This window comes from Pseudomonas sp. zfem005 (assembly GCF_032621735.1).
GTDB lineage: Bacteria > Pseudomonadota > Gammaproteobacteria > Pseudomonadales > Pseudomonadaceae > Metapseudomonas > Metapseudomonas solani.
In genome coordinates this window covers 112,365-223,328 of the sequence record NZ_JAVYJE010000009.1, presented here as the reverse complement: position 1 = coordinate 223,328, position 110,964 = coordinate 112,365, and the positions used below count along the sequence as shown (strand labels likewise).

Here is a 110,964-nt window from a genome sequence, read left to right as displayed (position 1 = left end):
TGCGCGAGTCGGGGGAACACTGGCACGCGCGAGTCGACCAGGCCTACTCGACCTATGCGCTGGAAAGCCGCGCCGGCTACGGTGCCTTCCTCCAGGCCCACGCCCGCGCACTGCTGGCGCTGGAGCCGGCCCTGGAAACCGCCGGCATCGAACGGCTGCTGGACGACTGGCCGCAACGCCGCCGCCGCGAAGCCCTGTGCCGCGACCTGCAAACCCTGCAACTGCCCATCCCCGATGCGCTCGCTACGGCACTCTCCATCGACACCGGTTCCCTCTGGGGCCTCGCCTATGTGCTGGAAGGCTCGCGCCTCGGCTCCCGCCTGCTCGCCGGCCGCGTACGCCAGGCCAACTGGCCCGGCGCCGACAGCGCCCTCGGCTACCTCGGCCACGGCGAAGGCCAGCCGCTCTGGCCCGGCTTCCTGAAGCGCCTGGAAGAGCAAGACGGGCGGCTCGACCCCGCCGCCCTGCGTGCAGGCGTCGAGCTCGGCTTCCGTACCTTTATTGCCGCCACCGAGCACGCCGGCACAGTGGCTCACGCGTAGCCGCCCATTGCGACACCGCCGGTGGAGGTAAACAGCGACCTCCACCCTACACACGGATCAATCCGTAGCCTGGGCTTCAGCCCGGGAGCCTCCACACCGCAGTAGCAGGCTTATGTAGGGTGGACCCCGCTCCATCGGTCCACCATTCGCGGCCCGCTGTGGCAACGCTGGTGGAGGTAAAAAGCGACCTCCACCCTACACACGGATCAATCCGTAGCCCGGGCTTCAGCCCGGGAGCCTCCACACCGCAGTAGCAGGCTTATGCAGGGCGGACCCCGCTCCATCGGTCCACCATTCGCGGCCCGCTGCGACACCGCCGGTGGAGGTAAAAAGCGACCTCCACCCTACACACGAGCCAACCCCGTAGCCCGGGCTTCAACCCGGGAGCCTCCACACCGCAGTAGCAGGCTTATGCAGGGCGGACCCGCCCCATCGGTCCACCATTCGCGGCTCGCTGTGGCACCGCCGGTGGAGGTAAAAAGCGACCTCCACACACACGAGCCAACCCCGTAGCCCGGGCTTCAACCCGGGAAGCAGGCTGGTCGCAATCAGCCCCGGCTGCTCATCTGCTTCTTGTACTGCCGTGTGCGGCCCAGGGTCTTCCACTGCTCGTTCAGCAGCGCTTTCAGCGGCGAGGCGCTGGGGTCCGGCTGGTTGCCGGTGGCCAGGCGGCGCATCTGGAATTTCACCAGGGCCATGTAGGCCAGCGCGGCCAGGGCCTTGCGCTTCCAGCGGATCGGCGGCAGCTCGGCGCTGGCCTTCGCTTCGCCGTTGCGCCAGCGGCGGGGCAGGGCGGGGTCCACGGCCAGGGCGGTGGCGATGCCGGCCATGGCCACGCCGCCGGCGAGTACCTGCTCCACCACGGGCAGGCGGCGGATGCCACCGGTGACCATCACCGGCATGCGTGCGATGGCGGCGATCTCCTGGGCGAATTCCAGGAAGTAGGCTTCGCGGGCCAGGGTGCGGCCGTCACGGGCGTCGCCCTGCATGGCCGGTGCTTCGTAGCTGCCGCCGGAAAGCTCCACCAGGTCCACGTCCAGTTCGTTGAGCCAGAGCACCACCTGGCGCGCGTCGCTGGTTTCGAAGCCGCCGCGCTGGAAGTCCGCCGAGTTGAGTTTCACCGCCACGCAGAAGCCGGGCGAGACCTGGGCGCGCACCGCCTTTACCGCTTCCAGCAGGAAGCGTGCACGGTTCTCCAGCGAGCCGCCCCAGCGGTCGTCGCGACGGTTGCTCAGGGGCGAGAGGAACTGGCTCAGCAGGTAGCCGTGGGCAGCGTGCACCTGCACCCCGGTGAAGCCGGCCTGCTCGGCCAGGGCGGCGGTGCGGGCGAAGCGCTGGATCAGCGCGGTGATCTCGGCCTCGTCCAGGGGCTTGGGCACCGGGAACATCTTCGACAGGCCGCCCAGGTCCAGCGCCACGGCGGACGGCGCCACGGTGGGCTGGCCGAGGTTGGCCTGCATCTGCCGGCCGGGGTGGTTGATCTGCATCCAGAACTGCGCGCCCTGGGCACGGCCGATGCGCGCCCATTCGCGGAAGCGCTCCAGCTTCTGGCCTTCCTCCAGCACCACGCCGCCGGGGCCGGTCATGGCGCGGGCGTCCACCATCACGTTGCCGGTCAGCAGCAGGCCGGCGCCGCCCTCTGCCCAGGCGCGGTAGAGGCGCAACAGCTCGTCGGAGGGGGTCTGGTCCGGGTTGGCGAGGTTCTCCTCCATCGCCGCCTTGGCGATGCGGTTGGGGATGACGGCGCCGTTGGGCAGTAACAGGGGCTGGAAAGGCGACATGGAGCTCTCCGGGGTAGTTGCCGGTCGTCGGCTCGAGGGTGAGCGCAACGCGGCGGGGCTGTGACGTCGCAAAGGCTAAGGTTAAAGTCAACTTCAAGGTCAATAGGGGAGCAGCAAATAAATGAAGATCGGCGAACTCGCCAAGCGCAGCGGCCTGGCCGCCTCGCGCATCCGTTTCTACGAAGCCAGCGGCCTGATCCGCGCCCAGCGCCTGGGCAACGGCTACCGCGACTACCCCGAGGAAACCCTGCATGTGCTGGAAATCATCGGCTGCGGGCAACAGGCCGGCTTCAGCCTGGAGGAAATGCGCAGCCTGATGCCCGGTGCCGACCTGCGCATCGGCGACCACGATCGCCTGCTGGCTGGCCTGCACGCCAAGGTCGCCGAGATCGAGATCGTCCAGCAGCGCCTGGCGCAAAGCCGCGAGCGCCTGCTGCAGAGCATCGCCAGCATCGAAGGCAAGCCCGACGGTATGGACTGCGCCGAGAACGCCCAGCGCGTGCTGTCCGAATGGCGGGAGCGCAATGCGAAGGGCACCAAGGATGTGGCGTCGTGATGGATGACCGACGCGGGCACTGAAGGGCGTTGACCATGATTCTGACTATCGACTTTCCTCAGGACCTGCGAACCGAAGCGATGCTCCAGCACGTGCGGATTCCGTGCCTGTGCAAAGTGGCAGCGGACTTTGCCATTGCGTTTGCGGTAACCGTCCCTCCCTCGGAAGGGCTCGTTTCCGGGTGGGATCGCCGTGAGCTGGAGTTGAGAGCGGTTGCAGGGGCGGGAGGGGAGTACACCCACTACAGCCAGGGGCTGATCACGCTGGAGATGATCGGGGAGAGAACATACCGGATCGTCGACCTGGAGATGTTCTACACCCGCTTTGGCTGGTGCGCCGTAATCAGGATGGGAAGTATGCGGAGCCAGGGGCGTTCTGGGATGAGGACGATTCTGGCCTCTGAAGAATGACTGCCAGCCAGCAGAGAAGGCGATGCCCTCAAGCCCTCTGCTTACTCGATCCCCAACCCCGCCAGCAGCACGTTCAGGCCCCGTTCGTGCTCCGGCTGGAAGTATTCGCCAGCCCGGGCAGCGTGCTGAAGCCGTTGACGTCAGGTGAAGTAACTTGCTGTCATTTGCTTCATTTGCCCCATCGATATGGGATTGACATGGACGCCATCTTTCCAGAACTGAGCACGTACAACCGAGGCATGGGTGGGTATAGCCTCAAGGCAGTTCTTAACGTTGGCTGGGTAGACATCCACGCTGTTTATCCCAAGGGCACTGTTCCTTCCTCGTTCCTGAGCAAACTCTCCGAAATCATGCAGTTACCAGCTGGGGCTCCGTTCGACCCCTTTATGGAGACTATTCGTGAGCTTCCACATTGCGAGGCGTGCGGAGACATTCGATACCTGAGGACCGATGAGTTCGTAAGGTCCAACTCCGAACTTTGGATACCCACAGCCGAGCTTATCTACGCCTCGCCACTGGTCATGGTCCACCACATCACTGACCACGGTTACTGCCCTCCTGCTGAATACATAGAGGCAGTATTGGCGGTGGAGTTGGACCAGCGGTTCGATTCATACACGGTCTATAAAGAGAGACTCTTTGAGTGCGGTTGGTATGACTCCGTGCCGACCTGAGGGCACGTGGTCAATCGTAGGGTGGGCTTCAGCCCACCACCGCTCAACCCCTAAACAACCCTATGCCTCGCCGAGCATGCGGATGAACAGGGCATACAGCTCTGCCTCGCTGCCGATTTCCAGCTTGTCGTAGATATTGCGTCGATGGACCTTGATAGTGCCGCAGCGGATGCCCAGTTGCTCGGCGATGGTACGGCTGGAGTGGCCTTCGAGTATCAGGCGTATCACCTGGTGTTCACGGCGGGTCAGGAGGCCGTGGCCGAAGCGCTCGGTAACCTTGCGCACTCGCAGGGCCAGATCCCAGGGCTGCCTGGGTTCGACCTGCCTGTGTACCCGCCACGCCGTTTGCGTGACCTCGTCTACCACCGGTGCGGCATTGCCGAACAGGAGGATTTCATCCTCGCTGAACAATGGGCTGCCGGTCCCGCGCATCAGCGAGAGCACCGCCTTGCTGCCGTCTTCCAGGCTGGTGATATAACCCAGCTCGTCGCTCACCTGCAGGTGCTGGTAGTAGGTCAGGAAGTAGGGGTTGCCGCTGAAACTGTCCGGTGCCAAGTCACGCAGACCATAAAGCCCATCCTCCTTGTCGAAGAGGGCGGCGAGGTAGAGCGGGTCCATCAGATAGGCCTCGAGTTGGTAGGGCTCGAGGAAGGAAGCCCGCAACCCAGGCGGCAGCGTATGGAACAGGGAAACCGGCTTGGCATTCTCCGGGTAGGCGAACTGCAGGATGTGATCAGCGTGGCCCAGGCGCCTTAGCCACCCGGCCAGCGCCTTCATCTGCGGGATGCCTGAAGGCTGGGTCAGGACGGTAGCGACATCCCGTGTCCATTCCCTGAGTTGTCCATTCATGGTGGGTTCATCGTCCTTTGGCCCGCTAATGCTCTTCTTCCGGCGCACGCTTGATTCCGAGCAGCACGGCCGCTCGGTGCGCTTCACCTCGCAGGCACTTCTTCTGGCGATTGAGTACCGCGTACACAGTGCTGGGGTTGAGCCCATGCTTCTGCGCAAACGCCTTGGCGCTCATGCCCTGTTCAGCAAGGCGCAGGCGTGCGGCGTCGCAAGCTTGCTCGCTTGGGTATCCGTTCGGCATAGTTCACGTTCGTGTGATTTCGTGTGATGACGAAACTCAATATATCCCACGAATGATTGATTTTACAATACCAAAAGGTGCGCTTTTGTGGGATTAGGAATTCGCCTAAGGGAAGAAAGGCTTCGGCTGAAGCTCAATCAAACCGATTTCGCAGCGTTGGCGCAGGTGGCGAAGAACTCGCAGCTCAACTACGAGAAGGGTGAGCGCAGCCCTGACGCTGACTACCTAGCGGCAATCGCCAGCGCGGGTGTCGATGTTCTCTACGTGGTCACCGGTGAAAAAGCTCAGTCCACAGGTGGTGGACTCAGTGCTCAGGAGTTTCAGCTTCTGAGTGGTTTCCGTTCGCTTTCTCCTGAGGACCAAGCTGTTCTGGCGCGGGTTGCTGAGGTGTTAGGGGAAGCGAGTGTCTCCGAACATCGCTCCTGAGAACTATTACCGAGAATTGGAAGAGAAATGAGCCTTCGGTTGATCACACTCAGTCTAGAAATTCTTGGCGCAGAAGTTTTTTACTTCTGGAATTACAAGCCCGAGGTGAAAGGTGCTGGCGGTAGCTTGGGTTGGATGTACCCGGAAGGATCGTTGCATAACCTGAGTTATGGGCAGCTTCTAGAGCTCGGCTCCGGGTCACATGAAGTAATGATCGATGAGAAAGTAAGAAGCCTGCAAAGTAGTAGTCCTGAGCTTTCAGAATCGGAGAATGATTTAAGGCTGGTCAGGTTTGCTTTGTTCTTTGAGCGAAATGACTGTTATGTGGTGGGGGGACCATTTAGCGACATCGTTCTGGCCTTTTATACGGAAACAGCGGAAACAATCCTGCCGATGCTGAAAGATCACCACATTTCAGCTCTCGCCGAATATGCAAAGGAGATACCTGCGCAGATCACACTGGAAGAGGCAGAAAATTTCCAGTTTTTCTGCAGTGCAGGGACCTACAGAAAAGTTCCTTTGAAGAATCTGATATCGATAAAAAAGTACTTTGGTTGAGTGGGGCTGATGCAGACTCTGCGATTCCTGGCCGAGTTGCAGACGAATTCTATAGCGCTTATCCAGGGGGGATTGTTGTAAACCATGGCCACTCCACCTGCAGCATCTGTTGGTCGTAGCCGGCACGCCTTGAGTCCATATGCTTAGCTGCATACTTCCGTCGCCACTTTCCCCCACTGTTGAAATCACGATGAAGCTCTACAGACACTTAAAAGTTCTGCTGACAGCCATCATCGGCACCACCCTCTGCGCCTGCGTCCCCGTCTACAAGACTCTCCAGCCCTATGCCGAGGCAGAGGTGCGCAACGAGCAGGGCCAGCCGCTGGAGGCGGCGGAGGTGGTGTTGATCAGCAGTGCTTATCCCTATGGCTGGGAGCAGTTCAGGGCGACGGCGATGACCGACCCGGCGGGTGTTGCGACCTTCTACAAGGTGAAGGATTTCCGCCTCGAGTTCTTCGTGATCCACGGGGCGCAGCAGTTCTTCTGGAACTGGTGCGTGAAGAGCCGGGGCTACGAGACCCAGACCACCGCCTTCAGCAATGGCGATGATTTCGAGGCCTATCCGCAGTTCGTGCTCAAGCCGGGGGCGTCCACGGCGTGCCCTGAGCCGAGGAAATAGGACCGCTTCACGCCGTTGTGCCCGAGGAGATGCATGTGAACGAGCCGCTTTACACACCGGAACAGGTGGCGAAAAGAAAGGCTCTGTCTGCGTTAAGTGTTGCTAGAAGAATTGAGCCCAGCTGATTGCCGAGTTTTGTTGGCGCTTCTGGTTTCGCCCCCCCGGGCGAGTCCCTTTTCCAATCGTTGAAAAGGAACCAAAAAACTTGCCCCATCATCCGGCCCCGGGGCCATCCATGGCCTGGCGCGCCTCTCGCGGCATCCATGCCGCTCGTCCCCCGGCGCAACGACTGCGTTCGGCCTCCTGGAGGGGCGTTGGCGGCTGCTCCAACTTTCTTCGTCCAGCACATCGCCACGAGGTGCGCACGAGCTTTCGTAGGATGGTGTAGAGCGAAGCGAAACCCATGCGGTGGAGGTGGCACGAACCCTTGGGCGCCCGGAAATGGCCGTGCTTGAGCGCTTGCATCAAAACCACAACAGCTAACGCAGACAGAGCCAAAAGAAATGCCGCGACGGATAAGCATGTCCGGCGCTGGTTGGCGGAGCTGCCCAGTACGGAAAAACTCGAATTCCTCAAACAGCTTTGGCCGCTGAATTTCCGCTTTACGCTCCTGCTCGTTCAGGGGGCGAGGCTGTCCAGGCAGGAAAGCGAAAGCCTGCTCGTGCACTGGTTACGCCACGGTAACCATAACGGTGCGCAGGAGCTCATCAAGCGGCTCGAGCCGGTGCTGGGGGAGAAGCGCTTCTGGCGTGTCGTTGCGCAGGAAGAACTCAGCCCGGCCATGTACGACTTCATCAACTACCACAGCCATGGCCGGCTGGATGCTGAGCGCTCCTAAGCGCGGCTGATCGCCGCCTGATACAACCCTTCCGCGATCTTCTCGATCTCATCCCCCTGGTGCAGCTTGCCGAGCCATTTGGCCGGGATGCCGGGCTTGCCGTAATAGGCGCCGGCGACCTGGCCGACGATGGCGGCGGTGGTGTCGGCGTCGTCGCCCAGGTTGGCGGCTTCGAGCACGGCGGCTTCGAAGGAGTCGGTAGCCCAGAAGCACCAGAGCGCGGCTTCGAGGGAGGCGACGCAGTAGCCCGTGCCGCGTATCTGCGCGCGAGGCTTGCCGATGAAGCTGCCGCTGGCCAGTTCGCGGATGGCGGGTTGCAGGTAGAGGGCGGGGGAGGCGTCGAGCAACTGGTCGCGGGATTTGCCGGCCAGGGCGTTGGCGATGACCTGGGCCAGCAGCTTGCAGGCCTCGACCGCTTCGGCGGCGCCGTGGGTGGTGCGCGAACTCTGTTGGGCGAAGCGGGTGACGTCTTCCGGGTGGGGGAAGTAGTACATGACCACCGGGGCGAGGCGCATCAGCGAGCCGTTGCCGGCGGTATCCGGTTCGCTGGAGCCGGCGAAGGGCTCGCCGGTTTCCTGGTAGCGGGTCAGCGCCTCACGGACGGTGGTGCCGATGTCGAAGCACTGCCCGGTGGAGCTCCAGTAGCCCCATTGCCACCAGTTGAGGTAGCGCGTCATCTGGTCGGCGGCGTCGAAGCCGCTCTTCTCCAGCAGGCTTTCGGCGAGGCACAGGGCCATGGAGGTGTCGTCGGTCCATTGGCCCGGCGCGAGGGCGAAGGGGCCGCCGCCGTTCATGTCGTCGATGGGCTTGAAGGTGCCGGGCGGGAAGAATTCGAGGGTGGTGCCGACGGCGTCACCGCTGGCCAGGCCGAGCAGGCATCCCTTGTAGCGATCCAGTAGTTCCATGTGCGTATCCCCAGGGTGGACCTGATGGGTACTCCAGGGCCGGGCCTGGGGCAAGTGTCTGCGCGATGAGCGGGCAGGATCGGTGCGTGCAGCCCCGATCCCGCCGTTCCATCAACTGCGCGCCAACGGCGGGGTGCGCGGCGGCACCTGGCGTTTGCTGCCGGTGGCCTCGTAGGCCGCGGCGAGGCGCAGCAGCGTGGAGTCGTCGTAGGCGCGGCCGGCGAAGGTGAGGCCGACGGGCATGCCGATATCGGCCATCACGCCCATGGGCACGGTGACCGTGGGCACGCCCAGGTGGCGGATGGCGAGGTTGCCGTTGGCGACCCAGATGCCATTGCTCCAGGCGATGTCGGCGGACTCGGGGTTCACGTCGGCGTCGGCCGGGCCCACGTCGGCGACGGTGGGGAAGAGCACGGCGTCGAGGCCCAGGCGGTCCATCCATTCTTCGAGGTCGATGCGGCGGGTCTGCTCCAGGCCGCGCAGGCCGTCGGGCAGGGTGGGGATCTGGTCCCAGGGCGTGATGCCGCGCTCGGCCATCCGCACGTACTCGTCCATGCCCGCCGCCAGGTCGCCCTCGCGGTTGGGCAGGGTGCCCGGGTCGTGGGGGAAGATCTTCGGCCCGTCGACGTCCACCAGGCGGTTGAGCCTGGGGTCGCCGTTGGCGCGGAGGAAGTCGTCGAAGGCCCAGGCGGAGAGGTCCCAGAGCTCGTGGTGGAGGAATTCCTTGGACACCAGCCCGCGGTTGAACACGGTGGGGGCGCCGGGGCGGTCGCCCTCGCAGTTGGACACCAGCGGGAAATCGACCTCGACCACTTCGGCGCCGGCGGCTTCGAGGGCCTTGCGGGCCTCCTGCCACAGGTCGATCACCGAGGCGCGGGTGTTGATGCGCTGGCCGGTGGGGCCGCCGATGCCGGGGGCTTCGCTGGTGCCGGCTTGCGGGTCGGCGTTGATGAACATGCGCGGCACGCCGAGGCGCTTGCCGGCCAGGGCCTCGGCCTTCACCGCCAGCTCCAGGTAGGAGGCGGGGCGCACGCTGGACGCGGCCGGAATCGGTACCCAGGGCTGCAGGCGCCACAGGTCGCCACGGGTGTCCGGGTCATCGGCGACCACCACGTCGAGCACTTCGAGCAGGTCCGCCATGGTGCGGGCGTAGGGCACCACGACGTCCATGGTCGGCGTGAGCGGCCAGTTGCCGCGCACCGAGATCACCCCGCGCGAGGGCGTGTAGGCGCACAGGCCGTTGTTGGAAGCGGGGCCACGGCCGCTGGACCAGGTTTCCTCGGCCAGGCCGAAGGCCGAGAAGCTGGCCGCGGTGGCGGTGCCGGCACCGTTGGAGGAGCCGGAGGCGAAGGGCGCGGTGAGGTACGCGGCGTTGTAGGGGCTTTCCGCACGGCCGTAGACGCCACGCTGCATGCCGCCGTTGGCCATGGGCGGCATGTTGGTCTTGCCCAGGCAAATGGCGCCGGCGGCGCGCAGCCGCTCGATGGTGAAGGCGTCGCGCTGTGCCACCAGTTCGGCGAAGGCCGGGCTGCCGGAGGCGGCGGTGAGGCCCTTGACCAGGTAGCTGTCCTTGGCGGTGTAGGGGATGCCGTCGAGCGGGCCGAGGGTTTCGCCCCGGGCGCGGCGGGCATCGGCGGCGCGGGCTTCTTCGAGGGCCTCGGGGTTGCGCACGACCACGGCGTTGAGGGCGGTGGCGGTGTCCTTGCCGTCATAGGCGTCGATGCGGGCTAGGTAGGCCTCGACCAGTTCGACGGCGGTGGTGCGGCCGGATTCGAGCGCGGCGCGCAGCTCGGCGATGGAGGCTTCGGTGACTTCGATCATGGGTTCACCGCCTGGCGTTGCTGGGGCTGGCCGGCGACATGGCGCGGCACCCGGACGTGGGGGGAGGTGATGCTGGCAAAACCGGTGTTCATGACGGTCCTCGTTTCTTGTGCGTGTGCGTGTGCGTGTGCGGTGGGGCAGAGGCGCGGACGCGCGGCCAGGCCGCTGGCGTTCCCAGGGGGCCTATTTAGCCACCAAGTGCCGGGCAGAGGAATCGCCCGTGCGCCCGCTCGTCCGCGGCGGTACGGGCGTCCCACTCTTGCCCGATTCTCGTGCCCATTCCGCTGTGCGCCCGGGTGAAGGGCCGCCGGCGAGGGGGCGATGGGCTGCCGTGGCGCTCCGTTTGTCCGATCCTCCACGCGGATGGCGGCTTTTGGCCATATCGACGAGCAAAACGGGTTGCGTCATCGCTATGCTGTGGGGAATCCGTCGCGACCGCTCCATTCCGGCCAGGGCAAGCAGGCTGGTCGCCCGGTTATTTCAGGTTCGAGGTGCATTCCCGGTCAGTGCTTGGAGGCCTGGGCGGGGGCGGTTGGTTCATGCTTCGGAATCGTTCAATCAGCCTAATTCCGTCCAGGGCGGGGATATGCGCAGACTGTGTTCGATCTGGGCCTTGGTTGCCTTGTGCATGGCCGTGCCGGCCCTGGCGGCTGACGGCGATGTGCTGCATGTACTGGCCTGGCCCGGCTACGCCGACGCCGATGTGGTGAAGGCGTTCGAGCAGCAGCACCAGGTCAAGGTGGTGGTGACCCTGGTGGATTCCGACGAGTCCCTCTGGGACAAGCTGCACGCCCAGGACGGCGAGCTGTTCGACGTGCTCGCCGCCAACACCGCCGAGATCCAGCGCTACTACCACAACGGCATGCTGCAGCCGCTGGATGTCTCGCGCCTGCCCAACACCCGCTTCCAGTTGCCGCGCTTCCAGGATCGCGAGTCGATCGAGGGGCTGACGCGGGACGGCCAGGTGTATGCCATTCCCTTCACCTACGCGGCCATGGGGCTCATCTACGACCGCCAGCAGGTGCCGGTGCCGCCGCGCTCCATGGCCGAGATGTGGAACCCGGCCTATCAAGGCAAGGTGCTGGCCTTCAACAGCGCGCAACACAACTTCTCCTTCACCGCGCTGACCCTGGGACTGCCCGATCCCTTCCACCTGCGCGACGCCGAGATGCGCCAGGTGACCCGGCAGCTGGTGGCCCTGCGGCGCAACCTGCTGGCCTACTACAGCCTGCCGGAGGAGGCGACCGACCTGTTCCTGCGGCACAAGGCGGCGCTGCTGTTCGCCAATTACGGCATGCAGCAGGTGACGCAACTACGCCAGGCCGGCGCCGATGTGGGTTATGTCATTCCCGATGAAGGGGCCATCGCCTGGCTGGACTGCTGGGCCATGACGCGCACCGCGTCCAACCCCGAGCTGGCGCTGGCGTGGATCGACTACATGCTCGAACCCCGCATTGGCAAGCTGCTGAGCGAGCGCCAGGGCCTGGCCAATACCCTGGAGGCCCCGCTGGAGCCGGCGGGGGATGCGCGGCTCATCTGGCTGCAACCGGTGGAGGACGTCGGCCGGCGCGAGACGCTGTGGAGCCGCATCGTCTCCGGTGACCGGGAGGAGAGGTTCTAGCCATGCGCATGGGCCTGACCGTCAAGCTGTCGATCCTGCTCGCCTGCATCGGCATTCTCTCGTCGGGGATCACCGGCTACTTCTCCTATTCGGCCAACCAGGCGCTGTTGGTGAAGGAGGCCGAAGGCAACCTGCTCACCTCCACCGAGCTGCTGAGCCAGCGCCTGTCGTCGTTGCTGAGCGACATCGACGCCGACGCCCTGACCCTGGCCGAGATGCCTTCCAGCGCGCAGGTCGCCAGCCTCGGTTCGCTGCCGGGCGCCAAGCCGCACCTGGCCGGTGTCTTCGCCACGGTGATGCGCCTGCACCCGCAGTACTCCCAGGTGCGCCTGATCAGCCGCCAGCACCACGGCATCGAGGTGATCCGCTTCGATCGCGACGGCCAGCGCATGGTCGAGGTGGACGGCCTGCTGCTGCAGGAGAAAGGCCATTTCCCCTACGTGTTCGAAACGCTGCAGCTCAAGCCGGGGCAGGTGTACCTCGCGCCCATCACGGTCAACCACGAGCGCGGCGCCCACTCGGCCGACGGCACCCCGACCCTGCGCGTGGCTACGCCCGTGGCGGGAAAGGACGGGGTGGTGCAGGGGGTAGTGGTCATCAACGTCGACCTCAAGCGCTTCCTCGAACAGCTGGAGACGGACCTGCCGCAGGGGCACCAGTTGTATCTGGCCAACCAGTGGGGCGACTTCCTGGTGCACCCGGAGCCGGCGATGGCCTTCGGCTTCGACAAGGGGCGGCGCATCCTCATCCAGGACAGCTTCGCCGACACCCAGCGCCTGCTCAGCCGCCAGGAGCCGAGCATCCTGATCAACGGCCTGGACGCACCGACCCGGGCCGAGGGCAAGATCATGGCCTTCGTGCGCAAGCCCTTCGGCCTCAAGGGGGATGACCAGTTCGTCGTGCTCGGCCTCTCGCGACCGTTGGAAGACGTGCTCGGCAGTGGCCGCTCCCTGGGGCGTAGCATCATCCAGATGGTGCTGGTGTTCAGCGTGCTGGCGGTGGTGCTGGCGGTGCTCTTCTCCCGCGCCCTGACCCGGCCGCTGCAGATGCTCAGCCTCGCCGCGCGCAGCTTCCAGACCGAGCACATGCACGACGTCGCGCTGCCCATCGCCCGCAAGGACGAGATCGGCGTGCTGGCCCGTGGCTTCGACCTGATGCGCCGCGAACTCAAGTCGCACATGGAAATGATGAGCCGCAACCAGCAGGAATTGCGCCACCTGGCCGACCACGACTCGCTGACCGACCTGCCCAACCGGCGGCAGTTCTTCCGCCAGATGCAGCGCTCCATCAGCGGCGTGGCCGACAGCGACGAGCAACTGGCGGTGCTGTTCCTCGACCTCGACGACTTCAAGAAGATCAACGACGACATGGGCCACTCGGTGGGCGACGAGGTGCTCATCGTCGTCGCCCGGCGCCTGCGCGGTGCAGTGCGCAGCGGCGACCTGGTGGCCCGGCTCGGCGGTGACGAATTCGTGGTGCTGATCCAGGGCGAGGACATTGCCGCCGCTGCCAAGGCCGTCGTGAACAAGATCCTCACGGCCCTGGCCGACCCCATCACAGTGAAGGGCCACCCCCTCGACATCGGCGCCAGCATCGGCCTGAGCATCTACCCCCAGGACGGCACCACCGCCGAGGCGCTGATGCTGCATGCGGACAACGCGATGTACCGGACCAAGCTGGAAGGGCGGAAGGTCCGGGCGGGGGCGGGGGCGGGGGCGGGGGCGGGGGCGGGGGCGGGGCCGGAGTGAAATGCGGGCTGCGCACGGTGATCACCGTAGGTTGGTGCTGAGCGTGCGAAGCCCAACGTGGGGATATCACCCAGCCTACTCGACAGGCAGGTGACGCGAGAGCTCCATCGCATCGTGTAGAACCCGGTCGATCATGATTCTGTCCGCCTCTTGCCGGTAGATAAGGAAGTGCCGGGGATTGCGCACGATGCCCGACGCTGTGCGGCCTCGTTCGCGACTCAGTCGTAGATGCCAGGAGCGAACGCCGTCGCCGAGCTCCGGTCGTTCCGCGCTGCCGGCCTGGTTCGGGGCTGATGCGACATCACGCAGGCCGGCAACGATCAGGGCCTGATAGCGCTGGCGTGCAATCTCGCCGAACTGCTCGTCCGTCCAGGCCAGAATGTCGAGGATGTCGGCTTGCGCGGCTTTGGATAAACGGTACCGGGCCATCAGTCTTGCTTGCGTCGAGCGGCCTGCTGGCCAAGCTGGCCGATGAAGTCTTCGAGCTGGGCATCCTCCACATCCAGGTAACGACCCGCCGCGATATCTTCCCGACCTTTACGGGCCGCCTGCTGGAGCACATCGAGCTTGGCTGCTTCCAGGCGCTCACGCTCCTCGATAAGGCGCAGCCCTTCGCGCAGCACCTCGCTCGCGTTCTGATAGCGACCGGATTGCACCAGGCGTTCGACAAATTCGTGTTGGTGGTCGCTGAGCACCACGTTTCGGGTAGGCATGGCATCGACTCCAAGAGGGGGAGTGGGCCACTGTATGGGGGATTGGCAGATTATGCCAATGAGCCGTTGGGCCTCGCTGCGCTCGGCGCCAACCTACGGGAGCTGGAAAGCAAAAGGCCCGCATCTCGATGAGACTGCGGGCCTTTCTATGTCTGGAGCGGGCGAAGGGAATCGAACCCTCGTCATGAGCTTGGGAAGCTCAGGTAATGCCATTATACGACGCCCGCTTTCAAGGCCGCCTTTTTACCAGAAGCCTTGGCCAAAATGAAGCCCGATCATGCACTTAATGCACGCCTGCTACCTGGCAGCGGGGTGTGGAAGCCCCCGTCGCGGGGGCCTGCGTCGGGTGGTCAGACGGCCATCGCCTGGGTGGGCAGTGGCTGCAGGTGGCGCGGTTGCTGGGTGCTGGCGGGGGTGTCGAGGAAGCCGAGCATCACTTGCTGGGTCTGCAGCCAGCCGGCCTTGTGTTCGATGTCGATGAAGTGGCCGGCATTACGGATGGTGGCGAACTGGCAGTCGCGCACATGCTCGGCGAACAGCTGGGCATCCTTGGGGGATGTGTAGACGTCGTGCTCGCCGTTGACGAACAGCAGCGGGATGTCCACGGCCTTGAGGCAGTCCACGTAGCAGTTGGCGTCCAGGGACAGCACCTGGCGGATGTGGAAGTGCATCTGCCGGTATTCGTGCTCGTCGAGGTTGGCGACGTGCTTGTGGTTGAAGCGCTTGAACAACGCCGGCAGGTAGCGGCCGATGGTGTCGTTGACCAGCGTGCCGACGTTCTCGCGGTCCACCGCCTGCAGGTAGTTCATGCCGTTCTTCATGTAGTCGAGCATCGGCTCGTTGAGGATCGGCGAGAAGGAGTTGATCACCGCCTTCCTGATGCGAGCCGGGCTCTGGCCGAGGGCGAGCAGGGCAGCGACGCCCCCCCAGGAGAAGGACGAGAGGTAGTCCGCCTGGTAGTGCTCGATGAGCTCGAGGAGGATTTCCGCCTCGGTTTCCTTGGTGATCGGCCGGCTGTGGTCGTTGTGGGGCTTGGACCGGCCGGCGTAGGGCTGGTCGTAGAGCACCACGTTGAACTGCGGTTGCAGGTATTTCACCGTCTGCGCGAACGAGGCTGTAGTGGCCAGCGAGCCGTTGACCAGAATGATGGTGCGGCTGGCTTGAGGGTTGCCGTAGAACTCCGTGTGTACCTTGTACTTCCTGTCGATCGTGACGACCTGGGTCTGTGGCCTCATGTCGTTTCCTCCTGGCGCAAGTGGGTCGTGCGGACGAGGCAGGCCTCGTTCGCGGAGCATTCGGGCAGTCAGATAAACGCCTGGAGATGACAAGAGAATGTCAGGCGGTTTTTATTGGAATTTATTTATTTTTCAGTAACTTAGGTCGAAAAAGAGCAGGGCATCCAGCGCCCTTTCGAGGGGCCGGATGTGCGCTTTGACCAGGCAGGAAACCTATGTCGGCGGGTGAGCGCCGGGGTGTTGCGGATCGCTTGGAAGGTTGTGGTGACTCATGGGTCACACTCTGACCTTCGGTTTGGATTCAAGCAGAGGTCGGTTACCCCCGCAAGCGCGAATCAGCACTTTTTCCGTGCAGCCCGTCGGGTGATGAAGAAAAGGCTGCCGCTCTGTTTCGCGCCTTGCCACCGGATGGTCATCTCCGATGTTCCTCAGAGGAGAGGGAAGGGGAGAAGTTGCAGTCGATTAGGCGCCGGCCGTCGGTCCCTTAGAAGAGCTCGATCTCGTCCGCGCTCAGGGCGCGGTACTGGCCGGGCTGCAGGGCCGGGTCGAGGTGCAGCTCGCCCATGCTTTCGCGGTGCAGGCGCAGCACCTTGTTCTGAAAGTGGCCGAACATGCGCTTGACCTGGTGGTAGCGGCCTTCGTGCAGGGTCAGCCGGGCGGTGCGAGGGGCGAGGATCTCCAACTGCGCGGGGAGGGTGGTGAGGTCCTCGTAGGCGAAGTAGAGACCACGGGCGAAGGTCTCGATGCAGGCCGGGTTGATCACCTGTTCGGTTTCCACGGTGTAGACCTTGGGCTGCTTGGTCTGTGGCAGGGTGAGGCGGCGTGACCAGAGGCCGTCGTTGGTGATCAGCAACAGGCCGGTGGTGGTGAGGTCGAGGCGCCCGGCCAGGTGCAGCTCATGCTTGTCGGGCTCGTCCAGCAGGTCGAGCACCGTGGGGTGTTCGGGGTGCTCGGTGGCGCTGACCCAGCCGGCCGGCTTGTGCAGCATGAAGTAGCGCGCCGGCTTGCCGGGCTGTACTTCGCGCTCGTCGAGGGTAACGCGGTCGAACACCCGCACGTCGAGGCTGCCGTTGGTGACCACGGCGCCGTTGACCCGCACGCGCCCCGTGGCCAGTTGCAGGCGCGCGGCCTGGCGGTTGAGGTCGGGGAGGTTGCCGAGCAGGCGGTCGAGGCGCATCAGGTGGGTTCTTCGGGGGGCAGCAGGCGGGCGCAGCGGGGGCAGAGGCAGGCCTTGCCCTGGGCGTCCAGCGGGATGCGACGCAGGGCTTCGGGGGCGATCGGCGTGCTGAAGCACCAGCAGGGCTGGCCGCTGGCGGCTTCCTCGGCACAGTCGTTGGCCTGGCCGCAGAGCGGGCAGCGCGAAGGATCGGGGGGCTGGTTCATGCCGGTAGCGGGAGCCGTGGAAAAGGTCGCTAGGGTGCAGCGTGCTGGCAGCCGATGCAAGCCGCGCAGGATGGCCGTTGACCGATAAGCGGCGGCGCCCGGTGCAGCGCCCGTCGCAGAGCCTCCCGAGTGGGCGGAGCAGGGCGCCGGTCGGAAGAATTTGTGGGTCCCTGTGAATGACCTAGCAGCGAATTAGTAGCGCAGAGAGTAAGATTTTCGGCATTGTGCGCATCTTCGTCGGCATCGCCCGATGAACGCGTAAGAAATTCCAGTTGTCTACGGACTATCGCCACCTACTCAGCGGAACAGAGACCCACGTGTCCACACAAATCAATACGGTCAACAAAGCCAAGGCCTGGTCTGCACATGGCGTCACCGCTACCGGAGTGGTGCTGGCGCTGATGGCCATCCTCGCCCTCTTCGACAACCAGCCCCGCGACTGCCTGCTTTGGCTCGGCGCGGCCCTGCTGGTAGACGGCCTGGACGGCAGCTTCGCGCGCAAGGTCCAGACCAGCACCATGCTGCCGAACTTCGATGGCTCGACCCTCGACCTGGTCATCGATTACCTGACCTACGTGTTCATCCCCGCGCTCTTCATCTACCGCTACGTGCCGCTGCCGGACTACACCGTGCTGCCCACCGTGAGCCTGATCCTGGTTTCGTCGCTGTTCTGCTTCTGCAACCTGAACATGAAGAGCAGCGACAACTACTTCGTCGGCTTCCCCGCCGCCTGGAACGTGGTCGCGCTGTACCTCTACCTCATCGACCTGCCGCCGGTGGCGAGCTTCGCCATCATCTGCGTGCTGGCCGCGCTGACCCTGACCAAGCTGAAGTTCCTGCACCCCTTCCGCGTGCGCAAGCTGATGCCGCTGAACATCACCGTGACCTTCGTGTGGATGCTCAGCAGCATGTTCCTGATCATCCAGTACCCCGACCTGAAATCCATGATGGTCGCGCTCTGGGGCCTGTCCTCGGCCTACTTCGTCGGCGTGTGCCTGTGGCGCAGCCTGATGGACTGGAGCGGCAAGCTGCGCGCCTGATCCGTGCCTGTTGCACAAGAGCCCGTCCCCGCGACGGGCTTTTTTGTGGGCGCGACGAGCCGGGGGCGCATGGCCGGCCGGGCGACTTGCCTATATCCTTCACGCCTTTCCCACCCGCAGGACCCTTTCCAGATGAAAACGCAGCTGATCGAACTCATCACCAAAATCAGCTCGGGCTGCATGTCGGATGAGGAAATCGACACGATCGCCGACGAAGCCGCCCAGGCCTATGCCGATCCCGAGGCCTTCCTCGCCGCCAACCCGGACATCAACTACGACGACAGCTTCACCATTCCCCTGGGCGAGTGGGTGGTGGTCGGTAGCCTGCCGGAAACCGTGCTCTTCCACGCCGACGACTACCCGGACCTGCTGCAGCAGATCATCGATTCCTTCGGCCCGGAGGTGAGCTTCAACATCCAGCCCAAGCAGCTGAAGAAGGTCGACCCCCTGCGCGCCATGCACCGCATCCAGGTGCAGCTCAGCGCCCTTTACCCGGAGAAGGGCGGCTATGTGCTGGTGGGCTTCAGTGACCCGATGGAAGACGACATCCTCCAGGCCGTGCTGGTCTACAAGCAGGACGTGGCCCGTGTGCTGGAACTGGCCGATGAGCTGCAGATCGACGCCGTGGAAGTCTATGAATCCATGAAGGGCGCGCAGGACGACGACTGACGCTGGATGCTTGTCTGTAGGAGCGAATTCATTCGCGATCGGGCCTGTGCCTAGTGCCGTCGCGGTTGAAACCGCCCCCACAAGAGCAGGGCGAGCCCAGGCTGTGGAGAGGGCCGCTCCGCGGCCCCGGGCGAATGAATTCGCCCCTACAGGTCGTGCGCACCCTCTTCGTTCTTTGTTTAGCGCCTGCTGAACAATAGATAGGAAAAACTGGATTTTAAGCACCCTTGGCGGCGTGCGAGGCTCGTGCCATTCCATATCCAGGCGCCCCACAATGGGTTTTCCCCCGTCACTGATTGCACCACCCGAGCCCCTCGCCGCACCGGCGGGGCGCGGGCTGCGGTGTGAGCGCCGGTGGCCGGGGCAACCCAGTGTCTCCCTTCCCCTCGAACTGGCCTTCTGGGCCCTCTGGCACTGCCGCCACGCGCGCCCGCCGGACGCTGCTCCCTTCTGATCGCCGGCCGGTTCCCGCTGCGGAAACTGGCCTACCTTGATGACGATCCGTTCCCGAACGCACGGCTGCACAGTGTTTGCATGGCCTTGCCCGGGATCATCACCTGCGCCCGTCGCGGCGCTGAAGAGAGCCAGATGAAATTCGCCACAGAGCAGGAAGCCCGAGACTTTCTCGACCAGAACCCCGATATCGACGCCTTCGAGCTGTTCATCCTCGACGCCAACGGTGTACCACGGGGCAAGCTGCTGCACCGCGATGAGCTGCTCGCCGTGTACCAGAGCGGCCGGCCGCTGCCGAGCACCATCCTCGGCCTCACCCTCAATGGCGACGACGTGGAGAACTCCGGCCTGGTCTGGGACGTGGGCGACATCGACTGCCGCGCCTACCCGCTGGCCGGCAGCCTGGTGCGCATGCCCTGGCGCCGCATGCCCACCGCCGCCGTGCAGGTCAGCATGCACCCGAGCGAAGGCATGCCCGCCGCCATCGCCGACCCGCGCCATGTGCTGATCGAAGTGATCGAGCGCCTCAAGGCTGATGGCTTCCACCCGGTGATGGCCTGCGAGCTGGAGTTCTACCTGCTGGACCAGAAGCCCGATGCCCAGGGCCGCCCGCAACCGGCGCTGGATGGCGACGGCCGCCGCCCGCGCACCACCCAGGTCTACGGCCTGCGTGAGCTGGAGCAGATCGAGCCCTTCCTCGCCGACCTTTATGCGGCCTGCAAGGCCCAGGGCATTCCCGCCCGTACCGCCATTTCCGAATACGCGCCGGGCCAGGTGGAAATCACCCTGGAACATGGCGACGCACTGGAGGCCATGGACCAGGCCGTGCGCTACAAGCGCCTGGTCAAGGGCGTGGCCAACGCCCACGGCATGCAGGCCTGCTTCATGGCCAAACCCTTCGATCACCTGGCCGGCACCGGCATGCACATGCATGTCAGCCTGGCCGATGCGCAAGGCCGCAACCTGTTCGCCAGCGAAGACCCGGCCGGCACCCCGCAACTGCGCCTGGCCGTGGGCGGCATGCTCGCCTCCCTGCTGGATTCGCTGTTGCTGTTCTGCCCCAACGCCAACTCCTACCGCCGCTTCCAGGCCAACAGCTACGCGCCCCTGGCCCCAACCTGGGGTGTGGATAACCGCACCGTCAGCCTGCGCGTGCCCGGCGGCCCGGCCTACACCCGCCACATCGAGCACCGCATCTGCGGCGCCGACGCCAACCCCTACCTGGCGGCGGCCGCCATCCTCGCCGCCATCCACCGCGGCATCCGCGACGAGATCGACCCGGGCGAGCCGGTGGAGGGCAACGGTTATGCACAGGCCAAGGAATTGCTGCCCACCGACTGGCTCACCGCGTTGCAGGCCCTGGAGAACTCCAGCTGGGCGCGCGAGGCCCTGGGGCCGGAGTTCCTCGGCGTCTACCTCGCGGTGAAGCGCGCCGAGTACCGCCAGTTCATGGCCGAAGTGGGCGAGCAGGACTGGCGCTGGTACCTCAACCAGGCCTGATGCCCGGCCAGGCCGCCCCGCGTGTGCGGGGCGACGGCTGTTGTGCTGCCTCGAGCAGGAAAACCGAATTCGTACAGAGAAGGCCTCCGAGGGCCTCGCAGGAACCGAAGATGAATGTTGCATTGAAGACCACGCCCAGCGCCGAGCGCTGCGCCTCCTACTACACCGCTACCCTCAATTCCGAGACCGACTACCCCACCCTGCAGGGCACGGTGGAGGCTGACGTGGTGATCATCGGCGGCGGCTTCACCGGTGTCGCCACCGCCGTCGAGCTGGCCGAGCGCGGCCTCAAGGTTGCCCTGGTGGAGGCGAAGAAGATCGGCTGGGGCGCCACCGGGCGCAACGGCGGCCAAGTCACCGGCAGCCTCTCGGGCGACGCCGCCATGCGCAAGCAGATGCGCAAGCGCCTGGGTGAGGAGGTGGACGACTTCATCTGGCACCTGCGCTGGCGCGGCCACGCGATCATCAAGAGCCGGGTGGAGAAGTACGGCATCGCCTGCGACCTCAAGCACGGCCACCTGCATGCGGCGATGAAGCCCGCCCATATCGACGAGCTGCGCGAATCCTTCGAGGAGGCCCAGCGCCGCGGCATGGGCGACGACGTGACCCTGCTCGACGCCGCCGGCGTGCGCCAGCATCTGGAGAGCGACCTTTACCTGGGCGCGCTGAAGAACACCCGCAACATGCACCTGCACCCGCTCAACCTGTGCATCGGCGAAGCCCGTGCGGCGGAGAGCCTGGGGGCGATGATCTTCGAGCATTCCGAGGTGCTGGAGATCGTCCACGGCGAGCGCCCGGCGGTGGTCACCGCCCAGGGCCGCATCAACGCCCGCCAGGTGCTGCTGGCCGGCGACGTGTACCACAAGCTGGAGCCGAAGAAGCTCAAGGGCATGATCTTCCCGGCCATGGGCGGCATCGTCACCACCCGCCCGCTGGGCGAGTTGGCCGACCGCATCAATCCGCAGGACCTGGCCGTCTACGACTGCCGCTTCGTGCTCGACTACTACCGCCTCACCGCCGACAAGCGCCTGCTGCTGGGCGGTGGCGCCAACTACTCGGGGCGTGATTCGCGGGACATCGCCGGCGAGCTGCGCCCGGCCATCGAACGCACCTTCCCGGCGCTCAAGGGCATCGAGATCGACTACCAGTGGAGCTGCGCGATGGGCATCGTCATCAACCGCATCCCGCAACTGGGCAAGCTCTCGCCCAACGTCTGGTACTGCCAGGGCTACTCCGGCCACGGCATCGCCACCACCCACATCATGGGCGAGATCATGGCCCAGGCCATGACCGGCAGCCTCGGCCACTACGACACCTTCGCCGACTGCTCGCACATCAAGGTTCCCATGGGCGACGTCTTCGGCAACCCGATGCTGGCGGTGGGCATGTGGTACTACCAGATGCTGGAGAAGCTGCGCTAAAGACCGTCGTAGCGCGGGGTGTGCAGGGGCGGTGCCTGCCGTATGGCTTCACCGAACTCGTGCTTGCCCCCTATCTTTCGGGGTATCGCCTTTCCTTCTCGAGGTCACATATCCAGATGCTCGAAAAGCACTTTTAAGAGTGCTTTTTTCGGTGCTATTCTGCGAGTCCTCTCTGTTCGCACACATGACCTTGACCAAGACAGCTCGGCCACAGCAGAGAACCAGAGATTAGCTCAGCGAAGCTTGATGGTTCGGCCCTTGGAAATGAGCTCAGGCACCTTAGAAACGCAGATAGCGGAGAACAGGCAGATATGGCGATGACCTACGTGGTTTTGGCTGACGTTGCGGCGTCAGTGACGGAACTGAAAAAAGACCCCATGGGCACCATTCGTGAAGGTGGCGGCGAAACGGTCGTGATCCTCAATCGAAATGAACCGGCGTTCTATGCCGTGCCCCCTGCACGGTACGAAGCCATGCTGGAACTGATTGACGATCTGCAACTGGCTGAAGCCGTGCGCGCTCGGGCTGGTGAACCTACTGTACGGGTAGATATCGATGACCTCATCGCGCAAGCCGGCGGAGCCGACTAAGTACGACCTGGAGTTCAACGCTCAAGCGCTCAAGGAGTGGGGAAAGCTGGGGAGGACCATCCAGTTGCAGTTCGCCAGAAAGCTCAAGGAACGGCTCGACAACCCCCGAGTCGAGGCCGACAAGCTCCGGGATATGCCCAACTGCTACAAGATCAAGCTGCGTGCCATCGGCTACCGGCTGGTATATGAGGTGATCGACAGTCGCGTGGTTGTCACCGTGATCGCCGTGGGCAAGCGAGAGCGAAGCAAAGTCTATGGCGCTGCGACCAAGCGCTTGCAGGGCCCTTGAGCCGTCGCAGCACTGGGCCCAGGTGCTTCAACCTGGGTAACGGCATTCGTCAACGCCGCCGCTGAGGGGAGCAGAGTGCGGTGCGCCTTCTGTGGGAGCGGTTTCAACCGCGATTGGCCGCACACTGGGCCCCATCGCGAATGAATTCGCTCCCACGCTGGCGTTGAACCGGGGCCCCGATGCGTTGGGCCTCGCTGCGCTCGGCGCCAACCTACGGTGCTTCATGGCGCACCTGTAGGGGCGAGTTCATTGGCTCTGTCTGCGTTAGCTGTTGTGGTTTTAATGCAAGCGCTCAAGCACGGTGCTTTCCGGGCGCCCAAGGATTCGTGCCACCTCCACCGCATGGGTTTCGCTTCGCTCTACGCCATCCTACGAACGTGCGCTGGGTTACTGCGCACATCAATGTGAGGGGTCGAGCGAAGAAAGTTGGAGCAGCCGCCAACGCCCCTCCAGGAGGCCGAACGCAGTCGTTGCGCCGGGGGACGAGCGGCATGGATGCCGCGAGAGGCGCGCCAGGCCATGGATGGCCCATCGCGCCGGCCCCCAGAGCAACGATGGAGTGAGGGAACCCCGGCGAAGCCGGGGCCGGATGATGGGGCAAGTTTTTTGGTTCCTTTTCACCGGGCTGGCGTTCCAGCGATTGGAAAAGGGACTCGCCCGGGTGGGCGAAACCAGAAACATCACCAGAGCTCGACAATCAGCTGAGCTCAAATCCTCTAGCAACACTTAACGCAGACAGAGCCAATTCATTCGCCAAGCAGGCCGCAGGACTGCCCCGGCCCAGAGCCCCATGCAGCACCGCCAAGGTGGAGGTAAAAAGCGACCTCCACCCTACCCGTAGGTTGGCGCCGAGCGCAGCGAGGCCCAACGCATCGATGATCGTTGACCTGTAGACACCCACCACAGCATAGGGCTGCCCACGACAGGCACTACAGGCTGCGTCGCTTCAAGGTATCCGACGGCAACTCGCCGAACTGCGCCTTGTAGCTCTCGGAAAAGCGCCCGAGGTGCAGGAAGCCGTAATCCAGGGCCAGTTCGGTGACATTGCGCACGCAGCAGTCCGGATCACTGAGGCAGGCGTGGATGCGCTCAAGCTTCTTCTGGCGGATGTAGTGCCTGGGCGTGGTACCGGCGTGACGTTCGAACAGGGCGTAGAGCGAGCGCAAGCTCATCTGCGCCTGGGCAGCCAGTTCCTCGCTGGTGATGTCCTGCTTGAGGTTGCGCTCGATGTGATCGGCGATGCGCTCGAAGGACGCCGCCTGGGAACCGAGCTGCTCACGACTTACGTTGGTGCGCATCAGGGTGAGCATCTTGCTGGCGACGATCTGGGTGTAGTGGTCCTGCACCCGCAGCAAGGGGTCGCTGCTTTCCGCCTCCTGGCAGACCATGGCCAGCAGGTTGATGAAGCCGTCCAGTTCCAGCAGGCGATAGCGGTTCTGCAGGAAGCGCACGCCGTCGCCCGGGCGCAGCCAGCGCTGCTCGTCGCAGACCGCCTCCATGAGCGCCACCGGCATCTTCAGGATGAATTTCTCGCAGTCGTCTGAATAGGTCAGGTCGACCGGGTCGTCGGGGTTGATCAGCAGCAGCTCGCCCGGCGCCAGGTAGTGCTCCTGGCGATGCCCGCGCCACAGGCAATTGCCCCGTAGCAGGACCTGCAGGTGGTAGATGGTCTCCAGGGCCGGAGAGGTGACCCGTACGCTGCCGCCATAGCTGATACGGCACAGGTCCAGGCTGGCGAACTTGCGGTGATTGAGGCTGGCCTCGGGCCGCCCCACGGTGGGCAGACGGATATCGTGGGAGCCGACATGCTGGTTGACGTAACCCGACACCGCATAAGGGTCGGCACGCTCAAACACCATGCTGCGCTCGCTCAGCAGGCAATTTTCCATGTCCAACACACTCTTGTTGTTATTTTACGGAGCCACAGTGACCGGCAAGGTATCCCCCGGGCTGAGCCGCGGCAATTCGACAATCGAATATCCGTTCGATTATCGAACACCGCGATGAGTGTTATGGATCAGGGCCAGCCTGCAATTTTCAAGCGAGCCACACCCGAATGACCCGTCATGCAGGTCACATCGGGTCACGTCGCATCCGCATGGCTCACCAGCCCCTTGATCACCACCGCCGCCGTGGCGATCGCAGCGGGGACCACCAGCGCGGTGAGCACCTGTTCGAAGTTCCAGCCCAGGCCCAGCAGCGTGGCACCGATCCAGGCGCCGAGGATGGCGCCGAAGCGGCCGATGCCGAGCATCCAGGACACGCCCGTGGCGCGGCCCTGGGTGGGGTAGAAGCGTGCGGCGAGGGACGGCATGGCCGATTGCGCGCCGTTGATGCACATGCCGGCGAGCAGCACCAGGGTCGCCAGCAGGGTGACCTGGCCCAGGCTCTGGCCGACGAAGTAGGCGAAGACGCCCGCCAGCAGGTAGAACACGCCGATGACCTTGTGCGGGTTGAATTTGTCCATCGCCCAGCCCACGCCCACGGCGCTGAGCACGCCGCCGAACTGGAACAACGCGCCGATGAAGGCGGCCTGTTCCATGCTCGCGCCGCTGTCGCGCATCAGAGTCGGCAGCCAGCTGGTGAGCAGGTAGACGATCACCAGGCCCATGAAGTAGGTCAGCCACAGCAGCAGGGTGCCGGCGCTGTAGGTGCCGGCGAAGACCACCTTGAGCACGTTGCGGCTCTGCACCGTCTTCTGTTCCGGCACGCTGAAGTCCGTGGCCACGGCCACTTCCGCCGGGGCGATGGGGGCCAGCACCTGGCGCACCTTGTCGGCACCGCGATTGCGCACCACCAGGTAGCGGGCGGATTCCGGCAGCCAGACCACCAGCACCACCGCCAGCAGCAGCGGCAGCACGCCGCCGAGCAGCAGCAGGCTGTGCCAGCCGAAGGCCGGGATCATCTTCGCGGAGACGAAGCCGCCGGACGCCATGCCGAGGTTGAAGCCGCAGAACATGCTGGTTACCAGCAGCGACTTGAGCCGCTCCGGCGTGTATTCGGAGAGCAGCGTGGTGGCGTTGGGCATCGCCGCGCCCAGGCCCAGGCCGGTGAGCAGGCGCAGGGCGAGCAGTTGGTCGATGTTGCTGCTGAAGGCCGACAGCAGGCTGAACAGGCCGAAGAGGAACACCGCCACCACCAGCACGATCTTGCGGCCGAAGCGGTCGGCCAGCGGGCCGGAGCCCAGGGCGCCGAAGACCATGCCGATCAACGCGGCGCTCATCACCGGGCCGAGGCTGGCGCGGTCGATGCCCCAGTCCTGGGTCAGGGCCGGGGCGATGAAGCCCATGGCGGCGGTGTCGAGGCCGTCGAGGAAGACGATGAGGAAGCACAGCAGCACGATCCGCCATTGGTAGCGGGAGAGCGGCTGGGCATTGATGAAGGATTGGACGTCGAGGGTACCGGCGGCCGGTAGCTGTGCAGGGCGGGTCATGTAGGAAGTTCCTGTGAAGGCGTCTTCGCGCGGCGCGGGTCGATGGGTTCGACCTCTAAGCCGGACTGCGCGAATGAGACAGGAATGAGCGTGCCCGGCAGGCGAACCCCTGCGGCGTGCGACGACGGAGCGCTTGCGCGCTGCGGGTGGCTGCTGGCCATGGCTGACTCTCATTGTTTTTATGGCGCCGCATCGTGTCGTGCGGCCCGGCAAACACTACGGAGAGGCCCGGGGCAGTTCAATTCGATAATCGACTATGCGTGCGCTTATCGAACGCTTTGCAAGCGGCGCTGCGCGTGGATGTCGGAGCGACATCCACGCCGTGTGGGAATGCCCTTACTGGAACAGACGCGCGCTGAGTTCCTTGCTCGCCTCCAGCAGCACCGGCAGGAAGCGCGTCTCCAGTTCCTGGCGGGTGACGCGCCCGGCGTGGGTGCCGACGTTGAGGGCGGCGAGCACCTGGCCGGCGGAATCCTTCAGCGGCACCGCCACCGAGCGCAGGCCGACTTCCAGCTCCTGGTCGATGATCACCCAGCCCTGGGTGCGGATCTCGGCGACGCTCGCGCGCAGCCCATCGGGCGTGTGCACGGTGCGGCTGGTCTTGATCTGCAGGTCGGCGTGCTCGATGTACTCCTCCAGCGCCGCGTCATCCAGGGCGGCGAGGAGGATGCGGCCCATGGAGGTGCAATAGGCCGGCAGGCGGCTGCCGACGCTGAGGTCCACCGAGATCAATCGCTGCGGCGTGGCCGAGCGGGCGATGTAGAGGATCTCGTCGCCCTCCAGGGTGGCCATGGAGCAGGCCTCGTGCAGCTGCTCGCTGAGACGGTCGAGGATCGGCTGCGCGGTGACTGCCAGGGGCGTCGACGACAGGTAAGCGTGGCCAAGGGTGAGCACCTTGGGCAGCAGCGAATAGGTGCGCCCGTCGGTGGTCACGTAACCGAGGTTCATCAGCGTGTGCAGGCAGCGGCGCACCGCAGCGCGGGGGATCTCGGTGCGATGGCTGATCTGGGCGATGGTCAGGTGGCGCTTGCGCTCCTGGAAGGCGTGGATCACCGCCAGGCCGCGGGCCAGGGAAGTCATGAAGTTGGGGTCGCCGGTGAAGGCTTCGATGCGCTTGGCCGGCGAGGCGATGATGGGCGGCGCCAGGGGCGGCAGGGGGACGCGTTGTTCGTCGCTCATTGTTGTTGTCCTTGGCGGTCACGGCGAGAGTCGGGCGATTATCGAAGCGGTGGGCGGTTATCGCAATTGTCGGCACGCCCTCGCAAATACGGGACTACTGGGCAGCGTCCAGCTTCACGCTGCGCAGCTGCTTCATGCGGCTCAGGGTGCGGGCGAAGTCCACCGCATTGCCGCCTTCGGCCAGTTGCTCCAGCGCCACGGCGGAGAACAGCCGCAGGTGCAGCCCGCGGTCGTAGGCGATGTCGATGAAATTGAGGAAGCGCTGGCTGACGTCCTGGGGGTGGTCGCCGAGGCGGTCCAGCCCGCCCACCGCCATATGCGGGAAATGCTCGATCAGCCACAGGTAGTCACTGGCCGAGCGCGGCGTGGCGAACAGCTCGTGGAAGTCCAGCCAGGCACGGTCGCCCTCCAGGGCATGCACCCGCAGCGGGTGGTGATTGACCTCCAGCACCTGGTCCAGCAAGGCACCCTCCCCCAGCCCCAGGGCACGGCGGATCGATGCGCCGCCGTCATCCGGCTCGGGCCAGCAGTAATCGCCCCAGGCTTCCAGCTCGGTGCTGTGCTGGCGGTAGTCCTGCCCCGCATCGAGGGAAACCACGTCGAAGCGCTTCTCGATCAGCTGGATGGCCGGGCGGAAGCGCTCACGGTACAGCGGGTTCGGGCACAGCCTGTCGGGGCTGTAGTTGGAGGTGCAGACCAGGCCCACGCCCTCCTCCACCAGCACCTTGAGCAGGCGCCCGAGCAGCATGGCGTCGCCGATGTCGTGCACGTGGAATTCGTCGAAGCACAGCAAGCGCGTCTGCTGGGCGATCTCCCGGGCGACACGGGCCAGCGGGTCGGACTGGCCGCTGAAGGCGAGCATGCGCACCTGCAACTCCTGCAGGAAGGCGTGGAAGTGCACGCGGCGCTTGGCCTGCACCGGCGCCGCGGCGAAGAAGGCGTCCATCACGAAGCTCTTGCCCCGGCCGACACCGCCCCACAGGTAGACACCCGCCACCGGCCGGCGGAACCAGCCCCGGCGCGCGGCCAAGTGCTTGTCCAGCCAGTCGCCGAGGTGCTCGATGGCCGCCTGCTGCGCGCTGTCGGCGCGGTAGCCCCGCGCCTCCAGCACGGCGTTGAAGTGCCGCCGGATACGGTCGAGGACCGTTTCGGCGGGCTGATCGGACTGCAGCGTTCTAGAAGTCAAAGAAGACCGTTTCCCCTTCCCCCTGGATGCGGATATCAAAGCGGTAAGCGAGCGTGCCGTCCACCTCGCAGCGCTGGGCGACGAGGGTTTCCCGGCGCTGCGGCTGCTCGATCAGGGCGAGCACCGGGCAGCGGGCGTTGGCCTCGGCCTCGTCGTCGAAGTACAGGCGCGTCTGCAGGTGGATGTTGATGCCCCGGGCGAACAGCGAGACGTTGATGTGCGGCGCCATGGGCACCCCGGCGGCGTTGTGCACCACGCCGGGCTTGATGGTCTTCAGCGTCCACTCGCCGGCGTCGAAGGTGGTGGCGGTACGGCCGAAGCCGTTGAAGGGCTTCTCCGGGTCGAAGGCGCAGTCATAGCGCCCCTCGTGGTCGGCCTGCCAGAACTCCAGGAAGGAGTCGCGCACCAGGTGGCCGTTGCCGTCGTAGACATGGCCGATGAGCAGGATGTGCTCGCCGGGCGCCCCGGGCCTGGCCATCTCGTTCCAGATTTCCAGGTCGCGGACCGGGTTGCCGGCAGCGGCGAGCGCCAGGCCGATGTGCACATAGGGGCCGGCGGTTTGCGACGGGGTTTCCGGCAGCAATTGAATGGGCATGCGCGCAGCTCCTCAGCGGTTTTCGAAGTGGGTCCGGCGCTGGCCGCGCAGGACGATGTCGAAGCGGTACGCCAGGCAATCCATGGGGTTGGCGGCGTTCATGTCGAGCTTGGCGATCAGGCTCTGCACTGCTTCGGGGTTGGCGATGGATTTGACGATGGGGCACATGGGGATCAGCGGGTCGCCCTCGAAATACAGCTGGGTGATCAGCCGGGTGGCGATCGACGGGCCGCTGATGGAGAAGTGGATATGCGCCGGGCGCCAGTCATTGGGGCCGTTGCGCCACGGATAGGGGCCGGGCTTGATGGTGCGGAAGCTGTAGTAGCCCTCGCTGTCGGTCAGCGCGCGGCCGACCCCGCCGAAGTTCGGGTCCAGCGGCGCCAGGTAGCGGTCGTTCTTGTGGCGGTAGCGGCCGCCGGCGTTGGCCTGCCACATCTCCACCAGGGTATGCGGGATCGGCTTGCCGTACTGATCGCAGACGCGCCCGGCGACGATGATGCGCTCGCCGATGGGCAGGCCGCCGTGGTCGAAGTTGAGCAGCAGGTCGTTGTCGAAGCGCCCTAGCTTCAGGTGCGAGAAATCCGGGCCGCTGGTTTCGGAAACCGATTGCGGGATGCTCACCAGCGCCTGGCGCGGGGAACGGGGAATGGAGGTCTTGTAGTCAGGCGTCAGGGCTTTGGGGTGCCAGTTGCGGTCACGAATGACGAAGCGGCTCTGTTCCGCATCGGACATGTCGATCTCCTTCTTATTGGATTTATGGAGGCTGCGGGGCAGCAGGCTGTGGCGGAGTGTCGCGCCTCGCTGGCGGCGGCAAAACTGAAATAACGCCACCCATCCATAACCAATCAGTTAAGGATATTGCCCTTCGCGGTAGGACTGCCCCAGCTCCCGCAACACCTCCACGCACCAGTGCGCCGCCAGGGGCAGCGGCAGCGCGGCGTTGCTGCAGATACCCACCGAACCGCCCGGCTCCTGGATGCCCAGTTGCAGCTCCACCAGCTCGCCCCGGCGCAGGTCCAGCTGCACCGCGTCGGTGGGGGCGATCCAGATCGCCTCGCTGGTCTGCACGTAGCGCCGGCTCAAGGCCACGGACAGGGTTTCCAGGCGCTGGCGTGGCGGGTTGATGCCGCATTGCACGAAGAAGGCATCGGCGTACTTGCGGATGGTGGTCCCGGCCAGCGGCAGCACCAGCGGGTAATCCTGCAGCCGCTCCCGTGCCGGCGGCCCCGCCAGCAACGGGTGGCCGGGGCGCACCACCAGGGTCATCGACTCGCTGTACAGGTGCTCGAACAGCAGGCCCTGGATCTGCGGGCTGTCGGTCATGCGCCCCACCACCAGGTCCAGCTCGCCTACGTGCAGCTGCGACAGCAGGTAGGCGCTGGGGCCGGTCACCACGCTGGCCACCAGGGTCGGGTGGCGCGCGTGCAGGCGACGCACCACCTCGGGCACCAGCAGACTCTCCACCGTCGACAGCACGCCCAGGCGCAGGGTGGCGGACTCGTGCTCGCCACTGCGCAGGCTGTCCACGCCATCGCGCAGCGCCTGCACGCAGGGGCCGGCGTAGCGCATGAAGGCCACGCCCGCCTCGGTGAGGGTGACGCCGCTCTTGCTGCGCGCGAACAGGCTGGCGCCGAGCAGGTCCTCCAGTTCCTTGAGGGTCTTGGAAATGGCCGGCTGGCTCACTGCCAGCTTGTCCGCCGCCCGCGCCAGGGTGCCCTGGCGCGCCACTTCGAGAAAGCACACCAGGTGGCGGAACTTGATGCGGGTATCGATATTCACGGCAGGCGCCCGGTGAGGGAAATGCCGGAAGCCTAGCCTTGATCCCGGGCCAGGCCAACAGATTTGGTTATGACCGGGGACCGAGTTCGCGTCGCGTAGAGCGAGCCGTCGACACAGGCGAGGAATGACTCCACCCCATAAAAAAACAGGCCCGAAGGCCTGTGAATTAGGAGGGTGTCGCACTTGCTCAGTGGGCGATGCACACCGATTTCAGCTCGGTGTAGGCCTCGATGACGGTGCGGCCGAACTCGCGGCCCATGCCCGATTGCTTGACGCCGCCGAACGGCATGTTGGGGTCCAGCAGCACGTGGGCGTTGACCCACACGGTGCCCGCTTCGATGCGCGGCACCAGGTTCATCGCCTTGGTCAGGTCGTTGGTCCAGAGGCTGGCGGCCAGGCCGTATTCGCTGTCGTTGGCCATGGTGATGGCGCTCTCCTCGTCGTCGAAGGGGATCACCGACAGCACCGGGCCGAACACTTCCTCGCGGGAGACGGTCATGGAGTGGTCGACATCGGCCAGCACCGTGGGGCGCACGTAGAAGCCTTCGCTGTCCACCGGCGTGCCACCGGTGACCACCCGGGCACCTTCGCTGCGGGCCAGCTCGATATGGCGCAGCACGCCCTGCTGCTGCTTGCGCGACACCAGCGGGTTGATGGCTGCCGTGCAGTCCATGCCGGCACCGATGCTCATGCCGGACACGGCGGCGGCCAGCTTCTCGACGAACTCGTCGTAACGCGAGCGCTGCACGTAGAAGCGCGACGCCGCGGCGCAGACCTGGCCCTGGTTGAGCAGGCCGCCGAGCAGCGCACCGCCGATGGCTTTGTCGATGTCCGCGTCGGCGAGGATGATCATCGGGTTCTTGCCGCCCAGCTCCAGGGCGAAGCGGGTCATGTTGCGCACCGCCACCGCGCCGACGCTCTTGCCCACGGCGGTGGAGCCGGTGAAGGACACCTTGTTGATCAGCGGGTGCGAGGCCAGGGCATTGCCCACGGTGGCGCCGCCCCCGGTCACCAGGTTGAACACGCCCGGCGGGATGCCCGCCTCCAGCGCCAGTTCGGCCAGGCGCAGCGCGGTCAGCGGCGTCTCGGTGGCCGGCTTGATCACCACCGTGCAGCCGCAGGCCAGCGCCGGCATCAGCTTCCAGGTGGTGATCATCAGCGGGAAGTTCCAGGGCACGATGCCGGCCACCACGCCCACCGGCTCGCGACGGGCGAAGGCGGTGAAGCGCGCGCCTTCGGGCAGCGGGATGGACACGTCCAGGCTCTGGCCCTCGATCTTGGTCGCCCAGCCGGCCATGTAGCGCATGAACTCCACCGTAGCGCTGACATCGAGCATCCGCGCCATGTTGATGGACTTGCCCTGGCTCAGGGTTTCCAACTGCGCCAGTTCCTCGCCGTGCTCCTCCACCAGCGCGGTGAAGCGCAGCAGGATGCGTTCGCGGTCGGCCGGGCGCAGGCCCGACCAGACGCCGGCCTTGAAGGCGCGGTGGGCCGATTGCACGGCACGGTCCAGCAGCGCGTCGTCGGCTTCCGCCACATCGGCGATCACCTCGCCGGTGGCCGGGTTCAGCACTGGGGTGGAAGCGCCTTCGGGCACCACCCACTGGCCGTCGATGAAGCAGCCGTGGCGGCGTTGCAGGAAGGCCGCGACCTGCGGCAGTACGTCAACCTTGCTCATGTTCTTTCCTCGTTCATGGGAGTTCCGGAGCGCCTCAGTGCGACTGGGCGAGGAAGCAGGCGATGGCCTGGCGATCCGTCGCGTCGGCCAGGCCGGCATAGGGCATGTAGGTACCGGGCACCTGGGCCTGCGGCTGGGCGATGAAGGCTTGCAGGCTGTCCTGCTGCCAGGGCTGAGCGCGGGCCTTCATCGCCTGGGAATAGGCGAAACCGGGCTGGCTGCCGGCGGCGCGGCCGATCACCCCGGCCAGGTTCGGCCCCATGCCCGGCGCGGCACCCTTGCTGGCGGCGTGGCACACCGAGCATTCGGCGGCGAAGGCATTGGCGCCCCGCTCCACCCCGGCCTGGCCGCAATCGGCGAGAACCGGCAGGGCCGGCAGCAGGAACAGCAACGAGGCGGCAGCGAGGAACGGGCGGATCTTGTTGTTAGGCGGCATGCAACGAACCTTGATGACCTGGGCCACCCGACGGACACCGGGGCGCCCTGCGGGAAATGCCGCCCTCAAGGCCCTCCCGCATAGGGAGCGGCCACTGGGGTGGCGGTCAGTCGATTCTTACCGCTCGGGAGAGCCCGGGGTTTTTCCTGCATGCCAGACGTATTGGCAGTTCTGCCAGCGCCCGCTCCGCGAGGAACAGGGCGCCGTGAAGGGAAGGGATGCGCCCCGGAGCGGCTCCGGGGCGGCGGGGTCACTTGGCGTCGACGACGCCCGTGGTGTTGCCCAGCAGGCTCTTGGTGGCCACCTGGAGGAAGGCTTCGAGGCGACGGCTCATGGTTTGTACCGCCTCCGGGTCCTCGACGCGGGTCGCGCCCTGCTCGCTGTTGAGGCGGTAGTCGTAGAGCAGCGGGTCGCCACCACGCGGCTGCACCAGGATGCGCCCGTCGGCCACCATGGCCACGGTCTGGTCGCTGCCCGAGGGCTTGATCACGCCGAAGCCCTTGTCTTCCGGCGCCAGGCTCAGCAGGTCGCGGCCCCAGCACTGGTGGCGGGTCTCGCCACCGAGGCGGCCCATGATGGTGGGCACCACGTCCACCTGGGTGCCGACCACGTCGGTACGCGCGCCGAACTTCTCCTGGAGGCCGGGGGCGATCAGCAGCAGCGGCACGTTGAAGCGGTACAGGTCGATGTCGGTGAGCTGCTCGGGGGTGCCGAAGCCGTGGTCGCCGACTATCACGAACAGGGTGTCCTTGTAGTACGGCGATTGCTTGGCCTTCTCGAAGAACTGCCCCAGCGCCCAGTCGGAATAACGCATGGCGGTGAGGTGCTGGTCCAGCGAGCCGAAGCCGGTCACCGGCTCCACCGGCAACTGCTCGGGCAGCGCATAGGGGGTGTGGTTGGAGAGGGTCTGCAACAGCGCATAGAAAGGCTTGCTGCCGTAGTTGTCCTTCAGCTCCTGGGCGGCGCGGTCGAACATGTCCTGGTCGGAAACGCCCCAGGTCGGGTCGGACACCACCGGGTTCACGAAGTCATTGCGGCCAACGAAATTGCGCATGCCCTGGTTGCCGAAGAAGCCCAGCTGGTTGTCCCAGCCGAAATCGCCGTTGTAGACGTACAGGTCGTCGTATTGGCGGGCACTGAGCAATTGCGGCAGGCCGGAGAACTTGTGGGTGCCCTCCTGCTGCTCCATCAGGTACTCGAAGCCCGGCAGGTTGGGGAAGCAGGCCATGGTGGCGAACATGCCCTGGTGGGTGTGGGTGCCATTGGAGAAGAAGCGGGTGAACAGCAGCCCCTCCTTGCTCAGGCGGTCGAAGTTGGGGGTGATGTCGCCCTTGCCGCCGAGGGCGCCGACGTAGTGTCCGGCCAGGCTCTCCATAAGGATGACCACCACGTTGCGCACCGGCAGGCTGCCATCGGCATTGGGCGTGAGCAGGCGGCGCACGGCGGCGCTGCCCTCGTCTACCAGTTGGTCCTGCGGGGTCAGCAGCATGTCGCGGACCACGTCCTGGGCCTCGCCTTCCGGCAGGCTGGCCTTCCACTGGTTGTCACGGGTTTCGGAGAAGCGCGCCTGGGCGGCGTTCATCAGCATCAGCGTGCCGTTGAGGCCGAGCTGGTTGGCGAAGGCCGAGTCGGTGGTGTTGGCGTCACCCCAGCGCAGCGGCGGGCCCTGGCGCAGGGTGCCACGGGCGGCGACCACGGCGAGTACCAGCACCAGGCCGAAGACCCCGGCGCGCAGGTACCAGGGGGCGATGGCGGCGCGGCCGCTGCCCTCGCCCGCCAGCGCCTCGCCACGGGGGCGATGCACACGGCTCAGCCACTGGAACAGCTTGAACAGCAGCCAGGTGGCGATGGCCCAGGCCAGCAGGTAGCGCACCACCGGGAAGCCGTACCAGAGCATGCTCAGTACTGTTTTCGGGTCCTGGCTCATGTACTGGAACACCAGGCTGTTCAGGCGCTGGTGGAATTCACGGTAGAAATCCAGCTCCAGCAGGCCGAAGAACAGGGTGACGCTGGCGAAGCCGGTCAGCCACACCAGGTGCAGGCGGCGCGCGGCCATGGCACCGGCGAAGGGAATGGACAGTAGCAACGGCGCCAGGGCGTAGATGGTCAGGCGCAGGTCGAAGCGGAAGCCGTTGAAGAAGGCCTCGACGAAGGTGGCGGCCGGGGTGGCGCCGATCAACTCGCGGTTGTAGACCAGCAAGGCCCCCCGCAGCAGGGTGTACATCACCAGGAACACCAGGCCACACGACAGGGTGAAGGCCAGGTGGCTGCCCAGGGTCGGGCGGTAGGCGCCCAGCGGGTTGCGGGTTCTACTCATGTCTCGGAGTCCATCCAATTGGAAAGGAAATGCGAACTGCCGGGCACCCGTAACGGGATGCCGGAGAGGCGCGATGATAGTGCTTAGGTGACGCAAAGGGGAAAGGTTCAGCTGTAACCGGTTTTTCCATCACCCGTCCTTGCGCAGGACGTAGGTGCGCACCATCGCCCAGCCGGGCAGGAAGTCCTGGTGCGAGAGGATCTGCAGGCCCAGTTGGCGGAACTCGTCCTCCAGCACGTCGCGGCGCAACGGCGGCACGCTGGCACCCTCGCCTCGGTGGCGCCGCCAGTGCCAGGCCTCCAGGTTGCCGTCCACCGGCAGCGAGAGGATCAGCGTGTCGCGGGTCACCCGGCGTAGCTCGCGCAGGGCCATCAGGCGTTGCTCGGGGCTCAGGCGGCTCAGCGACTGCAGGCAGAGGATGCTGTCCACTGCATTCTCCGGCAGCTGGATGGCCAGCACCGAGGTCTGGAAGCCGCGCACGCGCTCCACCAGGGGGCCGCTGCAGGCGGCCAGGGCACGCTCGAGCACGTCCCGCGAGGGGTCGGCGGCGAGGATGAAGCGGTTCGGGTGCTCGGCCAGCAGCGCCCAGGAGCGCCCCAGGCCGCACGGCAGGTCGAGCACCAGGTTGGGCTCGCCGGCGGCCTTGAGGGCACGCCGGGCGATCTGCCGCTGGCGCCAGCGCCCGAACCAGGGGGATAGAGGCATCAGGACGCCGACCTCCGGCAGGGTGCGAAGAGGTCCAGGTCGCGCTGGTATTCGCCGGTCTCGATCTGCAGCAGGCCGAGCATGGAGTGGAACAGGTTGTCCTGGCTCACCGGCTTGTCGCGCTGGCTGCCGAGGCAGGCGTTGTCCAGGCCGAAGTCCTTCTGGTAGCCCTCGGAGAACCAGGTCAGCAGGCCCACGTGCTTCTGCTCGTCCGGCGCCATCGCGTAGGGCGTGCCGTGCAGGTAGAGGTTGTATTCGCCGAGGGATTCGCCGTGGTCGGAGAGGTAGATCATCGCCGTGTCGACACGGTCCTGGTTCTTGCGCAGCAGGTCGATCAGGCTCGACAGCAGGTAGTCGGTGTAGACCAGGGTGTTGTCGTAGGCATTGATGATGCTCTCCCGCGAGCAGTCGCTCAGCGTCGCGCTGCGGCACACCGGGGTGAAGCGCTCGAAGGCCGCCGGGTAGCGCTTGTAGTAGGCCGGGCCGTGGCTGCCCATCTGGTGCAGCACCAGCACGCTGTCATCCTTGAGGGTGTCGATGTAGCCCTGCAGCCCATCGAGGAGGATGGCGTCGTGGCATTCACCGCCGGCGCACAGGCTGGGGTCCCTGGCGTTGCCCATGTCCTCGAAGGCCACGCGGTCGCAGGTGCCCTTGCAGCCGGACTGGTTGTCGCGCCAGCGCACCGCCAGGCCGGCGTGCTTGAGCACGTCCAGCAGCCCTTCCTGGGATTTAGCGCGGGCGTAGCTGTAATCGCTGCGGGTCATGTTGGAGAACATGCAGGGCACCGACACGGCGGTTTCGGTGCCGCAGGAGCGCATCTGGGTGAAGGCGGTCAGGCCCTGCTGCTTCGCCAGCAGCGGCGCGGTGTCGCGGCCGTAGCCCAGCAGCCCGAGATTGGCGGCACGGGCGCTCTCCCCCACCACCAGCACCGTCAGCGACTTGCGCGCATGGCCCTGCCAGGCGGGCGCACGGCGGGCATCGGTGCCGATGGCGCGCAGGGGCTCGTCCGCCGTGGCGAAGTGAGTACGCAGGTAGCTGAACGACGCGCCCAGGTAGTTGCTCGGCACCACCATCAGGCGCAGCTCGTGGTGATTGCGGAACAGCGAGGCCAGCGCCTGGTAGTTGCCCAGGGCGATGGCGCCCAGGGCCACCAGGCAGGCCACCGTCACCAGCAGCTTGCTCAGCAGCTCGCGCAGCAGCGGGCGATGGCCGATCTGCAGGTGCCACAGCAAGCCGGCCGGTAGCACACCGAACAGCACCAAGAAACCGGCGAACTTCAGGGTCAGCAGGTCGCGCACCTCGCTGACGTTGGTCTCGGCGACATTGCGCAGCATCTCGATGTCCACCACCACGCCGTACTGGGTCATGAAATACAACACCCCGGCGCTGCCCAGCAGCACCAGCGTCAGCAGCGGCTTGAACACCCAGCGGAAGGAAAACAGCGTCAGCACCAGGTTGAAGATCAGCACCACCAGCACGCCGAAGACCACGCGCAGCCAGGGGTCGGGCACGATCTGCGCGACATGGCGCCACAGCGGCAGGTTGTAGAAAAGCAGCAGTGCGACGCTGACCAGCAGGGTCAGGGCTTCGGGGCGCAACCGGAGGTTCTTCAGCATGGACGGGGCTCGACCGGCCCTGCAGGGGTTGCAGGAGACGGCTCGCAGCCTAGGTAGGGGGCAGTCAAGAATTCGTGAAAAAAACCTCGTGGAAACGTCGCCGCCAGAGCCCAGGGGCCGCGACGGCCAGCAGCGGCGATTGCCAGCTTTCAGGGCGCGAATATAGAATGAGATCAATTCTTATCTACATCCAGGGCGGGCCGCCCTGACGGACGCAGTAGCCCATGTCGGCAGCCGATCAGCCCCTCAACCGCCAGATCCACACCCTCTACAACGACCACCACGGCTGGCTCCACGCCTGGCTCAGCCGGCGCCTGGGCAACGCCTGGGATGCGGCGGACCTGGCCCACGACACCTTCCTGCGCCTGCTGGGCCGCCGGGGCGGGCGAGATTTCGGCAACGAACCCCGGGCCCTGCTCACCCATATCGCCAAGGGCCTGGTGATCGACCGCTGGCGGCGCCAGGACATCGAGCAGGCCTACCTGGAAAGCATCGCCCACCTGCCCGAGCCCGAAGCACCCTCCCCCGAGACCCGGCTGCTGATCCTGGAAACCCTGTGCCGCATCGAGGCGCTGCTCGCCGACATGCCCGAGAAGACCCGCCAGACCTTCCTCCTGTCCCAGCTCGAAGGCCTGGGCTACGCCGAGATCGCCACGCGCCTGGGCGTGTCCCTGGCCAGCGTCAAGCGCTACATGCGCGACGCCTTCCTCGCCTGCCTGAGCGCAGCCTGATGAACCGCGTCGACCCGCAGATCCTCGGCGAGGCCGCCGACTGGCTGGTGCACCTGCACTCTGGCAGTGCCACCGAGGACGACCACCGCGCCATCCAGTTGTGGCGCAACCGCAGCCCGCAGCATGCCCAGGCCTGGGCCCGAGCCGAGAGCATCCTCGGTGACTTCCGCAACCTGCCCGGCAGCCTGGCGCTGCAGACCCTGGACAACGCCAAGCGCAAGGGCATCGGTCGCCGCCAGGCCATCGCCCGCCTGGGCATGCTGCTGCTCGCCGCGCCGGTCGCCTGGACGGCCTGGCGCCAGCTGCCCTGGCAGGACTGGAGCGCCGACCTGCGCACCGCCACCGGTGAACAGAAGGACCTGCACCTGCCCGATGGCACCCGCCTGCAACTCAATACCGCCAGTGCCCTGGACGTCGCCTTCGACACCACCCGCCGGCGCCTGCGGCTGTTCAGCGGCGAGGTGCTGATCACCACCGCCAAGGACCCGTCCCCCACGCCGCGTCCGTTCCTGGTGGAAACGCCCCAGGGCATCGCCCAGGCGCTGGGCACCCGCTTCAGCCTGCGCCTCGACGGCGAGCGTTGCCGGGTCGCGGTGATGGAAGGCGCGGTACGCGTCAGCAACAGCGGGCGCAGCGACTCGCAGGTGATCGAGGCGGGCCGACAAGCCGCCTTCGACCGCGACCGCGTGCTGCCCAGCACCGCCCTGGACCCGGCCGCCACCGCCTGGGAAACCGGCATGCTGCTGGCCCAGGACATGCGCCTGGCCGACCTGGTGGATGAACTCGGCCGCTACCGCCCCGGCGTGTTGCGCTGCCACCCGCGCATTGCCGACATCCGCGTCTCCGGCGCCTTCCCGCTGCGCGACACCGATGCCAGCCTGCGCCTGCTGCAAGACACCCTGCCCATCGCCCTCAGCAGCCTGACCCGCTACTGGGTGACCCTGGAGCCGGCTGCATCCGCCTGACCCCGCCAGACAGGCGCCAACCCCCACGGACGCAACGCCCTGCGACAGGACCGCAGGCCGCTTCACCTCACGGATCGAAACCCCAGGGAAACGGGGCCCCACGGCCTCGCGGAATTATTTTCGCGGTGCCCTGACACCTTTTTCGATTTCGTCCGGTGTGTTGGATGAACCCCTTTCATCCAAGCGTCGACAGGAAAGCAGCATGACTTCGTGGTCGCCCCAGCAGCGTCGCTCCGCCACCCAACCGGCTCCGGCCCGTATTCCGTTGCACGCCCTGAGCCTGGCCATCGGCCTCGCCCTGTGCGCCGCACCGTTCGCCCAGCCGGCCCTGGCCGAGGACGCCACGCAACAAGCCGCCGCGCGCCAGTACGCCATCGCCCCCGGGCCGCTGGGCCATGTGCTGGCCCGTTTCGCCGCCCAGGCCGGCGTGCCGCTGTCCTTCCAGCAAGGCCTGCTCGATGACCAGCAAAGCCCCGGCCTGCAAGGCAGCTACAGCGTGCAGGACGGCTTCGCCACCCTGCTGGCCGGCAGTGGCTACCAGTTGGCCAGCAGCGGCAACGGCTACACCCTGGTGCCGGTCGCCACCAGTTCGGGCCTGGAGCTGGGCGCCACCACCATCAACGACAGCGCGCTGCGGGGTGACGGCCTGCCGGAAAGCTACGCTGGCGGCCAGGTCGCGCGTGGCGCGCGCATCGGCATGCTGGGCAACCAGGACATGCAGGACGTGCCCTTCAGCTTCTCCAGCTACACCCGCGAGCTGATCGAGAACCGCCAGGCGCAGAACATCGGCGACGTGCTGCGCAGCGACCCGGCGGTGCGCCAGTCCTACGGCTTCGGCAACTTCTCCCAGGTGTTCGTGATCCGCGGCTTCGCCCTGTTCAGCGACGACATTTCCTTCAACGGCCTGTACGGCGTGCTGCCCCGGCAGATCATCGCCACCGAGTCGGTGGAGCGCGTGGAAGTGTTCAAGGGCCCCAGCGCCTTCCTCAACGGCGTGTCCCCGGGTGGCAGCGGCATCGGCGGCAATATCAACGTGGTGCCCAAGCGCGCCGAGGACGCGCCCACCCGCCGCCTGACCCTGGATTACGCCAGTGACGACCGCGTCGGCGGCCACTTCGACTTCGGCCAGCGCTTCGGCGAGGACAACCGCTTCGGCGTGCGGGTCAACATGGCCAAGCGTGACGGCGAGACGGCGGTGGACGACGAGCATCAGCACTTCAGCCTGTTCAGCGTCGGCCTCGACTACCGGGGCGACCGCCTGCGCCTGTCCGGCGACTTCGGCTACCAGAAGCAGCGCATCAACGACGGCCGCTCGGTGGTCTACCTGGTCACACCGCCGACCTCGAACCTGACGAAAGTCCCCAAGGTGCCGGATGCCAACCACAGCTACTCCCAGCCCTGGGCCTGGTCGCAGCTGGAGGATACCTACGGCATGCTCAACGCCGAGTACGACCTCAACGACAGTTGGAGCAGCTACCTGGCGGTTGGCAGCAAGTACACCCGCGAGAACGGCGTGTATTCCTCCCTTTATGTCAGCGCACCGGATGGCACCGGGCGTGTCGGTCGCCTGTACGCACCGCGTGATGAGGAAAGCAACAGCGTCAGCAGCGGCCTGCGCGGCCATTTCGACACCGGCGCGGTGAGCCACCAGGTGAACCTCGGGCTGTCCGGCAACTGGCGGGAATACCGCAGCGCCAACCAGTCCACCAGCGCCGGGAATCGCCTGCCAGGGAATCTCTACGACCCCTTCCCCAGCCCGGAGCCGACGCCGACTCGTAACGGCGACCTTCATCACCCCGGCAAAACGGGCTCCAGCAAGGCGCGCAGCGTGGCGGTCTCCGACACCCTGGGCTTCTTCGATGACCGCACCCTGCTGACCCTGGGCATCCGCCGCCAGTCGATCGCTACTGATGGCTGGTCCACCGCAGGTGTGCGCACGTCCGACTACGACGACTCGATCACCACCCCCGTCTACGGCCTGGTGGTCAAGGCCACCGACTCGATCTCCCTCTACGCCAACCGTATCGAGGGCCTGGCCCCGGGTCCGATTGCGCCGGCGGCGTCCTTGAATCCCGCCGGCCAGATGTTCGCGCCCTACCGCACCAAGCAGATCGAAGCCGGCATCAAGCTCGACCAAGGCTCCTTCGGCGCACAGCTCGGCATCTATCGCATCGAGCAGCCCCAGGGGCTCATCGGCGGAGACGGTTACTACCGGGTGGACGCCCAGCAACGTAACCGGGGCATCGAGTTCAGCGTCTTCGGCGAGCCGCTCACGGGCCTGCGCCTGCTGGCTGGTGGCACGCTGATGGACACCGAACTGTCGGGAACCGCCGGGGGTGCCAACGACGGCAACGGCGCCGTCGGCGTGCCGGAGTTCCAGTACAACCTCAGCGCCGATTGGGATGTGCCCGGTGTGAATGGGCTGGCAGTCAACGCCCTGCTGCAACGCACCGGCGGCCAGTACTACGACTCGGCTAACACCCTGAGCATCCCCGCCTGGACCCGTGTGGACCTGGGTGCGCGCTACGCCTTCAAGCTGGACGAACGCGACATCACCCTGCGCGCCGGGCTGGAGAACGTGGCCAACGAGGACTACTGGGAATCCGCCTACGGCGGCTACCTGACCCAGGGCGCGCCACGCACCCTCAAGGTCTCGGCCACCCTCGACTTCTAGGTCGACACGACCGGCGGCTGAACCGGGTCATCCACTCCTTGTCAGAAGGTCAGCACGATCACTGACAAGGAGTTCCCGACGTGGCCCTCATCGACTGCCCCGAATGCAACCGCGCCATCTCCGACCAGGCCCCCAGCTGCCCGCAATGCGGCTACCCGATGAAGGGCGGCGCCAACCCGCGCCTGCTCTCGGAGAAGAACATCGGCCAGGTGGCCGGCGTCGCAGGCGTCTGGCTCGCCGCGCCCTGGCTGGCCCGTACCCTGGTCGCCGTGACGCTCATCATCGCCGGCACCCTTGCCTACATCTATCGCTAACCGGAAAGCGGCACGCCCCCTTGTAGGGTGTGCCGCGCAGCACACCCTACGCCGGGCTGCGACTGGATGCGCGCCGCGGATGACGCTTTCCGTAGGATGGCGTAGAGCGAAGCGAAACCCATGCGGTGGGTGCACAAGGACGTCCATCAATGTCATTCGCCCACTCGCCCCCGGGCTGAAGCCCGGGCTACAGGTCGGTATCGATTCCGGCTGCTTCGAGCATTCGCTGGTAATACCCGGCGAGCTGCCCGCTGGCATCCCAGGCATCGGCGCGGCATTCCTCCAGGGCGATATGGCTGCCGGCGCGGCAGCGGGTGTCCAGGCCGCACTCGCGATAGAAGGTGTTGACCACCTCCACCATGGCCTCGCGCTGGTTACCCATGAGGATGGCGCCGTGGGCCAGCACCACGTGGCGGCCGTCGCGTTGCCGGCGGCGCCAGCGCTGGGCGGTGCCTACCAGCTTGCGGCCCTGCAGGTTGACGTTGAAGCGGCCATCGCAGAAGGCGCCCTCCACCTCGCCCAGCCCAGGTTCCAGGTCCAATCCGCTGAGCCAGTCGCACAGGGGCTGGCACAGCCGCCTATAGGCGGTCTCGATGCGCGTCAGTTCGTTTTCTTCCCGAGGCACCGCATAGGCCAGGGCGACGTTGAGCACCGCCGATGATTGCGGCACCGGCTCGCCCCCGGTGTCGCGCAGGGCGATGGGCCAGCCTTGCTCCAGGCAGGCCTGCCGGGCGCTCTCGTAGGCTGGCAGGCGGCTCATGCGCCGGGGCATCACCAGCGCCGCATGCAGGGGGCGCCACAACAATAGGCCGCTGTCGCGCTGCCCGTCGTAGACCTGATCCAGCAGTTGCCGTTCCGCGTCCAGCCCCGCACCCACCGTGTGTCGCTGCATGCTTTCACCACCGCCTCGAATACCTGGAGGGTGCCGATGCTACGCCGGCCCCCGATCCTTGCCCAGACGGCGGTCGGCGCCCTTGATGCAAATAAATTGCTGAAAACGAGCAATATTATTCATTGGCGACATAGATGATACCGCCCGTAGGATGCCCACCATCTGGCCGCCCGGCCACGCCGGCTGCGGTAACGATCGCACCCCCCTTGCTCCTGTTCCATGTCCAAGGATGGCACCCCTCCCGCGCACGCAGTGGGACTCCTGCAGGGCCCTCAAGGGGCCCTTTTTTATCGCCCCGAACGACTGAAAAGCGAACGAGACCCCGATGCACGAGAACCCGGACGCCCTCTGGCAGCGCTGGCGCAAACGCCTGTCCCCCGCCCCACGTACCGCTCACCCCGGGGAATGGCTGCGTGCCGCACTGGGCGCCTGCCTGGGCCTAGCGCTGTGCTGCATCGCCTGCGGCCATGTGTTCGGCACCGAGATCGCCCTGCGCCTGGCCGGCCCGCTCGGCGCCAGCTCGCTGCTGGTGTTCGCCGTGGCCTCCAGTCCACTGGCCCAACCCTGGTCGGTGGTGATGGGCAACCTGGTGGCGGCCCTGGTGGGCACGGCGGCGGGCCTGTGGATCGACCATTCCATACTGGCTGCCACACTGGGCCTGGCCCTGACCGTGCTGGCCATGTACGCCCTGCGCTGCCTGCACCCGCCGGGCACCGCGCTCGCCGTATCGGTGGCCCTGGGCGGCCCCGCGTTCGAGGCCCAGGGCTTTGCCGTCGCCTGGCCGGTGCTGCTCGGCTCCGCCCTGCTGGTGGCGGTCGCCCTGGCCTATAACCGCGTCACCCGCAGCGCCCTGAGCACCGCCCCGAGCCAGGCCCGCAGCGGCCAGCACCTGACCGCCGACCCGCTGCCCAGCGAGCGCGGCGTGTTCTCCGATGAAGACCTGGACCAGGCCCTGGAAGAGTTCGGCGAGTTCGTCGACATCACCCGCGACGACCTGGAACGCCTGCTGCGCCAGACCGAGCGCAACGCCCTGCGCCGCAGCGTGGGCCAGGTGACGGCGGAGCAGATCATGTCCCGCGACCTGCTCACCGCCACCCCGCAGACCACCCGCGAGCAAGCCTGGAAGCTGTTCGAGAAGCACCACATCAAGGCCCTGCCCGTGCTCGACGAACAGAAGCAGCTGGTGGGCATCGTCACCCCCGGCGACCTGTTCCGCCACGCCCAGGAAGACACCCCCGGCTCGCTGTTCGGTCGCCTGCGCCACCGCCCGGCGCCACGCCTGGGCGAGCTGATGACCCGCTCGGTGCGCTGCGTGAAGCGCGATACCGATATCGGCGTGCTGGTCTCGATGCTCTCCGACCAGGGCCTGCACTGCCTGCCGGTGCTGGGGGATGACGACACGCTGGTGGGCCTGGTGACCCAGAGCGACCTGATCGGCGGGCTCTACCGCTATTGGCTCAAGGACCTGACCGCCCGTGCTCCGGCCCCAACGCTGAAAGTCGCCAGCTGACGCCACGTAGCCTGGGCTTCAGCCCGGGAAGGCCCCGCACCGGGCTCAGAGCGTGGCTTCCCAGCGCTGCGACCAGTCGATGTCCTCGCCCACCACATCGCGCAGCACGGCGATGGCCTGCTGCAGCAGCGGCGAATCCTTGTCGCGGGAATAGACCAGGTAGGTCGGGTAGGTGAATTCCGGCGCGCGCTCCACGCGCTCCAGCTGGCCGCTGTCCAGGTAGCTCTGCACCACGCGGGTACGGAAGTAGCCCGAACCGCCGTGCTGGAGGATGAACTGCAGCGCCAGCGGTCCGAGGTTCACCGTGACCGCAGCGCGGGCCTTGTCCGGCAGCGCGGCGTCGTGCTGCTGGCGGAAGGTCGGGCCCCAGTCCACCTGCACATAGGGCTCGGGGTTGGTGGTGGAGCGGATCAGGATGAGTTTTTCCTCCAGCAGCTGCTCCACCTGCATGCCCGGCCAGTACTCCGGCTGGTAGACCAGTGCGGCATCCAGCAGGCCCAGCTCCAGCTGCTTCTGCAACTGCTGCCCGGGCGCGACCTCGACGCGCACCGCATGGGAGGGGATGCGTTCGCGCAGGCGGCTCATCCAGCCCAGCAGCAAGGGGTTGCTCAGGCTCTGTTCGCCGCCAATGGCGAGCAGGTCGCGGTAGCCCTTGGGCAGCGGCAGGTCACGTCGCGCGGCTTCCCAGGTCTGCACCAGTTGCGTGGCGTGGCCGACGAACACCTCGCCTTCGGCCGTCAGCCTCGCACCGGCGCGGTTGCGCACGAAGAGCTTGCAGCCCAACTGGTTCTCCAGGTTCTGCACCCGAGCGGTGATCGCCGTCTGCGTCACGTGCAGGCGCTCGGCGGCAGCGACGAAGCTGCCGCTACGAACGATTTCGAGGAAGGTGCGCGCCAGGTCGATATCCAAGGTACTGACTCGTTGATAAAGAGGGAGATTTTAGCAAGAGCCACCCAACGATTATCAGGTCGGAACCCGCCGAACGGACACGGAGGCAAACTCCTCGGAACTAGCCTGCTGACGGGGCGACTATTCCTACAACCCGCATCGCTGCCGGACTCCATTCCGCCTAGAAAGCCCTCGTTATCATTGCGCTCGCTCTGCTGAAGTGCGATCCAGCTCTCATTCTCGAGGCTGCACCGTCACTCAGCTCTGGTTCCGACTCTTGAAGTCAACCTTTAATCCGGCGCGTGGAGCCAGGCGCCATCAAGGAGAGATAAATGAAGAAGTTCCTCACCACCAGCGCGGCACTGGTCGGTTTTGGCCTGAGCAGCCTGGCTCTGGCAGTCGACGGCACCATCACCATCAAGGGCGAGGTCTCCAGCAAAACCTGCAGCATCAACAGCTCCACGGTGAACCAGACCGTACAGTTGCCGGTGGTTTCCCAGAGCAGCCTCGCAGCTGGTGAGAACGCCGGCTTCAAGCCTTTCGGGATCATGCTCTCCAGTTGCACCGACGGCTCCAAGGTAAAGGCGAACTTCGAGGTCGGCCCGAACGTCAACCCAGCCAACGGCGCCCTGAAGAACGAGCTCAGCGGCGCCGACGCCTCCAACGTCGCCGTACAGCTGTTCAACAAGGACCAGCAACCCATCAACCTACTCAACGGCACCAACAACCTCGAAGAGATCAGCGATGCAGGCGGCAACGCCTTACTGGGTTTCTTCGCGGCCTACCTGGCTCCGACCGGTGAAGGCGTGAAGCCGGGCCAGGTCAGCACCAGCGTCACCTACACCATGAGCTACGAGTAACACCCCCGACTCGCCCGGCACTGCCGGGCGAGTCATTCATGCGACACCCCGCCCCAACCTCCTCGTTATTCCAACCTCCCCACACCTTCACCGAGCTGCCGGACGAGCCGTCATGCCTCCTCGGGCACCTCGAAGCGCACCGCCTTGGCCCCGTAGCGCCAGATCGCCTCACCCAGCAGGCGCGCGCTGCAGGAGTCGCCGTCCAGGGCCGCCTGCGCCGCATCGGCCGAGGCCCAGCGGCTTCGCTGGATCAGCCAGCGGCCATCGGCGCTCGTCTCCAGGCTGGTGGACAGCAGCCCCACCTGGGCTTTCAGGCAGGCGGCCAGGCGCACACCCAGGTCCTCCACCAGCGCCGGCAGGCAGGCCGGGTCGGCCGCGAAATGAATGGATGAAACGACGCCCTGCAACTGCTCGTTGGTCATGCCGAGACTCCTTCTACCGTTGTGCAATGCTGGCGGCGAGGGTAAAACCTCAACTTAACTTGAGGTCAATAGCGGAGGACGAGAATGCCAAAAGTGACGGCGAGCAACATCGGCAAGGCGCTGACGGTGGGCCAGGTGGCCGAGCGCAGCGGGGTGGCGGTCTCCACCCTGCACTTCTACGAAGCCAAGGGCCTGATCAGCAGCACCCGCAATGCCGGCAACCAGCGCCGCTATCCACGGGAGGTGCTGCGGCGGGTGGCGGTGATCAAGGTGGCCCAGCGCCTGGGCATCCCCCTGGCGTCCATCCACGCGGCGCTGATGACCCTGCCGGAAGGTCGCACGCCCACCGCCGCCGACTGGCATGCGCTCTCGGCGCGCTGGAAGGCGGAGCTGGACGAACGCATCCGTCGCCTCACCCAGTTGCGCGACCAACTCGACGGCTGCATCGGCTGCGGCTGCCTGACCATGGAGGTCTGCCCCCTACGCAACCCCGGTGATGAACTCTCCGACCTGGGCAGTGGGCCGGTGCTGCTGGACACGGGCGACGCCGTCGAGTGACCGATTATCGAACGAAATAACCCAAGGCAAACCCACCGCCCGCCCGCCATCGATTGATTAAATTAACCAGTTAGTACATTTTTCATTGCAACGCTCCCCGTGCATTCGGGAGGGTTCATAACAATGGAGAAATGTCCGCGATGTCCCCCACCCTGCTGGTCCTCAACGGCCCCAACCTGAACATGCTCGGCACCCGCGAGCCCGCCAACTACGGCCACGAAACCCTCGCCGATATCGAGCGGCTGTGCTGCGAAACGGGCGCTGCGCTGGGCCTTGAGGTCGAATGCCGCCAGACCAACCACGAAGGCCAGCTGATCGACTGGATCCACCAGGCGCGCGGCCGCTGCGCCGGCATCCTGATCAATCCCGGTGCCTGGACCCACACCTCGGTCGCCATCCGCGACGCCCTGGTGGCCAGCGAGCTGCCGGTGGTCGAGGTGCACCTCTCCAACGTTCACAAGCGCGAGGAATTCCGCCAGCACTCCTTCATCTCCGCCATCGCCGTCGGGGTCATCTGCGGCCTGGGCAGCGACGGCTACCGCGCCGGCGTGCAGCATTTCGCCAAGCGGCTCGCGGGGTGAGGCCATGACTGCACATGCAAGCGTTCTCGCCGGCCTGATCGGCTCCGGCATCCAGGCCTCGCGCACCCCTGCCCTGCACGAGCACGAAGGCGATGCCCAAGGCCTGCGCTACCTCTACCGGCTGATCGACCTCGACCCGCTCCAGCTCGATGTCAGCGCCCTGCCCCAACTGCTGGAAGCCGCCGAGCGCACCGGCTTCACCGGGCTCAACATCACCTTCCCCTGCAAGCAGGCGATCATCCCGCTGCTCGACGAACTCTCCCCCGAGGCGCGCGGCATCGGCGCGGTGAACACCGTGGTGCTGCGGGGTGGCCGGCGCGTCGGCCACAACACCGACTGCCTGGGCTTCGCCGAAGGCTTCCGCCGTGGCCTGGGCGACGTCGCCCGTGAGCGCGTGGTGCAGATGGGGGCCGGTGGCGCCGGCGCTGCGGTGGCCCATGCGCTGCTAGCCGAAGGCGTCGGCCAGTTGTGGATATTCGATGTCGATGTCGGGCGCGCCCAGAGTCTGGCAGACAACCTCAACCAGCACTTCGGCGCCGGCCGTGCCCACGCGGGCAAGGACCTGCCCGGCGCCCTGGCGACGGCGGACGGCCTGGTCAACACCACGCCCATGGGCATGGCCAAGCTGCCCGGCACACCGGTACCGGCCGAGTTGCTACGGCCCGCCCTGTGGGTGGCCGAGATCGTCTACTTCCCCCTGGAAACCCAGCTGCTCAAGGACGCACGCGCCCTCGGCTGCCGCACCCTGGACGGCGGCACCATGGCGGTGTTCCAGGCGGTGAAGGCCTTCGAGCTGTTCAGTGGCGCCGAGGCGGACGCCCAGCGCATGCTCGAACACTTCCGCAGCCTCGGCGCCTGATCAGGGCTGCAGGTCGAACAGTGCCTGGCCACTCTCCATGTCGAAGGGCGCGGAGAAGTGGTCATGGACGATGCGCCACTTACCGCCGCTGCGCTGGTAGCCGCAGCTGACGCGCATGTAGCCCTGCTGTCCGACCCCTTCGGCGTTGGTGCCGCCGCACAGGCAGAGGAAGTGGGCGAAGCCGACATCGCCACTGGCGCGGATCTTCACGTGCTGCGGGTCGAAGATCGAATGGCCCTGGCACATCTCCATGCAGTAGGCCCAATGCGCGCCATAGGCCTCGCGGCCGACGAACTGCAACTGGAGGATGGCGTCATAGGCCACCACCTCCTCGGCATAGAAACCGACGATGCGCTTCACGTCCTTGCTGCGTACCGCCTCGGCCCAATCGGCCAGCAGGGCCTGGATCTCGGCGACGGCCTGTTCATTGCTGCTCATGCTGTTTCTCCTTCGTGGTCCAACCCTGAAAAAACCTAGCCCGGGCTTCAGCCCGGGCCATCCACATCACTGCCCCAGTTCCGCCAGGCGCCGTTCGATGAAGCGCCGCTCGGTGTCCTGGCGGGTCAGCCCCAGCGCCACCCGGTAGGCCGCGCGGGCCTCGTCGCGGCGGCCGAGGCGGCGGTAGAGATCGGCGCGAGCCGAGTGCGCCAGCTGGTAGTCGCGCAGCTCGCCGCGCTCGAGGATGGCCTCGATCAGCACCAGCCCGGCTTCCGGCCCCTGGTGCATGGCCACCGCCACCGCGCGGTTGAGTTCGATCACCGGCGAGCCGATGCCGCGCTGCAGTACGCCATAGAGCGCGACGATCTGCGCCCAGTCGGTGGCCTCGGGCGTGGTGGCGCTGGCGTGTACGGCGGAGATCGCCGCCTGCAGCGTGTACATGCCGATGCGTCGGGATGCCAGGGCGCGCTCCACCAGGGCGCAGCCCTCGTCGATCTGCTGGCGGTTCCACAGCGCACGGTCCTGGTCCTCCAGCAGCACCAGCTCGCCATCCACGCCGGTGCGGGCCTGGAGCCGCGAATCGTGCAGCAGCATCAGCGCCAGCAGCCCCATGACTTCCGAATCCGGCAGCAGCTCCAGCAGCAGGCGCCCCAGGCGGATGGCTTCGGCCGAAAGATCGGCGCGGGTCAGCGAATCCCCGGAGGTGGCCGAGTAGCCCTCGTTGAACACCAGGTAGATGACCCGCAGCACGTTATCCAGGCGCTCCGGCAGCTCGGCCATGGCCGGCACCTGGTAGGGAATGCGCGCATCGCGGATCTTCGCCTTGGCGCGGACGATGCGCTGGGCGATGGTCGACGGCGTGGCGAGAAAGGCCCGGGCGATCTCCTCGGTCTTCAGGTCGCACACCTCGCGCAGGGTCAGCGGCACCTGGGCGTCCGCCGGCAGCGCCGGGTGGCAGCAGGTGAAGATCAGGCGCAGGCGGTCGTCTTCCACATCCTCGATCTCCTCGGGCTCGTCACGCTCCAGCTCGATGATCAACTGCGCCTGGCGCGCATCGAAACGGGCGCGCCGGCGCAAGGCGTCGATGGCCTTGAAGCGCCCCGCCGACACCAGCCAGGCACGCGGGTTGGCCGGCACGCCGTCGACCGGCCACTGCTCGACGGCGGCGATGAAGGCGTCGTGCAACGCCTCCTCCGCCAGCTCGAAATCCCCAAGCAGGCGGATCAGCGTCGCCAGCACCCGGCGTGACTCCTCGCGGTAGACCGCTTCCACCCGCTGGCGGGCCTGGGTCACCTCCATCAATCGCCCCCGGCCTTGGCCGAGCAGCAGTCGTGGCGAGGGCCAGCGCCTTCGTAGCGGTCGTGGTGGCGCACCCAGTCCATGATCTCGTCCTCGTCGCGGCCCTTGGGCAGCAGGTCGAGGAAGTTGTAGGTGCCCACCAGCATGTCCAGCCCGCGCGCATAGGTGGAATAGGTGTGGAACACCTCCCCCGACGGCAGGCGGAAGAACACACTGAGGCCGGGCATCTCCTCGCCGGGATCGCGGCTGGTGTCGTAGTTGTAGCGTGCGGTGCCGGCGGCGATGGCCTCGGGCGTGGCGCTGACGCCGAAGTCGGCGTTGAACGCGCAGCCGTGGGAGGACACCCACTTGAACGCCCAGCCCATGCGCCGCTTGAAGTCCTGGAACTCCTGCCAGGGCGCGCGGGAGACGGCCACCAGGCTGACGTCGTGGTGGGCCAGGTGCAGGTTGGCGCCGTCGAAATGGTCGGCGAGGAATGAGCAACCGTCGCAGCCCTCCTTCCACCCCGGGCCGAACATGAAGTGGTAGACCACCAGGGTGCTGCGGCCCGCGAACAGCTGCTCCAGCGTCTCCTGCCCCGTGGGGCCCTCGAAGCGGTAGGTATCGCTCACCCGCTCCCAGGGCAGGTCGCGGCGGGCGGCGCTGAGTTCGTCACGCAGGCGGTTGAAGTCCTTCTCCTTGCGCAGCAGCTCCTTGCGGGCGTCCAGCCACTGTTCGTGGCTGACCACGGTATGGGATTCGATCTTCATCGGGGGTTCCTCCGTTTCAGAGCCTGGGCAGTTCCTTGATCGGGCGGATCTCGATGCAGCCCAGGCGGGCCGGCGGGATCTTCGACGCGATCTGGATCGCCTCGTTGAGGTCCTTGGCATCGATCAGGTAGAAGCCGCCCAGTTGCTCGCGGGTCTCGGCGAAGGGGCCGTCGGTGATCGACAGCTTGTCGCCCTGCAGGCGCAGCGTGGTGGCGGTCGCGGTGGATTGCAGCGCTTCGGCGGCGATGTACTGGCCGCTGCGTTGCAGGCGCTGCTCGTATTCCATGCAGTGGCCGACGATAGATTCGAAGCGCTCGGCGGGCATGGAATCGAGCACGGTCTCGTCGAAGTAGATCAGGCACAGGTACTTCATCATTCGCTCCTTGTTGTGGGGCTTGCATCCATAGTCGAACGACAGCGGGCCGGATCGACAGGCCCGCTGAAAAAAAGTCGTCCAAGCATAGACAGTGATAGTCCGTCCGCCCTTGGCCGGCTCTTCGACCGATTGGTGCTAAGGGGCCCACTCCTGGGAACGGGCGCCTATAACGCGCCCCGTGCCATCGGTTCCGCTAGCGTCGCCGGGCGATCTGCACCGTTACCGGCGCCAGGGGGAAGGTCACCGCCGGCAGCTGCTCGATCACCTCGAAGCCCACTGCTTCCAGCACCGTGACCAGCTCCCCCGGCAGCGGCAGGTAACGGCCCTGCATGCGCAGCCCCAGGTAATAGGGCAGCACCCGCGCCGCATCGGCCGCCTGCCCCGGCACCTCGGCGTGGGCGCAGACCAGGGTGCCGCCCGGGCGCAGCGCCCGATAGATCTTCGCCAGCGCGGCGGGCGGGTCCGGCATGAAGTGCAACACCGACGAGCACCAGACCAGGTCATAGCCGCTGCCGAGGTCGTCGTGCAGCAGATCGCCGCCCCGCGCCTCCAGCCGCCCGCCGAGCCCTGCAGCGCTGATGTTCTCCCGGGCCACGGCGGCGGAATCCGGCAGGTCGAACACCACGCCACGCAACTGCGGGTTGGCGCGGGCCAGGGCGATGGCCACCAGGCCAGGGCCACCGCCCAGGTCGAGCAGCCGCGGCGCGCCGGCGAAAGCCTCCAGGCGCTGGATCAGGGCCAGTGCGGTGTCGACGGTCACGGCCCGCTGTTCCTGGGCGATCTGCACCCGCGCCGCTTCAGCCCAACCACCCGGTGGCGGCCCGGCGGGCACCTCACCGACGAGTCGGCCTTCCAGTTGCGCACCGACCGCCCGCAAGGTGCGCAGGCGGAACAGCAACGCATCACCGCAGTAGCGCGGCGCCTGCGGGTGCAGGTAGCAGGCGGCTACCGCTGTATTGCGATAGGCGCCCTCGCCCACTTCGCTCCGCGACAGCAGGCCCATGCTCCACAGCTGGTCCAGCAGCGCCCGCGTGGGCGATGCCTGCCAGCGCTGGGCGGCGGCGACCGCCGCTGCGTCCAGCGGCTGCTCCAGTGCGGCGAACAGCCCGTGCTCCAGCGCCACCCGCAAGGCGTCGGCACGCACGCTGGCCAACAGGCTGTCCCAGCAATCCTGCAAGGGGTGTATCGATAGGGTTTCCATGGGTGCCTCTCCTCTGTACCGCCGTGCCAGGCGGCGCCCGGCGTTCATGGAGATGCTAGGGGTTATCGAGAATTAGTATCATCCATAGAACTATGGGAAACGGATCGATATCCATGGAATCCGCAGCGCGGCCAACGGAGGCAGGCAGGTGACAAAGGCACAGAGCGGCACAAGGAGCCAGCGGATCACCCCCGCGCAGCTGGCGTCGGACCCCACGCCGCACCCTGGCGGCCAGCGCATCCGCCTGCCCGCCGCATTCGGTGACTGCCGCACGGAGCGCCTGTCGCTGGACGATGGCCTGGCGCTGGTGAGCACGCGCTACCTGCCCAACCGACCGCTGGTGGAGGAATCCATCAACCCGCACCCGGAGCCCATGCTGGTGATCACCTTCGGCCTGCGCGGCCGCTCCGGCTACCTGGGGCGCGAAGGTTCGGCGCTGGCCTTCGACGCCGGGCGCACCACGGTCAGCCGCTTCCACGGCGGCAGCGGCGAACGCCGCTACGACGCGGCGCAGGAAGTCTCGCAACTGCGCCTGCTGGCGGACCGCCACCTGCTCACCCGCTACCTGGGTGCCGAGCGCGCCGGGCAGTTGCTGGGCGATGGCAGCCTGTGCCAGTTGGCCGGTAGCCCCACCGCCCCGGCCAGCGCGGCCCATGTCAACGCCCTGGCCCTCGCCCTGGAACAACCAACGGGCGGCCCGCTGCAGATGCACATCCACGCGCTCAGCCTGCTGGCCATACAACTGGAGGCGCTGGCAACCCCGCCACCCAGCCCGACTGCGCGCTTCAGCCAGGCGGACATCGACCGGCTGCACCAGGCCCGCGAACTGATGCAGGCGCAGCTGGACCAGCCGCTGACCGTCGCCTACCTCTGTGCGGCCGTGGGGCTCAACGCGTTCAAGCTCAAGCAAGGCTTCCACCAATGCTTCGCCACCACCCCCCATCGCCTGCTGCTGGAAATGCGCATGCACAAGGCCCACCTGCTGCTGGAGTCCGGCTGCCAGGTGGCCCAGGCGGCCTGGCAGGTGGGCTATCGCCACCCGAACAATTTCAGCGCGGCCTTCACCGCCTTCTTCGGCAGATCCCCCAAGACCGTGTTCGGCAAACGCCGGCCGGATTGAACGCCATCGAGGCGCACCCGAGCCGGGCTGCGTTGGGCCTCGCTGCGCTCGGCGCCAACCTACGTCACCGCGTTGCTGTGGGTCGGGTGCAACCCGACATCGGCGGTGCAGGGTTTCGCGGGTTTCACCCGCCCTACGGACTTCCACCGCATGGGTTTCGCTCCGCTCTACCCATCCTACGAAAGTCCGTGCACACCACGTGGTGATGCGTTGGGCGAAGAAAGTTGAAGCAGCCGCCAAACGCCCCTTCCCAGGAGGCCGAGCGAATCGTCGTGGAAGGGGTTGAGCGACATGGATGTCGCGAGAGCCGCGATGGGCCAGGGATGGCCCTTCGTGGCGTGCCCCTGGAACGATGATGGAGCGAGGGAAGTCTGGCGAAGCCAGACCCGTATGGAGGGGCAAGCCCTTTTGGTTCCTTTTGAGGCGATTGTCAAAAGGGACTCGCCCGGGGGGGCGAAACCAAAAGCATCAGCAAAACTCGGCAATCAGCTGGGCTCGAAACCCTCTAGCAACACCTAACAATTCATTCGCCAAGCGATGCGCAGCATCGCCGCCCCCATCACCGTTTCCACGCCGGCCAGAAACGAAAAGGCCCCGCCTGAGCGGGGCCTGTTTCCTCCTCGATCACCAGCGGCGCGGGCCGCCGCCGTGCCAGTGACGCGGCGGGCCGTAATAAGGGCCGGGGCCATAGTAGACGGGTTGGGCGACCACCGCCGGCTGGTAGTACACCGGTTGGGCCGGGTAGTAATAGACCGGCGGGGGCGGCGGCGGTGGAGGCGCATAGACGACCGGAGGCGGTGCCACGTACACCGGGGCGGGCTGTACATAGACCGGGGCCGGGCGCGACGCGACGATGGCACCGCCGACAACGGCCCCCACGACCGCCCCGATCACGGCGGGGCCGGCATCATGCCCGTGGGCCGAAGCCTGGCCGGCCAGGGCGGCGGCTCCCAGCAACAGGGCAACCTGGGGCAAACGACGAAACATGACTCCTCCTGTACCCGGTGAAGGAATGGACCGGGACACAGGATCAGACAACGGCGCGGAATCGCCGCTCACTGGCGCTGGGTAAAGGTTGTGTAAGGGTGACCAATGGTGGGCGTCAGGGCCTCGCTGCGATGGCCTGGGCCCAGGCCATGTCGCTGGTGGCCGAGCCGTCGCGCAGCAGCCCCAGGGCCTGCTCCAGGTGCGGTCCACGGATGACCCCGGCGGACGCGAGGAAGGCCAGGGCATCCTCGCGGGCGCGGCTCAGCTTGAGCTGCTTCTCGTCACTGCTGAGGTCGGTGGTGGCGATGATGCTGATCATCGGCGAGACCAGGGTCATGGAGAATGCCGCCTCGAAGGCGTTGGCCGGTTGCTTGCCTTCCGGTGGCGGCTCGGCAGCCTGCACCTGGGTGGCCAGCAGCACGGGCAACAGGGCCAGGGGCCTGGTCAGCATGGGGTCCTTCCTCGGTCGCGGCGCTCAGGGGCGATGGCCGAGGGTGCACCGATGGCAACCGCCGATCAAGCTCGGCGTCAGGCCACGCGCCACGCCTGGGTCAGCACACCGTCGCGCCCGGTCAGCGGGTCGGCCACCGGGGTCGGCACCTGGGCGATGCGCCGCACCGAGGCCAGGTAGCGGTCGGAGCCGGCGCGCTGGATGTCATAGTCCTCCTGCCCGCGCGGGTAGGCACCCACCACGAGAAAATCCTCGCTGGCTTCCAGGCAGCAATGGCCCGTGCCGGCGGGCAGCACCAGGGCATCGCCGGCGCGGACGTGGATTTCCCGTCCGGCCTCGCCACCGAGCATCAGCCAGGCGTAGCCGCTGGCAATGCCCAGGGCTTCGTGGGCGCTGGCGTGGTAATGGTGGTAGTCGAACACCCCGGCACGCCACAGCGGCGCCCAGCGATGGGCGGCGAAGCGCTTCTCGAAGGCTTCGGCACGGTCCACCTGCCCCAGCAGCGCGGCGCGATAGAGCAGTACGGGGAAGCGGCTGTTGGGCGTGCGTCCATCGCCCTCGAAGAACAGCAGCTCGGGCTCGGCGTGTCCCACCCGGGCGGCAACGTAGGCGCGGCGTGCAGGCTCGGTGGCGAAACGGGTCAGGCTGGCAGGCATCTCTCGGTCCTCCGACTCGGTGCTATATGGACGTTGGAAACACCGCCTACGCCGGTGGTTCCCCCGAACCGACCGGGCGGTCACGTTCAACGGGGCGTCACGCCGGTCGCGCGCGGGCGGTGCCGCCCTGCGAATCGCGCCGATGAGGCGCCCGGAATCGTGGGCTGCAGCACGCTTCATCCATCTTCTTGTCGCACCAAATGGCGCCGCTGCGTTCCTATTGCCGAAGCCCGTTGCGGCTGTGCGCGACGGAGGCCCGAAACACCAGTAGACTCCGCCGCTTCGTGCTCCGTTTTACCCGTGCGCCTCGCTAGTGTTGGGCACTTTTTCGTGGTCGAAAACCGAACCGCTCTTCAACGAGCCATCCGACAGGGAGATAACAATGTCCGCCGCCGTTCTAGCCGATCTGCTCAAGCAAAACGAAAAATCCATCCTTGACGAATGGATGGCCGCCCAGCGCAACGCTGGCATCCGCACCGACCTGATTGATGATCGCACCGTGCAGGAGAACTCCCGGGAGCTGCTCAGGGCCCTGACCGCCGCCATCGCCGAAAGCGGTGACGACATCCAGGCAGCCAGCTGGAAGCCCGTGCGCTCGCTGCTTGAGCGCCTGTCCCAGGCCCAGAGCCGCCAGGGCTTCACCCCGTCGGAAACCGCCACCTTCGTGCTCTCCCTCAAGGAGCCGCTGTTCCAGCGCATCCAGGACCGCGGGGAGAACGCCATCGAGCTGATCTGGACCACCACGCGCCTGCTCGACAAGCTCGGCCTGTACAGCATGCAAGCCTTCATGGCCGGCCGCGAAACGGTGATCCGCGAGCAGCAGGAAAGCATGCTGGAACTCTCCACCCCCGTGGTGCAGCTCTGGAAAGGCGTGCTGGCCATCCCGCTGATCGGCTCCCTGGACAGCAACCGCACCCAGGTGGTGATGGAAGCGCTGCTGCAGAAGATCGTCGAGACCGAGTCCGACATCGCCATCATCGACATCACCGGCGTGCCCACCGTCGACACCATGGTCGCCCAGCACCTGCTCAAGACCATCACCGCCGCCAAGCTGATGGGCGCCAAGTGCATCATCAGCGGCATCCGCCCGCAGATCGCCGCCACCATCGTCCACCTCGGCGTGGAACTGGGTGACGTGCTGACCAAGGCATCCCTGGCCGATGCCTTCCAGCTGGCGCTCAAGGAACTGAACGTCCGCCTGGTCAGCAGCGCACGCTGAGGAGTACGCACAGATGGTGGACAGAATCCCGATCCTGAAGATGGGCAAGTACCTCATGCTGACCATCCAGGTGGACATGCATGACCAGCTCGCCCTGGACCTCCAGGAAGACCTCACCGAACAGATCGTGCGGCACAACGCCAAGGGGGTGCTGATCGATATCTCCTCCCTGGAAATCGTCGACTCCTTCATCGGCCGAATGCTTTCCCACATCGCCAACGTTTCCCGCATCCTCGACGCCAAGGTCATTGTCGTCGGCATGCAGCCCGCCGTGGCCATCACCCTGGTGGAGCTGGGCCTCTCGCTGGAGGGCATCGCCACTGCGCTGAATGTCGAGAAAGGCATGCGCTGGCTGGAAAAAACCGTGGCTGACGACGACCTGATCCTGGAGCAAGAGCGTGACGAAGACCGAAACGCTTCCGCTGAAGCAGGAGACTGACATCGTCGTCATCCGCCAACGCGTGCGCAAAGCCGCTGAGGAAGCCAGGCTCGGCCTGATATCCCAGACCAAGGTGGTGACGGCCGCCAGCGAGATCGCACGTAACGCCCTGATCTACGGCGGCGGTGGCGAATGCGTGATCGAGAGCTGCCTGCGCGACGGCCGCGCGGCGGTGCGTCTGAGCATCAGCGACCAGGGCCCCGGCATCGCCGACCTGGAGCGCGCCATGGTGGATGGCTACACCTCCGGCGGCGGGCTCGGCCTGGGCCTAAGCGGTGCGCGGCGCCTGGTGGACGAGTTCGCCATCGACACCCGTCCCGGCGAAGGCACGCGGGTGGAGCTGTGGAAATGGAAATGATCCCCAGCTGCCACCTGCTGCTCGAGGTGTCCGACAGCGCCCATGTGGATGCCGTGCGCCGCACCGTGGTGCGCCACGCCAGCCAGCTGACCGGCGATGAAACCCTGCTCGGTCGCCTCACCGTGGTGGTGCAGGAAATGGCCCGCAACCTGATCAACCACGCCGGCCAGGGCGAGCTGCTGTTCCGCTGCGACGAAGCCGGCCTCGAAGTCACCGCGGTGGACCGTGGCCCCGGCATGACCAACGTGGCCCAGTGCCTGAGCGACAACTACTCCACCACCGGCACCATGGGCGCCGGCCTCGGTGCCATCCAGCGCATGTCCGATGGCTTCGACCTGTTCTCCCAGCCGGGTCTCGGTACCGTGGTGCAGGCCCGCTTCCACCTGGGCCAGCGCCCGGCCGCTGGCGCCCTGCAGGTGGGCGCCGTGTGCACGCCCTACCCCGGCGAGACCCTCAGCGGCGACGCCTGGGCCGTTCTCGGCAACCGCGTGCTGGTCTGCGACGGCCTGGGTCATGGCCATGCCGCCAGCACTGCCAGCCAGAAGGCGCGTGAGGTGTTTCTCGGCCATGACCCGCACATCCCTCTGCAGGCACTGATGGAGCAGTTGCACCGCGCCTTGATGTCCACCCGGGGCGGTGCCGCTGCCATCGCCGAGGTCCAGCCCGCGCAACGCCAGGTGCAGTTCTGCGGCATCGGCAACATCGCCGGCAGCCTGCTTACCGACAAGGCCCGCAGCATGGCATCGAGCAATGGAACGGTCGGCTACCGCATCGGTCGTATCCATACCTTCAGTTATCCCTGGGATGACAGCTCGATCATGATCCTCGCCTCGGACGGCATCAGCACCAAACTCGACCTCAACGCCTATCCTGGCCTGCGCGTTCGTCACCCGGGGGTGATCGCCGCGCTCATCCACCGCGATCACAAGCGCCTCAACGACGATGCGACAGTGGTGGTGGTGAAGAATGGCTAGCGACAAACGCCGCATCACCAGTGTCAGCATCATCAACGAAGTGGACGTGGTCAGCTGCCGCCAGAGCGCCAAGCAGATCGCCGCCTGGCTGGGGCTTTCGCCCCTGGAACAGATCCGCCTGGCCACCTCGGTCTCCGAGCTGGCACGCAACGTCTATCAATACGCCGGCAGCGGGGTGTTCAACTTCGACCTGCGCCTCGACAACCGTGGCCTGGTCAAGGGCATCTGCTTCGATGCGCTGGACAAGGGCGGCGGCATCCCTCACATCGACCGCATCCTCGATGGCAGCTACGTGTCGCCCACCGGCATGGGCGTCGGCCTGCGCGGGGCCCAGCGGTTGATGGACGAGTTCCAGATCGACACCTCGCCCAGCGGCACCCACATCCGCGCCTGCAAGACCGTGCACCCGCCCCGGCCCCTGCCGGACGAGCATTCGATCCAGCAGATCCGCCGCCAGCTGCAAGCCGAAGGCGCCGCCGACCCCTACGTGGAGCTCCAGGTGCGCGGCTCCGAACTGCTGCTGACCACCGCCGAACTGCAGGGCAAGCAGCAGGAGCTGGAAGCCACCAACCTCGAGTTGGAGAACACCAACAAGGGCGTGGTGGCGCTTTATTCGGAGCTGGAGAAGGCCTCCTCCGAACTCAAGGATGCCAGCGAGGCGCGCAGCCGCTTCTTCTCCAACATGACCCACGAGTTCCGCACCCCGATCAACATCATCGAGAACATCTCCAAGCTGCTGCTGAGCGATGTCGACGGGGCGCTCAATGCCGAGCAGAACAAGCAGGTGCGCTTCATCGCCGATGCCGCGGCCGATCTTTCCGGGCTGGTCAACGAGCTGCTGGACCTGGCGGAGGCCGAATCCGGGCGCATGGAGGTGCTTCCCGAGCGCTTCGAGCTCAGCGAGTTCCTCGAACAGTTGCGCCAGTTCACCGGGGCCCTGGCCATGCGCTACCCGCACCTCGGCTGGACGATTCACGAACCGGCCTTCGAGCTGCCTCTGGAGACGGACCGCAACCGCCTGTTCCAGATCATGCGCAACCTGATCACCAACGCCTTCAAGTACACCCGCGAAGGCAGCATCAGCGTGCGCTGCTTCCAGCCGGACGAGCACAACCTGGAGTTCGTCGTGGAGGACACCGGCGTCGGCATCTCCGTGGAGAACCAGGCGCGCATCTTCGAGGAGTTCGCCCGCATCCGCGCGCCCGGCCTGCAGATCCACGGCAACGGCCTGGGCCTGCCCCTGGCCTTGCGCCTGGCCAACCTGCTCAAGGGCGATATCAGCCTCAGCAGCGAACCCGGACGCGGCAGCCGCTTCCACGTCCAGGTGGCGCGCGAGTACAACCAGCGGCAACCGGCGCTGATCAGCCTCGCCGGCACCACCATACTGGTCATCGACGACAGCGCGGCCGACCGCTACCTGATCAACCACCTGCTGCAGCCCTTCGAGCCGGTGATCATCGAGGCGGACTGCGCCAGCGCCAGCATCGACAAGCTGCACGCGGTGCGCCCGGACATCATCATCCTCGACCTCGACCTGCCCGACATCTCCGGTGAGGACCTGCTGGAAAGCATGGACTGGAGCATGCATGCCCGGGTGCTGGTCAACACCGCCAAGCAGATGAATGACGACGAACGCGCCCTCCTCGGCAGCCGCTGCCAGGCGATCCTCGACAAGTCCCAACCCAACCACGCCGAAACCCTGCTGCATCACGTGCAGCGCCTGGCGGGGAGATACCACGATGCGAAATAGACGGATCCTGATCATCGACGACATGGATGCCAACCGTTACGTCTTGCGCAAGATCCTCGCCAGCGAACCCGGTTACGAGGTGCTGGAGGCCGCCAATGGCAGCGACGGCCTGACGAGCCTGGAAAGCGGCGTGGACCTGGTGATCCTCGACATCAACCTGCCCGACATGAGCGGCTTCGAGCTGATCCAGAAGGCCGAGCAGCGGCTCGGCCACGACAAGCTGCCGGCGATCATCAACATCTCCGCCACCTTCATGAGCGGCAAGGACAAGGCGATGGGGCTCAACACCGGTGCCCGCGCCTACCTGACCCACCCGATCAACCCCGACGAGATGCTGGCCACCATCTCCAGCCTGATGAAATCGGACATCAAGCTCGAACACGTCGAGAAGCAGCGCGAGGTGGCCGAGGCGCAAAGCGAGCACCTGCGGGCGGAGAAGATCATGCTGGAGCGCTTCATGCGCTCCTTCAGCCACGACCTGCGCTCGCCCCTGGCCGCCGCCGTGATGGTGGCCGGGCTGATGCAGAAAAACCCGGCGCGGCGCACCGAAGAGATGATCACCCTGCTGGAGGACAACCTCCGGCGCATCGACAAGATGGTCGCCAACATCCTCGACATCTCCCATGTCAGCATGGGCGGCGGCATCCGCCTGATCGGTGAGCAGATGCCCCTGGCCCACTTGCTGGAGGAAGCCGTGGCCAACCTGCGCCTGCAGGTGGAGAACCCGCTCGACCTCCAGGCAGAGGGCGCGGACCAGATGGTGTTCTGGGACAAGCTGGCCTTCCTGCGCATCTTCGACAACCTGGTGCTCAACGCCGCCAAACATGGCGATGCGGGCACGCCAATCGAAGTGTCTCAGCACATGGAAAATGACCAGGTGGTGTTCGAGGTCAGCAACCGGGGCGCCTTCCCCGAGGAAGTGCTGACCAACCTCGCCACCCCGTATTTCATTTCCACCAAGAGCGAAACCAAGAGCTGGGGCCTGGGCCTGCCCATCGTCAAGGCACTCTGCGAGAGCTATGGCGGCAGCGTCTCCTTCGCCAACCAGAACGGCTACGCACGCGTGCGCCTGAGCCTGCCGGCGGCCCTGGTCAGCCCCGCCTGAGCCCGCGAGGGGCGCCGACCCGGCCCCCTCGTTGCTTCCCCCGCACGTTCCCGCTTTCTCACATTCGAGAAAGACCCCGCCTACCGCGTATCATTCTTGAGCCCCTACAAAGCCCCTCGCTAGAGTCCTGAGCTCATGGCCCCGCCATGATCGTCGCTCACCCGGTACGCCGGGAAATCCACCTGTCGCGAGGACCTTGCCATGCACCCTGTACCACCCGCAGCAGCCTCACATCGTCTCGCCCGACACGAGGACAAGCGCCGTGCCTGACATCCGGTACTTTCCCCGCCCGCACTTCGACGTACTCACGCGCGACGCCCGCGCCCCGCATCTCGACCTGTTCGAAGCCCCTACCCAGGCCTCGGCCAGCGCACACGACAGTGAGGAGATACACGTGATGGAAGACCCCTTGCAGTTCCCCCGGCTCGAAGACTTCTCCGAGTACGTACTCGATGTTCGCCCCGACTCGCCCTGCGCCAGTTGCTACGCGCTGGGCAACTACCGCCTGGTGCAGGCCACGCACCTGATCCAGCGCATCCGCGACGAGTCCGACTACTGCGAGTACAGCCACAGGGCCGTGCGCCAGGAGAAACTGCTCTCCGGCCTGGAAGCCCTGCTGCTGGACGCCTACCTGATGTTCCGGCGCTCCGGCCTGGCCGAGCCGGAGGAACGGCGAGGCGAGCCGCCCTACGATTGCGGGGAAGAGCACCCCGCCTACCGCTGAACCCGGGAGGCCTTCGGGCCTCCCTCCCGCCGTTTCGTTTGAGCCTGGAAAGCCACGCCATCAGGACATGGTCCATCGGTTCTACCTGCGAAGATTCAAACCGAGGACGGATGAACACGTGCCGTAGGCTGTGCCGTACGCACCGCCCCACGGTGCTTCCGGCGAACTCCAGGTGCTACGTCCGGGCGCCCTTACAGGCTCCGCGCGATGACCATGCGCTGCACGTCGCTGGTGCCTTCGTAGATCTGGCACACGCGCACGTCGCGGTAGATGCGCTCCACCGGGAAGTCCTTCAGGTAGCCGTAGCCGCCCAGCGTCTGGATCGCCGCCGAGCAGACCTTCTCGGCCATTTCCGAGGCGAACAGCTTGGCCATGGACGCCTCGGTCAGGCAGGGCAGCCCCGCCTCCCGCAGCGCCGCAGCGTGATGCACCATCTGCCGCGCCACGGCGATCTGCGTGGCCATGTCGGCCAGGCGGAAGGCCACCGCCTGGTGCTCGATGATCGGCTTGCCGAAGGTGCGGCGCTCATGACTGTAGTCGCGCGCCGCTTCAAAGGCCGCCCGGGCCATGCCCACCGATTGCGCAGCGATGCCGATGCGCCCGCCCTCCAGGTTGGACAGGGCGATGCGGTAGCCCTCGCCCTCCCCGCCCAGGCGCAGGCTGGCCGGGATGCGCACCCCGTCGAGCTGGATCTGGCAGGTATCGGAGGCATGCTGGCCGAGCTTGTCCTCCACCCGCAGCACCTGGTAGCCGGGCGTGTCGGTGGGCACGATGAAGGCGCTGATGCCCTTCTTGCCGGCGGCCGGGTCGGTCACCGCGAAGACGATGACCATCCCCGCGTGGTTGCCCGAGGTGATGAACTGCTTGGCACCGTCCAGCACGTAGTGGTCGCCATCACGGCGCGCGCGGGTGCGCAGGTCGCTGGCGTCGGAACCGGCCTGGGGCTCGGTGAGGGCAAAGGCGCCGATCATCGAGCCTTCGGCCAGCGGGCGCAGGAAGCGGCGCTTCTGCTCCTCGTCGCCGAACTTGAGGATCGGCATGCAGCCCACCGAGTTGTGCACGCTCATGATGGTGGAGCAGGCACCGTCGCCGGCGGCGATCTCCTCCAGGGCCATGGCATAGGCCAGGTGCCCGGTGGCGGCACCGCCCCACTCCTCCGGCACCAGCATGCCGAGGAAGCCCAGCTGGGCCATCTCGCGCAATGCCTCGGCCGGGAAGCGGTGTTCGCGGTCCCAGTCGGCGGCGAAGGGCTTGAGCCGCTCCTGGGCGAACTGGCGGGCGACGTCACGTATCTGCAGGTCTTGTTCGGACGGAATCATCGGGTTCTCCTTCAGTCCAGGCGCTCGATGGCCACGGCCGTGGCTTCGCCGCCGCCGATGCACACCGAGGCCACGCCACGCTTGAGGCCGTACTGGCTCAGCGCGCCCAGCAGGGTCACCAGCACCCGCGCACCGGATGCGCCGATGGGGTGGCCCAGGGCGCAGGCGCCGCCGTGCACGTTGAGGCGTTCATGGGCGATGCCCAGGTCACGCATGGCCACCATGGGCACCACGGCGAAGGCCTCGTTGATCTCGAACAGGTCCACATCGCCGAGGTTCCAGCCAGTGCGTGCCAGCAGGCGCTGGATCGAGCCCACCGGCGCGGTGGTGAACAGCCCCGGCGCCTGGGCGAAGGACGCGTGGTCGGCGATCCGCGCCAGGGGCGTGAGGCCGCGCTTGTCCGCCTCCGACAGGCGCATCAGCAGCAGCGCCGCGGCGCCATCGGAAATCGAGCTGGAGTTGGCCGCGGTGACGCTGCCGCCCTCGCGGAATGCAGGCTTCAGGGTGGGGATCTTGTCCAGCCGTGCCTTGGGCGGCTGCTCGTCGGCCTCGATGCTACGCAGCTCACGCCCGGCCCGCGCCTGCACCGCCACCGTCTCGGCAGCGAAGCGGCCTTCGGTCAGGGCCTTCTGCGCGCGGGTGAGGGATTCGATGGCGAAGGCGTCCTGCTGCTCGCGGGTGAAGCCGTAGGACTGGGCGCAATCCTCGGCGAAGGTGCCCATCAGGCGGCCCTTGTCGTAGGCGTCCTCCAGGCCGTCGAGGAACATATGGTCCAGCACCTTGCCATGGCCCATGCGATAGCCGGAACGCGCGCGCTCCAGCAGGTAGGGCGCGTTGGACATGCTCTCCATGCCGCCGGCTATCACCACATCGGCGCTGCCGGCCGCCAGCAGGTCATGCCCGAGCATCGCCGCCTTCATGCCGGAGCCGCACATCTTGTTCACCGTCGAGCACACCACGCCCTGGGGCAGCCCGGCACCCAGTGCCGCCTGGCGCGCCGGCGCCTGGCCTTGGCCGGCCTGCAGCACGCAGCCCATCAGCACCTCGTCCACCGCGTCGGCGGCCAGGCCGGCGCGCGCCAGGGCAGCGGCGATGGCGGCGGCGCCCAGCTCGGCGGCGGTCATCTCGCGCAGGTCACCGAGGAAGCCGCCCATGGGCGTGCGGGCGGCACTGACGATCACGATGGGGTCGATCTTCGCGTTCATGACGGGCTCCTTATTTCGCGGCCATGCGCAGCGCGCCATCCAGGCGGATGACCTCGCCGTTGAGCATGGGGTTGCCGATGATGTGAGCGGCCAGGGCGGCGTACTCGTCCGGGCGCCCCAGGCGCGGCGGGAAGGGCACGTCGGCGGCCAGGGAATCGCGCACCTCCTGGGGCATGCCGGCCATCATCGGCGTCTCGAAGATGCCGGGGGCGATGCACATCACGCGGATGCCGGAGCGCGCCAGGTCCCGCGCCAGCGGCAGAGTCATGGCGGCGACGCCGCCCTTGGAGGCGGAATAGGCGGCCTGGCCCATCTGCCCGTCGAAGGCGGCCACCGAGGCGGTGTTGATCGCCACCCCACGCTCGCCCTCCTCGTTCGGCTCGTTGCCGACCATGGCTTCGGCGGCCAGGCGCAGCATGTTGAAGCTGCCGATCAGGTTGACCTCCACCACCCGGCGGAAGCTCTCCAGCCCGTGCACGCCCTTGCGCCCCAGCACCTTCTCGGCGGGGGCGATGCCGGCGCAGTTGACCAGGCCGTGCAACGCGCCAAAGGCTTCGATTGCAGCGGCCACGGCGGCCTGGGCTTCGTCTTCGCGGGTGATGTCGGCGCGCTGGAAGCGGGCCTTGTCACCCAGTTCGGCGGCGCGGGCAGCACCGGCTTCGGCGTTGATGTCCACCAGCAGCACCCGGGCGCCTTGCTGCAGCAGGGTGCGGGCGGTGGCCAGGCCGAGGCCGGAGCCACCACCGGTGATCAGGAAGGTTCTGTTTTCTATCTGCACGTCTAGGGCTCCTTGGTGGTCAGTGGGCGGCACGCGCCTGGGCGCTGGCGACTTCCTGGTTACGCAACAGGAAGCGCTGGATCTTGCCGCTGGGTGTCTTGGGCAGTTCCGCGACGAACTCGATCTCGCGGGGGTAGGCATGGGCGGACAGGCGCTTGCGCACGTGCTGCTGCAGGGCCTCCGCCAGGCCGGCATCAGCGGTATGGCCAGGCTTGAGCACGACGAAGGCCTTGACCAGCTCGGTGCGCTCCGGGCACGGCTTGCCGATCACCGCCGCCTCGACCACGGCCGGGTGCTCGATCAGCGCGCTCTCCACATCGAAGGGCCCGACCCGGTAGCCGGAGGTGGTGATCACATCGTCCGAGCGGCCGACGAAGGCGATGCTGCCGTCCGTGCTCAGCTCCACGGTGTCGCCGCTCAGGTAGTAGTCGCCGACGAAGGCCTTGGTGGTGCCGCCCAGGTAACCGGGGAACCAGAACAGCGGCGAGCGGGCACGGTCGATGGCGAGGATGCCCGGCTGCCCCGCCGGCAGCTCGCGATGGGCCTCGTCCAGCACCACCACGCGGTGGCCGGGCACGGCGAAACCGGCGGCGCCGATGCGCACCGGGTGCGCCAGTTCGTGGTGGTTGCACAGCACCATGCCCAGCTCGGTCTGGCCGTAATGGTCGTGGATGGTGGTGCCCAGGCCCTCGCCGAACCAGCGGATCACCTCCGGGGTCAGCGGCTCGCCGGCACTGCTCACCGCGCGCAGCCGGCCCTTGAGCTCCGGCTCCACCTGCTCCCGCGCCGCCAGCAGCAGGCGGAAGGCCGTGGGCGAGCCGGCCAGGTTGGTGATGCCCAGCTCGCGGATGATCCGGCAGGTGCTTTCGACGCTGAAGCCACCCTCGTAAAAGGTGGTGGCGTGGCCCAGGGCCAGAGGGCCGGTCACTGCGTAGTAAAGCCCGTAGGCCCAGCCCGGGTCGGCCAGGTTCCAGAAGCGGTCGTCCTCGCGCAGGCCCACCGCATCGCGCATGTAGCCGACGAAGGCGAGGATCGCCCGCAGCGGCACCTGCAGCGCCTTGGGCAGCCCGGTGGTGCCCGAGGTGCACATCAGCAGGAACGGATCATCGGCACGGCGCAGCACCGGCTCGAAATCGTCGTCGTGCTGTGCCAGGGCATTCCAGAAGGCGCAGCCAGCCGGCTCGCTGCCACCGACCGTGAGGATCGCCGGCACCTGGGCCACTTCATCCAGCTTGGCGCGGTTGGCGGCGTCCACCACCACCAGGCGCGACTGGCCGCATTGCAGGCGGTGCTCGATGGCCTTGGGGCCGAAGGCGGTGAACAAGGGCTGGTAGACGGCGCCGATGCGCCAGGTGCCGAGGATGGTGACCAGCAACTCGGGCGTGCGCGGCAGCAGGCCGGAGACGCAATCCCCCGGGCCGATGCCCTGTTCGCGCAGGTAATGAGCGAAGCGTGCGCTGGCCTCCTTCAGCCGGGTGAAGGTCCAGTCCTCGCGGCGGCCGTCACGGCCTTCCCAGACCAGTGCCACGCGCCCCGGTTCGGCGTGGCGGTCACAGCATTCGATGCAGGCGTTGAGGGCGTCCGGCGTGCCCGCCAGGGTGCCGGCGAAAGCGTCGGCCAGGTCGAATCGGCGTGCAGCCTCGTGGTAGTCGCGCATGGACGGTGACTCCGCATTGTTCTTGTAGTGAGCGGAATCTTCGGACCGGCGTTGCCCAGGGGCAATGTCGAATGGCGCCAACCTGGGCGAGCGCTTTTGACAACGGCCAGTGGCCAGCTAGCCCGGCGACGGGCTCGGCTGCATCAGCTCGCGGTATTGGCCGGGCGTGGTGCCGGTCCACTTGCGGAAGGCCTTGTAGAAGGCGCTGGCGTCGGCGAAGCCCAGTTCGAAGGCCAGTTCGGCGAAATTACCCTCGCCGCTGTCCAGGCGGGCGATGGCCAGGTCGCGGCGCACCTGGTCCTTGAGTGCCTGGTAGGACTGGTCTTCCAGGGCCAGCTTGCGACGCAGGGTCGAAGGCGCCATGTAGAAATGGCTGGAGAGCGCTTCCAAGTCCGGCCAGCGCTCGGGGCGCAGGCTGCGCAGGTAGGCGCGGATGCGCGCCGCCAGGCTTTGCGGGTCGCGGTAACGCACCAGGATGTTGGCCGGCGCACCGCCGAGGAAGCGCTTCAGTTCGCGCTCGCCACGGCGCACCGGCAACGCCAGGCAGTCGGCATTGAACAGCAGGCGCGTGCGCGGCCGGCCGAAGCGCAGGTTGTCGCTGAACATCACCCGGTAGTCCTCGATGTAGTCCGGCGCCGCGCAGCGCAGGTCGATGGCGAGGATGGCAATGCGCCGCCCGGCCAGCCAGCAGGCCAGGCCGTGGACGATCATCCACAGGGTGAAATAGGCAAAGGCGCGCTGGGACTCGCCCCGCGCCTCCTCCAGCACGATCTCCGCCATGCCGCCCTGGCGCACCAGGCGCGGCGACAGGCCATCGAACACCAGGCCGAGGAAGCCGAGGATGCCCTCCAGCGCATCCCCCAGGTTGGCTTCCTTCAAGGCCGCGCGGGCCATGAAGGCGAAGCTGCCGGACTTCATCCGCCGCGGGTTCATGCCGAAGAACTCATCGTCCATCTGCTGTGCCAGGCCCAGCCAGAGCCGCGCGTACTGCTGCGTGGAGACCCGCCCATAGGGCCGCTCCAGCGCCTCGGCGGCGATCTCGGCGTGCAGCAGCAGCGGCTGCGCATCGAGGCCACGGGCGCGCAGCTCCTGCAGGGCCTCGCGGACCAGCTGGACGGAGATGGTGCCTTTTTCGGTGAGGGTGCCGGTCATGGTTCCCTGGCGCGTGCAGTGGGGAGGCCGATTGTAGAGCGATCACGTCGAGGCGCGCAGCCCGGATGTAGCCCGGGCTTCAGCCCGGGGGGCACCACACCCACCCGAGCCCCCGCATCCGTGCAAACGCGGCCCGCTACAGGTGCTCCAGCACATTCAGCAGGCGCCCCGCCGGGTCCCGCACGAAGAAGCGCCGCACGCCCCAGGGCTCATCGCTCAGCGGGTAGGCGATCTCGGCGCCCAGGGCCTCGGCCCGGCGGTGCACCTCTGCCACATCGTCCACCTCGACCGAGAGCTCCGGCACCGGCGTGCCCGAGCCGCCTTCGCTGGCCAGGCCCAGCTGCGGGCGCATGCGCACGTCCTCCGGGGAGGCCAGGGTGACGATCCAGCCATGGTCCATCACCACATCGAGGTCCAGCAGGCGGCGGTAGAAATCCGCCAGCGCGGCGGGATCGGGGGTGGCGAAATTGGCGACCAGGCGCAGCACCTTCATGGCATCGGGCTCCTTGTTGAAGACCGCAGCAGCATAGCCGTGCAACGGTCGATGTAAAGCGTCCTTGACTCAAAAAAGCGCACCGCATAATGTAAAGCACGCTTTCCATCCGAGGATTCCATCATGTCCCCACGCAAACGCTTCGCCCTGGAGTTCGGCCTCTCCATGACCCTCTACGTCGTCACGGTGGTGGTCACTTCCCTCTTCCTCGGCGACCTGCAGCCGGGCGTCGGCAAGACCCTGCTCGCCGTGCTGCCGGTGATCCCCCTGGTGGCGGTGGCCATCGCCGTGCTGCGGCAGTTGCGCCAGCTTGACGAGATGGGCCGGATGATCCAGCTCGAAGCCCTCGGCATCGCCTTCCTCGGCACCGCGCTGATCACCTTCTCCTACGGCTTCCTGGAAACCGCCGGCTTCCCACGCCTGTCGATGTTCATGGTATGGAGCCTGATGGGCCCGCTCTGGGCCCTGGGCGCCTTCATCGGCACGAGGCGCTACCGTTGATCAACCACGTACGCGAACTGCGCACCGCGGCGGGCTGGTCCCAGGCCGAGCTGGCCGGGCACCTGGGGGTTTCACGGCAGACGGTGAACGCCATCGAAACCGGTCGCTACGACCCCAGCCTGCCCCTGGCCTTCCGCATCGCCAGGGTCTTCACCCTGCCCATCGAGGCCATCTTCGACGCCCCCGAAGACTGACCCGCGCCAACCGGACACAGGGCCGCACCGTGACAGCGGCGGCCCCCACCCCCTATTCTTGCGCCCTCCGCCGCTCCGTCGGACCTTTCTTACCGTTTGCCCAAGGAACTTCCCATGCCCCATGAAGGCAGCCCGTTGCAGGTCGCCGTGGTCTTCCTGCTCGCCGCCGTCCTTGCCGTGCCTCTCGCCAAGCGCCTGCAACTGGGGGCCGTGCTCGGCTACCTGCTGGCCGGCGTGCTGATCGGTCCCTCCGTCCTGCGCCTGGTCAGCGACCCGCAGAACGTCGCCCACCTGTCCGAACTGGGCGTGGTGCTGCTGCTCTTCATCATCGGCCTGGAGCTCTCGCCCCGGCGCCTCTGGGTGATGCGGCGCTCGGTGTTCGGCGTCGGCCTGGCCCAGGTGCTGCTCACCGGCGCGCTGATCGCCGGCATCGCCTACCTGGCCTTCGCCCGTTCCTGGCAGAGCGCCGTGGTGCTGGGCCTGGGCCTGGCGCTCTCCTCCACCGCCTTCGGCCTGCAGATACTCGCCGAGCGCAAGGAGCTGACCAGCCCCCACGGCCGCCTGGCCTTCGCCATCCTGCTGTTCCAGGACATCGCGGCCATCCCGCTGATCGCCCTGATCCCGCTGCTCAGCGGTGCCACCGCCGCCCGCGACGACGGCGGCCAGCTGGCCCACCTCGCCGAGGTGGTCGGCAGCATCGGGCTGGTGGTGATCGGTGGTCGCTTCCTGCTGCGCCCGGTGTTCCGCATCGTCGCCCGCACCGGCCTGCAGGAGGTGTCCACCGCCACCGCGCTGCTGGTGGTGATCGGCACCGCCTGGCTGATGGAGCTGGCGGGCATTTCCATGGCCTTGGGGGCCTTCCTCGCCGGCCTGCTGCTGGCCGACTCGGAATACCGCCATGAGCTGGAAGCCCAGATCGAGCCGTTCAAGGGCCTGCTGCTGGGGCTGTTCTTCATCAGCGTGGGCATGAGCGCCGACCTCAGCCTGCTGCTGGGCCAACCGCTGCTGGTGCTGGGCCTCACTGCGCTGCTGATCGGCCTCAAGTTCCCGGTGCTGTTCCTGGTGGGCCGCAGCGCCGGTGGCCTCACCCGCGAGAGCGCGCTGCGCCTGGGCGTGGTGCTGGCCGCCGGTGGTGAATTCGCCTTCGTGGTGTTCAAGATGGCCCGCGACCAGGGCCTGTTCGATGCGCAGCTGCATGGCTTCCTGGTGCTGGCCATCACCCTGTCCATGGCGCTGACGCCGCTGCTGATCCTCGCCATCAACCGCGTGTTCAAGGCCAAGCCCGCGCCGGTGAACGTGCCGCCGGAATACGAGAAGATCGAAAGCGACTCGCCCCGCGTGGTGATCGCCGGCACCGGCCGCATGGGCCAGATCGTCGCCCGTGTGCTGCGCGCCCAGCGCGTGCCCTTCCTGGCCCTGGACACCTCGGTGGAAACCATCGAGCTGTCCCGCAGCCTGGGCCGCATGCCGATCTTCTACGGCGACCCGCTGCGCCCGGAGATCCTCCGCGCGGCCAAGGTGGACAAGGCCGAGTTCTTCATCATCGCCACCGACGATCCGGTGACCAACCTGAAGACCACCGAGCTGGTGCGCCGCCTCTACCCGCACCTGAAGATCATTTCCCGCGCCCGGGACCGCCAGCATGTGCACCAGTTGCTCGACCTCGGCGCCCTGCCGGTGCGCGAGACCTTCTATTCCAGCCTGGAGATGAGCCGCCAGGTGCTCATCGGCATGGGCCTGGACGAGGAGCAGGCCAATGCACGCATCCGCCGCTTCCAGCGCCACGACGAGGAAGTGCTGGCGGCCCAGCACAAGGTCCATGGCGACGCCGCTGCAGTGATGCAGACCGCCCGCGAAGCCCGTGCCGAGCTGGAAACCCTGTTCGACGCCGACCGCATCGAGGACCAGGGCGTCAAGTAGGCCCCCAACCGCCCGGCCTCAGGGCTGGGCGGCCTTCCAGGCGCTTATCTGTTCCAGCGTGGCGGTGACCCCGCCACACACCACCACCATCACCCGCCCATGGGCCCGCAGCGCCTCGTTCCCGGCATAGGCCAGGGCCAATGCCGCGCCACAGGCCGGCTCGACGAGGATGCGCTGCTCATCGAGGAAGCGCTCGCAGGCCTCCAGCGCCGCCCGGTCACTCACCACCTGCGCCTGCACCGGGTGGCTGCGCCCCAGGGCGAAGGCCCGCTCGCACACCTGCCTGGCGCCGAGCGAGGTGGCCACGCTGTCGATGCGCTCCAGTTCGATGCGCCGCCCCGCTTCCAGCGCCCGGGCGAAGGACGCCGCGCCCGTGGTTTCGGCGGTGATCACCGGCACGGTATTCCAGCCGTTGCGCTGCAAGCCCTCCACCACGCCGCTGAACAAGCCACCACCGCCCACCGAGAGCAGGACCGCGTCCGGGCGAAAACCGCTGGCGGCCACCTCGTCCACCAGGCTCGCATGGCCCTGCCAGAGCAGCGGGTCATCGAAGGGGTGGATGAAGGCATCGGCCGCGCCCAGCATCGATTGCGCCAGGGCATTGGCCTCGTGCCAGGCGGCGCCGTGGACGATCACCTCGGCGCCCTCCTGGCGGATCAGCGCCTTGGCGCGCTCGGTGGTGGTTTCCGGCACCACCACCGTTACCGGGATCGACAGGCAGCGCCCGGCATAGGCCACGGCGATACCCGCGTTGCCACCGGAGGACGAGATGAAGCGCCGCTTGCCCTGCCGTGCATGGGCCTCGCAGGCGGCACCGATGCCGCGCAACTTGAACGAGCCCGACGGCTGCAGGGCCTCCAGCTTCAGCCACACCTCAGTACCGGCGGCGAGGCTGAGGGGGCGGGAATGGATCAACGGGGTCTGGATATGCAGGGTCATCTCGGGCTCGCACGGCATTCTCGGGTCGCCAGTTTCGGCCGACCACGGCCGGGGCGTCTTGTATGTTCTTGCAGCGGGACAGCGGCACGTCAAATTCCTTGAGCAACCCACGAGCGCCACGGTCTACCCGTTAACGCCAACAGGACGCTCGCATGCACAAGACGCCCGACCATTCCCACCTCGCCGGCCTGGAACTGGCCAGGCAACTGTTCGACACCGGCCCGCTCGAAGACCTGACGCAACGGCTCGACCTGGCGATCGCCCAGGCCCGCGCGGCGCAGCCTGCGGAGGGCGACGGCATCTACGAGCTGGAGCGCATCGCCAGCCAGCTGGAAGCCGGCGGGGCCAGCGACCCGCCGCCGGTGTTCAGCGCAAGGCTCGACGCACCGGTGCGCCAGGGCACCTCCGTGGCGCTGATGCTGATCCACCGACGCCTGGCGAAGTTGCGCGAGCAGCCCCGCGAGGGTTGAAGCAGAGGGATTCGCCGCCTGCAAACCGTCCGTCCGCTCGTGTGCGTCCACCGCTGGCAGAGCGCGAGGCGCATCTATCCTTAGGGCGTTGCATCAGGGAGTTAACATCGACAGGAGGTTGCCATGCGCTGTCCCTCGCAGCTGCCGAACGAAGCCGAACGCCTGCGTGCCCTCGTCGACTACGGTCTCGACGACGAACGCATGGTCCCCAGCCTGGACCCCGTGGTGCGCATCGCCGCACGCATGTTCGACATGCCCGTGGCCGCGGTGAACATGATCGGCAGCGACCATGTGTTCTTCGCCGCCAGCACCGGCGTCGGCGAGGTGGACATGGACCGCGACGTGTCCTTCTGCGCCCATGCCATCACCCAGGACCAGGTCATGGTGGTGCCGGATGCCACCCAGGACGACCGCTTCCACGACAACCCCCTGGTGCTCGGCCCCACCAACCTGCGCTTCTATGCCGGGGTGCCGCTGCTCTCCGCCGAGGGCCTGCCCCTGGGGGCGCTGTGCATCATCGACGACCAGCCCCACCAGGACTTCTCCGAAGAAGACCGCGAGCGCCTGCGGGAGCTGGCGCGCATGGCCACCGACCGCCTGGAACTGCGCCGCATCGAAGTGAGCGCCGAGCGCAAGCGCCCCGCCTTCGAGACCTACGCCGGCCATTCGGACACCCCGGTGCTCTGGTTCGACCACCGGGGCCATATCCTCGCCTGGAACCCCGCCGCCGCCGACCTGCTGGGCTACGCCCCCGAGGAAGGCGCCGGGCTGCCGGTGGAGGCGCTGCTGGCCGTGGCCGAGCGCCCGCCCTTCCTGGCGCTGATCCGCCGTGCCGTGACCGCCGGCTACCTGGCCGACCTGAGCACGCCCACCACCCTCAAGGGCCTGCACAAGGACGGCAGCGAATTCGACCTGGGCCTGTCGCTGTTCTCCTGGAGCGAAAAGGGCTATCCACGCTTCGAGGCTGTGCTCAGCGACAACAGCCAGCGCCAGCAGGAAGAGGCCGAGTTGCGCCGCCTGGCCACCTTCGACGCCCTCACCGGCCTGGCCAACCGCGGCTGCTTCTACCGCCGCGCCGAAGAGGCCCTGCTGGCGGCCGAGCCGGTAACGGTGCTGATGATCGACCTGGACGGTTTCAAGGACGTCAACGACACCCTGGGCCACCTGATCGGCGACGGCATCCTCCGCGAAGTGGCGAACCGCCTGGCCGCCATTGCGGGCCCCAGCGACCTGGTGGCGCGCATCGGCGGCGACGAGTTCGCCCTGCTGCTCACCGGCATCACCCAGCCCGAATCCGCGCTGCTGGTGGCCCACAACGCCATCAGCGACATCGCCCAGCCCATCCTGGTGGATGGCCACGAGGTGCGGGTCGCGGCCAGCTGCGGCCTGGCCCTGGCCCCCCTGCACGCCCTGGAAGCACTGGAGCTGGTGGGTGACGCCGACCTGGCGCTGTTCAAGGCCAAGGGCGTTGGCCGCAGCCAGGTGGCCGCCTTCACCCCCGAACTGCGCATGGAGGCGGTGAGCCGCCATTTGCACGCCATGGAACTGCACCGCGCGGTGGAGAACCGCGAGTTCGTGCTCTTCTACCAACCCCAGGTGCGCCTCAGCGACGGCTCCCTGCGCGGCGCCGAAGCCTTGATCCGCTGGCAGCACCCCGAGCGCGGGCTGCTGCCGCCTGCGGCCTTCCTGCCGGCCCTGGAGGGCGGCCCGCTGGCGGCCAGCGTGGGCAGCTGGATACTCGACGAGGCCTGCGCCCAACTGGCCTTCTGGCGCAACAACGGCGCCGAGGACATACGCATGGGCGTGAACCTGTTCAGCGCCCAGTTCCGCGTCGGCGACCTGGTGACCGAGGTGCTGGAGGCCCTGGCCCGCTATGGCCTGCCCCCGGAGTCCCTGGAGCTGGAAGTCACCGAGAACATCGTGCTGGACAACGACGACATCGTGCTGGAAACCCTGCAGCGCCTGCGGGCCCACGGCGTAGGCATCGCCTTCGACGACTTCGGCACCGGCTACGCCTCGCTGATCCTGCTCAAGACCTACCCCCTGAGCCGGATCAAGATCGACCGCTCCTTCGTTCAGGGCATCCTGGAGTCACGCCGGGACGCCTCGGTGGTCCGCGCCATCCTCGACATGGCCCGCAGCTTCGACCTGGAGACCATCGCCGAGGGCATCGAAAGCGAAGCCCAGCGCGCTCGTCTCAAGCTGGAGCGCTGCGGCGAGGGCCAGGGCTACCTGTTCTCCCGGCCCATGTCCGCCCAGGCCTTCACCGAGGCGTACAACATCCGCCTGCCGGTGCGCACCGCCAGCTAGCCTGGCGCCGGACCGGCCCAGAAACGATGAAGGGCGCCTCGAGGCGCCCTTCTGCATCCATGGAACTCGATGGAATCAATGCCACCAGCGCGGCAGGCCCTTGCGCTGCTCTTCGCTGCTGTTGCCACGGTCGACCTGGGTTTCGCTGACGGAAGCGCGGTCGCTGGCGGCGTCCTTGAAGGCACGTTCGATGGTGGAATGATGGTCGGCGGCGCTGACGCTGAAGGCGCTGCTGGCGACGACGGCGGCCAGCAGGGCGGCGGTGAAGTAGCGGCTCATGATGGATTCTCCTGTGGGGATCGGTGAGTGATTCGACGGGGCCAGTGTCGCGTCGCCGCTGGGCCCGGAGAAACGCAATCGGTCACTAGTGGATATCAGCGAAATCGATTGCGGCCATCCCGGCTAGGTGCCGGCGGCAGGTCTTTCGCGGCTGAAGCCGCTCCTACAAGGGCGTATCCGCAGCCACGAAGCCGACCGGTACGTAGGGTGGATGGCGCTTTTTTCATCCACCAGGCGGCGCCACAGGGGGCACCGAGCCAGGGCAGCCCTGCGGCCTGCTGGACGAATGAACTCACCCCTACAGGTGCCACCCAACAGGCCGTTATCCCGCCTGGACCTGGCTCCGCGTGGCCAGGCGGGTGTGCAGGCCGAAGGCGACCAGGGCCAGCAGCGGCAACGCGGCACCAAGGGCGGCGATGGCCTGCCAGCCGCCCTGCTCGTACAGCAGGCTGGCGATGGACGAACCGACGGCGCCACCGATGAAGATGCTGGTCATGTACAGCGCGTTCAGCCGGCCGCGGCTGGCGGCATCCAGGGCATAGACCTCGCGCTGGCCGAGCACCATGTTCATCTGCACGGCGAAATCCAGCAGCACGCCGGTCAGCGCCAGGCCGACCACGCCCCAGGGCAGCCCGAACAGGGCCGGGAGGAAGCTGAGCATCGCCAGCAGCATGGCGCAGCGCGACATGCTCCGGGTGTGCCCCGCATCCGCCAGGCGCCCGGCGATGGGGGCAGCTACCGCACCGATGGCGCCGACCAGGGCGAACAGCGCGATCTGCGACTGGGACAGCCCATGGTTGCGGGCCAGCTCCACCGGCACGGCGGTCCAGAACAGGCTGAAGGTGCCGAACATCAGCGCCTGGTACAGCGAACGCTGGCGCAGCACCGGCTCGCGGAGGAACAGGTGCCAGAGCGAAGCCAGCAACTGGCCGTAGCTGGCGCGGTGGTCGGGGCGCCGGCTGGGCAGCGCCATGGCCATCACCAGGGCGATCAGCAGCATCAGCCCGGCAGCGCCAAAGAACACCGCGCGCCAGCCGAAGTGGTCCGCCGCCACGCTGGACAGCGGCCGCGCCAGGAGAATGCCCAGCAGCAGCCCGCCCATGATCCCGCCGACCACCCGGCCCCGGGATTCCTCGGGCGCCAGGTGCGCGGCCAGGGGGATCAGCATCTGCACCGAGACCGAGCTGAAGCCGATCAGGGCCGAGACCAGCAACAGGACGGCGGGCGCGTCGGCCAGGGCCATGCCCACCAGGGCGAGGAAGCTGACGCCGAGGGTGGCGAGCATCAGCCGGCGGTTCTCCAGCAGGTCCGCCAGGGGCACCAGGAAGAACAGCCCGAGGGCATAGCCGACCTGGGTCAGGGAGACGATAAGGCTGGCGCCGTGGGTGGAGATGCCGACATCGGGGGCGATCAGCTCGATGATCGGCTGGGCGTAGTAGATGTTGGCGACGATGGCGCCGCAGCAGAAGGCGAAGAGCAGCACCAGGCCCCGGCTGAGCGCCTGGGGGGCATGGGTGGCGAAATGGCTGGCAGGGTTCATCCAACGGTCCTCAGGGTGTAACGGTTCGAGGCGCCTATCCTGGGCAAGGTGGCGGGTGGAGGGAATCCGCCCGGGGCGCAAAGCGGCTTTGCCTTTTGCGCAATGCCAGCCGCTAGAGCAAGCCGCCGACGAACTCGATGAACGCCGCGACCCGCCGCGAACCCCGCTGGCTGGGCAGGTAGAGCGCGCTGATCACCGCGCTGGTGTCGTCCGGATTGACCAGGTGCTCGGGGAACAGCGGCAGCAGGCGGCCGGCAGCGATATCCGCATCCACCAGCCAGTCCGGCAGCAGCGCCACCGCCGACCCGGCCAGCGCCACGTCGCGCAGCACCTCGACGTTGTTGCTGCGCATGCGCCCACGCACCGGTACGCGGACTTCGCCATCCTCGCCGCTGAAGGTCCAGACCTGGCGGGCCGCACCGTAGTTGAAGCGCAGGCAGTCATGCTCGGCCAGGTCCAGCGGCTGCCCGGGCGTGCCGTGCTCCGCCAGGTAGGCCGGGCTGGCCACCACGTGGCGCCGGAACTGCCCCAGGCTGCGGGCGACCACGCCATCCATGGGCGCCGCCGCACCGAGGCGGATGGACAGGTCGACCCGCTCGCCGAGCAGGTCGACGATCTCGTCGGTCAGGGTGATATCCAGCTCCAGACGCGGGTAACGGCGCAGCAGCTCACCGATCCTGGGCGAGATCAGGCAGCGGCCGAAGGCGCTGGGAAGCGAAACCCGCAGCGGCCCGCTGGGCTCCTCGCCGCCGTCCATCACCGAGGCATCGGCCTCGGCCACGTACTCCAGCAACTGGCGCGCACTCTGGTAATAGGCGGCACCGGCCTCGGTGACCGTCACCTGGCGCGTGGAGCGGTTGAGCAGCACCGTGCCCAGCTCCTGCTCCAGGGCATCGACCATGCGCGTCACCGAGGAGGTGGCCAGGCCCAGGCGCCGTGCGGCTGCCGAGAAGCCCTTGGCGTCCACGGCGGCGACGAACATCTTCAAGGCCAGCAGCTTGTCCATGGGCGCTCCGGGGAATGGAAAAGCCCGGCACAAGGGCCGGGCTGGGGATCGGCGGATGATACCTGGCACCGCTCCAGGCTTCACCGTCAACCGGTGGCTTTACCCGCCTCCTCCCCCGGAGCAGCCTCCCGCTCCGGTGCGCGCTCGCGCACCAGCGGCCAGAACAGCTCATGCTGCCAGCTCACCGGCCGCAGGTGTTCGATGCCGTAGCGCTCGGGGCGGCGGCGGGTGATCTTCGCCGTGCCGAACAGCACATCCCAGAAGAACAGCAGGTTGCCGTAGTTGCCCTTGTAGTGGGTCACGCCGTCGTCGGCGCTGAGGCCGTGGTGGGCCGAGTGGGTGGAGGGCGTGGAGATGGTCCGCTCCAGCAGCCACATCAGCGGGCGCAGGGGGCGGATGCGGTAGAGCCTGTCGTCCCAGGGCACGCTGCTGTGGGCGCCGAAGATCACGCACATCTTGAGGATCAGGTAGACGTAGTAGACCGGCGCCAGCCCCATGTGGATGAGCATCCCGCTCAGCCACAGGCCCGGCATCAGCAGGTAGTAGAAGCTGTTGTTGCGGTAGACGATGCGGATGCTCATGTAGGGCGCCGAGTGGTGTGCCCGGTGCAGGGCATAGAGCAGCGGCACGCGGTGGGCCAGGCGGTGCCAGGCGTACTGGGTGAGGTCATCGAACACCAGGAACAGCGCAAACCCCGCCAGCCAGGGCAGGCCGGCCAGGCTGCCTTTCGCCTCGGGCACGAAGTGGTCCAGCAGCTTGGCGCTGATGGTCATCACCAGGGGGAAGGTGAAGCCCAGCAGCAGGCTGGAGCCGATGATCTCGATCAGCGCGTCACGGCGCTGACCTTGGGGTTGGCGGAAGCAGGCACAGGCTATTTCCAGCAGGATGAACCCCAGGAAGATGGCGGCGACTATCAGCGTGGGGTTATTGGCGAGCGTTGTTGTATTCATGGCAATCTCGTTCCGGCCCGACAGGGGCATTGCCCAGCCATGAGAAACCAGGACACCCGCCCGACCTATGCGAGAAGAGGACAGAAACATCCGAATCGAGGCCAAGTCGCCGGTCCGGCGCTTCCATCGCGGCGCCATGGGCCAGGTGCTGGAGCGTTACCTCGATGCACAGTCCCGTGGCCCACAGCGCGACTACCAGTTGGTGGAGCTGGAGCAGCTCTGGGCGGATGCCGCGCGCCACGACCCCGCCATCGGCCTGCACCTGTTCGCCCGGTTCAGCTCGCGGGACCTGCACGTGCTTACCCAGCTGTGCCTGTATTGCGTCGATGTCGCCCAGGCCGTCGCCTACTGGGCGCGCTATGCACCGCTGGCTTCGGACATGGAGAACCTGGTGCTGGTGGAAGATACCGGCGGCGTCGCCGTGGAGCTGCGCATCGACGCGCCCGAGGGCCTGGCCCGCTATGTGGTCGAGCACTACAACGTGATGGCGCTGACCCAGTTGCGCCGGGGCACAGGCGTCGAGGTGAAACCGGCGCGGGCCTGCTTCACCTACCCCCGCCCCGCCTATCACGCCGAATACCGGGCCTGGTTCGGCGATGACCAGCAGTTCGGCTGCGACCACAACCGCCTGTACTTCGCCCCGGCCACCCTCAGCCTGCCGATGCAGGGACACAACCCCGGCATGCTCGACCTGCTGACCAGCGAACTCGACCGCCGCCTGGCCCGCCAGCACCAGCTCAGCGGCTGGGCCGCCCGTGTCGCCAGCGGCGTGCGCCGCAGCCTGGCGCGGGGTGAGGCGCCGAGCCTGGAGAACCAGGCCGAAGCCCTGCACCAGAGCCCGCGTACCTTGCGCCGGCGCCTGGAGGAACAGGGCCTGACCTTCCGCCAGTTGCTCGACCTGGTACGTGGCGAACTGGAACAGCACCTGGAGTTGCAGGGCCTGGGCCGCGCGGAGATCGCCGAACAGCTCGGCTACGCCGACCTGGCCGCCTACCAGCACGCCCGCAAGCGCTGGCGCGACTAAGGCCGTAGTCCTGGCTTCAGCCCGGGAGGATGAGAGCAATCAGAAGGAATGCCGCTCAGCGGGCGCTGATGCGGTAGACGCAGCGGGAGGCATTGGCCAGCAGGTGCTGCTCGCGGACCACCTCGGCCTCCTCGCCCACCACTTCCTGGAACAGTTGCAGCTCGGAGCGGCAGAAGCCCTGGCAGCTCCGTGCCGCCACACAGATGGGGCAGTGGTCCTCGATCAGCAGCCAATCCTCGCCATCCCGCTCCACCCGCGCCATGTAGCCCTCGGTCGAGCGCACCGCCGCCAGCTGCTCCAGGCGCCTGGGCAGGCTGCGGCTGCTGCAGGCCTGGCGATAGACCGCGCGGGACTCCGCCTCGCGCTGGCAGATCAGACGGTCCAGCCCCTCTTCGCCGAACAGCTGGCGCACCGAGCCGATCAACTGCACCGTGAGCTGCGCGTGGGTATCCGGGAAACGGGCGTAACCGGCATCGGTGAGCACCCAGTTCTGCCTCGGCCGCCCGGCACCGGATGCCGGCTCCTGACGCCCCTCCACCCACCCTGCGGCCACCAGCTTCTGCACCTGCTGGCGCGCCGCTTCCGGCGTCATCTCCAGGGCCTGGGCCAGGGCGGCGGTGGACACCGGGCCCCGGGTCTTGATCAACAGCAGGGTGCGATCGCTGGTGGAGGCAGCGGTGTCGGTGATGGGGTCGGAGGTGGTCAAGGCGCGGTCCGGATATCCAAGCGAATGGTTGCATATTAGAGAGCCGCCCGAAGCGCGTCGAGCGGGGATCGCCCTGCGCCCTGGGTAGCTTCTTCCCATGGGCCAGGCGGGTGATCCGGCCACGCCAACCTTTGGCTGGCTGGGCAGCGCCGCGGATGGGTCTAGCCTGCGCCTACCGCCCCGGGCCAAGGACAGCCACCGGGCATTCGCACGCTGACAAGGAACGACACGATGAACCCCTACAAAGCCGCCCTGAAGATACTGGCCCTGCTCGGCCTGGCCATCTGGTCCCTGGTCTCCTCCGCCTTCACCCCGGGCGGCGCCTTCACCGCCACCGGCCCCTTCAGCGTGAAGTACAACCCAGTGTTGCCGGCGGTCACCTGCACGCTCACGGTGCACGGGGTCGCCAACCCCGGCGGTGGAGCCTCCGTGACGGCCGCCACCCTGACCGGCAGCAACCCGCTCTGCGCGAACATTGCCCCGCAAGGCCTGCCCTGGCCCTGGCAACCGACCAGCGTCACGACCGTGAATGTCAGCAATATGGGCATCAGGATCGGCACCGTGACCTGCAGCGCCGCAACGCTGGCCACCACCTGGAGCAACGCCAGCAACAGCCTGTCGGCAACCAGCCTGCCCTGGGGCAGTTGCACGCTGCAGAGCATGACCCTGGTGACCACGCCGGCGCTCACCCTGCCCTGACTGACACCGGGTGTGCCATGAAAAAACCGCGCAGCTGTAGCGGGTGATGCCGGCGACGGCCCGGTAGTGTTGCGCGACCGGCCGCACCCGCGGCCCTCGCCAGGACTGCTGCCATGCTCGACCTCGACACCTTCGTCATCTTCACCTGCGCCGTGGCGCTGCTGTTGATCTCGCCGGGGCCGAACATGGCCTTCGTCATCAGCCACGGGGTTTCCTGCGGCTGGCGCGGTGGCCTGGCGGCGGCGCTGGGCATCAGCCTGGCGGATGCGACCCTGACCCTGCTCACCGCCGCCGGCATCACCGGCCTGGTGGCGGCCTGGCCGCCCTCCTTCGACATCATCCGCCTGGCCGGGGCCCTCTACCTGCTGTGGATGGCCTGGAAGACCCTGCGCAGCAGCGCCACCGCCGGTGCCACGGGCGTCGCGCCGCTGCCGCTGCGGGCGGTGCTGATGCGCGCCACCCTCAACAGCCTGCTCAACCCCAAGGCGCTGCTGTTCTTCCTCGTCTTCCTGCCACAGTTCGTGGTGCCCGAGCGCGGCCCCATCGCCGAGCAGCTCCTGCTGCTGGGCGCCCTGCTCACCCTGCTGGCCTTCCTCTTCCATGCCGCCCTCGGCCTGGTGGGCGGAGCCATGGCACACCGCCTCAGCGGTCGTGGTCGCTTCGCCAGCTTGCAGAAATGGGGCCTGGCCAGCCTGTTCGGCGCCCTCGCCCTGCGCCTGGTGGTGATGCAGCGGCCGGCTTGAGCCATAGCGCCAGATTTGCAGGCCCGTAGGTTGGCGCCGAGCGTGCGAAGCCCAACGGTGCGCTGTGGAGGTCCGCTGCGTTGGGCTTCGTGCCTCAGCCCAACCTACGAGGCATGAATTCTGCGGCAATAAAAAGCCCCGCCGGTCCTGCGACCGGCGGGGCTGGGGTGACGCCGTGGCTTATGCGACGACCGGGATCGCCGGGTCGGCGGCTGCCAGGGCTTCGGCGCGGTTGGCGGCCGGCGGGTAGATCCACACGCTGTTGATCTGGGTCTTCAGCTGCTTGCCCTCCTCACGCACCAGCTTGACCTGGCGGTCCCAGCCTTCGGTGAACACCGCGCCCCAGGCGCCCAGGTCCAGGCAGGTGACGTACTTGGGCTGGCTGTAGGGGATCGGCTCGACGCCGAGCAGGTTGGCAGCGACGTTGTTGCCGGCCGAGCGGCCCAGGGCGATGGCGTGCTGGCAGGACATCAGGGCGAAGTTGCCCAGGTCGTCGGAGGCGGCGTAGGCCACGTCACCAGTGGCGAAGACGTCGTCCTGGCCGATCACCTTGAGGTTGCGGTCCACGTGCAGGCGGCCCTGGGCGTCACGCTCGGCGGGGATCTGTTCGGTCAGCGAGCTGGCACGCACGCCCACGGTCCAGACCACGGTGCTGGCCTCGATGCGACGGCCGTCGGCGAGGGTCACGCCGCCGTCGTCCACCGAGGTGACGCTGGCGTCCAGGCACCATTCGATGCCCAGCTCTTCCGAGGCTTCGACGATCTGCGCACGCGGGCCGTCGCCCAGGGCGGCGCCGATGCGTGCGCCACGGTCGACCACCACCACCCGTACTTCAGCGTCGGCACCCAGGGCTTCACGCAGGCGCGCCGGCATTTCGGCGGCGGTTTCGATGCCGGTGAAGCCGCCACCGGCGACCACCACCGTGTTGCGCGCCTTGGAGGCCGGCAGCGCGCCCAGCGAGCGGATGTGTTCTTCCAGGCGCACGGCTTCTTCGATCTGGTCGACGTCGAAGGCGTGCTCGACGCCCGCCATCTTCGGCCGTACCACGCTGCTGCCGGTGGCCAGTACCAGGCGGTCGTAGGCCAACTCGGCCGCGGCGCCCTGCTCGTCACGGTAGGCCACGCGCTTGCCTGCCACATCGATGCGGTCCACCAGGCCCTTGACGAAGTTCACGCCGACGGCGGCGAACAGCTCGCCCAGCGGCGCCTTCATGCGGTGCACGCCGGCTTCGTAGAAACGCGGACGCACGCGCAGTTCGGCCTGGGGCGCGAGAACACTGACCTCGACATCGGTGCGGCCATGGATGTCCAGCAGGCGCGTGGCACTGAGGGCGCTCCACATGCCACCGAAGCCAGCGCCGACGATCAGGATGCGTTGTTTCATGTTCGTGTCTCCAAAGAGGTAAGGGTCGTGTTCGGTTCGAATAGGGACGGGGCTACGAGTGGCGCCAACTGCATGTCCGGGTACGGCTGTTCGTGTGGCGCCATCAGCCGCTCACATCTACGACTATATTGATCGTAGTTTATGGCGACAAGTATTTTTTCTTTGCCCTCCACTGCTTCGCTCGCCATGCTGCTGGCTGCACCGCTCAAGGGCGCACCTTTCTGCAGCCTCCAAGGCACTGCGCAACAGCGTTGGAGCGGACGGACGGCAGCCCCGCCCATCGCCGAAGCCGTAGCGGGCCTTGAGATGCATGGGAACAGATCGCAGAATATATGCGACACAAACAGTCGGAGTTATGAATGTCTCTTTACAGCGCGGGGGTCGAGTACGGCATCCACTGCCTGCTCTTTCTCGTGGACGACCGCGGTGACAGCCGCGAAGCCAGCGTGCGCGACATGGCCGAACTGCAGGGTGTGCCCCAGGAGTACCTGGCGAAGGTGTTCACCAAGCTGGCCAAGGCCGGGCTGGTGGCCGCGACCGAAGGCGTGCGCGGCGGCTTCCGCCTGGCCCGCCCTTCGGACGAGATCACCGTGCTGGATATCGTCCGCGCCATCGATGGGCACAAGTCGATCTTCGAATGCCGGGATATCCGCGGGCGCTGCGCCCTGTTCGAAGGTTCGCCGCCGGACTGGGCGCTGGAAGGCACCTGCTCCATCCATGCGGTGATGCTGACGGCGCAGAAGCGCATGGAAGAGGCGCTGGCCCAGCAGACCATCCTCGACATTTCCCGCCGCGTGGGCCGCAAGGTGCCGGCGGAATTCGGTGCCCAGATCGCCGAGTGGATGGACGAGCGCCAGCAGAACCGCACCGGCGGCGAGTCGATCCCCCTGGTCAACCTGCCCGACTGAGCCGGCGCCGGCTCAGAACAGGTCGAGCTGGCCGTCGATCAGCTTGCTGAAGTCGCCCTGGACGAAGGGCAGGATGGCATCCGCCACCGGTTGCAGCTGGCGGGTGACGTAGTGGTCGTAGTCGATGGGCGCGCGGCGGTTCTCCAGAGGCTCGGGCCCGGCGACGGTGATCAGGTAGCTGATCCAGCCGCCGTTCTGGTACTGACGCGGGCGCCCCTGGCTTTGGTTGTAGTCATCGGCCAGGCGCGCGGCACGCACATGGGGCGGGACGTTGCGCTCGTAGTCGTCCAGCCGCCGGCGCAAGCGCTTGCGGTAGATCAGCAGCTCGTCCAGCTCGCCGGCCAGAGTGCGGCGCACGTAGTCGCGCACATAGTCCTGGTAGGGCTCGCGGTTGAAGATGCGCAAATACAGCTCCTGCTGGAAGCGCTGGGCCAGCGGCGACCAATCGGTGCGCACCGTTTCCAGCCCCTTGAAGACCATCTCCTCGCTGCCGTCGGCACGCGTCACCAGCCCGGCGTAGCGCTTCTTGCTACCCTCCTCCGCGCCCCGCACCGTGGGCATCAGGAAGCGGCTGTAGTGGGTTTCATACTGCAGTTCCAGCGCGCTTTCCAGGCCGTATTCCTGCTGCAGGTGTTCGCGCCACCACTGGTTGACCCGCTGCACCAGCGACCGGCCGATGGCGGCCGCCTCCTGCTCGCCATGGGCGCGGCCGAGCCAGACGAAGGTGGAGTCGGTGTCGCCGTAGATCACCTGATGACCCTGTGCCTCGATCAGCGCGCGGGTGCGGCGCATGATCTCGTGGCCGCGCAGGGTGATGGACGAGGCCAGGCGCGGGTCGAAGAAGCGGCAGCCGCTGGAACCGAGCACGCCGTAGAAGGCGTTCATGATGATCTTCAGCGCCTGGGATAGCGGCTGGTTGTGCTCGCGCTTGGCCGTTTCGCGCCCCTGCCACACCCGCTCGACGATGGCCGGCAGGCAGTGCCGCGTGCGTGAGAAACGTGCCTCGCGGAAGCCCGGTACCGAGTGTTCGTCATCGGGCTGGCGCAGGCCTTCCACCAGCCCCACCGGGTCGATGAGGAAGGTGCGGATGATCGAGGGATACAGGCTCTTGTAGTCCAGCACCAGCACCGACTCGTACAGACCGGGGCGCGAATCCATGACGAAGCCGCCCGGGCTGGCCTCGGGCATGCGTTCGCCCTGGTTGGGCGCGACGAAGCCCTGGCGGTGCATCAGCGGGATGTACAGGTGGCAGAAGGCGGCCACCGAGCCGCCGCTGCGGTCAGCGGGCAGGCCGGTGACCGTGGCCCGCTCGAGGAGGAAGGTGAGCAGCTCGGTCTTCTCGAAGATGCGCGTCACCAGCTCGCAGTCCTTGAGGTTGTAGCGCGCGAGGGCGGGCTTGTCCTCGGCGAACATGCGGTTGATCTCGTCCATGCGCTGGTAGGGGGTGTCGATGGCCTTGCCCTCGCCGAGCAGGGTCTGGGCGACGCTCTCCAGGCTGAACGAGGGGAAGCTCCAGGTGGCCGAGCGCAGCGCCTCGATGCCGTCGATGATCAGCCGCCCCGGGGCTTCGGCGAAGTAGTGGTTGTTGCGGCTGCCGTGCTCGCGCCAGCCCATGGCCTCGCCACCGCGCCCCAGGCGCAGGGGCACCTTGAGGCGCTTGGCATGCTCGTTGAGCACGCGCAGGTCGAACTGCACCAGGTTCCAGCCGATGATGGCGTCCGGGTCGTGCTCCACCAGCCACTGGTTGAGGCGTTCGAGCAGTTGCGCGCGGTCGTCGCAGTACTCCAGGTCGAAGTCCACCTCGCGGGCATCGCCGTTGGCCGGGCCGAGCATGTACACCTGGCGCTGGCCGCAGCCTTCCAGGGCGATGGAGTAGAGCTCGCCGTGGAGGGTGGTCTCGATGTCCAGGGACACCAGGCGCAGGCGCGGACGGTAGTCGGGCGCCGGCTTCATCTGCCCGTCCAGCAATGCGCCCTCGGCATCGGGCGTGCCGCCGAAGAACACCGGTGCGGTGATGAAGCGCTCCATCAGGTAGCGCTCGGGCGGGCGGATATCGGCCTCGAAGACGTCGACACCGGCCTGGCGCAGGCTCTTGTCCAGGCCGATCAGTTGCCGGTGCTGCTGGCAATAGAGACCGAGCACCGGGCGGTGGCGGAAATCGCAGAGCCCCAGGGGTCGCAGCTCGACGCCACGCTCGCTCTTCAGCAGCGCCTCGGCGCGCTCGCGCTGCTCGGCGGGGAGGAAGGCCACGGAGGTTTGCGGCGCCAGGCGCAGGTAGCGGGGGCCCTCATCGGTCGCCAGCCAGAAGCCCACTTCCGTGCCCGCGGGCGTATCGCGCCAGTGCCGGGTCAGGACGAAGCCCTGCTGTAGTTCCACCTTGCGACCTCGAGGAAAGATTCAGGGGCGCGATTCTACGTGGCCCGGGCGGCTCGTGCCCGCCCGATCGGCTAGTCGCGGGTGCTCCTGACTTCCTTCAGCTTGCCTTCGATGAAGTGCAGCTCGCGGGTCATGCCGTTGCGCGGGCCGTAGGTCCAGATGTCCACGGTCACCGCGTTGAGCTTGGGCACGCCGTTGTTGCGCAGGGCCGGCAGCGTGCGCACGCGCTTGTCCGGCTCGCCGCACTTGCGCAGCACCTCCTCCAGGCTGTCTTCCTGCAACACCAGGCCCTTGCTGCAACGCAGGGTCAGGGCCTGGGCCGGCGCGCACCAAGCCGCGATGAGCAGCAGGGCGAGCAATGCACGGGGGATAAAAGGCTTCATGGGTCGTCCTCCAGCGTTCGTCAGCGCTTGATCGCCTGCAACGTATAGCTCAGGGGCAGACGCCAGGGTGCCTCGTCCAGGCGCCATTCACCATCGGCGTGCTGGCTCATGCGCCCGGGCAGCGCGTTCCAGGGCAGGCTCTGGTGCTCTTCCAGGGCGGTGATCTCCATGCCGTGACCGAGCAAGGCGGTGATGATCTCGCCCAGGCCGTGGTTCCAGATATGGGTGACGGTGGCGGTGAGCGTGTCGGGGGACTCCACGTAGGTGGTGTCGCATTCCCAGACCAGCGGCTCGGCCCGTTCGAAGTAAGGCAGGTCGACATGGAGGGCGTCCTCCCGCTCCTCGTCTATCGCCCACATCATCGGATGGCCCTCGCGAATGAACAGGCGCCCGCCCGGCTTCAACAGCGAGGCCACGACGCGGGCCCAGCGCTCGATGCTGGGCAGCCAGCAGAGCGCGCCGATACCGGTGTAGACGAGGTCGAAGGCGCCGGGTTCCAGCACCTGGTCGGCGTCGTACACGTCCGACTCCAGCCATTCCAGCGGCGTGCCGCACCGCTCGGCCAGGGAACGGGCCTCGGCGATGGATTGCGGCGAGAAATCCAGCCCGCACATCTGCGCGCCGAGCCGGCTCAGGGACAGGGTGTCGGTGCCGATGTGGCACTGCAGGTGCACGCCGCGCAGGCCGCTAATGTCGCCGAGGCGCGGCAGGTCGAAGCGCACCACCTCGGAGAGGTGCTGCGGGTCGGCGACGAAGGCCGCCGCGTCATAGCCGCGCGAGGTGGCGTGAAGCACGGCGCGCTGGTCCCAGTTGGCCTTGTTCAGGTGGATGTAGTCGCTCATGGAAATCTCCTTTTCCTGCGGATAGTCGAGTACCGCCCAGGTTCAGGGCGTTTCGGGCGGCGCCATGCCCTTGGGCCAGAGCATCCAGATGCGCCCTTCCTGCTTCATGTTGCCAGCCAGCTCGCCGGCCTCGTGGCCGGTACCCCAGAACAGGTCCGCGCGCACTTCGCCGACGATGGCGCCACCGGTGTCCTGGGCCGCCACCGGGCGTACCACGGGGGCGCCGTCCGGGCGGGTGGTGGAAAGCCAGAGCAGGCTGCCGAGGGGGATCACCTTGCGGTCGATGGCCACGCTATAACCGGCGGTGAGGGGCACGTTGAGGGAGCCTCGGGGGCCTTCGTTGCTGTCCGGGCGGGCACTGAAGAACACATAGCTGGGGTTGCTGGCCAGCAGCTCATCGACCCGGCCGGGGTTGGCGACGGCCCAGTCACGGATGCGCCCCATGCTCACTTCTTCCTTCTGCAGCAGCCCCTGCTCCACCAGCCAGCGGCCGATGGGGCGATAGGGGTGGCCGTTCTGGTCGGCGTAGCCGATGCGCAGTTGGCGGCCATCGTCCAGCTGGATGCGACCGGAGCCCTGGATCTGCAGGAACTGCAGGTCCATCGGGTCGTTGAGCCAAGCCAGCACCGGCGCCTTGACGCCCTCGCCACGAATGGCGGCGGCATCGTCGTAGGGCTTGAGCACCCGGCCTTCCAGGCGGCCACGCAGGCGCTTGCCCTTGAGCTCGGGGTAGATCTCGTCCAGGGCGACGACGATCAGGTCGTCCGGCACGCCATAGACCGGCACCTGCCCCTGTTCGGTGCGTTGCAGGTGGCCGGGGTAGACCGGCTCGTAGTAGCCGGTGATCAGGCCATGCTCGCCCTTCTCCGCCGAACGCAGGCTATAGGGCTGCAGGTTGGCACCGAGGAAGGCGCGGACGGCGCTGGCTTCCATGGGCACCGGTGCCGCAGCAGCGCAGGTGCCGGACCAGACCGGGTCCTTGGCCAGGCGAGTGCAGGCCGAGCGCCAGGCGGCGAAGCCGTTGAGCAGCTCCTGGTCGGCCGTGGCGGGCACCTGGCCCCAGTCGACGGCGAGGTAGGTGGTGGCCTTGACCGGCGGCTGGGGCTTCTCGGGCTCGCCCTGGTCGCAACCTGACAGCAGCGCAGCAAGGGGAATGAGGCAGAAAAGGGTTCGGCGCCAGTGGCGGAAGGCTGGGGACACGCGGGTGATTCCTGGGCAGTGGTGGCGAAGCGCGTAGCTTGGTGAAGGCAAAAGCCCAGGTCAAACGCAACGGCCCGGGCAGCGGTAACAAAGCGTTATCAGAGATTGCAGGAAGGCCCCGGGGTTCCCTGCGCCCTGCTTCCAACGCAATTTTCGCGGCGGCACGCAGGGGCCGCTTTAGGTGGGACTGTAGGGGCGACTTCAGTCGCCAAGCGATGCGCAGCATCGCCCTTGCCTCTCTTGCGCCCTCCCCCTCGCAGACACGCCCCCGGTGGATGGAAGTCGAGGCATGCCTCCCGCAGAAGCTTCGCGAGCAGAGCTCGCTCCTACGGGAACGTGCCGGCCGGTGTCGCCGATGCCCCAAATGAAGAACCCGGCCACTGGGGCCGGGTCCGGTTTATCGCGGGGGTGCGTCAGTGCACCGCGTCCGCCTGGCTTCGCGTCGGCCGTGGGGCCGGGCTGCCGTGGTGGTCGTCATCGTCGGCCAGCGGTACTTCGTTACCTTCGGCGTCGTACAGCTTGCCGTTCTGGAAGTAGTCGCCATCGTTCAGCGCAGCGATGTCGGTGTAGCGCAGGCTGCGTTCGTGGCCGGCAGAGATCACCGAAGGCTGGTCGGGGTTACCGGCGGTGAACTGGTTGAACACCAGGTTCAGCAGGATGGCCATGATCGCCGCCGAGCTGATGCCGGAATGGAAGATGGTTTCGAACCAGGCGGGGAAGTGCTCGTAGAAGCTCGGCGCGGCGATCGGAATCATGCCGAAGCCGAGGGAGGTGGAGACGATGATCAGGTTCATGTTGTTGCGGTAGTCGACCTTGGCCAGGGTGCGGATGCCGCTGGCCGCGACTGTGCCGAACAGCACGATGCCGGCGCCACCGAGTACCGAGGTCGGCACGGCGGCGACCACGCGCCCCATCACCGGCAGCAGGCCCAGGGTGACCAGGATCAGGCCACCGGTGGCCACCACGTAGCGGCTCTTCACACCGGTGACGGCGACCAGGCCGACGTTCTGGGCGAAGGCGCTCTGGGTGAAGGAACCGAACAGCGGCGCCAGCACGCTGGACAGCATGTCGGCGCGCAGGCCGTTGCCGAGGCGCTTGGAGTCGACCTTGGTGCCGATGATCTCGCCCACGGCGAGGATATCGGCCGAGGTTTCCACCAGGGTCACCAGGATCACGATGCACATCGACAGGATGGCGGCCACGTGGAAGGTCGGCATGCCGAAGTGCAGCAGCGACGGCATCGCCACGATCGGGCCTTCAGCGACCTTGGAGAAATCGGTCAGGCCCAGGGCCATGGCGATCAGGGTGCCAAGGACCATGGCCAGGAGGATCGACAGGCGCGAGATGGTGGAGCTGCCGATCTTGCTCAGCAGCAGCACGATGCCCAGGGTCATGGCGGCCAGGCCGATGTTGGTCATGCTGCCGAAGTCCGGGGACTGGCTGTTACCGCCCATGGCCCAGCGTGCGGCCACCGGCATCAGCGTCAGGCCGATGGTGGTGATCACCACCCCCGTGACCAAGGGCGGGAAGAACTTGGTGACGCGGGAGAAGATGGGGGTGATCAACAGGCCGATCAGTGATGCGGCCATCACCGCGCCCAGCACCGACTGGATGCCGCCCTCACCGTTGTTGCTGCCGAGGATGGCGATCATGGTGGCGACGCCGGCGAAGGACACGCCCTGGACGAGGGGCAGCTGACAGCCGAAGAACGGCAGGCCGAGGGTCTGGAGGAGGGTTGCGAGGCCGCCAGCGAACAACGAGGCGGCGATCAACAGACCGATTTCGGAAGGGCTTAGCCCTGCCGCCTGGCCGAGGATCAGCGGGACGGCGACTATGCCGCCATACATCGTCAGGACATGCTGCAAGCCGTAGGCGAGGTTGGCGCCGATGCCAAGGTTCTCGTCTTCCGGACGTGATGCGACGGACGTAGCTTCGGATAGCTTGTTCATGAGGAGGTGCACTCACTTCTTGTCGTTGTTGTGGGCGCACTGTAAACAAAAGTGTCTGCATATATCCAGAGGGTTGTATACAAAAAATACGCTTGTGAAATCCTCATTTCCTGACCAAGTGGTCATAACCCTGTATCCATGCGGGTTGCGGCCTGAAGGCAGCAAAAGCGGACGTGACGGACGGCACTTTTCGAGTCGTGGCACGGCTCACACTGACAGTGTTTACAGCGACTGAATTTCGCCTACGCTGATGCCGTGACCAGGTGGTCAGCCCAACCGCATTCAAGGAGGAAACGCGCATGCCGCTCGCCATGGCCGATATCGGCAAACTCTTCACCCTCTACATGCCCGCCTACATGTGCGAGGCGACCCGCATGGACAACGGCACGGTCTCGCTGCAATTCACCCGCCGTACCGATCTGGACGTCATCACCATCCACGGCTTGACCCAGGCCGAGCTGTCGTCGCCGCTGTCCATCCGGCAACTGAGCAAGGTGCTGAGCGAGGAATTCGCCATTGCCATCGCCAACCGCCGCAGCTTTCGACCCCGCGCCCTGAGCGCGTGACCCCAGCGGCACGCCCGGGCAACCACCCGGGCGCGCCGTCGCAACCCGCATCCTTCCGCCCTCCTCGACCCGCGCTGCACGCGACCGGAACCCGCACGGCCCTGCATCGCTCCAATCTGCGGTCGCCGCCGGCATTGGCCGTTGCGACGAAAGATCGGCTTCGCACTGGCGCAGGCCCCGGTTTCCGCTGCACTATCGCAACGGGAGAAAGAGCCAGGTTCGCCAACAAGGAAGGCTGCAATGCATTACTTCGATATCCAGTACAAGCTCAGGGGCGCACCAAGAAGCCTTCGTGTGCGCCACACGGAAAAGGAAATGGGCCTGGAGCTGGCCCTCGCGCACATCATTGCCGAGCACCGCGGGCAGTTGGAGGTGGACCGCAGCCTGGGCGGCTCCTCCTTCGAGAACAAGGTGCTCGCCTCCCAGGAGATCGGCGTCTCCGGCGTCACCACCCACCGGGTGGACGGCTAGCCCGGATCAGGCCGAGATCAACGGCCAACGGTCCTGGATGAATTCGCAGCCCAGCGGCGGCTGCCCGATCACCACATAGACCCTGCGCTCCCGCTCGGTCTCCAGCAGCACGCCTTGCAGGCACTGGCTCGCCACCAGGTCGAACCAGTGCGGCTGCTGCGCCCGGTCCTTCTCCATGTAGCGCTGCACGGCGATCTTCACCGCCTGTGGGCGATAGGGCTCCCAAGCTTCCAGGGTCATGCAGTTCTCCCGCGCCCAGCCACTGGCGGGCAAGGCCCCCGGCTGCCGTGGCCGGCGCCCCCAGGGAACCCACTCGATGGAGCCATCGGGCCGCACCACGGGCAGTTCCGCCCTGGGGCTGAGGAAGTACACCCGCCTCGCCCTGCCGCTCTCCGTAAAACGACCCGCCACCTCGACGCCTCCGCACATGACGACCCCCGAACCCTGGCTACCCATAGGCAAATCGACCGTTAAAAACGACTTCCGCTGCATGGCTTGACATGCCTTTCGTCGCCAAGTGCCGCCAATGCTCAAGGGCGCGGGTTGCAGCAGATTGCTAGCATTGCCAGCGCGGCGCGTTCTGCTAGGTTTGCCACTTCTGATATCAGGGGGTCATCGGTACGCCAGTGCACCGATGCAGTGCGATCGAGTCCGCAGACGCTTATGGAATGGTTGATCAGTTACCGGTTCAAGGGTGAACCCCGGCACATGAAGATGAACACCCGGGCCATCCCCAACATCAAGGCCATAGGCTTCTCCATCTATACCCTCGAGTTCCCGGGCGAGAAACGGCCGTCCCGCTCCAGCGAGGCGATCCAGGATTGGCTCGCCGACTGCAACATCGAAGTCACCGACGTGCGCCTGCTACGGCGCACGGGCGGCGCCGAGGCACCCTACAGCCAGCTGCTGCCCGGGCGCGACTCTTCCTGACCGCCCATCCGCAGCGTCTCAGCCAGCTGCGGCCAGGCGGGCGAAACCACGGGCCAGGTCGCCCTTGAGGTCGTCCATGTCTTCCAGGCCGATCTGCAGGCGCAAGGCGAAGCCTTCGGCCTCCCAGCGGGTGGCGGTGCGGTAGGTGCTGCAATCGAAGGGGATCACCAGGCTTTCGTAGCCGCCCCAGGAGAAGCCCATGCTGAAGATCGACAGGTTGTCGAGCATCGCCGCCAGGCCATCGCGGGTGTAGCCCGGCGCCAGGACGATGGAGAACAGCCCGGACGAGCCCTTGAAGTCGCGCTTCCAGTGGGCATGGCCGGGGCAGCTCTCGAAGGCCGGGTGCAACACGCGGGACACCTCCGGGCGCTCGCTCAGCCAGCGGGCCATCTCCAGGCCACGCCGCTCTGCTTCCTTGAGCCGCAGGAACAGCGTGCGCATGCCGCGCAGCGCCTGCACGCAGTCTTCCGCGCCGGGCAGCATCGACATGGCGTCGTAGGTGGCGCGCAGGGCCGGCCAGCAAGCCTCGTTGGCGGTGACCAGCCCCAGCAGGATGTCCGAATGCCCGCCCAGGTACTTGGTGCCCGCCTCCACCGTCAGGTCGATGCCGTGGTCGTGGCCACGGAAGAAGATCGGCGTCGCCCAGGTGTTGTCGAGGATGGTCTTCACCCCGTGGCGGCGCGCCACCTCCACCAGGGCCGGGATGTCCTGCACCTCGAAGCTCTGTGAGCCGGGCGCTTCCAGGAACAGGGTGGTGGTGTTCGGGCCGATCAGGCGTTCGATATCGGCGCCGATCATCGGGTCGTAGTAGGTGGTGGTCACGCCGTAGCGAGCCAGCATCTGGTTGCAGAAATTGCGCGTGGGCCGGTAGACGCTGTCGGGGATCAGGATGTGATCGCCCGCCTTGGTGGTGCTGAACAGCGCCAGCGCCACGGCCCCCAGGCCCGAGGTGGACAGCACGGTGCCCTTGGCGCCGGTGAGCTGGGTCCAGGCGTCCTCCAGGTGGGCGATGGTCGGCGAACCGGCCGTGCCGTAGGAGAAGCGGCTGCGCCGGGCTTCGATGTCATCCAGCGTTTTGTAGATGATGGTCGAGCCCTTGTAGAGCGGCGCGTTGACGAAGCCGAACTGCTCCGCCGGGTCGCGGCCGAGCAGGGTGAGCTGGGTGCTGATACTGAATGCCGGGATATCGTCTTTGTTCATTGCGAGGCGGGCCAGGAGTCGTCTAAGCCGCCGATGCTACCTGAAGCCTGCCCGTGGTTCACGAAGGCTTCCCGTCACCGATGGGCTTTAACGCCCAGGGCCGATACCGCGTTAGGACGTGGCGTTGCTTTTGGCTCCCTGGCAGAGGGCGCACCAGACCTCGGAGCATGCAGCCATCGCTCACTTCGGTACGCGCTCATCCTGTCGGGTCCTCCGCTTGAATCCTCACAGGCAGACCCGACAGCTCATGACCACGTCTTGAAAACATGGCTTCCCACGCTCCAATGAAAATGTCACACGTGCGACATGAAACCGTCATCCAATCCCACGATCATGGCCCTGCATCCAACGGCAGATGGATGCATGCAGAATGCTTCTGATTGGCAGGCCCATATGGGTAATACCGACCTCTTGCAGGTCGGTTTTTTTTGCGCCGGGGAATCTGTTGCAGGCCATTACCAAGCCAGCCCGCTGCAACTTCACGGCAACATTTATCCCCCAGACTGCGCGCAGTTTTCCCCGAGGTCCTACCCGTGACACGCGCCACACGAGATTTCCGCAAGAACCTGGAACGCGTCGCCATCCACAACGAGGACGCCGCCATCGCCGTGATGCGCGCCGCCGACCGTATCGGCGACGAGTCCCTGCGCCAGCAGCTGTTCGACGTCATCCAGCGCATGCACCAGGACGCCCTGGACCTGCGCGCCATGCGGGACGCCGTCTAGGCCTCCCGCACGGCATTCCGCCTCAGGCCTCGCCCAGTCGGGCGACCGCCCGCAGCATCTCCTTGAAGGTGGCCAGCTGCTCCTGGCTGAAGCGGGCGAAGACCCGCTCCTGCTGGCGTTCGGCGATCTCCCAGAGGGTTTCCGCCTGGTCCATGCCCGCGGGCGTCAGGCTGCAGCCCTGGGCATCGCCGCTGAGCATGCCCTTGCGGGTCAGGGTGTCCACCGCCGCTTCGATCTCCCGCGTCGGCATGTTCACCAGTTGCTGCAGGGCGGCCATGCCCAGGCTCGCATCCTTCTCCAGCACCATCAGCATGCGCGCCTCGCTGGTGCGCAGCCCGGTGGACAGCTGCCGGGGCTGGTAGTCCTCCTGGTAGCCGCGCACGGCCTGGGTCATCAGGTAATAGAGGTTGTCGTTGAGGCGCCCCTGGAAGGCGGTGCGGGTGGCGGCCTCGTCCTTCTTCAGCAGGCGCGGGTGCGGCAGCACCGTCGAATAGGCGCCCTGGTGATACAGCAGCGGCGCCCGGCCCAGATCATCGAAGGCGACAACCTTGCCGATCAGGATCCAGTGGTCACCACCGTCCAGCTCCTGGTACTTCTCGCACTGGAAGCGCGCCGCGCATTCCTCCAGCAGCGGCGCACCACCGGCGCCCTCCTCCACGCGCAGGCCGGCGAAGCGGTCGTCGCTGGGGCGAGCGAACTGGTTGGAAATGTCGATCTGGTCGGCGGCCAGCACGTTCACTGCAAAGTGCCCGGCGCGGGCGAAGACCTCATGGCTGGTGGCGCGCTTGTCGATGCTCCAGAGCACCAGCGGCGGGTCCAGCGACACCGAGTTGAAGCTGTTGGCGGTCATGCCCACGCGGCGGCCATCGGCGGCGGCGGTCATGACGGTCACGCCGGTGGCGAAGTTACCCAGGGCACGGCGGAAGGCACGCGGGTCGAAGCCCGCTTCATTGTTCTGTTGGGTCATGGCGATTCCTCGCAACCGGGCCCGCGCCCGGTTGGCAGGTGAGCGAACGGAGTGTGGCGCGGAGCAGGTCAGACCATGCTCGGGTCGGGCTCCAGGCCCATCAGCTCGCGGCCGAGTATCTGCGCGCAGACGTCGTAGTCGGTGTACGCGTGGGCGCCGGTCATGTGCGAGTCGCGGAACAGCCGCTGCATCTCGTTGGCGTCGAACCAGGCGGTGCCGCCGGCAGCCTCGAACAGGCGGTCCACGGCCTGGATGCACATCTTCACCGCATAGGCCTGGTTGGTGCGCCAGAAGGCCAGGGTCGGGCGATCCGGGTACTGGTGGCGCTCGGCGTGTTCGGCGTGCTCCTGCCAGGTCTTTTCCAGGAAGGCACGGGCGGCGGCGACCTGATGGGTGGATTCGGCCAGGCGCATCAATGCCGGGGTGGCGGTGCCGACGCTGACGCCGGTGTAGGCGCGCACGCGGTTCCTGGTCTTCTCGGCATAGGCCACCAGCATGCGCTCGGCGACGCCCAGGCTGATGGCCGCGAAGCCACTGGCGAAGTACGGACGGTAGGGGGCGTAGAAGATCTTGCTGTCCGGGTACAGGCCGAAGCCGGCGGAGCGGCCTTCCATCATGTCCTTGGCCGCCTCGATGCGGTGATCGGGGATGAACACGTCCTTGAGGATCAGCGTCTTGGTGCCACTGCTGCGCATGCCGGCGACGTACCAGTCGTCACGTATCGCGTAATCCGCACGGGGCACCACGCCGAAGCAATAGACTGGCGGCTCGCCCTCGCCCGCCGGGCGGCGGAAGCCGACGATGGCCCATTCGGCGTGGTCGCAGCCGCTGCTCCAGCCCAGCTCACCGTTGAGGATGATGCCGCCCTCGACGTTCTCGGCCTTGCCGAAGGGCGCGATGCTGCTGCTCGCGGTGGCGTCGCGGTTCTCGCCCCATACCTCGTCCTGCAGGCGCTTGGAGAACATCGCCATCTGGTGGCTGTGGGTGCACAGCAGGCTGAAGGCCCAGGCGGTGCCGCCGCAGGCGCCGGCCAGGGCCACCACGCAGTCGGCGAACTCGGGCAGGGAGATTTCCAGGCCACCGTAGGCCTTGGGCTGGAAGGCGCGGTGCATGCCGATGCCCTTGAGCATGGCGATGTTCTCGGCGGGCACCATGCGCTCCTGCTCCGCACGGGCGGCATTGGCGGCGATGGCAGGCAGGATGGCACGGAGGTCTTCGAGCAGAGGATTTGGCTTTTTCATGCGGATACCCGGTCTATTTATTGTTAGTCGCCACCGGTTGGGCCAGCCCTCGCCGCGTGGGGCAAAGAGGCTGATTCCGGTAACCTGGGGTCCATTATGAAGATGTGAACGATGGCTAAAAATGCACGATCCGGATACTCGATTGCACTTTCCATGGCGAAAAAGCGTTCTCCGGAGAAATCCCCGGCGGGGGACGATTAATGTGTTAACGATCCGCCTTTTCCTTTAGCATTCACCCCCGAGAAACCCGCCCCCAGACCAGCCCGAACGCCCGCCGATGCCCCAACTGCCCAACGCCCTGCGCGCCTTGCGCCATCGCAACTTCCGTCTGTATTTCACCGGTCATTGCATTTCCACCCTGGGCACCTGGATCCAGCAGGTGGCGCTGGCCTGGCTGGTCTACCGGCTCACCGGCTCCGCCGCGCTGCTCGGCATCACCACCTGCGTCGCCCTGCTGCCGCAATTGCTGGTCGGCCCCTTCGCCGGCGCCTGGATCGATCGCCACGACAAGCGCCGCCTGCTGATCGCCGTCGAGGGCCTGCTCGGCCTGCAGGCCCTGGCGCTGGCCGGGCTCACCGCCAGCGGCCTGATCACCCCGGCGCTGCTGGTGGCCATGGCCGCGCTGCTCGGCGTGCTCAACGCGGTGGACACGCCGCTGCGCCAGTCGCTGCTGAGCCGCTTCGTCGACGACAAGGCCGACCTGCCCAATGCCCTGGCCCTCAACGCCATGCTCTTCACCCTGTCGCGCTTCATCGGCCCGCCCCTGGCCGGCCTGCTGCTGGGGCTGGTTGGCGAGGCGGTGTGCTTCGCCCTCAACGCCGCCTCCTACCTGGCGCTGATGGCCGGGCTGCTGTGGGTGCGCATGGCGCCGACGCCACGGGCCACCGGCACCTTCCGCAATGTGTTCGGCGAGGGGCTGGACTACGCGCGCCGCGACCCGAAGATCCGCCTGATGATCCTCAGCGTGCTGGCCCTCAACGTCACCGCCTCCAGCTACGTGGTGCTGCTGCCGGTGTTCGCCAAGGACATCTTCGGCGGCGACGCCACCACCCTCGGCTGGCTCTGGGGCGCCGCCGGGCTGGGTTCGCTGCTGTCGACCATCGTCCTCGCCAACCACAGCGGAGGCAGCACCCTGTCGCGGCTGATCCTGCTCTCCTCCTGCGCCTGCGGCCTGGCCATGCTGGCCTTCGCCTGGAGCACCCAGCTGCCGTTGTCGCTGGCGGCCATGGCGGTGCTCGGCTTCGGCATCTCCTGCAGCAACGTCGGCACCAACATCATCCTGCAGAGCAGCGCGCCGGAGGCCCTGCGCGGCCGTGTCGTGGCGCTCTACACCTCGACCCGCTTCGGCTTCGACGCCCTCGGCGGCCTCTGCGCCGGCCTGCTCGCCTCGCACCTCGGCGCCCCGCCGGTGCTGGCACTGGGGGGCGCATTGCTGCTCGCCTACTGCCTGTGGCTGGCGAACCATCAGCGCCAGGTCGCGGCCTAGGCGACACCGCGCCCCTCAGCGCCGGGCAAACAGCGCCGCCACCAGGCAACAGGCGCCACAGCCGGCCATCACCAGCGCCATGGGCAGCGCCGTGCCGTCATGCAGGCCGCCCACCAGCGCGCTGGCCGCGGTGCCCAGGCCGAACTGGGTAGCCACCGCCAACCCCGCCGCCGCACCGGCACGCTCGGGGAACTCGGCGAGCAGCGAGGCCAGGCAGTTGGCCCCGAGCATGCCGGTGACGCTGACGTAAAGCGCCACGCACACCACGATCGCCGCCAGGCCACCCAGCCCCAGGCCCACCAGCAGTGCCAGGGCCAGCCCCGCCGTAGCCGCCACCAGCGCACCGAGAAACAGCAGCCGGCGCGGCCCCAGGCGCCCGACCAGCCGCGCATTGAGCGTGGTCGCCAGGATGATCCCGGCGATATTCAGGCCGAACAGCCAGCCATAGCCCTGGGGCGAAACCCCGAAGTGGCCGATGTAGACGAAGGGTGAGGCGGTGATGAAGGCGAACATCCCGGCGAAGCAGCTGCCCATGCAGAAGATGTAGCCCAGCGCGCGGGGCCGTAGCGCCAGGTGCCCATAGGCGAGGAAGGCCGCCCCCAGCGAGCGGCTGCGCGCTTGAGGTGGATGGCTCTCGGGCACCTTCAGCGCCACCAGGGCCAGGCACAGGCCGGAGAAGGCCATCAGCAGCAGGAACAGCGAGCGCCAGCCGGCGAGCAGCATCAGGTAGCCGCCCAGCAACGGCGCCACCAGGGTGGCGAGCATGGTCACCAGGTGCATCAGCGACAGCACCCGGGCGGCGTCCCCCAGGGGGAACAGGTCACGCACGATGGTCCGCGCCAGCACCGAGGCGGCCGCCCCGCCCAGGGCCTGCAACAGGCGCCAGGCCAGCAGCTGCTCGACCTCGGCGGCCAGCGCGCAGCCCAGGCTGGCGACCAGGTACAGGGCGATGCCACCCAGCAGGAGGGGCCGCCGGCCGAAGCGGTCCGACAGCGGCCCGTAGAGCAACATGCCGATGCACAGCCCGGCGAGGAACAGGCCGATGCTCATCTGCACCTGCGCCTCCGAAGCCGCCAGGTCGCTGGCGATCAGCGGCAGGCTCGGCAGGTACATGTCGATGGACAGCGGCCCGAAGGCCACCAGGGCGGCGAGCAGCAGGATCAGGCGCTTGGGGTGGGCGGTCATGGGTGGGTTCCTGGGCGTTCGATGGACGGGAGTGCGGGGGTGGCGGACGAAAAAAGGCCGCCCGCAGGCGGCCAGGTGCAGCGAGGGACAATCAGAGGCTCAGCAGCCACAGGCTCAGGCCCGGGAAAGCCACCAGCAGCACGATGCGGGCGAGGTCCGAGCAGAGGAACGGCACGATGCCCTTGGCGGTTTCGCCGTAGGGCACGTTGCCGGCGGCCCGCTGGACGATGAACAGGTTCATCCCCAGGGGCGGGTGGATCAGGCCGATCTCCACCACCATCAGGGCGAGGATGCCGAACCAGATGGATTTGTCGGAATCGCTCAGGCCGAAGAAGTCCAGGCCCATGATCATCGGGTAGAAGATCGGGATGGTCAGCAGGATCATCGCCAGGGAATCCATCACACAGCCCAGCGCCAGGTAGAGGCCTAGGATGAGCACCAGCACCAGCATCGGTGCCAGGCCGCTGCCGATCACCCAGGCGGCCAGCTCGCCGGGCATCTGGGTCAGCGCCAGGCCGGAGTTGAGCAGGTCGGCACCCAGCAGCACGAGGAAGATCATCGCCGAGGTTTCCGCCGTGCCCAGCAGGCTGGCGCGCATGCCCTTCCAGCGCATGCCGCCCTGGGTGAAGGCGAGGACGCCGCAGGCCGCCGCGCCGATGGAGGCCGCCTCGGTGGGGTTGGCCCAACCGCCGTAGATGCCGACGATCACCACCAGGAAGACGCCGACCACCGGCAGCACATTGACCAGCGCCCTGCCCCGCTCGGCCAGCGAGGCCTTGGGCGAAACGGTGGCCTGGGACTCGTCCCGCGACACCATGATCCGCAGCACCAGCAGGTAGCCGAGGATGGCGATCACCCCCGGCACCACGGCGGCGACGAACAGCTTGGCGATGGATTCCTGGGTCAGTACCGCATAGATGATCAGCGGCACCGACGGCGGGATCAGGATGCCCAGGGTGCCCCCCGCCGCCACCGTGGCCGTGGCCAGGCGCCCGGAATAGTTGTGCCGGCGCAGCTCCGGCAGCGCCACGTGGCTCATGGTGGCCGCGGTGGCCAGGGACGAGCCGCAGATGGCGCCGAAGCCCGCGCAGGCACCGATGGCGGACATGCCCATGCCGCCCTTCCAGTGGCCGATGAAGGCCGAGGCGCAACGGAAGATCGAGCGCGACAGCCCGCCATGGGTGGCGAACTGGCCCATCATCACAAACAGCGGGATCACCGCCAGGTCGTAGTTGGACAGGCGCGAATAGGCCAGGTCGTTGAGGGTGAACAGCAGGCTCGACAGGTCGCCGTCGTTGACCGCCCAGAAACACGCCGCGCCACCGACCAGCATGGTCAGGCCGATGTGCACCCGCAGCAGCAACATGCTCATGGTGATCGCCAGCGCGATCAGCCCCAAGGCCAGGCCGCTCATGCGTCACCTCCCGCACCGCGCAGCACCTGGGCGACCCGGGCCAGGGCACAGATGCCCAGCAGCACCAGGCTCGGCACGATCAGCGCCAGCGGAATCCACAACGGGATCGACAGCAGCGTGGTGGCATCGCCGAACTCGCGGTTGTCGAGCATCTGCAGGCCGGTGCGCCAGGCCAGCAACCAGGCCACGGCGCAGCACAGCAGGTGGGCGAAGGCGTCCAGGCACAGGCGCACGCCGGCGGGCAGCCAGTTGGTCAGCGCATCCACGCGGATATGGGTGCCGCGCAGTTCGCACAGCGGCAGGAAGGCGGCGATGGCCACCGAGGCGCCCACTTCCATCAGCTCCATGTCGCCACGGATGGGCGTGGAGAACAGCTTGCGGCCGACGATGGACACCACCGACATGCCGACCAGCGCCAGCAGGATGGCACCGCCGGCCAGGGCGAAGCCGTGGGTGACGCGCAACAGGCCCTGGCGTACCAGGCCCCCCTGCTCGCCGGCTTCGATATCGAAATGCAGCGACTCCTTCATGGCCTCAGTGCCCCGAACCGGCCAGGGAGCGCACGGCCTCGACCAGCGCCTTGCCGTCCAGGCCCTTGCCGTCGGCCTCGCTGATCCAGTGCTGCACCGCGCTCTCGGACGCCTGGCGCATCTCGCCGTAGGCGGCCTGGTCCAGCACCACCAGGCCCTCGGCCGGGGTCGCGTCGTGGGCCTTGTCGGTGGCGACGTCCCAGGCGCTGGCGAAGCGTTCGGACAGCGCCTTGCCGCTGTTGCGCTCGATGATCGCCTGCAGGTCGGCCGGCAGGCTGTCGAATTTGCGCTGGTTCATCAGCATGGTCAGCACCGTGTAGCCGAAGGCGGGCTGCCCGGCCGGCACGTCGCTGTGGTACTGGGTCACCTCGTCCAGCTTGGTCGCCGGCACCACCTCCCAGGCGGCCAGGGCGCCATCGACCACGCCCTTGGAGATCGCCTCGGTCATCTGCGCCGGCGGCATGCTCACCGGGGTCGCGCCCAGGCTTTCCACGGTTTTCGCCGCAGTGCGGCTGGAGGCACGCAGCTTGAGGCCGGCGAGATCGGCCAGGCTGCGCACCGGCTTGCCACGGGTGTGCAGGCTCATGCCGCCGTCACCGTGCACCACCAGCACCTTGTAGCCCTTGAAGTCATCGCGGGCGTAACGCTCGTAGAAGTCCCAGATGATCGCGTTGCCGGCCTTGCCGCCCATGGGCAGCACGAAGGGCAGTTCCAGCGCCTCGACACGGGGGAACTTGCCGGCGGAATAGGCCGGGGCCGTCCAGACGATATCGGCCACGCCGTTGCGTGCCATGTCCGCCAGCTTGGCCGGCGTACCGCCCAGTTGCATCGAGGGGTAGAGCTGGCACTTCAGGCGGTCGGCCGACTCCTGGCGCAGCTGTTCGCACCAGGGCTCGATGATGTTCGCCTGGGCATTGGAGGTGGACGGCAGGAAGTGGGCGACCTTCAGGGTGATGGTTTCGGCCTGGGCCGAGGTGGCGCCGAACAGCGCCGCGCAGAGGGCGGGAATTGCGAGGGATTTCATGGCGATAGCTCCGTCTTGTTGTTGTAGCCATGCGTGTGGGCGCTGGCGGCATTGGGAAGCGAATTACGTTAATACATTAATTTTTATCGCTTACCTGTCAACAGAAAGAAGCCAAGACGGCGGGTATACCAAAGGCTAAGGTTTTACTTTAATAATTTTAAATCATTATTTTTCATGTAGTTACATAGATATATTCATGTCATATCTCATTAAAGGCCTGTCCAATCGCCACCCGGTCATATTGTTAATATTTTAATTAATGACTAGATTGCGCGTGCCATCGCAGCGGCCAGACCGTGGCGACAGGCCTCCGACACACCTTTCCTAGAGACAAGAACAATGACCAGGAAAATACGCTCCGCCCCCGTACTCACCTGCCTGCTGGCGAGCCTCGCCGGCACCGCCCACGCGGACCTCGTCAAGGACAGCAAGGCCAGCATCGAGGCGCGCAACATGTACATGAACCGCGACTTCCGCCAGAGCGGCGCCGCCCAGGCCAAGGCCGAGGAATGGGCCCAGGGCTTTACCGCGCGCTTCGAGTCCGGCTTCACCGAAGGCACCATTGGTGTCGGCCTGGACGCCATCGGCCAGGTCGCGATCAAGCTCGACTCGAGCCGCGACCGTCGCGGCACCGGCCTGCTGGCCTATGGCGCCCAGAGCCTGGAGCCCGAGGACAACTACAGCGAGCTGGGGCTGACCGCCAAGCTGCGCGCCTCGAAGAGCGTGCTGCGCATCGGCACCCTGCAGCCGCAGTTGCCGGTGGCGGCGTACAACGACGTGCGCCTGCTCTCCTCCACCTACGCCGGCGGCCTGCTCACCTCCCAGGAAGTGGACGGCCTGACCCTCAACCTGGGGCGGCTGGAGAAGATCAACCTGCGAGATTCGTCGAGCAACGACGAGATGAACTACGGCGGCGTGGAAAGCGCGCACCTGGACCTGCTCGGCGGCAGCTACGCCCTCAACCCGGCGCTGACCCTGAGCTACTACCACGCACAGATGCAGGACATCTATCGCCAGCACTATCTCGGCCTGGTGCACAACGCCACCCTCGGCGAGGGCGTCACCCTGAAGACCGACCTGCGCTACTTCGACACCGGCGAGGACGGCGAGCACCGCTACCGAAGCGCCGCGCGGGTGGACGGCGGGCGCATCGACAACCGCTTCTTCAACGGCATGGTCACCCTCGGCATGGGCGCCCACAAAGTCGGCCTCGGCTACCAGAACCTCTCCGGCGACGGTGACTTCGCCTACCCGGGCCTGGACCCCTACTCGGTGAACCTGGTGACCTTCAACGTCTTCACCAAGGCCGAGACCGATGCCTGGCAGGCGCGCTACGACTTTGACTTCGTCGCCCTCGGCGTGCCCGGCCTGACCTTCATGACCCGCTACGTCAGCGGCAAGCACGTGCAGACCGCCACCGTACAGGACGGCCGCGAATGGGAGCGCGACACCGACCTGGTCTACACCTTCCAGGACGGCTCGCTCAAAGGCCTCAACATCCGCCTGCGCAACGCCACCTTCCGCTCCGGCGACGGCCTGCGCACCGATGTCGACGAAAACCGCCTGATCATCGGCTACACCCTGCCGCTGTTCTGATTGCCCCGCGGGGGGATTGCGGCACAGCGCACGCGGGTGGACCCCGCTTCACCGGTCCACCTTCCATGCTGGCCGGGCACGCCGCCGGTGGATGAAAGAGCGTCATCCACGCAGCGGATTGTTCCTGTGTGGATTTATCCGCGAAGCGTTGTGCCATGCCTCCCGGGACTCAAACACGGGCTGCGGTGCTGCAGTCAGGAGGTCGGCGCAACGGGCATTCAGGCGTATAGTTCTTCGCTCGGACAGTACATGGAATTCGAATCATGGCGATGCCACTGGAACTTGCGCTTCGCGCCGTCACCATCGACGAGCTGAAGGAAATCGGAACCTTCTCCGAAGTCAGAACGCTGGTTCAGCAAGAACTGAGTGTGAAGCTGGGCGCAAGGAGCTGGCACGGGATGCTGGAAAGGATGAAAAGGCTGCACGGCCTGCTCTCCGAGATGGACAGTCCCCTGAAAACCTTCGCCGAACATGAGCCCCTCGCGGGTTGCAGAAAGGCCCTGTCCGCCACGCTGGAACTCAGGGTTATCGCAACGAGCATTGCGGCACTCAATACGACGGTCTCCCGGCTCAACAGTCTCTATTGCAAGAAGGCATTCGACCCAGCCGCTCGCTTCGAGGAAATCAGGCTGAAGAACTTCATCAGCAGTTCGAAGCTGGAAGGCATAGAGATTCATCCAGCCAGCCACACAGCGACCCTCGAAAGCATCATCGCCAAGTACAAGAGACAGTCGAATGGATAAGTACGACGCCACGAACGATCATTACTGCTATCCGCATTCGACCGTACTCAAAAACCGCCTGGACATTCGTGACCTTGAAACGCTGGAAGCCGCGGAGCGTGACATTACCGCCATTACCGTCGACCTTGTTCCCTACCGTGCCCCGCCCTACAGCCTGGACAGCCTGAAGGCAATACATGCCGCATTGTTCAGCGAGCTTTACCAATGGGCAGGCTCGATAAGGACCGTCGACATCGCCAAGGGCGGCACACGCTTCTGTCATGCCCAGTTCATCGAGCGCTATTCGGAGAGAATCTTCAACGACCTCGAAGGTGAAAACTGGCTGAAAGGGTTGCCCCTCGATGCGTTCTGCGAGCGGCTTGCAGAACATTATTGCGAGATCAACATGATTCACCCCTTCCGCGAAGGCAACGGCAGGGTCCAGAGAATTCTCTTTGAACACCTCGCGCTGTCTGCCGGTTACGAACTGGACTGGGGAACAATAAACCAGCGCGAATGGATACAAGCGAACATCGATGGCGTCCAGGTCAATTACGCCGCAATGACCGGAATTTTCAAGCGTATCGTCACCCCAGCAACCTGAGCCTGAGTGTTGTTTTTGATCGAAGAAAATCGGCGGTTTCCACCCCCTCCCCTCAATGATCAGCCGGGAACTCAGACTCTAGATTGAGCAGCAGTGAGTAAAAGAGTGGCCGACTCTACGAAGTGCAGTGCCACCCGGAACTTCGCGAGCAGAGCTCGCTCCTACAAGACCCATGCCCGGCGCACGCCCCGTGGGAGCGGATTCATCCGCGAAGCGCTGTGCCACGGCTCCCCGGGCTGAAGCCCGGGCTACGGTGCCCCATGCTCCACGCCCTTGTAGCCTGGGCTTCAGCCCAGGAACGAAGCCCGCACAAACCTACCCGCCGTTACGCGCCCGGTACTCACCGGGCGTGATGCCGGCATGGCGGGAGAAGAAGCGGCTGAAGTAGGCCGGGTCCTTGAAGCCGAGCTGGTAGCAGATCTCGTTCACCGAACTGCCGGTGAACAGCAGCAGGCGGCGCGCCTCCTGCATCAACCGCTCGTGCACCAGGCGCTTGGACGGCAGGCCGGCGATGCGCCGGCAGATGTCGTTGAGCCGCGCCTCGGTGACGCCGATCTGCCCGGCGTACTCGGCCAGCGCCCAGTGCTGCGGGTAGTGCTCCTCGATCAGCGCATTGAAGCGGTGGAAGAACTGCAGGTCATCACGCCGTGCCGGCTGTGCCTTGAGCGAGCGGGTGGACAGGCGCAGCAGGCTGATGAAGATCAGCCGCGTCAGCGCCTCCAGGCTTTCGCCCCGGCCGGAACGCTCGGTACGGAACTCCTCGCCCAGGTAATCGAACAGCTGGTCGAGGCGCTGCACTTCGGCAGCGAAGCTGTCATCCAGCTCGTCGAAGGCCACGCACACCGCACCGATCTGCGGCCCGGCAGCCAGCCCGAGCCCTGCCTCCAGCAGCGGCCACACCAGTTGCTGGCGCACGGTCAGCACATGGCCATCGGCATCCGCCTCGGTGACGAAGGCATGGGGAATGGTCGGCGGAGTGAGGAAGAACAGCGGCCCCTGGCGGTGGTACTGCTGCTCGTCCAGGTAGACGCGCACCGAGCCGCTCTTCACGTAGTGCACCTGGAAGAAGCGGTCGTGGCGGTGCACCGGCATATTGCGGCCGAAGAAGTCGGCCAGCCGGCCAAGTTGCTCGTAGTGCACGTCGGCATCGGCGTAGCGCTGGTCGTAGACCTGGCCGATGTCGATGTTGGGGATCGGGGAAGACGCCATGGCCCGCAGCCTCACCCGATCTCTATCAGGGTTTTATTTGCTTGAGTTCGTTCAGCAGGCCCAGCAGCTGCTGCAGCTTCTCCTCGCCGAACTGCGCCTGGATCCGCTGGTAGTTGCTCTCCATGCCGTCGCTCATGGACACGAAGCACTGCTGCCCCACTTCGGTCAGCCCGACATAGACGCGGCGCTGGTCCTGCGGGGACTTCCAGCGGCGGACGATGCCGTCGCGCTCCATGCGCACCAGCACCCCGGTCATGCTCGGCTTGAGGATGCAGGCCTGGTGGGCCAGCTGGTGGCTCTCCATCTCGCCGTTCTGCCGCAGGATGCGGATCACCCGCCACTGCTGTTCGGTCAACCCGTGCTGGTTGAGCAGCGGGCGGAAGAATCCCATGGCCGCCTCGCGTGCCTGCAAGAGGGTCAGGGTCAGGGAAGGTCTGGGCGCTGCCATGTGTGCTCCGGATGAACGCGATGGCGGATTTAAGCAACAACCGATGGCACGACGCAAACCCTGCCAGCCGCCCCGCGCGCTTTGTCACACCCGGTCAAGCCCGTGGCAGGAATGGACAATCCGCCGGCCGCGCCGGGGTTTCTAATGGCTCAACGATCGAATCGTCCTTTGGTAGGGCTTGATCATCGTTAATATATTAATTATAAAGTTAGCATGTTAACGAAATGACTTCGGGTGCCGCTTCCCACCGTCAGCGCGCACCTTCTTTTATCCGGGGATGACCCCACTGCTTCAGGAGTGAACCCATGCGTCGCGCAACCAGCGAAGTCGCTACCGGCACCCTGTTCGGCGTCGCGCTGAACTACCAGGGCCTGCTCGAAAGCCGACTGGCCGAGTTCGACCAACCCCCTTACCAGAAGCCACCGGTCAAGCCGGTGCTGTTCATCAAGACCTCCAACACCCGCAATGGCGACGGCCAGCCGGTGCCCTACCCGCGTGACGTCGAACGCCTGCAGCCGGGCCCTGCCCTCGGCGTGGTGATCGGCCGCAACGCCAGCCGCGTCAGCGCCGAGAACGCCATGGCGCATGTCGCCGGCTACCTGGTGGTGAACGAGTTCAGCCTGCCGGAAGACAGCTACTACCGCCCGGCGGTCAAGGCCAAGTGCCGCGACGGCTTCTGCCCCCTGGCCAGCGAAGTGGTACCGGCCAGCGAGATCGCCGATCCGCACGCCCTGCCCCTGCGCCTCTTTGTCAACGGCGAACTGCGCCAGGAAAACACCACCGCCAACCTGGTGCGCAGCATTCCCCAGCTGATCGCCGAGATCAGCGAGTTCATGACCCTGCACGAAGGCGACGTGCTGATCACCGGCACCCCCGAGGGCCGCGTCGACGTGCGCCCCGGCGATGAAGTGGTGGTGGAGATCGAAGGCCTCGGCCGGCTCACCAGCACCCTGGTCGCGGAATAAGGAGACGCAGATGAAACACGCACGCATCCGCCATCAGGGTGACATCCACGCGGTCACGGTCGAGGCCGGCAACGCCGTGCGCCTGGCCGACGGCCGCCTGCTCGCGGAAGACGCCGTCGAGTGGCTGCCCCCGGCCACCGGCAGCATGTTCGCCCTCGGCCTGAACTATGCCGACCACGCCGCCGAACTGGCCTTCAAGGCGCCCACCGAGCCGCTGGCCTTCATCAAGTCGCCCGGCACCTACACCGGACACAACCAGGTCACCTGGCGCCCGGACAACGTCGCCTACATGCACTACGAGTGCGAGCTGGTGGCGGTGATCGGCAAGCCCGCGCGCAACGTCAAGCGCGAGGACGCCCTGCAGTACCTGGCCGGCTACACCGTCTGCAACGACTACGCCATCCGCGACTTCCTTGAGAACTACTACCGCCCCAACCTGCGGGTGAAGAACCGCGACTGCACCACCCCGGTCGGCCCCTGGATCGTCGACGCCGCCGACGTGCCGGACCCGTCGAAGCTCAGGCTGCGCACCTGGATCAACGGCGAGCTGAAGCAGGAAGGCACCACCGCCGACATGATCTTCGACATCCCCTACCTGATCGAATACTTCTCCAGCTTCATGACCCTGCAGCCGGGCGACATGATCGCCACCGGCACGCCGGAGGGCCTGGCGGACGTGGTGCCGGGCGATGAAGTGGTGGTGGAAGTGGAAGGCGTCGGCCGCCTGGTCAACCGAATCGTCAGCGAAGCCCAGTTCTTCGCCCGCAAACAAGAGGCATGAGCAGCATGATCAAGCACTGGATCAACGGCCAGGAAGTCGAGAGCAAAGAGACCTTCGTCAACTACAACCCGGCCACCATGGACGCCATCGGCGAAGTCGCCAGCGGCGGCGCCGAAGAGATCGCCGCAGCCGTCGCCGCCGCCAAGGACGCCTTCCCCAAGTGGGCCAACACCCCGGCCAAGGAGCGCGCCAAGCTGATGCGCAAGCTGGGTGAGCTGATCGACCAGAACGTGCCACAACTGGCCGAACTGGAAACCCTGGACACCGGCCTGCCGATCCACCAGACCAAGAACGTGCTGATCCCCCGCGCCTCGCACAACTTCGACTTCTTCGCCGAGGTCTGCACCCGCATGGACGGCCACAGCTACCCGGTGGACGACCAGATGCTCAACTACACCCTCTACCAGCCGGTAGGCGTGTGCGGCCTGGTGTCGCCGTGGAACGTGCCGTTCATGACCGCCACCTGGAAGACCGCGCCCTGCCTGGCCCTGGGCAACACCGCGGTGCTGAAGATGAGCGAGCTGTCGCCGCTGACCGCCAACGAGCTGGGCCGCCTGGCCCTGGAAGCAGGCATTCCCAAGGGCGTGCTCAACGTGGTGCAGGGCTACGGCGCCACCGCCGGCGACGCCCTGGTGCGCCACCCGGACGTGCGCGCCATCTCCTTCACCGGCGGCACCGCCACCGGCCGCAAGATCATGCAGACCGCCGGCCTGAAGAAGTACTCCATGGAGCTGGGCGGCAAGAGTCCGGTGCTGATCTTCGATGACGCCGACCTCGACCGCGCCCTCGACGCCGCGCTGTTCACCATCTTCTCGCTCAACGGCGAGCGCTGCACCGCCGGCAGCCGCATCTTCATCCAGGAAACCGTCTACGACCGTTTCGTCGCCGAGTTCGCCGCCCGCGCCAAGCGCCTGATCGTCGGCGACCCGCAGGACCCGAAGACCCAGGTCGGCTCGATGATCACCCAGGCCCACTACGACAAGGTCACCGGCTACATCCGCATCGGCATGGAAGAAGGCGCCACCCTGCTGGCCGGCGGCCTCGATCGCCCGGCGGGCCTGCCGGCGC

Annotated in this window: 114 protein-coding genes and 1 tRNA gene (2 of these 115 running past the window's edge); 53 read left to right on the top strand and 62 right to left on the bottom strand. The window is 66.8% G+C overall.

Features of this window, described 5'->3' with window-relative positions:
- Nucleotides 1-542: the 3' portion of a biliverdin-producing heme oxygenase gene (locus RTW82_RS21075; RefSeq protein WP_316926357.1), read on the top strand. Its footprint begins 19 nt before the window's first position; the window shows 542 of its 561 coding nt (coding positions 20-561); its start codon lies beyond the left edge, outside the window; the stop codon is at nt 540-542.
- Between the two features lie 548 nt (nt 543-1,090).
- On the opposite strand, the gene RTW82_RS21070 is transcribed toward RTW82_RS21075, so the two are convergent.
- The gene (locus RTW82_RS21070) at nt 1,091-2,323 is read right to left on the bottom strand and encodes an NADH:flavin oxidoreductase/NADH oxidase family protein (protein WP_021218750.1); all 1,233 of its coding nucleotides are present in this window, start codon (nt 2,321-2,323) and stop codon (nt 1,091-1,093) included.
- A gap of 121 nt (nt 2,324-2,444) precedes the next feature.
- Here RTW82_RS21070 and RTW82_RS21065 point away from each other — a divergent pair, with 121 nt between their 5' ends.
- From RTW82_RS21065 to RTW82_RS21055, 3 genes are all read left to right on the top strand, one after another.
- Nucleotides 2,445-2,879 carry a MerR family transcriptional regulator gene (locus RTW82_RS21065; protein ID WP_316926356.1) on the top strand — a complete coding sequence of 145 codons (435 nt, stop codon included), beginning with the start codon at nt 2,445-2,447 and terminating at the stop codon, nt 2,877-2,879.
- A 35-nt stretch (nt 2,880-2,914) separates the two neighbouring features.
- Nucleotides 2,915-3,289: a hypothetical protein gene (locus RTW82_RS21060; RefSeq protein ID WP_316926355.1), complete on the top strand. Its 375-nt coding sequence runs from the start codon at nt 2,915-2,917 to the stop codon at nt 3,287-3,289.
- A 197-nt stretch (nt 3,290-3,486) separates the two neighbouring features.
- Complete coding sequence (locus RTW82_RS21055) at nt 3,487-3,963, top strand: hypothetical protein (RefSeq protein WP_316926354.1); 477 nt, start codon at nt 3,487-3,489, stop codon at nt 3,961-3,963.
- A gap of 60 nt (nt 3,964-4,023) precedes the next feature.
- Here RTW82_RS21055 and RTW82_RS21050 read toward each other — a convergent pair whose 3' ends face one another.
- Together RTW82_RS21050 and RTW82_RS21045 are read right to left on the bottom strand one after the other, a co-directional pair.
- Nucleotides 4,024-4,812: a helix-turn-helix transcriptional regulator gene (locus RTW82_RS21050; protein ID WP_316926353.1), complete on the bottom strand. Its 789-nt coding sequence runs from the start codon at nt 4,810-4,812 to the stop codon at nt 4,024-4,026.
- A 25-nt stretch (nt 4,813-4,837) separates the two neighbouring features.
- Complete coding sequence (locus RTW82_RS21045) at nt 4,838-5,053, bottom strand: DNA-binding protein (protein ID WP_316926352.1); 216 nt, start codon at nt 5,051-5,053, stop codon at nt 4,838-4,840.
- A gap of 87 nt (nt 5,054-5,140) precedes the next feature.
- On the opposite strand from RTW82_RS21045, the gene RTW82_RS21040 reads away from it, so the two are divergent.
- The 4 genes from RTW82_RS21040 (at nt 5,141) to RTW82_RS21025 (ending at nt 7,494) form a co-directional block, all read left to right on the top strand.
- Complete coding sequence (locus tag RTW82_RS21040) at nt 5,141-5,479, top strand: helix-turn-helix transcriptional regulator (RefSeq protein WP_316926351.1); 339 nt, start codon at nt 5,141-5,143, stop codon at nt 5,477-5,479.
- Nucleotides 5,480-5,518: 39 nt separating this feature from the next.
- Entirely contained in the window at nt 5,519-6,037 is a 519-nt protein-coding gene (locus RTW82_RS21035; RefSeq protein WP_316926350.1) for a hypothetical protein, read from the top strand.
- 190 nt (nt 6,038-6,227) lie between these two features.
- On the top strand, nt 6,228-6,656 hold the full coding sequence (locus tag RTW82_RS21030; RefSeq protein ID WP_316926349.1) for a hypothetical protein: 429 nt from the start codon (nt 6,228-6,230) through the stop codon (nt 6,654-6,656).
- A gap of 451 nt (nt 6,657-7,107) precedes the next feature.
- Entirely contained in the window at nt 7,108-7,494 is a 387-nt protein-coding gene (locus RTW82_RS21025; protein ID WP_316926348.1) for a hypothetical protein, read from the top strand.
- Here the strand turns inward: RTW82_RS21025 and RTW82_RS21020 are convergent.
- Both RTW82_RS21020 and RTW82_RS21015 read right to left on the bottom strand, forming a co-directional pair.
- Nucleotides 7,491-8,399 (bottom strand): ADP-ribosylglycohydrolase family protein, encoded by a 909-nt coding sequence (locus RTW82_RS21020; protein ID WP_316926347.1) that lies wholly within the window; start codon nt 8,397-8,399, stop codon nt 7,491-7,493. The two genes, RTW82_RS21025 and RTW82_RS21020, sit on opposite strands and share 4 nt — an antisense overlap.
- Nucleotides 8,400-8,510: 111 nt before the next feature.
- The gene (locus tag RTW82_RS21015) at nt 8,511-10,220 is read right to left on the bottom strand and encodes an amidase (RefSeq protein ID WP_316926346.1); all 1,710 of its coding nucleotides are present in this window, start codon (nt 10,218-10,220) and stop codon (nt 8,511-8,513) included.
- 586 nt (nt 10,221-10,806) lie between these two features.
- Here RTW82_RS21015 and RTW82_RS21010 point away from each other — a divergent pair.
- Together RTW82_RS21010 and RTW82_RS21005 are read left to right on the top strand one after the other, a co-directional pair.
- On the top strand, nt 10,807-11,841 hold the full coding sequence (locus tag RTW82_RS21010; RefSeq protein ID WP_184491961.1) for a PotD/PotF family extracellular solute-binding protein: 1,035 nt from the start codon (nt 10,807-10,809) through the stop codon (nt 11,839-11,841).
- 2 nt (nt 11,842-11,843) lie between these two features.
- Entirely contained in the window at nt 11,844-13,589 is a 1,746-nt protein-coding gene (locus tag RTW82_RS21005; protein ID WP_316926345.1) for a diguanylate cyclase domain-containing protein, read from the top strand.
- Nucleotides 13,590-13,664: 75 nt separating this feature from the next.
- Here the strand turns inward: RTW82_RS21005 and RTW82_RS21000 are convergent, their stop codons facing one another.
- The 6 genes from RTW82_RS21000 to RTW82_RS20975 form a co-directional block, all read right to left on the bottom strand.
- Entirely contained in the window at nt 13,665-14,018 is a 354-nt protein-coding gene (locus RTW82_RS21000) for a type II toxin-antitoxin system RelE/ParE family toxin (protein ID WP_271660264.1), read from the bottom strand.
- On the bottom strand, nt 14,018-14,302 hold the full coding sequence (locus RTW82_RS20995) for a type II toxin-antitoxin system ParD family antitoxin (protein ID WP_021218734.1): 285 nt from the start codon (nt 14,300-14,302) through the stop codon (nt 14,018-14,020). The genes RTW82_RS21000 and RTW82_RS20995 overlap by 1 nt, the downstream gene beginning before the upstream one ends.
- A 153-nt stretch (nt 14,303-14,455) precedes the next feature.
- Nucleotides 14,456-14,529: transfer RNA gene (locus RTW82_RS20990), tRNA-Gly, on the bottom strand.
- Nucleotides 14,530-14,652: 123 nt separating this feature from the next.
- On the bottom strand, nt 14,653-15,537 hold the full coding sequence (locus RTW82_RS20985; RefSeq protein WP_021216983.1) for an alpha/beta fold hydrolase: 885 nt from the start codon (nt 15,535-15,537) through the stop codon (nt 14,653-14,655).
- Nucleotides 15,538-16,021: 484 nt separating this feature from the next.
- Nucleotides 16,022-16,714, bottom strand: a complete 693-nt coding sequence (locus RTW82_RS20980; RefSeq protein WP_316926344.1) for an RNA pseudouridine synthase — start codon at nt 16,712-16,714, stop codon at nt 16,022-16,024.
- Nucleotides 16,714-16,920, bottom strand: coding sequence for a cysteine-rich CWC family protein (locus RTW82_RS20975; RefSeq protein WP_184491969.1), 207 nt, complete (start codon nt 16,918-16,920; stop codon nt 16,714-16,716). The genes RTW82_RS20980 and RTW82_RS20975 overlap by 1 nt, the downstream gene beginning before the upstream one ends.
- A gap of 317 nt (nt 16,921-17,237) precedes the next feature.
- Here RTW82_RS20975 and pcsA point away from each other — a divergent pair, with 317 nt between their 5' ends.
- From pcsA to RTW82_RS20945, 6 genes are all read left to right on the top strand, one after another.
- The gene (gene pcsA, locus RTW82_RS20970; protein WP_021216986.1) at nt 17,238-17,960 is read left to right on the top strand and encodes a phosphatidylcholine synthase; all 723 of its coding nucleotides are present in this window, start codon (nt 17,238-17,240) and stop codon (nt 17,958-17,960) included.
- A gap of 132 nt (nt 17,961-18,092) precedes the next feature.
- Nucleotides 18,093-18,629 (top strand): hypothetical protein, encoded by a 537-nt coding sequence (locus RTW82_RS20965; RefSeq protein WP_316926343.1) that lies wholly within the window; start codon nt 18,093-18,095, stop codon nt 18,627-18,629.
- 588 nt (nt 18,630-19,217) lie between these two features.
- Nucleotides 19,218-20,582 (top strand): glutamine synthetase family protein, encoded by a 1,365-nt coding sequence (locus RTW82_RS20960; RefSeq protein WP_021216988.1) that lies wholly within the window; start codon nt 19,218-19,220, stop codon nt 20,580-20,582.
- Between the two features lie 110 nt (nt 20,583-20,692).
- Nucleotides 20,693-22,003: an FAD-binding oxidoreductase gene (locus tag RTW82_RS20955; RefSeq protein WP_316926342.1), complete on the top strand. Its 1,311-nt coding sequence runs from the start codon at nt 20,693-20,695 to the stop codon at nt 22,001-22,003.
- A gap of 317 nt (nt 22,004-22,320) precedes the next feature.
- A complete protein-coding gene (locus RTW82_RS20950; protein ID WP_172435033.1) occupies nt 22,321-22,593 on the top strand; it encodes a type II toxin-antitoxin system Phd/YefM family antitoxin in 273 nt (90 codons plus the stop codon).
- Complete coding sequence (locus RTW82_RS20945; protein WP_316926341.1) at nt 22,559-22,882, top strand: type II toxin-antitoxin system RelE/ParE family toxin; 324 nt, start codon at nt 22,559-22,561, stop codon at nt 22,880-22,882. The genes RTW82_RS20950 and RTW82_RS20945 overlap by 35 nt, the downstream gene beginning before the upstream one ends.
- A 929-nt stretch (nt 22,883-23,811) precedes the next feature.
- On the opposite strand, the gene RTW82_RS20940 is transcribed toward RTW82_RS20945, so the two are convergent.
- The 12 genes from RTW82_RS20940 to RTW82_RS20885 form a co-directional block, all read right to left on the bottom strand.
- Nucleotides 23,812-24,771 (bottom strand): AraC family transcriptional regulator, encoded by a 960-nt coding sequence (locus RTW82_RS20940; RefSeq protein ID WP_316926340.1) that lies wholly within the window; start codon nt 24,769-24,771, stop codon nt 23,812-23,814.
- Between the two features lie 194 nt (nt 24,772-24,965).
- A complete protein-coding gene (locus RTW82_RS20935; protein WP_316926339.1) occupies nt 24,966-26,315 on the bottom strand; it encodes an MFS transporter in 1,350 nt (449 codons plus the stop codon).
- Nucleotides 26,316-26,651: 336 nt separating this feature from the next.
- On the bottom strand, nt 26,652-27,494 hold the full coding sequence (locus RTW82_RS20930; RefSeq protein ID WP_316926338.1) for an IclR family transcriptional regulator C-terminal domain-containing protein: 843 nt from the start codon (nt 27,492-27,494) through the stop codon (nt 26,652-26,654).
- Between the two features lie 94 nt (nt 27,495-27,588).
- Nucleotides 27,589-28,680 carry a cell division protein ZapE gene (zapE, locus tag RTW82_RS20925; protein WP_316926337.1) on the bottom strand — a complete coding sequence of 364 codons (1,092 nt, stop codon included), beginning with the start codon at nt 28,678-28,680 and terminating at the stop codon, nt 27,589-27,591.
- Nucleotides 28,670-29,275 (bottom strand): protocatechuate 3,4-dioxygenase subunit alpha, encoded by a 606-nt coding sequence (gene pcaG / locus RTW82_RS20920; RefSeq protein WP_316926336.1) that lies wholly within the window; start codon nt 29,273-29,275, stop codon nt 28,670-28,672. The genes zapE and pcaG overlap by 11 nt, the downstream gene beginning before the upstream one ends.
- 12 nt (nt 29,276-29,287) lie before the next feature.
- Complete coding sequence (gene pcaH, locus RTW82_RS20915) at nt 29,288-30,007, bottom strand: protocatechuate 3,4-dioxygenase subunit beta (RefSeq protein ID WP_271657794.1); 720 nt, start codon at nt 30,005-30,007, stop codon at nt 29,288-29,290.
- A 117-nt stretch (nt 30,008-30,124) separates the two neighbouring features.
- Nucleotides 30,125-31,054 carry a pca operon transcription factor PcaQ gene (gene pcaQ / locus RTW82_RS20910; RefSeq protein ID WP_021221002.1) on the bottom strand — a complete coding sequence of 310 codons (930 nt, stop codon included), beginning with the start codon at nt 31,052-31,054 and terminating at the stop codon, nt 30,125-30,127.
- A gap of 187 nt (nt 31,055-31,241) precedes the next feature.
- A complete protein-coding gene (locus RTW82_RS20905) occupies nt 31,242-32,732 on the bottom strand; it encodes an aldehyde dehydrogenase family protein (protein WP_316926335.1) in 1,491 nt (496 codons plus the stop codon).
- Nucleotides 32,733-32,766: 34 nt separating this feature from the next.
- A complete protein-coding gene (locus tag RTW82_RS20900; protein ID WP_316926334.1) occupies nt 32,767-33,168 on the bottom strand; it encodes a c-type cytochrome in 402 nt (133 codons plus the stop codon).
- 250 nt (nt 33,169-33,418) lie between these two features.
- Nucleotides 33,419-35,485: an LTA synthase family protein gene (locus RTW82_RS20895; protein WP_316926333.1), complete on the bottom strand. Its 2,067-nt coding sequence runs from the start codon at nt 35,483-35,485 to the stop codon at nt 33,419-33,421.
- Nucleotides 35,486-35,614: 129 nt separating this feature from the next.
- A complete protein-coding gene (locus RTW82_RS20890; RefSeq protein ID WP_316926332.1) occupies nt 35,615-36,190 on the bottom strand; it encodes a class I SAM-dependent methyltransferase in 576 nt (191 codons plus the stop codon).
- Nucleotides 36,190-37,806 (bottom strand): phosphoethanolamine--lipid A transferase, encoded by a 1,617-nt coding sequence (locus tag RTW82_RS20885; RefSeq protein WP_316926331.1) that lies wholly within the window; start codon nt 37,804-37,806, stop codon nt 36,190-36,192. Before RTW82_RS20885 ends, RTW82_RS20890 begins: the two co-directional genes overlap by 1 nt.
- Nucleotides 37,807-38,030: 224 nt before the next feature.
- Here RTW82_RS20885 and RTW82_RS20880 point away from each other — a divergent pair, with 224 nt between their 5' ends.
- The 4 genes from RTW82_RS20880 to RTW82_RS20865 all read left to right on the top strand — a co-directional run bounded on the left by RTW82_RS20880 (nt 38,031) and on the right by RTW82_RS20865 (nt 42,490).
- Nucleotides 38,031-38,537 (top strand): sigma-70 family RNA polymerase sigma factor, encoded by a 507-nt coding sequence (locus RTW82_RS20880; RefSeq protein WP_316926330.1) that lies wholly within the window; start codon nt 38,031-38,033, stop codon nt 38,535-38,537.
- On the top strand, nt 38,537-39,502 hold the full coding sequence (locus RTW82_RS20875) for a FecR family protein (protein WP_316926329.1): 966 nt from the start codon (nt 38,537-38,539) through the stop codon (nt 39,500-39,502). The genes RTW82_RS20880 and RTW82_RS20875 overlap by 1 nt, the downstream gene beginning before the upstream one ends.
- Before the next feature lie 202 nt (nt 39,503-39,704).
- A complete protein-coding gene (locus tag RTW82_RS20870; RefSeq protein ID WP_316926328.1) occupies nt 39,705-42,176 on the top strand; it encodes a TonB-dependent receptor in 2,472 nt (823 codons plus the stop codon).
- 80 nt (nt 42,177-42,256) lie between these two features.
- Nucleotides 42,257-42,490 (top strand): zinc-ribbon domain-containing protein, encoded by a 234-nt coding sequence (locus tag RTW82_RS20865; protein WP_316926327.1) that lies wholly within the window; start codon nt 42,257-42,259, stop codon nt 42,488-42,490.
- A 187-nt stretch (nt 42,491-42,677) separates the two neighbouring features.
- Here the strand turns inward: RTW82_RS20865 and RTW82_RS20860 are convergent, their stop codons facing one another.
- On the bottom strand, nt 42,678-43,382 hold the full coding sequence (locus tag RTW82_RS20860; RefSeq protein ID WP_316926326.1) for a lipoyl protein ligase domain-containing protein: 705 nt from the start codon (nt 43,380-43,382) through the stop codon (nt 42,678-42,680).
- Between the two features lie 325 nt (nt 43,383-43,707).
- On the opposite strand from RTW82_RS20860, the gene RTW82_RS20855 reads away from it, so the two are divergent.
- Nucleotides 43,708-44,892 (top strand): HPP family protein, encoded by a 1,185-nt coding sequence (locus RTW82_RS20855; protein WP_316926325.1) that lies wholly within the window; start codon nt 43,708-43,710, stop codon nt 44,890-44,892.
- A gap of 45 nt (nt 44,893-44,937) precedes the next feature.
- On the opposite strand, the gene RTW82_RS20850 is transcribed toward RTW82_RS20855, so the two are convergent.
- Nucleotides 44,938-45,801: a LysR family transcriptional regulator gene (locus tag RTW82_RS20850; protein ID WP_316926324.1), complete on the bottom strand. Its 864-nt coding sequence runs from the start codon at nt 45,799-45,801 to the stop codon at nt 44,938-44,940.
- 311 nt (nt 45,802-46,112) lie between these two features.
- On the opposite strand from RTW82_RS20850, the gene RTW82_RS20845 reads away from it, so the two are divergent.
- Entirely contained in the window at nt 46,113-46,640 is a 528-nt protein-coding gene (locus RTW82_RS20845; protein ID WP_316926323.1) for a fimbrial protein, read from the top strand.
- 110 nt (nt 46,641-46,750) lie between these two features.
- Here RTW82_RS20845 and RTW82_RS20840 read toward each other — a convergent pair whose 3' ends face one another.
- Entirely contained in the window at nt 46,751-47,062 is a 312-nt protein-coding gene (locus RTW82_RS20840; RefSeq protein WP_316926322.1) for a hypothetical protein, read from the bottom strand.
- 84 nt (nt 47,063-47,146) lie between these two features.
- Between RTW82_RS20840 and soxR the strand changes: the two genes are divergently transcribed.
- The 3 genes from soxR to RTW82_RS20825 all read left to right on the top strand — a co-directional run bounded on the left by soxR (nt 47,147) and on the right by RTW82_RS20825 (nt 49,060).
- Entirely contained in the window at nt 47,147-47,620 is a 474-nt protein-coding gene (gene soxR / locus RTW82_RS20835) for a redox-sensitive transcriptional activator SoxR (RefSeq protein ID WP_021221017.1), read from the top strand.
- A gap of 140 nt (nt 47,621-47,760) precedes the next feature.
- Nucleotides 47,761-48,201 carry a type II 3-dehydroquinate dehydratase gene (gene aroQ / locus RTW82_RS20830; protein ID WP_316926321.1) on the top strand — a complete coding sequence of 147 codons (441 nt, stop codon included), beginning with the start codon at nt 47,761-47,763 and terminating at the stop codon, nt 48,199-48,201.
- Between the two features lie 4 nt (nt 48,202-48,205).
- On the top strand, nt 48,206-49,060 hold the full coding sequence (locus tag RTW82_RS20825; protein ID WP_316926320.1) for a shikimate dehydrogenase: 855 nt from the start codon (nt 48,206-48,208) through the stop codon (nt 49,058-49,060).
- Here the strand turns inward: RTW82_RS20825 and RTW82_RS20820 are convergent, their stop codons facing one another.
- From RTW82_RS20820 to RTW82_RS20800, 5 genes are all read right to left on the bottom strand, one after another.
- Nucleotides 49,061-49,498 (bottom strand): YybH family protein, encoded by a 438-nt coding sequence (locus RTW82_RS20820; RefSeq protein ID WP_316926319.1) that lies wholly within the window; start codon nt 49,496-49,498, stop codon nt 49,061-49,063.
- Nucleotides 49,499-49,564: 66 nt separating this feature from the next.
- Nucleotides 49,565-50,797: an RNA polymerase sigma factor gene (locus RTW82_RS20815; RefSeq protein ID WP_316926318.1), complete on the bottom strand. Its 1,233-nt coding sequence runs from the start codon at nt 50,795-50,797 to the stop codon at nt 49,565-49,567.
- Complete coding sequence (locus tag RTW82_RS20810) at nt 50,797-51,546, bottom strand: thioredoxin family protein (RefSeq protein WP_316926317.1); 750 nt, start codon at nt 51,544-51,546, stop codon at nt 50,797-50,799. Before RTW82_RS20810 ends, RTW82_RS20815 begins: the two co-directional genes overlap by 1 nt.
- 16 nt (nt 51,547-51,562) lie before the next feature.
- Nucleotides 51,563-51,919, bottom strand: coding sequence for a YciI family protein (locus tag RTW82_RS20805; protein ID WP_021221023.1), 357 nt, complete (start codon nt 51,917-51,919; stop codon nt 51,563-51,565).
- Nucleotides 51,920-52,115: 196 nt separating this feature from the next.
- On the bottom strand, nt 52,116-53,123 hold the full coding sequence (locus RTW82_RS20800; RefSeq protein ID WP_316926316.1) for a methyltransferase: 1,008 nt from the start codon (nt 53,121-53,123) through the stop codon (nt 52,116-52,118).
- A gap of 148 nt (nt 53,124-53,271) precedes the next feature.
- Here RTW82_RS20800 and RTW82_RS20795 point away from each other — a divergent pair, with 148 nt between their 5' ends.
- Entirely contained in the window at nt 53,272-54,243 is a 972-nt protein-coding gene (locus RTW82_RS20795) for an AraC family transcriptional regulator (RefSeq protein WP_316926315.1), read from the top strand.
- 624 nt (nt 54,244-54,867) lie between these two features.
- On the opposite strand, the gene RTW82_RS20790 is transcribed toward RTW82_RS20795, so the two are convergent.
- From RTW82_RS20790 to RTW82_RS20780, 3 genes are all read right to left on the bottom strand, one after another.
- A complete protein-coding gene (locus RTW82_RS20790) occupies nt 54,868-55,230 on the bottom strand; it encodes a hypothetical protein (RefSeq protein WP_316926314.1) in 363 nt (120 codons plus the stop codon).
- Nucleotides 55,231-55,345: 115 nt separating this feature from the next.
- The gene (locus RTW82_RS20785) at nt 55,346-55,681 is read right to left on the bottom strand and encodes a DUF2388 domain-containing protein (RefSeq protein ID WP_316926313.1); all 336 of its coding nucleotides are present in this window, start codon (nt 55,679-55,681) and stop codon (nt 55,346-55,348) included.
- A 77-nt stretch (nt 55,682-55,758) separates the two neighbouring features.
- On the bottom strand, nt 55,759-56,337 hold the full coding sequence (locus RTW82_RS20780; protein ID WP_316926312.1) for a cupin: 579 nt from the start codon (nt 56,335-56,337) through the stop codon (nt 55,759-55,761).
- 382 nt (nt 56,338-56,719) lie between these two features.
- Here RTW82_RS20780 and RTW82_RS20775 point away from each other — a divergent pair, with 382 nt between their 5' ends.
- From RTW82_RS20775 to RTW82_RS20745, 7 genes are all read left to right on the top strand, one after another.
- Nucleotides 56,720-57,556: an STAS domain-containing protein gene (locus RTW82_RS20775; RefSeq protein ID WP_316926311.1), complete on the top strand. Its 837-nt coding sequence runs from the start codon at nt 56,720-56,722 to the stop codon at nt 57,554-57,556.
- 13 nt (nt 57,557-57,569) lie between these two features.
- Nucleotides 57,570-57,995, top strand: a complete 426-nt coding sequence (locus RTW82_RS20770; protein ID WP_316926310.1) for an STAS domain-containing protein — start codon at nt 57,570-57,572, stop codon at nt 57,993-57,995.
- Nucleotides 57,955-58,353: an anti-sigma regulatory factor gene (locus tag RTW82_RS20765; RefSeq protein WP_021221031.1), complete on the top strand. Its 399-nt coding sequence runs from the start codon at nt 57,955-57,957 to the stop codon at nt 58,351-58,353. Before RTW82_RS20770 ends, RTW82_RS20765 begins: the two co-directional genes overlap by 41 nt.
- Nucleotides 58,344-59,327, top strand: coding sequence for an ATP-binding protein (locus RTW82_RS20760; RefSeq protein ID WP_031288319.1), 984 nt, complete (start codon nt 58,344-58,346; stop codon nt 59,325-59,327). Before RTW82_RS20765 ends, RTW82_RS20760 begins: the two co-directional genes overlap by 10 nt.
- Complete coding sequence (locus RTW82_RS20755) at nt 59,320-61,077, top strand: ATP-binding protein (RefSeq protein WP_316926309.1); 1,758 nt, start codon at nt 59,320-59,322, stop codon at nt 61,075-61,077. The genes RTW82_RS20760 and RTW82_RS20755 overlap by 8 nt, the downstream gene beginning before the upstream one ends.
- Entirely contained in the window at nt 61,067-62,182 is a 1,116-nt protein-coding gene (locus tag RTW82_RS20750; protein ID WP_316926308.1) for a response regulator, read from the top strand. Before RTW82_RS20755 ends, RTW82_RS20750 begins: the two co-directional genes overlap by 11 nt.
- A gap of 262 nt (nt 62,183-62,444) precedes the next feature.
- Nucleotides 62,445-62,906: a hypothetical protein gene (locus RTW82_RS20745; RefSeq protein ID WP_021221035.1), complete on the top strand. Its 462-nt coding sequence runs from the start codon at nt 62,445-62,447 to the stop codon at nt 62,904-62,906.
- A gap of 191 nt (nt 62,907-63,097) precedes the next feature.
- On the opposite strand, the gene RTW82_RS20740 is transcribed toward RTW82_RS20745, so the two are convergent.
- From RTW82_RS20740 to RTW82_RS20715, 6 genes are all read right to left on the bottom strand, one after another.
- Nucleotides 63,098-64,225, bottom strand: a complete 1,128-nt coding sequence (locus tag RTW82_RS20740) for an acyl-CoA dehydrogenase family protein (RefSeq protein ID WP_316926307.1) — start codon at nt 64,223-64,225, stop codon at nt 63,098-63,100.
- Nucleotides 64,226-64,236: 11 nt separating this feature from the next.
- Entirely contained in the window at nt 64,237-65,430 is a 1,194-nt protein-coding gene (locus tag RTW82_RS20735) for an acetyl-CoA C-acyltransferase (protein ID WP_316926306.1), read from the bottom strand.
- Between the two features lie 10 nt (nt 65,431-65,440).
- Complete coding sequence (locus RTW82_RS20730) at nt 65,441-66,208, bottom strand: 3-hydroxyacyl-CoA dehydrogenase (RefSeq protein ID WP_316926305.1); 768 nt, start codon at nt 66,206-66,208, stop codon at nt 65,441-65,443.
- A 19-nt stretch (nt 66,209-66,227) separates the two neighbouring features.
- Entirely contained in the window at nt 66,228-67,865 is a 1,638-nt protein-coding gene (locus tag RTW82_RS20725) for an AMP-binding protein (RefSeq protein ID WP_316926304.1), read from the bottom strand.
- Nucleotides 67,866-67,982: 117 nt separating this feature from the next.
- A complete protein-coding gene (locus RTW82_RS20720) occupies nt 67,983-69,017 on the bottom strand; it encodes an AraC family transcriptional regulator (protein WP_316926303.1) in 1,035 nt (344 codons plus the stop codon).
- Nucleotides 69,018-69,153: 136 nt separating this feature from the next.
- Entirely contained in the window at nt 69,154-69,510 is a 357-nt protein-coding gene (locus tag RTW82_RS20715) for a VOC family protein (RefSeq protein ID WP_043244318.1), read from the bottom strand.
- Nucleotides 69,511-69,633: 123 nt separating this feature from the next.
- On the opposite strand from RTW82_RS20715, the gene RTW82_RS20710 reads away from it, so the two are divergent.
- From RTW82_RS20710 to RTW82_RS20700, 3 genes are all read left to right on the top strand, one after another.
- Nucleotides 69,634-70,011: a hypothetical protein gene (locus RTW82_RS20710; RefSeq protein WP_021221042.1), complete on the top strand. Its 378-nt coding sequence runs from the start codon at nt 69,634-69,636 to the stop codon at nt 70,009-70,011.
- Entirely contained in the window at nt 70,008-70,205 is a 198-nt protein-coding gene (locus tag RTW82_RS20705; protein WP_316926302.1) for a helix-turn-helix transcriptional regulator, read from the top strand. Before RTW82_RS20710 ends, RTW82_RS20705 begins: the two co-directional genes overlap by 4 nt.
- 114 nt (nt 70,206-70,319) lie before the next feature.
- Nucleotides 70,320-72,125 (top strand): monovalent cation:proton antiporter-2 (CPA2) family protein, encoded by a 1,806-nt coding sequence (locus tag RTW82_RS20700; protein WP_021221044.1) that lies wholly within the window; start codon nt 70,320-70,322, stop codon nt 72,123-72,125.
- An 18-nt stretch (nt 72,126-72,143) separates the two neighbouring features.
- On the opposite strand, the gene RTW82_RS20695 is transcribed toward RTW82_RS20700, so the two are convergent.
- The gene (locus RTW82_RS20695) at nt 72,144-73,064 is read right to left on the bottom strand and encodes a pyridoxal-phosphate dependent enzyme (RefSeq protein ID WP_316926301.1); all 921 of its coding nucleotides are present in this window, start codon (nt 73,062-73,064) and stop codon (nt 72,144-72,146) included.
- Nucleotides 73,065-73,216: 152 nt separating this feature from the next.
- On the opposite strand from RTW82_RS20695, the gene RTW82_RS20690 reads away from it, so the two are divergent.
- Both RTW82_RS20690 and RTW82_RS20685 read left to right on the top strand, forming a co-directional pair.
- Entirely contained in the window at nt 73,217-73,534 is a 318-nt protein-coding gene (locus RTW82_RS20690) for a hypothetical protein (RefSeq protein WP_316926300.1), read from the top strand.
- A gap of 123 nt (nt 73,535-73,657) precedes the next feature.
- Complete coding sequence (locus tag RTW82_RS20685) at nt 73,658-75,844, top strand: putative bifunctional diguanylate cyclase/phosphodiesterase (protein WP_316926299.1); 2,187 nt, start codon at nt 73,658-73,660, stop codon at nt 75,842-75,844.
- 75 nt (nt 75,845-75,919) lie between these two features.
- On the opposite strand, the gene RTW82_RS20680 is transcribed toward RTW82_RS20685, so the two are convergent.
- From RTW82_RS20680 to RTW82_RS20665, 4 genes are all read right to left on the bottom strand, one after another.
- Nucleotides 75,920-76,123 (bottom strand): hypothetical protein, encoded by a 204-nt coding sequence (locus tag RTW82_RS20680; RefSeq protein ID WP_316926298.1) that lies wholly within the window; start codon nt 76,121-76,123, stop codon nt 75,920-75,922.
- Between the two features lie 322 nt (nt 76,124-76,445).
- Nucleotides 76,446-77,663: an MFS transporter gene (locus RTW82_RS20675; RefSeq protein ID WP_316926297.1), complete on the bottom strand. Its 1,218-nt coding sequence runs from the start codon at nt 77,661-77,663 to the stop codon at nt 76,446-76,448.
- Between the two features lie 112 nt (nt 77,664-77,775).
- Nucleotides 77,776-78,669, bottom strand: a complete 894-nt coding sequence (locus RTW82_RS20670) for a LysR family transcriptional regulator (protein WP_316926296.1) — start codon at nt 78,667-78,669, stop codon at nt 77,776-77,778.
- A gap of 86 nt (nt 78,670-78,755) precedes the next feature.
- On the bottom strand, nt 78,756-79,619 hold the full coding sequence (locus tag RTW82_RS20665) for a sterol desaturase family protein (protein WP_316926295.1): 864 nt from the start codon (nt 79,617-79,619) through the stop codon (nt 78,756-78,758).
- A gap of 67 nt (nt 79,620-79,686) precedes the next feature.
- On the opposite strand from RTW82_RS20665, the gene RTW82_RS20660 reads away from it, so the two are divergent.
- On the top strand, nt 79,687-80,643 hold the full coding sequence (locus tag RTW82_RS20660) for an AraC family transcriptional regulator ligand-binding domain-containing protein (protein ID WP_316926294.1): 957 nt from the start codon (nt 79,687-79,689) through the stop codon (nt 80,641-80,643).
- A gap of 55 nt (nt 80,644-80,698) precedes the next feature.
- Here the strand turns inward: RTW82_RS20660 and RTW82_RS20655 are convergent, their stop codons facing one another.
- Entirely contained in the window at nt 80,699-81,349 is a 651-nt protein-coding gene (locus RTW82_RS20655; protein WP_316926293.1) for a MarR family transcriptional regulator, read from the bottom strand.
- Between the two features lie 231 nt (nt 81,350-81,580).
- On the opposite strand from RTW82_RS20655, the gene RTW82_RS20650 reads away from it, so the two are divergent.
- Together RTW82_RS20650 and RTW82_RS20645 are read left to right on the top strand one after the other, a co-directional pair.
- A complete protein-coding gene (locus RTW82_RS20650) occupies nt 81,581-82,048 on the top strand; it encodes a protein activator (RefSeq protein ID WP_316926292.1) in 468 nt (155 codons plus the stop codon).
- A 113-nt stretch (nt 82,049-82,161) separates the two neighbouring features.
- The gene (locus RTW82_RS20645; RefSeq protein WP_316926291.1) at nt 82,162-82,791 is read left to right on the top strand and encodes a LysE family translocator; all 630 of its coding nucleotides are present in this window, start codon (nt 82,162-82,164) and stop codon (nt 82,789-82,791) included.
- A gap of 180 nt (nt 82,792-82,971) precedes the next feature.
- On the opposite strand, the gene RTW82_RS20640 is transcribed toward RTW82_RS20645, so the two are convergent.
- On the bottom strand, nt 82,972-84,174 hold the full coding sequence (locus RTW82_RS20640) for an NAD(P)/FAD-dependent oxidoreductase (protein ID WP_316926290.1): 1,203 nt from the start codon (nt 84,172-84,174) through the stop codon (nt 82,972-82,974).
- A gap of 359 nt (nt 84,175-84,533) precedes the next feature.
- Between RTW82_RS20640 and RTW82_RS20635 the strand changes: the two genes are divergently transcribed.
- Nucleotides 84,534-85,082 carry an Rrf2 family transcriptional regulator gene (locus RTW82_RS20635; RefSeq protein WP_316926289.1) on the top strand — a complete coding sequence of 183 codons (549 nt, stop codon included), beginning with the start codon at nt 84,534-84,536 and terminating at the stop codon, nt 85,080-85,082.
- A 12-nt stretch (nt 85,083-85,094) separates the two neighbouring features.
- On the opposite strand, the gene RTW82_RS20630 is transcribed toward RTW82_RS20635, so the two are convergent.
- The 5 genes from RTW82_RS20630 to RTW82_RS20610 all read right to left on the bottom strand — a co-directional run bounded on the left by RTW82_RS20630 (nt 85,095) and on the right by RTW82_RS20610 (nt 91,832).
- The gene (locus RTW82_RS20630) at nt 85,095-87,458 is read right to left on the bottom strand and encodes a DNA polymerase II (protein WP_316926288.1); all 2,364 of its coding nucleotides are present in this window, start codon (nt 87,456-87,458) and stop codon (nt 85,095-85,097) included.
- Between the two features lie 71 nt (nt 87,459-87,529).
- Entirely contained in the window at nt 87,530-87,841 is a 312-nt protein-coding gene (locus RTW82_RS20625; RefSeq protein WP_037022034.1) for a DUF2845 domain-containing protein, read from the bottom strand.
- A 20-nt stretch (nt 87,842-87,861) separates the two neighbouring features.
- Nucleotides 87,862-88,683, bottom strand: a complete 822-nt coding sequence (locus tag RTW82_RS20620; protein WP_316926287.1) for a class I SAM-dependent methyltransferase — start codon at nt 88,681-88,683, stop codon at nt 87,862-87,864.
- A 42-nt stretch (nt 88,684-88,725) separates the two neighbouring features.
- Entirely contained in the window at nt 88,726-89,883 is a 1,158-nt protein-coding gene (locus tag RTW82_RS20615; protein ID WP_316926286.1) for a murein transglycosylase A, read from the bottom strand.
- A 413-nt stretch (nt 89,884-90,296) separates the two neighbouring features.
- Nucleotides 90,297-91,832, bottom strand: a complete 1,536-nt coding sequence (locus RTW82_RS20610) for a nucleobase:cation symporter-2 family protein (protein WP_021221062.1) — start codon at nt 91,830-91,832, stop codon at nt 90,297-90,299.
- A gap of 299 nt (nt 91,833-92,131) precedes the next feature.
- Here RTW82_RS20610 and RTW82_RS20605 point away from each other — a divergent pair, with 299 nt between their 5' ends.
- Nucleotides 92,132-92,398, top strand: coding sequence for a hypothetical protein (locus tag RTW82_RS20605; RefSeq protein WP_316926285.1), 267 nt, complete (start codon nt 92,132-92,134; stop codon nt 92,396-92,398).
- 240 nt (nt 92,399-92,638) lie between these two features.
- Entirely contained in the window at nt 92,639-92,869 is a 231-nt protein-coding gene (locus RTW82_RS20600) for a hypothetical protein (RefSeq protein WP_148304300.1), read from the top strand.
- 6 nt (nt 92,870-92,875) lie between these two features.
- Here RTW82_RS20600 and RTW82_RS20595 read toward each other — a convergent pair whose 3' ends face one another.
- Complete coding sequence (locus tag RTW82_RS20595; protein ID WP_021221065.1) at nt 92,876-93,109, bottom strand: hypothetical protein; 234 nt, start codon at nt 93,107-93,109, stop codon at nt 92,876-92,878.
- Between the two features lie 423 nt (nt 93,110-93,532).
- Here RTW82_RS20595 and RTW82_RS20590 point away from each other — a divergent pair, with 423 nt between their 5' ends.
- Entirely contained in the window at nt 93,533-93,799 is a 267-nt protein-coding gene (locus RTW82_RS20590) for a hypothetical protein (protein ID WP_316926284.1), read from the top strand.
- 18 nt (nt 93,800-93,817) lie between these two features.
- Here the strand turns inward: RTW82_RS20590 and metC are convergent, their stop codons facing one another.
- Nucleotides 93,818-94,999 (bottom strand): cystathionine beta-lyase, encoded by a 1,182-nt coding sequence (gene metC, locus RTW82_RS20585; RefSeq protein WP_316926283.1) that lies wholly within the window; start codon nt 94,997-94,999, stop codon nt 93,818-93,820.
- 533 nt (nt 95,000-95,532) lie between these two features.
- Here metC and RTW82_RS20580 point away from each other — a divergent pair.
- A complete protein-coding gene (locus tag RTW82_RS20580; RefSeq protein ID WP_021221068.1) occupies nt 95,533-95,724 on the top strand; it encodes a hypothetical protein in 192 nt (63 codons plus the stop codon).
- Between the two features lie 22 nt (nt 95,725-95,746).
- Here RTW82_RS20580 and RTW82_RS20575 read toward each other — a convergent pair whose 3' ends face one another.
- Together RTW82_RS20575 and RTW82_RS20570 are read right to left on the bottom strand one after the other, a co-directional pair.
- Complete coding sequence (locus RTW82_RS20575; protein WP_021221069.1) at nt 95,747-96,691, bottom strand: p-hydroxyphenylacetate 3-hydroxylase reductase component; 945 nt, start codon at nt 96,689-96,691, stop codon at nt 95,747-95,749.
- Between the two features lie 68 nt (nt 96,692-96,759).
- Nucleotides 96,760-97,932 (bottom strand): p-hydroxyphenylacetate 3-hydroxylase oxygenase component, encoded by a 1,173-nt coding sequence (locus tag RTW82_RS20570; protein ID WP_184489945.1) that lies wholly within the window; start codon nt 97,930-97,932, stop codon nt 96,760-96,762.
- A gap of 277 nt (nt 97,933-98,209) precedes the next feature.
- Between RTW82_RS20570 and RTW82_RS20565 the strand changes: the two genes are divergently transcribed.
- Nucleotides 98,210-99,418: an MFS transporter gene (locus tag RTW82_RS20565; RefSeq protein WP_316926282.1), complete on the top strand. Its 1,209-nt coding sequence runs from the start codon at nt 98,210-98,212 to the stop codon at nt 99,416-99,418.
- Nucleotides 99,419-99,433: 15 nt separating this feature from the next.
- Here RTW82_RS20565 and RTW82_RS20560 read toward each other — a convergent pair whose 3' ends face one another.
- The 4 genes from RTW82_RS20560 to RTW82_RS20545 all read right to left on the bottom strand — a co-directional run bounded on the left by RTW82_RS20560 (nt 99,434) and on the right by RTW82_RS20545 (nt 103,571).
- Nucleotides 99,434-100,603 carry a Bcr/CflA family multidrug efflux MFS transporter gene (locus tag RTW82_RS20560; RefSeq protein ID WP_316926281.1) on the bottom strand — a complete coding sequence of 390 codons (1,170 nt, stop codon included), beginning with the start codon at nt 100,601-100,603 and terminating at the stop codon, nt 99,434-99,436.
- 91 nt (nt 100,604-100,694) lie between these two features.
- Nucleotides 100,695-102,017: a TRAP transporter large permease gene (locus RTW82_RS20555; protein ID WP_316926280.1), complete on the bottom strand. Its 1,323-nt coding sequence runs from the start codon at nt 102,015-102,017 to the stop codon at nt 100,695-100,697.
- Entirely contained in the window at nt 102,014-102,547 is a 534-nt protein-coding gene (locus RTW82_RS20550) for a TRAP transporter small permease (RefSeq protein WP_316926279.1), read from the bottom strand. The genes RTW82_RS20555 and RTW82_RS20550 overlap by 4 nt, the downstream gene beginning before the upstream one ends.
- 4 nt (nt 102,548-102,551) lie before the next feature.
- Complete coding sequence (locus RTW82_RS20545) at nt 102,552-103,571, bottom strand: TRAP transporter substrate-binding protein (RefSeq protein WP_316926278.1); 1,020 nt, start codon at nt 103,569-103,571, stop codon at nt 102,552-102,554.
- A gap of 339 nt (nt 103,572-103,910) precedes the next feature.
- Between RTW82_RS20545 and RTW82_RS20540 the strand changes: the two genes are divergently transcribed.
- From RTW82_RS20540 to RTW82_RS20530, 3 genes are all read left to right on the top strand, one after another.
- Entirely contained in the window at nt 103,911-105,167 is a 1,257-nt protein-coding gene (locus RTW82_RS20540; RefSeq protein WP_316926277.1) for an OprD family porin, read from the top strand.
- A gap of 263 nt (nt 105,168-105,430) precedes the next feature.
- The gene (locus RTW82_RS20535) at nt 105,431-105,910 is read left to right on the top strand and encodes a YhfG family protein (RefSeq protein WP_316926276.1); all 480 of its coding nucleotides are present in this window, start codon (nt 105,431-105,433) and stop codon (nt 105,908-105,910) included.
- Nucleotides 105,903-106,493 (top strand): putative adenosine monophosphate-protein transferase Fic, encoded by a 591-nt coding sequence (locus RTW82_RS20530; RefSeq protein ID WP_316926275.1) that lies wholly within the window; start codon nt 105,903-105,905, stop codon nt 106,491-106,493. The genes RTW82_RS20535 and RTW82_RS20530 overlap by 8 nt, the downstream gene beginning before the upstream one ends.
- A 315-nt stretch (nt 106,494-106,808) precedes the next feature.
- Here the strand turns inward: RTW82_RS20530 and hpaA are convergent, their stop codons facing one another.
- Both hpaA and hpaR read right to left on the bottom strand, forming a co-directional pair.
- Nucleotides 106,809-107,702 (bottom strand): 4-hydroxyphenylacetate catabolism regulatory protein HpaA, encoded by an 894-nt coding sequence (gene hpaA / locus RTW82_RS20525; RefSeq protein ID WP_021221077.1) that lies wholly within the window; start codon nt 107,700-107,702, stop codon nt 106,809-106,811.
- A gap of 25 nt (nt 107,703-107,727) precedes the next feature.
- Nucleotides 107,728-108,150 carry a homoprotocatechuate degradation operon regulator HpaR gene (gene hpaR / locus RTW82_RS20520; protein WP_021221078.1) on the bottom strand — a complete coding sequence of 141 codons (423 nt, stop codon included), beginning with the start codon at nt 108,148-108,150 and terminating at the stop codon, nt 107,728-107,730.
- Nucleotides 108,151-108,455: 305 nt separating this feature from the next.
- Between hpaR and RTW82_RS20515 the strand changes: the two genes are divergently transcribed.
- The 3 genes in view from RTW82_RS20515 to hpaE are tightly spaced (at most 10 nt apart) and all read left to right on the top strand, a layout consistent with a single transcriptional unit that may run on beyond the window.
- The gene (locus tag RTW82_RS20515; RefSeq protein ID WP_111264629.1) at nt 108,456-109,115 is read left to right on the top strand and encodes a fumarylacetoacetate hydrolase family protein; all 660 of its coding nucleotides are present in this window, start codon (nt 108,456-108,458) and stop codon (nt 109,113-109,115) included.
- A 10-nt stretch (nt 109,116-109,125) separates the two neighbouring features.
- Entirely contained in the window at nt 109,126-109,896 is a 771-nt protein-coding gene (locus RTW82_RS20510; protein ID WP_316926274.1) for a fumarylacetoacetate hydrolase family protein, read from the top strand.
- Nucleotides 109,897-109,901: 5 nt separating this feature from the next.
- A protein-coding gene (gene hpaE / locus RTW82_RS20505) for a 5-carboxymethyl-2-hydroxymuconate semialdehyde dehydrogenase (RefSeq protein WP_316926442.1) crosses the window boundary here: on the top strand, nt 109,902-110,964 show its 5' portion. 398 nt of this gene lie beyond the right edge of the window; the window shows 1,063 of its 1,461 coding nt (coding positions 1-1,063); the start codon lies at nt 109,902-109,904; its stop codon lies beyond the right edge, outside the window.

Coding starts and splice junctions, on each gene's coding strand:
- RTW82_RS20810 (WP_316926317.1), bottom strand. CDS start 51,546: ATGAAGATCGAATCCCATACCGTGGTCAGCCACGAACAGTGGCTGGAC.
- RTW82_RS20995 (WP_021218734.1), bottom strand. CDS start 14,302: ATGCCTACCCGAAACGTGGTGCTCAGCGACCACCAACACGAATTTGTC.
- RTW82_RS20625 (WP_037022034.1), bottom strand. CDS start 87,841: ATGAAGCCTTTTATCCCCCGTGCATTGCTCGCCCTGCTGCTCATCGCG.
- RTW82_RS20780 (WP_316926312.1), bottom strand. CDS start 56,337: ATGCCTGCCAGCCTGACCCGTTTCGCCACCGAGCCTGCACGCCGCGCC.
- RTW82_RS20610 (WP_021221062.1), bottom strand. CDS start 91,832: ATGAACAAGCTATCCGAAGCTACGTCCGTCGCATCACGTCCGGAAGAC.
- RTW82_RS20825 (WP_316926320.1), top strand. CDS start 48,206: ATGACTGCACATGCAAGCGTTCTCGCCGGCCTGATCGGCTCCGGCATC.
- soxR (WP_021221017.1), top strand. CDS start 47,147: ATGCCAAAAGTGACGGCGAGCAACATCGGCAAGGCGCTGACGGTGGGC.
- RTW82_RS20785 (WP_316926313.1), bottom strand. CDS start 55,681: ATGCTGACCAGGCCCCTGGCCCTGTTGCCCGTGCTGCTGGCCACCCAG.
- RTW82_RS20660 (WP_316926294.1), top strand. CDS start 79,687: ATGCGAGAAGAGGACAGAAACATCCGAATCGAGGCCAAGTCGCCGGTC.
- RTW82_RS20690 (WP_316926300.1), top strand. CDS start 73,217: ATGCACAAGACGCCCGACCATTCCCACCTCGCCGGCCTGGAACTGGCC.
- RTW82_RS20735 (WP_316926306.1), bottom strand. CDS start 65,430: ATGAACGCGAAGATCGACCCCATCGTGATCGTCAGTGCCGCCCGCACG.
- RTW82_RS20635 (WP_316926289.1), top strand. CDS start 84,534: ATGTCTCTTTACAGCGCGGGGGTCGAGTACGGCATCCACTGCCTGCTC.
- RTW82_RS20800 (WP_316926316.1), bottom strand. CDS start 53,123: ATGGAAACCCTATCGATACACCCCTTGCAGGATTGCTGGGACAGCCTG.
- RTW82_RS20755 (WP_316926309.1), top strand. CDS start 59,320: ATGGCTAGCGACAAACGCCGCATCACCAGTGTCAGCATCATCAACGAA.
- RTW82_RS20870 (WP_316926328.1), top strand. CDS start 39,705: ATGACTTCGTGGTCGCCCCAGCAGCGTCGCTCCGCCACCCAACCGGCT.
- RTW82_RS20675 (WP_316926297.1), bottom strand. CDS start 77,663: ATGAACCCTGCCAGCCATTTCGCCACCCATGCCCCCCAGGCGCTCAGC.
- metC (WP_316926283.1), bottom strand. CDS start 94,999: ATGAACAAAGACGATATCCCGGCATTCAGTATCAGCACCCAGCTCACC.
- RTW82_RS20980 (WP_316926344.1), bottom strand. CDS start 16,714: ATGCGCCTCGACCGCCTGCTCGGCAACCTCCCCGACCTCAACCGCCAG.
- RTW82_RS20770 (WP_316926310.1), top strand. CDS start 57,570: ATGGTGGACAGAATCCCGATCCTGAAGATGGGCAAGTACCTCATGCTG.
- RTW82_RS21000 (WP_271660264.1), bottom strand. CDS start 14,018: ATGGCCCGGTACCGTTTATCCAAAGCCGCGCAAGCCGACATCCTCGAC.
- RTW82_RS20815 (WP_316926318.1), bottom strand. CDS start 50,797: ATGGAGGTGACCCAGGCCCGCCAGCGGGTGGAAGCGGTCTACCGCGAG.
- RTW82_RS21010 (WP_184491961.1), top strand. CDS start 10,807: ATGCGCAGACTGTGTTCGATCTGGGCCTTGGTTGCCTTGTGCATGGCC.
- RTW82_RS20600 (WP_148304300.1), top strand. CDS start 92,639: ATGCATTACTTCGATATCCAGTACAAGCTCAGGGGCGCACCAAGAAGC.
- RTW82_RS21060 (WP_316926355.1), top strand. CDS start 2,915: ATGATTCTGACTATCGACTTTCCTCAGGACCTGCGAACCGAAGCGATG.
- RTW82_RS21050 (WP_316926353.1), bottom strand. CDS start 4,812: ATGAATGGACAACTCAGGGAATGGACACGGGATGTCGCTACCGTCCTG.
- RTW82_RS20875 (WP_316926329.1), top strand. CDS start 38,537: ATGAACCGCGTCGACCCGCAGATCCTCGGCGAGGCCGCCGACTGGCTG.
- RTW82_RS20605 (WP_316926285.1), top strand. CDS start 92,132: ATGCCGCTCGCCATGGCCGATATCGGCAAACTCTTCACCCTCTACATG.
- RTW82_RS20570 (WP_184489945.1), bottom strand. CDS start 97,932: ATGAAAAAGCCAAATCCTCTGCTCGAAGACCTCCGTGCCATCCTGCCT.
- RTW82_RS20945 (WP_316926341.1), top strand. CDS start 22,559: ATGACCTCATCGCGCAAGCCGGCGGAGCCGACTAAGTACGACCTGGAG.
- pcaG (WP_316926336.1), bottom strand. CDS start 29,275: ATGCCCATTCAATTGCTGCCGGAAACCCCGTCGCAAACCGCCGGCCCC.
- RTW82_RS20645 (WP_316926291.1), top strand. CDS start 82,162: ATGCTCGACCTCGACACCTTCGTCATCTTCACCTGCGCCGTGGCGCTG.
- RTW82_RS21005 (WP_316926345.1), top strand. CDS start 11,844: ATGCGCATGGGCCTGACCGTCAAGCTGTCGATCCTGCTCGCCTGCATC.
- RTW82_RS20950 (WP_172435033.1), top strand. CDS start 22,321: ATGACCTACGTGGTTTTGGCTGACGTTGCGGCGTCAGTGACGGAACTG.
- RTW82_RS20820 (WP_316926319.1), bottom strand. CDS start 49,498: ATGAGCAGCAATGAACAGGCCGTCGCCGAGATCCAGGCCCTGCTGGCC.
- RTW82_RS20750 (WP_316926308.1), top strand. CDS start 61,067: ATGCGAAATAGACGGATCCTGATCATCGACGACATGGATGCCAACCGT.
- RTW82_RS20595 (WP_021221065.1), bottom strand. CDS start 93,109: ATGACCCTGGAAGCTTGGGAGCCCTATCGCCCACAGGCGGTGAAGATC.
- RTW82_RS20555 (WP_316926280.1), bottom strand. CDS start 102,017: ATGAGCGGCCTGGCCTTGGGGCTGATCGCGCTGGCGATCACCATGAGC.
- RTW82_RS20665 (WP_316926295.1), bottom strand. CDS start 79,619: ATGAATACAACAACGCTCGCCAATAACCCCACGCTGATAGTCGCCGCC.
- RTW82_RS20900 (WP_316926334.1), bottom strand. CDS start 33,168: ATGCCGCCTAACAACAAGATCCGCCCGTTCCTCGCTGCCGCCTCGTTG.
- RTW82_RS20975 (WP_184491969.1), bottom strand. CDS start 16,920: ATGAACCAGCCCCCCGATCCTTCGCGCTGCCCGCTCTGCGGCCAGGCC.
- RTW82_RS20880 (WP_316926330.1), top strand. CDS start 38,031: ATGTCGGCAGCCGATCAGCCCCTCAACCGCCAGATCCACACCCTCTAC.
- RTW82_RS20935 (WP_316926339.1), bottom strand. CDS start 26,315: ATGACCCGCCCTGCACAGCTACCGGCCGCCGGTACCCTCGACGTCCAA.
- RTW82_RS21030 (WP_316926349.1), top strand. CDS start 6,228: ATGAAGCTCTACAGACACTTAAAAGTTCTGCTGACAGCCATCATCGGC.
- RTW82_RS20930 (WP_316926338.1), bottom strand. CDS start 27,494: ATGAGCGACGAACAACGCGTCCCCCTGCCGCCCCTGGCGCCGCCCATC.
- RTW82_RS20575 (WP_021221069.1), bottom strand. CDS start 96,691: ATGACCCAACAGAACAATGAAGCGGGCTTCGACCCGCGTGCCTTCCGC.
- hpaA (WP_021221077.1), bottom strand. CDS start 107,702: ATGGCGTCTTCCCCGATCCCCAACATCGACATCGGCCAGGTCTACGAC.
- RTW82_RS20790 (WP_316926314.1), bottom strand. CDS start 55,230: ATGTTTCGTCGTTTGCCCCAGGTTGCCCTGTTGCTGGGAGCCGCCGCC.
- RTW82_RS20960 (WP_021216988.1), top strand. CDS start 19,218: ATGAAATTCGCCACAGAGCAGGAAGCCCGAGACTTTCTCGACCAGAAC.
- RTW82_RS20700 (WP_021221044.1), top strand. CDS start 70,320: ATGCCCCATGAAGGCAGCCCGTTGCAGGTCGCCGTGGTCTTCCTGCTC.
- RTW82_RS21020 (WP_316926347.1), bottom strand. CDS start 8,399: ATGGAACTACTGGATCGCTACAAGGGATGCCTGCTCGGCCTGGCCAGC.
- RTW82_RS20715 (WP_043244318.1), bottom strand. CDS start 69,510: ATGAAGGTGCTGCGCCTGGTCGCCAATTTCGCCACCCCCGATCCCGCC.
- RTW82_RS21045 (WP_316926352.1), bottom strand. CDS start 5,053: ATGCCGAACGGATACCCAAGCGAGCAAGCTTGCGACGCCGCACGCCTG.
- RTW82_RS20740 (WP_316926307.1), bottom strand. CDS start 64,225: ATGATTCCGTCCGAACAAGACCTGCAGATACGTGACGTCGCCCGCCAG.
- RTW82_RS20845 (WP_316926323.1), top strand. CDS start 46,113: ATGAAGAAGTTCCTCACCACCAGCGCGGCACTGGTCGGTTTTGGCCTG.
- RTW82_RS21055 (WP_316926354.1), top strand. CDS start 3,487: ATGGACGCCATCTTTCCAGAACTGAGCACGTACAACCGAGGCATGGGT.
- RTW82_RS20565 (WP_316926282.1), top strand. CDS start 98,210: ATGCCCCAACTGCCCAACGCCCTGCGCGCCTTGCGCCATCGCAACTTC.
- RTW82_RS20535 (WP_316926276.1), top strand. CDS start 105,431: ATGGCGATGCCACTGGAACTTGCGCTTCGCGCCGTCACCATCGACGAG.
- pcaH (WP_271657794.1), bottom strand. CDS start 30,007: ATGTCCGATGCGGAACAGAGCCGCTTCGTCATTCGTGACCGCAACTGG.
- RTW82_RS20515 (WP_111264629.1), top strand. CDS start 108,456: ATGCGTCGCGCAACCAGCGAAGTCGCTACCGGCACCCTGTTCGGCGTC.
- RTW82_RS20670 (WP_316926296.1), bottom strand. CDS start 78,669: ATGGACAAGCTGCTGGCCTTGAAGATGTTCGTCGCCGCCGTGGACGCC.
- RTW82_RS21070 (WP_021218750.1), bottom strand. CDS start 2,323: ATGTCGCCTTTCCAGCCCCTGTTACTGCCCAACGGCGCCGTCATCCCC.
- RTW82_RS20895 (WP_316926333.1), bottom strand. CDS start 35,485: ATGAGTAGAACCCGCAACCCGCTGGGCGCCTACCGCCCGACCCTGGGC.
- RTW82_RS20685 (WP_316926299.1), top strand. CDS start 73,658: ATGCGCTGTCCCTCGCAGCTGCCGAACGAAGCCGAACGCCTGCGTGCC.
- RTW82_RS20710 (WP_021221042.1), top strand. CDS start 69,634: ATGTCCCCACGCAAACGCTTCGCCCTGGAGTTCGGCCTCTCCATGACC.
- RTW82_RS20965 (WP_316926343.1), top strand. CDS start 18,093: ATGAAAACGCAGCTGATCGAACTCATCACCAAAATCAGCTCGGGCTGC.
- RTW82_RS20775 (WP_316926311.1), top strand. CDS start 56,720: ATGTCCGCCGCCGTTCTAGCCGATCTGCTCAAGCAAAACGAAAAATCC.
- RTW82_RS20695 (WP_316926301.1), bottom strand. CDS start 73,064: ATGACCCTGCATATCCAGACCCCGTTGATCCATTCCCGCCCCCTCAGC.
- RTW82_RS20545 (WP_316926278.1), bottom strand. CDS start 103,571: ATGAAATCCCTCGCAATTCCCGCCCTCTGCGCGGCGCTGTTCGGCGCC.
- RTW82_RS20885 (WP_316926331.1), bottom strand. CDS start 37,806: ATGCTGAAGAACCTCCGGTTGCGCCCCGAAGCCCTGACCCTGCTGGTC.
- RTW82_RS20860 (WP_316926326.1), bottom strand. CDS start 43,382: ATGCAGCGACACACGGTGGGTGCGGGGCTGGACGCGGAACGGCAACTG.
- RTW82_RS20540 (WP_316926277.1), top strand. CDS start 103,911: ATGACCAGGAAAATACGCTCCGCCCCCGTACTCACCTGCCTGCTGGCG.
- RTW82_RS20680 (WP_316926298.1), bottom strand. CDS start 76,123: ATGAGCCGCTACTTCACCGCCGCCCTGCTGGCCGCCGTCGTCGCCAGC.
- RTW82_RS20530 (WP_316926275.1), top strand. CDS start 105,903: ATGGATAAGTACGACGCCACGAACGATCATTACTGCTATCCGCATTCG.
- RTW82_RS20510 (WP_316926274.1), top strand. CDS start 109,126: ATGAAACACGCACGCATCCGCCATCAGGGTGACATCCACGCGGTCACG.
- hpaR (WP_021221078.1), bottom strand. CDS start 108,150: ATGGCAGCGCCCAGACCTTCCCTGACCCTGACCCTCTTGCAGGCACGC.
- RTW82_RS20590 (WP_316926284.1), top strand. CDS start 93,533: ATGGAATGGTTGATCAGTTACCGGTTCAAGGGTGAACCCCGGCACATG.
- RTW82_RS20650 (WP_316926292.1), top strand. CDS start 81,581: ATGAACCCCTACAAAGCCGCCCTGAAGATACTGGCCCTGCTCGGCCTG.
- RTW82_RS20840 (WP_316926322.1), bottom strand. CDS start 47,062: ATGACCAACGAGCAGTTGCAGGGCGTCGTTTCATCCATTCATTTCGCG.
- RTW82_RS20760 (WP_031288319.1), top strand. CDS start 58,344: ATGGAAATGATCCCCAGCTGCCACCTGCTGCTCGAGGTGTCCGACAGC.
- RTW82_RS20725 (WP_316926304.1), bottom strand. CDS start 67,865: ATGCGCGACTACCACGAGGCTGCACGCCGATTCGACCTGGCCGACGCT.
- RTW82_RS20640 (WP_316926290.1), bottom strand. CDS start 84,174: ATGAAACAACGCATCCTGATCGTCGGCGCTGGCTTCGGTGGCATGTGG.
- RTW82_RS20550 (WP_316926279.1), bottom strand. CDS start 102,547: ATGAAGGAGTCGCTGCATTTCGATATCGAAGCCGGCGAGCAGGGGGGC.
- RTW82_RS20890 (WP_316926332.1), bottom strand. CDS start 36,190: ATGCCTCTATCCCCCTGGTTCGGGCGCTGGCGCCAGCGGCAGATCGCC.
- RTW82_RS20940 (WP_316926340.1), bottom strand. CDS start 24,771: ATGGAAAATTGCCTGCTGAGCGAGCGCAGCATGGTGTTTGAGCGTGCC.
- RTW82_RS20855 (WP_316926325.1), top strand. CDS start 43,708: ATGCACGAGAACCCGGACGCCCTCTGGCAGCGCTGGCGCAAACGCCTG.
- RTW82_RS20985 (WP_021216983.1), bottom strand. CDS start 15,537: ATGAGGCCACAGACCCAGGTCGTCACGATCGACAGGAAGTACAAGGTA.
- RTW82_RS20560 (WP_316926281.1), bottom strand. CDS start 100,603: ATGACCGCCCACCCCAAGCGCCTGATCCTGCTGCTCGCCGCCCTGGTG.
- RTW82_RS20905 (WP_316926335.1), bottom strand. CDS start 32,732: ATGAGCAAGGTTGACGTACTGCCGCAGGTCGCGGCCTTCCTGCAACGC.
- RTW82_RS21015 (WP_316926346.1), bottom strand. CDS start 10,220: ATGATCGAAGTCACCGAAGCCTCCATCGCCGAGCTGCGCGCCGCGCTC.
- aroQ (WP_316926321.1), top strand. CDS start 47,761: ATGTCCCCCACCCTGCTGGTCCTCAACGGCCCCAACCTGAACATGCTC.
- RTW82_RS20955 (WP_316926342.1), top strand. CDS start 20,693: ATGAATGTTGCATTGAAGACCACGCCCAGCGCCGAGCGCTGCGCCTCC.
- RTW82_RS21065 (WP_316926356.1), top strand. CDS start 2,445: ATGAAGATCGGCGAACTCGCCAAGCGCAGCGGCCTGGCCGCCTCGCGC.
- RTW82_RS20720 (WP_316926303.1), bottom strand. CDS start 69,017: ATGACCGGCACCCTCACCGAAAAAGGCACCATCTCCGTCCAGCTGGTC.
- RTW82_RS20805 (WP_021221023.1), bottom strand. CDS start 51,919: ATGAAGTACCTGTGCCTGATCTACTTCGACGAGACCGTGCTCGATTCC.
- RTW82_RS20620 (WP_316926287.1), bottom strand. CDS start 88,683: ATGAGCGACTACATCCACCTGAACAAGGCCAACTGGGACCAGCGCGCC.